Consider the following 115343-nt stretch of genomic DNA (forward strand, 5'->3'; position numbering starts at 1 on the left):
CTGGTATGAGTGGCGCTTCGGTGGCCGGGGCCAGACGCCCCTGCCCGTGACCCACACGCCCCTGGCCGAGTGGGCGCTGGCCGCCGCCTTCGTGCTGGCCTACACCCTGGGCGCGGGCTACTACCTGGCCCACCACACCGACTCCACCTTCCCGCATTGGGATAGCTTCACCACCGGCACCAGCATTGCCGCGCAGTTTCTGCTCATGCGCAAGCGCCTGGAAAACTGGTGGCTCTGGCTGCTGGTAGATATTATCTACGTGCCCATTCTCTGGGCCAAACACCTGTATCCCACCAGCTTATTGTACGCCCTGTATCTGGGCCTGGCCGCCTACGGCTACTGGGAATGGCGGCGCGATATGCGGGGTAGGGCCGCGGCGGCCCAGTAGTTTTTTGGTATGCAACGCATTTCCCTCACCGGCCCCGAATCGGCGGGCAAGAGCACGCTGGCGGCGCAACTGGCTGCGCACTACGGCACCGTGTTCGTGCCCGAGTTTGCCCGCACGTATCTGAAAAAAAACGGTCCCGCCTACGCCCTCCCCGACCTCGAAGCCATCGCCCGCGGCCAGCTCGCGGCCGAAGACGCGGCGGCCACCCAGGCTAACGGCCTGCTTTTCTGCGATACCGATTTGCTGGTCATTAAAATCTGGGCCGAGAATGCCTTCGGCCGCTGCCCGGCCTGGGTTTTGGCCGAATTAGTAAAGCCACGCTACGCCCTTACCCTACTGCTGGCCCCCGACCTGCCCTGGCAGCCCGACCCCCTGCGCGAGCACCCCGACCCGGCGCAACGCTGGCATTTTTATGCTTTATATAAGGCTGAATTGCAGCGGCTAAGCTGGCCTTTCATAGAAATAAATGGCCCGTCTGCGCAACGCCTGGCGCAAGCCGTGGCGGCCGTGGATGTAGCGTAAGCTTTAGCTTGTGCGTAGTAGCAACTCCAGCCCAATCGCGGCAAGCTAAAGCTTACCCTACCCCCTCATGCCTACTCTGACTTCTGCCACCGCCCGCGTCGAAATTGCCCCGCACGGCGCGGAGCTGACCAGCTTCACCAGCCTTGCCACCGGCCTGGAATACATCTGGCAGGCCGACCCCGCGCAGTGGGGCCGCCACGCGCCGCTGCTGTTCCCCATCGTGGGCAAGCTGCCCGATGATACCTATTTGCTTGATGACGAAGCGTATAAGCTGCCGCAGCACGGCTTTGCTCGCGACCAGGAGTTTCAGCTCATCTTGCAGGACGCGCACAGCCTCACATTTCAGCTCATGGCCAGCGAAGCCAGCAAAACGGCCTACCCCTTCGAATTTGAGTTGCGCGTGCGCTACGAGCTGCGCGGCAGCGTGCTCACCGTGGGCTGGCACGTGCGCAACCCGGCCGCCGCGCCGCAGGCGCTGCTGTTCAGCGTCGGGGCGCACCCGGCGTTTCGGTGCCCGCTGCGGCCCGAAGCGGGCGAGCAATTTGCGGACTACGCCTTTCACTTTGACCACCCCGTGAGCTTAGATAGGCAGCTGCTGCGCGGCGGCCTGCGCACCGGCGAAACGGCACCCGTGCCCGCGCCGAACGCGGCCCTACCCCTCACCTATGAGCTGTTTGCCGACGACGCGCTGGTGTTCAGCCACTTCGACTTTACGCGCCTGACGTTGCAGAGAGCCAACAAAACCGGCCCCTTCGTGCGGATGCAGTTCAACGGCTTTCCCTACCTCGGCCTTTGGACCAAAGGCCCCGGCGCGGCTTTCGTCTGCATCGAACCCTGGCAGGGCGTGGCCCGCCCCGCCGGCCCGCCGCAGGAGCTGCGCGACAAGGAAGGCATTCTGACGCTGGAGCCCAGCCAGGAATTTGAAGCCAGCTATTCAATTGAGATAGGGTAGAAGCCAGTTGTCATTGCGAGCGAAGCGCGGCAATCGCACCTGAACGACCGGCGCGGGTATCGTTCGGGTGCGATTGTCGCGCTTCGCTCGCAATGACAAACGGTATTATTTCTGACTCAACTCACGCATCCACCGGGCGGCGGGGGCGGTTGTAGTCGGGCTCCCAATCGTTGATGGGGCGCGAGATACCGGGGGGTAGGTCGAGGTCGGGCAGGCCGGGCTCGTGGGGCTCGCCACCGCCGTCGTCATCGCCTGAGGAAGGGGGCGGCGGAGGCAGCGTCCGCCGCTTGGGCACGACCATAAACAGCGTAAACACCGCCAGCATAACCAGCGCAAACAATAGCTGATGCATAATACGGTAGAATAGAGCGACTAAGGGGCGGGAAAAAGCGTTGCGGCGGCCGGGCCGGGCGGGCTTACTGCCAACGCAAACGGTTGGCTTGGAGTTGCGCCGGCCCGGTCCGAAAGCTAAGTTAGCGGATGCCGGGGGAAAAGCAAAGGGCGGCGACCAGGCAAAAGATGAAAATCAGGCGAAGTGCGGGCGCGCCGTTAGGTGTATCTTTGCGACCTGTTTAGGGGTGCTGGCTCGGAGATAATCCTGGCCGGCTGAGATTACACCCATTGAACCGGAACCGGATAATGCCGGCGTCGGGAAAAACAATCCGCGAACGTTTCCGCCCTGGCCGCGACCCCTGTGGCCGGGGTGCGTTCTACCTTTTAGTTTTTTATTTAGTTGAAAACTACCCTTTTAGCGGGCGCGACGCTGCTGTCGCTGGCGGCCGCACCGGCGTGGGCGCAGGGCCCCGTGTCCGGCCTCATCTCCGATGCCCAAACCGGCGCGGCCCTGCCCGGTGCCACCGTGGTGCTGAGCGACGCCCCTACCCTGGGCGCGACCACCGATGCCGCCGGCCGCTTCCGGCTGCCCGCCGTGCCGGCCGGCCCGCACACGCTGCACGTGCGCTTCGTGGGCTACGAGGCTATCAGCCAGCCGCTTACTGGCCAGCCGGAAGCGCAGCAGCTTTCCCCGCTGGCGCTACAAGTGGCCCACAACCTCACGCCGGAGGCCGTGGTCACGGCCACCCGCGCCAACGAGCGCACCGCCACCACCTACCAGAACGTGAGCGGCGAGCAGCTGCAAGCCCGCAACTTTGGCCAGGACCTGCCCTACCTGCTCGACCAGACGCCGAGCGTGGTGACGACCTCCGACGCGGGCGCGGGGGTAGGGTACACGGCCCTGCGCATCCGGGGCACCGACGGCACCCGCATCAACGTGACCCTCAACGGGGTGCCGGTGAACGAGGCCGAGAGCCACGGCGTGTTTTTCGTGGATTTGCCCGATTTGGCTTCGTCCATTAAGAGCATTCAGGTGCAGCGCGGGGCGGGGCCCAGCACCAACGGCGCGGGCGCGTTCGGGGCCAGCCTGAACGTGGAAACCCTGGGTTTACGGTCCAAAGCCTACGCCGAAGTGAATAACTCGGCCGGCTCGTTCGGAACCTGGAAAAGCACCGTGGCGGCCGGTACGGGCCTGATAAACGGCCACTTCACGGTGGATGCGCGGGCCTCGCGCATCCAGAGCGAGGGCTACATTGACCGGGGCTGGTCGCGGCTCAGGTCGCTGTATTTGGCCGGCACGTATTCGGATGAAAAAACGCTGCTGCGGGCGCTCATCATCACCGGCTACGAAACAACCTACCAGGCGTGGTACGGGCTGGCCGACTCGTTATTAACCAAAAACCGGCGCTACAACGAGGCCGGCACCGACGCGGGCCAGCACCTGCCAGCGTATAAAAATCAGACGGATAATTACCAGCAGGATTATTATCAGCTCTTGATTTCGAGGCAGTTAAACTCCAAATTTAACCTAAGCGTGACGCCCTTCTGGACGCGCGGCGGCGGCTACTACGAGGAGTATAAGGCTAATCAGAACTTTGCCATGTACGGCATTTCGGGGCCGGTGTATCAGCCGCGCACGGGCGGCGGCTTCGACACGCTGACGACGACCGATGTTATCCGCCGCCGCTGGCTCAAGACTGACCTCTACGGCGCGACTTACGCGCTGCAAGGCACCTTCAATCAGTCATTTTTGCAAACTTTCACCGTGGGCGGCGCGGTGGTGGGCTACCGCGGCCAGCACTTCGATGAGCTGACCTGGGCGCAGCGCGGCAACAATATTCCCGAAACCGGCACGCCCTACTATTCGGAGCCTAACGCCCACAAGCTCGACGTGAATTCCTACGCCCGCGCTACCGTGACGCTGGCCGAAAACCTGTCGGCTTTCGGCGACGTGCAGTTTCGGCACGTGAGCTACGAGCTGTACGCGCCCGACGGCAGCCCCAACGGCGGCAAGAGCCAGCAAACCATCAACTTCAACTTCCTGAACCCCAAGGCGGGCCTGACTTACCAGGTGACGCCCGCCGTGGCCGCCTACGCCTCCTACGCCCTGGCCCAGCGCGAGCCTACCCGCACCGATTACACCGACACGCCCGCCAACCGCCGCCCGACCGCCGAAAAACTGCACAACGTGGAGCTGGGCCTGCGCCGCACCACCGGCGCGTTCCAGTGGTCGGCCAACTACTACCTGATGCTCTACCGCGACCAGCTCGTGCTGAGCGGCCACCTCGACGACGTGGGCAACCCCATCCACACCAACGTGCGCGACTCGTACCGCACCGGCATCGAGCTGCAAGCCGCCGCCCGCGTGGCGAAGGGCCTCACCTTTAGCCCCACGGCGACCATCAGCCGGAATAAAATCAATAATTACACCGACTACCTGACCGACTACGACACCAACGTCGAGCGTGGCACCACGTTCAAGCAAACCGATATTTCGTTTTCGCCCGCCCTCACCTTCGCCTACACCCTGGAATACGAGCTGCTGCCCGGCCTGCGCCTGGCCACGCTGGCCCGCTACGCCGGCCGCCAGTACCTCGACAACACGGCCACCGATAGCCGCAGCATTCCGGCCTACTACGTGCAGGACGTGCGCGCCCGCTACCTCTGGCACCCCACGGCGCTGGGCTTCCGCGAAATCGAGCTGGCCGCCGTGCTCAACAACGTGCTGGGAGCCACATTCGTGAATAACGGCTATACCTACGGATATATCAGCAGCGGGCAGGCGCAATACTATAATTATTTCTACCCGCAGGCCCGCCAGAATTTCCTGGCTTCGATTAATTTGCGGTGGTAATTTTCACGCCGCCGACCCGCTGCGTGACGAAATCCTGAGTTTGGAACTGCCCTTGGGTCTGGTATTCGCGTAGGGCGGGGGTAGGGAAGCCCGTTTCCCATAAGACTACAATACCAACCAAGCCCGGCCGCCCAACGCGGCCGGGCTTTTTGCGGCCCGAACCAGCCAGCTAAGCCGCGCTCTATCTTTGCGGATATAACGGCGGCGCGCTGCGGCCGGCTTCGTGCCTGATGTTGAGCTTACTTTTTGCCTGGTTGCTGGCTGGCTGGCTGCCCGCTACGTCTGCGCCTACCCCTCCCGCCGCGCCCGGCCTTACTATCGCTGCCGCCGCCGATTTGAAATACGCCCTGGATTCGCTGGTGACGATTTTCAACCGCCAGCAGCCAGCGGCTAAAGTCACGGTCGTGTACGGCTCGTCGGGCAAATTTTACGAGCAGCTGCGCCACGATGCGCCGTTCGATATGTTCTTCTCGGCTGATAGCGACTACCCCCGGCGCTTGCAGCAAGCCGGGCTCACGGCCGGCGCGCCCCGGCCCTACGCCCTGGGCCGCCTCGTGCTGTGGAGCAAGAAGCTGAACCCTAGCGTAAAAGGAATGAATACGTTGCTCGACCCGCGGGTGCAACACGTCGCCATCGCCAACCCCGCCCACGCGCCCTACGGCCGCCTCGCTGAAGAAGTGCTGCGCCACTATAAACTCTTCGACCAAATAAAGCCTAAGCTGGTGCTGGGCGAAAATATCGGCCAGGCCGCCCAATACGCCGCCACCGGCGCGGCCGACGCGGGCCTGCTGGCCTACGCGCTGGCCCTCAGCCCTGAGCTGCGCCGGGCGGGCCGGTTCTACCTCATTCCGGCCAGCGCGCATTCGCCCTTGCAGCAAAGTTTCGTGGTGCTGAAGCGCGCCGGCGGCAACCCCACGGCCGCCGCGTTCGCGGCGTTTATGGCCACTCCGGCGGCCCGGCAGGCGCTGAAAAAGTACGGGTTTGGGCTGTGAAAAAACCGTCTGTCATTGCGAGCCTGCGAAGCAATCTTTCCTGGTCGTTCGCATCGTCGAATTTGCTATCCCTAACGGAAGGAAAGATTGCTTCGCAAGCTCGCAATGACAGACGGCACTAATCCTCAACTCCTAATCCCTACCCCCTTGCCTTCCGACTACTGGCAAACCTTGCGCCTGACGCTGGCACTGGCGGCCTGCACCACGGTGCTGCTGCTGGGGCTGGGCCTGCCGCTGGCCTACGGGCTGGCGCGCAGCCGCTCGCGCCTCAAGCCGCTGCTGGAAGCGGTGGTGAGCCTGCCGCTGGTGCTGCCGCCCACAGTCATTGGATTTTACTTGCTGCTGGCGTTCAGCGACGACACGGGGGTAGGGCGGTTTTTGATTAACCGGCTGGGGCTGAGTTTGAACTTCACGTTTGCCGGCATTTTGATGGGGTCACTGGTATATAGCTTGCCTTTTATGGTGCAGCCGTTGCAGGCGGGGTTTCAGCAGCTGCCGCGCGCGCTGGCCGAGGCGGCGGCCACGCTGGGCAAATCGCGCTTTACGACCCTTTGGCGGGTGCTGCTGCCCAATATGCGACCCGCGCTGCTCAGCGGCGCGGTGCTCACTTTTGCCCACACGCTGGGCGAATTTGGGGTGGTGCTGCTGATTGGCGGCAACCTGCCAGGCCGCACGCGCGTGGCTTCCATCGCTATTTATGATGAGGTCGAGAGCCAGCACTACGGCCAGGCCAACGCCTATGCGCTCACGCTGGTAGTGGTAGCTTTCAGCATTCTGGCGGCGCTCTACTGGTTTAGCCGGCGGGACGCCCGCCCGTCGTAATTCGCCCGTGCTCGATTTCCACCTGACCAAAGCGCTGCACACCGCCGCCGGCCCGCGCACCCTCGACGTGGCCCTGGCCCTACCCCCCGGCGAGCTGCTGGCCGTGACCGGCTCCTCGGGCGCGGGCAAAACCACGCTGCTGCGCCTGTTGGCCGGCCTCGACCGGCCCGACGCGGGCTTCGTGCGTTTTGGTAAGCAAACGTGGTTTGATGCCGCCGCTCGCCAGTGGCTACCGCCGCAGCGCCGCCCGCTGGGCTTCGTGTTTCAGGATTACGCGCTGTTCCCAAACATGACGGTGCGCGAAAACCTGGCTTTCGCCGCTGAAGGTCAGGCTGATAAAAAGAAAATTATCAGCGAATTATTGGAATTGCTGGAATTAACCGAGCTGGCCGACCGGCGGCCGGCCGTGCTCTCGGGCGGCCAGCAGCAGCGGGTGGCGCTGGCCCGCGCCCTGGCCCGCCGCCCGCGCCTGCTGCTGCTCGATGAGCCCCTTTCGGCCCTCGACCTGCCTACCCGCCAGCGCCTGCGGCACGCCCTGGCCGAGGTGCACCGGCGCTTTGAGTTGACGACTATTCTCGTCAGCCACGACCCGGCCGAAATCGCGCAGCTCGCCCACCGCGTGCTGACCCTGGACCTGGGCCAGGTGCGGGGGGTAGGGCCGCCCGCCGCGCCGCCTACCCCCGCCACGGTGGCCGGCCGCGTGCTGGCCATGCTGCCCGGTGGTCGGCTACGGGTGCGGCTGCCAGGCGGCGCGGAAATTGAGATAAGTGGGGCGGCCGGGGTAGGCGAGGAAATTATCCTGGCAGTGGAGGTAGTGCGCCCGTCGTGAGTCCGTCAGCGACGGAGCCAGGCGCGCGGGAATTATTTCGGGCGCGGGCTCGTAGCTCCGGTGCCTTCTTTTGGCGAAGTACCTTTGCCTGAATCCTATCCCTACCCCCGCCCATGTCCTCCATCGCCGACGTTCTCAGTCCCGAAGCCAAAGCCCACACCGCCCAGAAAGGCAGTACCAACGCTAACGGTTTCACCGATTATTTTGACCTCGACGGTCTGCTGACCGAGGAAAACATCCTCGTGCGCCAGAGCATCCGCGATTTTGTCAAGAAGGAGATTTCGCCCAATATCGAGCAGTGGGCGCAGCAGGCGCATTTCCCGTCCGAAATCGTGCGCAAGTTTGGCGAGGTGGGCGCGTTTGGCCCCACCATCCCGGCCGAGTACGGCGGCGGCGGCCTGGACTACATCAGCTACGGCCTGATTATGCAGGAGATTGAGCGCGGCGACTCCGGGATGCGCTCCACGGCCTCGGTGCAGGGCTCGCTGGTGATGTTTCCAATTTATGCCTACGGCTCGGAGGCGCAGCGCCAGAAGTTTCTGCCCCGGCTGGCCAGCGGCGAGTGGCTCGGCTGCTTCGGCCTCACCGAGCCCGACCACGGCTCGAACCCCGGCGGCATGACCACCAATATCAAGGATATGGGCGACCATTATATCCTGAACGGTGCAAAGCTCTGGATATCGAATTCGCCCGAGTGCCAGGTGGCCGTGGTGTGGGCCAAAAACGAGCAGGGCCGCATCAAAGGCGTGCTCGTGGAGCGCGGCATGGCCGGCTTCACTACCCCCGAAATCCACAACAAATGGAGCCTGCGCGCCAGCATCACCGGCGAGCTGGTGTTCGATAACGTCATCATTCCGAAAAAGAATATTCTGCCCAATATCGAAGGCTTGAAAGGCCCACTAAGCTGCCTCGATTCGGCGCGTTTCGGCATCGCGTGGGGAGCCATCGGCGCGGCCATCGACTGCTACGAATCGGCCCTGAAGTACAGCCTGGAGCGCGAGCAGTTCGGCAAGCCCATTGCCGCTTTCCAACTCCAGCAAAAGAAGCTGGCCGAGATGATTACCGACATCACCAAGGCGCAGCTATTAGCTTGGCGCTTAGGGGTTTTGAAAAATGAAGGTAAAGCCACCAGCGCCCAAATTTCAATGGCCAAGCGCAACTCGGTCGAAATGGCCCTGCGCGTAGCCCGCGAGGCCCGCCAGATTCACGGCGGCATGGGCATCACCGGCGAGTACCCCATCATGCGCCACATGATGAACCTGGAATCGGTGATTACCTACGAAGGCACGCACGATATTCACCTGCTCATTACGGGCGCGGATATTACGGGTATTCAGGCGTTTAAGTAAGCATTAGTCGTTTTATTCTTGAAAAATAAGTCAAGCTATGTCTGCCCCCGATTCCTTGCATTACCTCACTGACGCCAGCGGTAAGCCCGAAGCCGTGGTACTACCCATTGCCGATTGGCTGGAGCTGAAGCACTACTACCGCCAGCTGCAAGGCCGCGAGCTGGTGCTCAAAGGGCTAAGTGATGCGCTACGCGAAGTGCCGGAGATTATGGCCGGCCGCCAACCCCAAATCACGTTGACCGATTTTCTAGCTGATTACTGATGCCGTTGGTCCTGCTCGTTACCACCGCCAACTTTCGCCGCGAAGCCAAACCTTGTGCTTAAGAAGTACCACTCACTCAAGCCCGAATTGGACTGGTTGGTGAAGGTATTAGAAGAGGATTCTACCCACGGTGAACCGCTAGGACAGGACTGCTACAAGGTTCGCATCGCCATTGCCAGCAAAGGCCGCGGTAAAAGCGGCGGGGCGCGCATCATTACGTATTGCCGCGTGGTAGCTAGTGATACGCAGGTAGTGAAGCTATTCTTACTATCAATTTACGACAAGTCAGAAACTGCTTCGATTGGCCGGGACGAACTAGCGCGTTTGCGGTGGGAAACGGATGAAGAATAATCCTTTGGCCGCACAACTTCGGCTCTAGAGCGTGAGGACAATTATCGAAGCCAATCTATGGCTGCTGCCATATGCCAAAAAGCCAGAAACGAAACAACGGTTTTTTCATAGCGCGTTGCCAGTCGTCGGTATTGCTTGAGGCGACCGAAAAACCGCTCTATTTTGTTGCGGTCGCGGTAGGTTTCTTCGTCTATCGAGGCTGGCTCCAGTCGGTTGGGACGGTTCGGAATGACCGCCTCGATGCCCTGTTGGGCGCAATAAGCGCGGGTTTCATCGCTATCATAAGCCGTGTCAGCCAGTACTTTACCCGGTGCCAAGTCCGCCAGTAGTGGCAGGGCCTGCGGGCTATCACCGGCCTGGCCTTCAGTGGCTATCAGGCGCACGGCGTTGCCTAAGGCGTCGACGCAGCCGTGGATTTTGGTGCCGATGCCGCCCCGGCTGCGGCCCAGGCACTCGGTAACGGGGTCGCTTTTTTTTGGCCAGCCGAATGCTGGTGGGCCCGCACGACTGTCGAATCGAGCATGACCCAGTCCAAATCCGGCGTTTTGACGGCCTCAAATAAGCGGAGCCAGACCCCTTTTTGGGCTAATCGGCGAAAGCGTTTGCAAACGGAATTGGTCTTGCCAAAGCGTTCAGGCAAGTCGGCCCACGGACAGCCGGTACGCGCAATCCAGAGTACAGCGTTGAAAAACAAGCGATTATCTGTAGCCGTCACGCCACAATCGGTGGCTTTGCCGGAAAGGTGAGGGGCGACCAAGGCCCAAGTGGCATCGGAAACTTCGTGACGGCGCATAAATCAGAAATTAACAACAAAGATATATTAACCGGCGTTATTGTCCTCACGCCCTAATAATACAGTGTGGTTCTACTAATCTTTTTTATTAAAACTATCCAGCATAAAAAAACATAGTAAGAAAAGAACGTTAAGCATTATCAAAGCTATAGTACTTTCAAGTGCGAGAGCGGCTAAATTGAAAACTATCCAGAGTATAAAGTATTTCATAGGGCTAAGCATAAGAAAATTCTTCCTTGATAGGCGAGGCTTTTATATTTTAGGAAAAGAATCCTCTGGTCGCTCTATTGACCCACCCTCATAATAAACTTCTTTAACTGAAACGGCTGTGTTACTGGTTGGTACGGGGAATTTAACTGCCTTTGTCTTTCCTGGTAAAATCGAAATTTTAATTTTATTCTCATAGCTACTTCCATAATCTTTTGGAAACACCTCAAATTGTAACCCTATAATTTTAGCGCGATTTTTGGGATTTATGATATTTGCTTCATATACATAATTTAGATTTTTATCTGTTCTTACAGTTCCAAATCCATCGATGTGTGGTGTGTTTTTAAACCAAGCATCTTGACGTTTGTCTAAATCTTCTTTTGCTATAGAATCAGCTTGGATTTGTGCTCGATTCTGCTCAGTTTGTGCTTTACTACTATCAACTACCTCGGAGCTGCACCCAGTCATAATGAGTGTTGCTGTGTAAAACAGAAGCTTTTTCATAGTCTCAAACATACAAAAAAGAGGCCGATAGCTCGCCGTTTTTCTTACCCAGCCAATATTGCTGCCGCACGGTGCTTACTTCATGCTGCGGCCCGAAGCGATAACGCAGCTTCACGTCCAGGTCTTCATCAAGCAGCCTCATGGCGAGCCATTAACGCGGCGAAGTCAATTTGAGCCGGCTCTACGTGTAAGTAGTCGGGAATTAAAATTTTAGCAGCGAGTTGAATAACCCCCTCGGCCTGTGCGCGACTTACGCTGTGAAATCCCTCCAGAAACTCGGCCAACGAGTCGCCGCTTGCCAGGTAGTCGAACAAGGTTTGAATAGAAACCTGCGTACCCGTAAAAACCGGTGTGCCGCCCGTTATTTCCGGGTCGATGGTGATGAGGTCGGTGCGTAGCATACGGCAAGATACAAAGGCCGCCGGGCACTTAGCACCGCTCCAGCAGGTACACCGTTTCGGTGGTGGTGCCCACGCCCACCGTGCTTTGCGCCATGCTTACTACCCGCCAGCCATGCGCCCGGAACTTATTGATGGTCAGAATTCCGCCTGGTGCAGGGCTACGCCGGCGGCAGTGCTGTAGCGCTCGGCCCCAATCTTAATGGCCGGCAGGTGCTGCACCTGTTGCTGGCCGTCGGGTTGAATAATAGTAATTTTCGGGACGGAAGAAGTGGTGCCTGGCTGGCCGCTGCCCACTACCATCAGGTAGCCGTCGGGGTTCGCACTAGTAGGGTAAAAGGCCGAGGAGCCAGCCGCAACCAGGCTGAGGACACTAAATAAGAAGATTTTTTTCATGCGCGTAAAAATGAATTTATAATAAAAAAATATAACGTGAAAAGATTACTCACAGCCCGCCAACGCCTTGCTCGATTCTGCCGGGTGGCATAAGATACCCTTTTTTTTCCTCCACTTATGGCTGTTTAGCGCGATTCCCAGCTCAACGCAGCAGGTGGCAACCTGAAAGCATTAAAGCTCACCAAATTTCATCAAATCCCAAACAAAAACGCCGCCCCACCAACTACCAGTCGGCGGGGCGGCGTTGCGTATAAGACGCACTGCATCAGCCCATAAGGCGGGCGTCCAGGCTGCGAAACTGGATAACTGGCTGCCAGTCGGCAGGGTAGGCCAGCGCGCCGGGGTGGCCCGGAATCAGGCCAAAGTTTTGCACGGTCCACTGGGCAGCGGGGTAGCCATTGGCGGCGGGCCTAAGGTCCTCATCGCCGAGGCCGAGGCCGCTGGCTTTAGCCCGCGCTTCGAGCTGCGTCCAGATGTGGTAGAAGGCTAGCTGCGGTTCACGGCTCAGGGCCAGCAGGCGCCGCTCGGGGTCGCTGAAGCGCTGGGCGGCTACGTCGGCAAAGTCAAAATCGGGTATCAGCTGCTCCAGGTCGATGCCGATTTCGCGGGCGGCCAGCGCCACCACCACCCAGTTGCCCGAGTGCGCCACGTTGAAATGAACGCCGGCCGGCTCGGCCAGCCGGGGCTTGCCGTAGCTGCCAGTTTGCAGGGCAATGGTAGCCGGCGGCTGCCCCAGGCGCTGCCCCAGCAGGTAGCGCAGGCAGGCGCGCCCCACCCGGAAGCGCAGTTGGTCGGCGGGGCGGACATAGCGCGCCGCGTGCAGCTGCTCGGCGGGCGTCAGCAGGGCATTCAGGGTGTCCTCACGCTCGGCAAAATCGGCCACCGCGAGGCGATAAACCACCAGGGTATTAGCCAGCTGCGGGGCCAGGTAGCCAGCATGCACGCTGCTGGAAGAGAGGGGGGTAGGGGGTAGTGGTATCATCAAATTAGCGAGCGGCGGCGTCTAAGCGGGCTTGTAAAACAATAGCAAATTCCTGGTCGTGGGGCGGGGCAAACATGTAGCTGTGCTCGCCGGGCATCTCGTGAATGGTGATGCCCTCTAGCGCGAGTGGCTGCCAGCCCAGGAACTCAAAATCAGGCATGTAGAAGGTGCGGTGGCTGGCCCGAAACAGCTCAATGGCCACGGGGGCCGGCACTAAAGAATAGCGGCGCCAGGCCAGCTCGTTCATCCAGTCGACCAGGGGGGGGTAGCCAAAATTGGGCTGCCACTTACCCTTCAATCCCCACCGGCCCAATAGCCCACCCAACTTAAACCACATTTGCTCGCGCTGGTAGGCGATGGTGTGGCCGGGTTGTTTGGCCAGCCGCCCCAGCGTATATACAACTTTCTTAAGCGTTATTAAGCCATTACTAGCCAAGCGCTTCAGAGGTGGTAAATGATAGTTGGACTGATAAGCATAGGTGTCGAACATGGCCAGGAACCGCACTTCCTTGCCCATCGCCAGCAGCTGCCTGGCCATTTCGAAGGCAATGAGGCCGCCGAACGAGAAGCCGGCCAATGCATAAGGCCCATCAGGGTTTTGCGCCTGAATGGCCGCCAGGTAGTGCGCGGCCATGTCCTCGATGCGGTCCAGCGGCTTATCCAAGCCATTCAGGCCCCGCGCCTGCAAACCGTAGATGGGCTGCTCGGTGTCCATATTCCGAGCCAGCGCGTTGAATAGCAGCACGTTCATGCCCGCGCCGTGCACGATGTAGAGGGGTGTTTTGCTGCCCTTGGGCTTTATCGGCACCAGCGAGTCCCAGGTAATGGCCTTGCTATTGTCGCGCTGCATCAGCAGGGCCAGCGCGGCCACGGTGGGGTGGGTGAAAAGCGCCGCCAGGGGTAGGCGCTTGCCAGTCACTTTTTCGAGGCGCGCCATCACCTGCACGGCAATGAGCGAATGGCCGCCGAGGTCAAAAAAGTCGTCAAAAACGCCGACTTCGCTGATTTTCAAGGCCTCGCGCCAGCTGTCGGCCACCAGATGCTCCACGGTGGTGCGCGGCGCCACGAAGCCCACGGCGGCCGTAATGGTGGCCGCCGGCGCGGCGCGCAGCCGCAGGGCCGGGCGGTTGGTCTTGCCGTTGGGCAGCAGGGGTAGGGCGTCGAGCACGATAAACTCGCTCGGTACCAGGTGGGTAGGCAAATGCGCATGCAGTGCCAGCTGCCAGCTGGCGCGCCGGGCCGCCAGCGCCTCGGAAGCAGCCGGGCCATCGAGCACCAGGTACGCCACCAGGCGCTCGTCGCCGGCGGTGCGCTCCTGCGCCACCACCACCGCCTGCCGGATGCCGTCGAGGCGGGTGAGGTGGGCCTCAATCTCGCCGGGCTCGATGCGGTGGCCGCGCAGCTTCAGCTGCTCGTCGAGGCGGCCTTGCAGCTGCACTTCACCGTTGGCGAGCAGCACGGCCGCGTCGCCGGTGCGGTACATGGTAGCCCCGGTAACGGAGGTAAAAGGGTCGGCCACAAAGCGTTCGGCCGTGAGAGTGGGCCGCTGCCAGTAGCCGCGCGCCACGCCCACACCGCCGATGTAGAGTTCGCCGGCCGTGCCGGGCGCCACGGGCTCGCCCTGCGCATCCAGCACGTAAAGCTGCGTGTTGGCAATGGGCCGGCCCACGGTAATAACCGCCGCACCGGGCTCGATACGCTGCACCGCCGACCAGATGGTAGTTTCCGTGGGGCCATACATGTTCCACAGCGCCAGGCACTTGGCCTGAAGACTGCGGGCCAGGGCGAGGGGTAGGGGCTCGCCGCCGCACAGAGCCACCAGCGGCAGGGGCTTTTCCCAGCCGGCGGCCAGCAGCAGCTGCCAGGTCGAGGGCGTGGCCTGCAACATCGTAATCTGCTCGGCTTCGAGCAGGTGCAGCAAGGCGCGCCCGTCGCGGGCCGAGTAGGCATCGGCCAGCACCACGGTAGCGCCACTTACCAACGGCAGAAATAATTCCAGCCCGGCAATATCAAACGAAATAGTCGTGATGGCCAGTAGCTTATCGGCTGCCGTAATACCGGGCGCTTGCTGCATGCTGGTCAGGAAATTGACCACGTTGCGGTGCGTGATGGCCACGCCCTTGGGCTGGCCCGTTGAGCCCGACGTGTAGAGCACGTAGCACAGGCTGTCGGGGCTGGCAAGGGGGGTAGGGGCCGCGCCCGCCCGCGTGGCGGCTTCGGCGAGCGCCTCGTCCAGCAGCAGCCGGGGCGGGCCACCGGCCAGGGAAGGCAGGCCGCCCGCCGAAGTCAGCAGCAGGCGGGCTTCCGAGTCGCTTAGCATAAATTCCAGGCGCTCCGACGGATATGCCGGGTCGAGAGGCAGGTAGGCCGCGCCGCACTTGAGCACCGCCAGCAGCGCCACGAGCAGGCTGGGCACGCGCTCCAGCGCCACGGCCACGATGTCGCCGGGCTGTAGCCGGGGCTGCAAATAGGCGGCCAGCTGGTCAGCCTGGCGGTCCAGTTCGGCATACGACAGCTCGGCCTCCCCAAGCTTGATGGCGGTTTTGGCAGGAGTGGCCAGCGCCTGGGCCGTGAGGAGGGCCGGCAGCGTGGCCGTGGCGGGGTAGGGCGCTTGGGTGGCGTTCAGCCGCTGGTAGGCTTCGGGCAGGGTAGGCGCGGCCAGGCGCAGGTCGGCGAGCGGCGTGGCCGGCTTGGCGATAATCTGCTCGGCCAGGCGCGTGAAGCCGGCCAGCAGCCGCTCGATGCGCTCGGGCCGGAACAGGGCCACGTTGTACGAGCATTCCAGCACCAGGTGGTTGCCTGTTCCGCTGGCATTCAGCGACAATTCAAAATTCTCGAAAGCCCGCGGGTTGCTGACCAGCTCGTGCGTGAGACCCGCAAACGCTACCCCCTCATCGAAGCCCAGGTCCACGTTGAACAGCACGGCCACCAGCGGCAGGTGCCCGGCCTCGCGCCGCAGCGGCAGCTGGGTCAGCAGGTGGCCAAAGGTGAGTTGCTGGTGCTCCAGGGCATCAAACAACTCCGTTTTGCGGGTGCGCAGGTAATCGTCGAAGTGGCTGGGGCCGCTGGGCCGGCTGCGCAGGGGCAGCAGGTTCACGCAGTGGCCCACCACCGTGCCCAGGCCGGTGGCCGACTGCCCGGCCGCCGGCAGGCCCACCACCAGGTCGTCTTGCCCGGTCAGCTTGTGCAGCAGCACTTCAAACACCGCCAGCAGCGTGGTCACGAAGCTGGTGCCCGCCCGCCGGCCCACCGTGCGCAGGCCCGCCACCAGGGCCGGGTCGAGGGAGTAGTCGAGGCGCTGACTTTGGTAGGTGCGCTCGGCAGTGCGCTCAAAATCAGTGGGTAAGCGCAGCGTCGGGGCACCGTCGCGGAACACCGCCTGCCAGTATTGCTCGGTCTGGCGGTAGGCGGCGCTGGCCTGAAAATCGATTTCCTGCTCGGCATACTGGCTGAAGGGCGTGGCAGCCGGCATCCCCGGCTCCCTACCCCCCACCGCCGCCGAGTACAGCTGCCCCAGGTCTTGCAGCAGCACGCCCAGCGACCACCCATCGCAGATAATGTGGTGGGCCGTGAGGGTAAAATGAAATTCGCCATCGGCTAATTTCAGCAGGCTAGCCTGCCACAGCGGCCCCCGCACCAGGTCAAACACGTGCTGCGCCTGCTGGGCCGCGTAGTAGCTCAGCGCCCGCGCCCTCCAGTCAGTGCCGGGCTTGGCGGTGGCCGCGAGGTCCACGTGTGCCAGGTCCACGGCCAGCTCTTTCGCCACGCACAGCACCGCGCCATCGGCGTTGCACGTGGCGCGCAGGGCCTCGTGGCGCTGGGGCAGCGCCGCCAGTGCCGCCCGCAGCGCCGCTACCTCCAGTGCGCCGCGCAGGCGCAGCGATACCGATTCGTTATAGGCCCGGCTGGCGTCGTCGCCCCCGAGCTGGCAGGCCAGCCATATTTCAGCCTGCGATGCCGTGAGCGGCACCAGCAAGGCAATTTCGGCTTGGGCAAAAGGGTCAAAGTCAACCGCCTGAACAGGCGGCGAAAGAACAGTGGCAGCCATACTAAATCAGGCTTGAGAAAGTTGCACGTACCGCCCCGGCCGCACGGGGTCGCTCATAAACCAGGCGGGGTTGCCGGCGGCATCGCGGCCCAGCCGCGCGCCCGGCGCGGGCGGGCGGTTCAAGGACTGGAGGGCCGTTGGGGATTCCTCAGTGGGCTTGGGCGGGGTGGTGGGGGGTAGGAAGTCGTCGGCCAGCTCGGCCAGGCTATCCGCAAAGGCCGTCACTATCAGCTGCACGTCGGCCGCCGAGTGGGCTTCGGTGAGAAAACACGGGAAATTGTCCCAGATATGCACGCCCTTCTCGCGCATCAGCGTGAATAATAAGGTACTATACGGTAATTCGGCAGTAAACCTGATTTTCCAAAGTGAGCCAAAGTACACGACTTCCAATGGCACCTGGCGCTGCCGGGCGGCCGAGTTTAAGTCAGCGGCCAGGCGCGCCGTCTGGGCGTTCAGCTGCTCCTGCAAGGCGGGACCCACCGTTTTCAGGTGGCGCAACGAGGCGTGGGCCGCCGCCAGCGCCAGCGGGTGGCGCACAAACGTGCCCGCGAAATACGTCACGCCCACCTCGGGCACCGAGCGGTCGCCGTACTGCCAGAAGCCGCCGTCGAGCGCATCCATAAAGGCACTGCTGCCCGTGATGGCCCCAATGGGCAGCCCGCCACCAATGACTTTGCCGTAGGTGGCCAGGTCGGCGCGCACGCCGAACGCGGCCTGCGCGCCACCCTGGTGCAGCCGGAAGCCGGTAATAATCTCGTCAAAAATGAGGGCCGTGCCCGCGGCGGCCGTCACGCGGCGCAGCTCACGCAGGAACGCGACGGGCTGAAAATCGGGTCGGCGGCTCTGCACCGGCTCCACCAACACGGCGGCCAGCTCGTGGGCCCGCTCCGCGATAATGCGCAGACTCTCGTCGGTGCCATAGTCCAGGATGAGCATGTTTTGCACCGCCTCGGGCATAATGCCGGATGCCGCTGGTCGGGTCTGCAACTGCTTGGTGCCCCGCACAATGCCCTCGTCATTAATGCCGTGGTACGAACCCGTGAAGGCCACCACCAGCGAGCGGCCCGTGACGGTGCGCGCCACGCGCAGCGCCCCCAGCACGGCCTCCGAGCCCGTGTTGCAGAGGGCCGCCCGCTGGTGGCCCGTCAGCTCACAAAGCAGCCGGCACACCTCGCCGGCCAGCGCGTGCTGCGGGCCCACTTCGTAGCCGCGCTCAATCTGCGCGTGCAGGGCAGTTTTAATAAATTCGGGCTGGTGGCCAAACATCGACGAGCCGAAGCCATTGAGCGCGTCCACGTACTCGTTGCCATCTAAATCCCAAAGCCGGCTGCCCGCCGAGCGGTCCACCACCAGCGGGTAAGTCAGCTCCTTGAGCAGCGGCGTGAAGCCCGACACCACGCGCGGGTCGGCCATATGCGGCCGGTGCTCCTGGGCGTAGGCCTTGCTGGCGGCCGTTTTCTGGGTGTAGCGCCGGGTAAATTGGTTGAGAAATTCCTGCTGCCGGGGCGTGAGCAGGGCCGCCACCTGCCGCTCGATGCGCGCCGTGGCCCCAAAAGGCTTGGCGTGCTCCACGGCCTCGGCCGCCGTCAGGGCCGGCTTCGGCGCAGCGGGGGGGGGTAGGGCCGGGGCGGCGGGCGGCAGCACCGCGCTGCTTGGGGTCATGCTACCCGTGCCTTGCAATAGAGCCACTTGCCGCGTCAGCAACTGCAGCTGCGCGGCCAGCAGGCCCAGCGCCGAGTCGGCGGCCGGCTCGGCGAAGGGGGGTAGGGCGGCGGCTGGTGGAGCAGTGGCGGGCGCGGCCGAATGCGTCGGTTGCGGGGCGGCCTCGGCGGGCAATTGCGCGTCGAGGTAGGCGGCCAGGGCGGCGGGCGTGGCCAGCGTTTCGTTTAGCTGCCGGAAGGTGATGGGCACGTTGAACGCCTTCTTGAGCGTGAGCGCCAGCTGCGTAAGCAGCAGCGAATCGAGGCCCAATTCCAGGAAGCTCTGACTGGCCTGCTCGGCCGTCACGTCCACATCAGCAGCATTAGCCAGGACGGCCAGTATTTTTTGTAGCAGTAAAGTTTGACGCATAGGATGGACAGGTAGAAGCGGAGGAGGCAGAGGAGGAGTAATTTCAGCCGGAGCCGGGGCAGCCGTGGCAGTAGTTACCGGAGTAGTAATGGCCGGCTGCGCCGGCTCTAGCCAGCAGCGCTGGCGGTCGAAGCAGTAGCCCGGCAGCCGCAGCTTCTGCCGCGGCTGGCCCGCGTAAAAAGCGTGCCAATCGGGTTCCAGGCCACGCAGCCAGACCTGGCCGAGGGTATTTAAAATGGCTTGATAATCAGTCTGCCCGCTATTGGCCACCGGCAAGCTGGCCAGCGCGCTGTGCGCCGCGCCGCCGGCCGGCCGGGCCAGCGCCGTGAGCGTGGTGCCCGGCCCCACCTCCAGCAGCAGCGGGCTGGGCTCGGCCAGCAGGGTAGCCAGCGCCGCCGCGAACTGCACGGGCTGCCGCAGCTGCGCGGCCCAGTAGGCCGGGTCAGTGGCCTGCGCGGCCGTCAGCCAGGTGCCCGTCACGGTCGAAACGATGGGCACTTGCGGGGCCGCCAGCGGCACCTGCGCCACCACTTCCGCAAAGGCAGCCACCGCCGGCTCCAGCTGCCGCGAGTGAAAAGCGTGGCTGGTGGCTAGCACGCGGCAAGGAATATTTTGCGCCGCCAGCACGTCGGCAAAGGCGGCGATGTCTGCGGCGGTGCCCGCCACCACTACGGCCTTGGGACCATTCACGGCGGCCACGTCCAGGTTGGGGGGTAGCAAGTCGGCCACTTGAGCAGCGCTGGCGCGCACGGCCAGCATCTGGCCCGCGGGCAGCTCGCTCACCAGCCGGCCGCGCGCGGCCACCAGCCGCAGGGCATCGGGCAGGGTGAACACGCCCGCCAGGCAGGCCGCCACCAGCTCGCCGATGCTGTGCCCGCACAGGGCGGTGGGCCGCACGCCCCAGCTTTGCCACAGCCGGGCCAGCGCGTATTCGGTCACGAACAGCGCCGGTTGGGCGTAGCGCGTGTTTTGTAAGAGAATGGCAGCCTGCGCGGCGACTTCCGGCGTCGCATCGGGGTAAATAAGTTGGCGAATATCCACATCCAGCCATTCGCCCAGCAGCTCGGCGCACTCGGCCACAGCCGCCCGAAAAGCCGGCTCGTGCTCATGCAGCTCCCGGCCCATGCCCACGTATTGCGCGCCCTGGCCCGGAAATAGAAAGGCCACGGTAGCCGGCACTTCCGTCACCGTGCGGGCGGCAATGGCCGCCGGAGTTGGCCCGGCTTGCAGCAGCGCCGCCCGCAGCTCGGGCGCCGAAGCGGCCACCACAAAGCGCCGCTCGGCCAGCGGGGCGCGGGTCGTGTGCAGGGTGAAAGCCACATCGGCCAGCGCCGGGGTCGGCGCATCGGCCAGCCAGCCAGCCAGGCGCTGGGCATAGGCCGCGCTGCTGCTGGCCGTGCGCGCCGACCACGCCGCGAGTTGCACGGGGCGGCCCAGCGCCGGGCCAGCTTGGGCGTTTTCGCGGGGGGTAGGGGCTTCCTCCACCACCACGTGCACATTGGTGCCGCCCACGCCAAACGAGCTGATGCCCGCCCGGCGCGGTGCCCCGCCAGCCGCCGGCCAGTCGCGCAGCGTCGTATTCACGAAAAATGGACTGTTCGCCAGGTCGAGCAGCGGGTTGGGCTGGGTGTAGTGCAGTGAGGGCGGCAGCTGCCGGTGCTGCATAGCCAGCACCGTTTTAATAAGGCCCGCCACGCCGGCCGCCGCCGTGAGGTGGCCCAGGTTGCTCTTAATGGAGCCCAGCGCGCAGGTGCCGCGCCCGGCCGCCGCCCCGAAGGCCAGTCGCAGGCCATCGACCTCAATGGGGTCGCCGAGGGGGGTAGCGGTGCCGTGCGCTTCCACGTAGCTGATGGTGGCGGGGGCCACCCGCCCATCGGCCAGCGCCTGGCCGATGGCGGCCGCCTGCCCCGCGGCGCTCGGTGCCGAAAAGCTGCCCTTGTTGCGCCCGTCGTTCGAAATCCCTACCCCCTTGATAACGCCGTAAACTACGTCGCCGTCGCGCTGGGCGGCGGCCAGGCTCTTGAGCAGCACCGCGCCCGCGCCATCGCTAAACACCGTGCCCCGCGCCTGCGCGTCAAACGGCCGGCAGTGGCCGTCGGGGCTCAGCATGGAGCCCTCCTGATACAGATAGCCGCTGCGCACGGGGGCCGTGACGCTTACCCCACCCGCCAAGGCTACCTCGCACTGCCCGGTCCGCAGGCTTTGCACGGCCTGCGCCACGGCCAGCAGCGAGGTCGAGCAGGCCGAATAGACGCTCACCGCCGGGCCACGCAAATCCAGGGTGTAGGCCACGCGCGAAGCCACGTAGTCCTTCTCGTTTACCGTAATTGCCTGAAAATCACCCAGCTGGTTCACGGCAGCCTGGTTGGGCAGCACATTCTGGATGAAGTAGGAGTTGTTGCCGGTGCCCGCGAACACGCCCACCCGGCCCGCGAAGTGTGCCGGCAGGTAGCCCGCCTGCTCCAGCGTTTCCCAGGCCACTTCCAAAAATACGCGCTGCTGCGGGTCCATTGCCGCCGCCAGCTTGGGGTTCAGCCCAAAAAAGGCCGGGTCAAACTCCTCAGCGTGGTCGATGATGCCCCGCGCCCGCACGTAGAGCGGGTCGCGGCGCGCGGCGGCCGGAAGGCTGGCGTCTAGCTCGTCGTCCGTGAAAAAGCGGGTCGTTTCGCGGCCTTCGCGCAGCACCTCCCACAGCTCATCCACCGAGTTAGCCCCCGGAAAGCGGCCCGCCATGCCAATAATGGCGATGTCGTTGTTAGTAATAACTTCTTGTTTAACAGGAAGTTCTTGGGTTAAGGGCGCTTGTTTCGCCAGCACGGGGGTAGGGACCAGCGCGGCCTGTTGGTCCAGGTACGCCGCCGCGCCCGCCACGGTCGGGTGCTGGTAAAGCTTGGTAACGGGCAGCCGGTGGCCAAAATTCGCCTGGAGTTGGGCCACGCACTTTTGCGCCAGCAGTGAGGTGCCGCCTAGCTCAAAAAAATTATCGGTTGCGCCTACCTTGTCCAGGCGCAGCAGCGGGGCCCAGGCCGCTGCCAGGTGGCGCTCGGTGGGCGTGCGCGGGGCCTGGTAGGGAGTGCCCAGCGCCGCGCGCGCCTGCGTGGTCGGCGCGGGCAGCGCCAGCCGGTCAATCTTGCCGCTGCTCGTTTTTGGGAACGCACTGAGCAGCACGAAGGTGGTGGGCAACATATAATCGGGCAGCACCTGGGCCGCCGCCCGGCGCAGCGCGGCGGGCGTGGCCAGGGCCGCGTTGGTCGATATCAGGTAAGCTACCAGCTCTTTGAGTCCGTTCTCTTCCTGCCACACCGTCACTGCCACCTGGCTCACGCCGGGCAGGGTAGCCAGCAGGGCTTCCACTTCGCCCAGCTCCACGCGGTGGCCCCGGATTTTCACCTGCCCGTCTTCCCGGCCCAGAAATTCCAGGTTGCCATCGGGCAGCCAGCGCGCCAGGTCGCCACTACGATACAGCCGCAGCGGTGGTCCGGTGGGCGGAGTCCAGCGAATAAAGTTTTCGGCGGTGCGGGCCGGCTGGTTCAGATAGCCTTCGGCCAGCGACACCCCGCTAACGCACAACTCGCCCACCTCGCCGGGCGCGGCGAGCTGCTGGTCAGGTGTGAGCAAGTGAATGACGATATTATCAATGGCCTGGCCGATGGAGGGTAGCCGGGGCCAGCCGGCCGGGTCGCCGCTCAGCACCAGCTGGCTCACCATCACGCACGTTTCAGTGGGGCCGTATTGGTTGTAGAGCGTACAGCCGGGTAGGGCCGTGAAGAAAGCCACCAGTTGGGGCGTTACTTTCAACTGCTCGCCGCCGGCCATTATTTCCGTTATGCACTTCGGAAACCGCCCCCGGCTCACGGCCATTTCGGCCAGGTGCTGCAAGGCTACGAAGGGGATGAACAGGCGGTTAACCTGCTCCTGCTCAATAAAATCAAGCAGCGCGCCCAGGTCCTGGCGCTGCGCCTCGGTGAGTAGCACCAGCGTGCCGCCCGTGCTGAAAGTAGTCGCCAACTCCAGAAATGAAGCGTCAAAGCTCAGCGTCGCAAACTGAAGGGTGCGGGTGCCCGGCCCGGCCGCCGACTGCTTGTTCTGCCAGCGCACCAGATTGGTGAGCGCGGCATGGCCCATCGCCACGCCCTTGGGCTCGCCCGTCGAGCCCGAGGTGTAGAGCACATAAGCCAGCGGGCCGGTTTCAGCCGGGGCCGGAACCGCGGGGCCGGCGGCAGCCTCGTCGGCGGCCACTAGTTGCAGGCCCAGGCCAGTAAAAAGGTCAGTTTCAGCGGTCGGGGCCAGGCAGCTGGTCAGGCCCGCGTTGGCAACCATCCGGGCTAGGCGGGCGGGGGGGTAGGCGGGGTCCAGGGGCACGTAGCCCTTGCCGGCCCGCAGAGTAGCCAGCACCCCGACTATCATCTCCACGCTGCGCGTGGTGCTGATGCCAATTAATTCTGTATCAGTAAGTTGAGTTAACAGGTAGGATGTCAGCCGGCTTATTTTTTCCTCCAGCTCCCCATAAGTAATAGTGCGGGAGCCCGCTTTGATGGCAATAGCACCGGGAAATAATCTGCTTTGCTCAAGTAGGTGCTGAACGGTGCGTAGGTTGTTCGACATGACTCAGATGGAGTTAGGCCAGGTTTTAATAGCTCGTAAGACAGGAGAGAAGCGGCGGCCAGCGAAATTAAGAGACTTTTCAACACGCGCTCTTTAAGTGAAGAAAATAGCTGGTAACTATACATCAGCCAAGCGCGTTACGGGCCATAAGCTTCAGGCCTAGCAAACTTCACGCCGATAAGCCCGCCCCGCGAGTGTAAGCCGAAATCTACCTTACTCCCTTTGCTGTGTCCCACTCCGCCCCTGACCCCGCCGGCGCGAACCTGCCGTCCACACCGTAATTTGGCCGTATGAAGAACCCTGCCGCCGCTGCCGTGGACGCTGCCGCCCCGCCCCTCGTGTTACTGGAATGCCTCGTAGCAGGCACTTCGCACCGCCCCGAGCTGCCCGCCCAGGAGAAAAAACTGAAAGTGGGCCAGGCCCTGCGCCTGGAGCGCGAGGCCGATAGCAAATACGACGACTGGGCCGTGAAGGTGCACTCGGGCGCGGCCGACGACAAAGCCAGCTACTGGCTCGGCTACCTGCCCGAAACCCGCAACGAAACCGTGGCCCGCCTGCTCGACGCGGGCTACCCCCTCACTGCCCGCCTAGCCCACAAAGCCTGGGAAGATGAGTGGCTGCACCTCGAAATTGAAGTGCTGCTGCCCCGCTAATAAAGTTGCCGATAACCGGCCGGCCGGGAGCTTTTTGCTAACTAAATTGGTTAGCCACTAGCCCGTTGCCCACGGGCAGCTGACAACGAGCAATTAACAACCACTTACCATGCGTGAAGCCTATCTCACCGGCGGCACCGACCAGTTCGACGCCACCGACAAGGACATTGACAAGGCGCTGCGGCCGCTGAGTTTCAGCGACTTCACGGGCCAGGATAAGATTCTGGAAAACCTCAAGGTTTTCGTGGCCGCCGCCAAGCAGCGCGGCGACGCCCTCGACCACGTGCTGCTGCACGGGCCCCCCGGCCTGGGTAAAACCACGCTCTCGCACATCATCGCCAACGAGCTGGGTGCGGGCATTAAGATGACTAGTGGCCCGGTGCTCGACAAGCCCAGCGACCTCGCCGGCCTGCTCACCAACCTGGAGCCGCACGACGTGCTCTTCATTGACGAGATTCACCGCCTCAACCCGGTGGTGGAAGAATATCTCTACTCCGCGATGGAGGACTACCGCATTGATATTATGCTCGACTCGGGTCCCAACGCCCGCTCGGTGCAGATTTCGCTATCGCCCTTCACGCTCATCGGGGCTACCACGCGCTCGGGCATGCTCACGGCACCGTTGCGGGCGCGCTTCGGCATCGCGGCCCGGCTGGAGTATTATGACTCTAAGCTGCTGACAACCATCGTGCTGCGCTCGGCGGAGATATTACAGACGCCTATCCACGACGATGCAGCCTACGAGATTGCGCGGCGCTCGCGGGGCACGCCTCGCATCGCCAACAACCTGCTGCGCCGCACCCGCGACTTTGCCCAGATTAAAGGCGATGGCACCATCACAGTGGACATCGCGCAGTTTGCCCTGAACGCGCTCGACGTGGACGCCCGCGGCCTCGATGACATGGATAAGCGCATCCTCACCACCATTATTGACAAGTTCAAAGGTGGTCCGGTGGGCATCAGCACCATCGCTACGGCCTGCGGCGAGGAGGGCGAAACCATTGAGGAAGTCTATGAGCCCTTCCTCATCCAGGAAGGCTACATCAAGCGCACGGCGCGGGGTAGGGAAGCCACTGAGGCGGCTTATCAACATCTGGGCCGCCTGCTGCCCAATCACTTACGCGGCAACAATGGCGACTTGTTCGGCGAGATTACGTCGTAGCGTTATTCTTTGGCTTAGCTAGAAAATAGGAAAAGAAACGCGCCGCGACCAGCGGCGCGTTTTTGTTTTTAAACGTACCTTTCACTAATGGAAACCTTGCAGCTTGTTAAAGAAATAGAAGCCTTGCCGGAGCAAGCTCGCATGGCCGTAGAGCGGCTGGTGTTGCTGCTGAAAACGCAGGGTTTTAAGCGAAGCGGTAAGACTCCTCCTATTCTATATCCCGCCGACCTGGAGCAGGCCGGCCAGCCTTTTAATGACCCAGAGTTTTTTGGGGCTTGGGCCGACCGCACGGACATTACCAGCGGGGCTGACTACATTCATGAAGTGCGGCGCGGGCTGCGTTCGGCTCGATAATACAGCATGATTTTAGTTGATTCGGACGTATTAATTGACGTGTTGCGGAAAGATGTTGTAGCGGAAACCTTGCTTACCAGCCTGAGTAGCGTGGGGCCACTGGGAATCAGCGTGATGTCGCGGATGGAAACCGTTCGCGGCTGCCTGAATCGAGAGATACAGCAGCGAGCCGAGAAGCTACTGCGCCGCTTCCAGGTGCTAACGCTGGATGCCGCCATCTCACGCCGGGCCGACGAGCTGGTAACGCGCTATTACCTGAGCCATAATATGGGCGTTGCGGACGCGCTCATTGCCGCTACCGCGCTCGAATATGTTTTGCCGTTAATGAGCAAGAACCAGCGTGACTATCAATTTCTGCAAACGGAGGGCCTCCAGTTGCTGCCCTACCCCACCGCCTGATGCTGCCGCACGCCGAATGGACGCCCTACATCAAGCGCCGCGCCGCCGAGCTGGGCTTTATGGCCTGCGGCATTTCCCGAGCCGGGTTTTTGGAGGAGGAAGCGCCGCGCCTCGAAAACTGGCTTAAGAAGGGGATGCACGGGCAAATGAGCTGGATGGAAAACCACTTCGACAAGCGCCTCGACCCGCGTTTGCTCGTGGATGGCGCCAGGTCGGTGATTTCGCTGCTGCTCAATTACTACCCCCCCGCCGAGGCGCAGCAGCCCGCTGACACGCTGCAAATCAGCAAGTACGCCTACGGACGCGACTACCACTTCGTCATCAAAGACAAGCTCAAAACGCTGCTGGCCGACATGCAGACCCACATCGGCGAGGTGGGCGGGCGCTGCTTTGTCGATTCGGCCCCGGTGCTCGACAAGGCCTGGGCCAAAAAGAGCGGCCTGGGGTGGGTAGGGAAAAACAGCAACCTCATCACGCCGGGCGCGGGCTCGTTCTACTTCATTGCCGAGCTGATTGTGGACGTGGAGCTGGACTACGACGGGGCCATTCGCGACTACTGCGGCACCTGCACCAAGTGCCTTGACGCCTGCCCCACGCAAGCCATCACCGAGCCCTATGTGGTCGATGGCAGCAAGTGCATCAGCTACTTCACCATTGAGCTGAAGGACCAGCTGATTCCACAAAGTGTGGCCGGGCAGTTCGGCAGCTGGATATTTGGCTGCGACATTTGCCAGGACGTATGCCCTTGGAACCGCTTTTCCAAGCCCACGCAGGAGACACAGTTTCAGCCCCATGCGGGGCTGAAAGAGCTATCGGCCAGCGATTGGCAGGAGATTACCCACGAAGTTTTTCAGGCGTTGTTCAAGCAGTCGGCGCTCAAGCGCACCGGCTATGAGAGGCTCAAGCGCAATATCCGGTTCGTGACCGGGCAGCGCCAGACCGATTCAGGCGGCCAGGCGGGGTAGGGAGCTGTATTGGACAAAAACCCGTTTCAGCACCCGGCGATATAGCCGGGCAAACTGCTGGTAGCACCATGTTTTGAATTCGGGTAGTTCGGCAGGCTTAATCAGCTGCAAGGCTTTGCGTAACTCTTTCTCAAAGAGCTTTTTACTGAAGCTCACCTTCAGTAAAATTAATTTCACGTAGTCTAACATAGCGGGTGGGAGATTGAAAGGAGCGTAGGGAAAAAACAACCAACGTTCTTATACGCGAAAAAGGTATTTTGGGTAGGCTTTTAGTGGTGCCATGCGGCTAGCTGAGTTGCGCCCGCTCCCCACTAAAGGGAGTAACCAAATGACTTTCTGCGCGCTAAGTAACTACTAAAAATTCCGCAAACGTTGCCGGCCGAGTGGTCTAGGAACGTACCCATCGCCCGCCAAAGGGAGAATGTTGGCTTCTAGGTTCGTAGAGCACCGTTTTAACTCAACGTGCTCTTGAAAAGCGCGTATCAGACGCCAAAATCTTGTACGCAGCAAAGATTGCCTGCGCCCTGACTGCTACAAAAAAAGCATTTTGGGATTGCCAGCCGCCACGAAGTTGAGGGCAATGACTTTAACGCTGGCGGCATCGAGGGGCTCATCGAAAGCCTCGCTGGCAGCGGCGGGGAGAGCTGGGCTGCCGGTGGGCGCGATGGAATTAGTCTGCACGTTGAGCTTGACCTGCACCAGGTTGTCCTCGGCGGGGCTATTGACGGTGGTGCCGGCGGCGTAGATGGCGGTGGTGAGCGCCGGGAGCGGGCCGTTGCTTTCGCGCAGCGACACCCAGCTTTTGGGCAGGCTGTCGTTGGGGCCGCCGCCGTCGGCCCCGGCCACGCCTACCCCCCCCCGACGTAGCGTGCGCACGTGCGAGGCGTGCCGCGCCTCCACCGAGTGAATATTAAGCGCCATTTTTAGCACGTCCTTGCTGGGTAGCAGCGTGGCCAGACTGTCTTTGTAAGCGCGCACTCCCAGGTCTTCGAAGGCTTGTGCTATCGCCAGAAAGCTAGCCAAGCTGGCCGTGGGCGCTGGGCTGACCACGCCGCCCGCCGTGAAGTCGAAGGCAGCCAGCGTAGGGTCGGCAATGGCGGCGCTGCCCAGCGTGGCCCTGAGGGCAGCGATGTGGCCCTGCTCATCCTGGAGGATGGTTGTAAAAGCGGGCTTGTCAGCCGTGCTTAAAATGTTGGCGCTCAGGGAGGTCTGGTAGTAGTAATACTCCAGGTATTCCAGGCTCAGCGCCAGGTTCAGGGCGGCAATGATGTCGCCCGATAAGCCCGTCTGGCCGTAGGCTTTTTGGAAAAGGCCGCTGAGCAGGCCCGGCAACAGGGCGCTCGTAACTGCCTTGCCAGCGGTGCCGAAGTGGCGAAAAACCCGCCGCCGCGAGTCGAACCGCCCATACACCTCCGAGTCCACCCGTTCCAGGTCCGCGAATAAGTTGAAGAGATTCATAAAGCAGTGATAAGCAGCCGGATAGAGCTAAATTAGCTTGGTGGCGGTGAGCTGGGAGTCGGCGGCTAGATAGGTGTTTAGCTCAACGAGCGCGGCGGTGGGCGTAAGGCTGATTTCCTGGTGCGAGGTGGCATCAACCACATCAGGACCTGCAAAGTCGTTGGCCAGCAGCAGGTCGCGGATGAGAGCCGCGTGCCGGGCCTCCACCGACACTATTTTGCCGACTATGGTGAGGTAGTCGGCCGAGAGCAGGAAGGGGGCCGCGCCGTTGTAGAGATGCACGCCCAGGTCTTCGAGCTGGCGGGCGGCGTTTAGCACGCCCAGCTTGCCGGAGCCAGTGGTTGTGGTGCGGTCGTCGAAGCTGATTTTGTCGCTCAGCGTCAGGTTCAGCTGCTTAATAGCGTTGGTGGAAAGGATGGTGCGGAAGAAATTGACGTGTATCTGCTCGTGCCGGGCCAGGTCGCTCAGCATCTGATATTCGGCAGAGGTAGGGACCAGGTCAGTATAGTACTTACCAGTCAGCACGTTGGCATAAAAAGCAGCCTCGACTTGCTCCAGGGCGTAGGCCAGATTCAGCACCCCAATGTTGCCGCTGCCAACGTCGGTTGGGCCGGGGGTAGCGTTATTTTTGTGGCAGCCCGCCAGCACCAGGGTAGTAGCTCCGACATAAGCCAGAAAGGAGCGCCGCCTGATGGGGGCCAGCAACGGTGACCCGCCAGGGCCTGCCGTGAGCGGACGAGAAAAAAGCATACTAATTAAATCAAACAATTAGCCAGAATTAAGTAGCAAGTAGCAAGGCCGTAGTAGCTTGATAATCAAGCAAATAATCTCAATCTTACTACTTATTACTTTTGTCTTACTACTTAAAACTACCAACGCCTACGGTCCTATTTCCGGCATGCGCTGGCTACAAAGTTGGCACTGAAACCACCTGTGGGCATTTGGCCAGCTCATCTTTGCCAAAGAAAATGGGCGATGTGCTCCCTACCCCCACCTTACAGACCAACCTGCCCGGAACAAAAAAAGGGCAGCCCGGTGAGGCTGCCCTTTCAGAATTCTTATTCGCAACAACTAGCCGAAATAGTTACCGGCAACCGAGAACATGTTCGCAATCTTGGCTACCGAAGTCACGTCCAAGCCTTCATCAAAGGCTTCGCTGAACGCACTGGTGGGGAAGCCGGTGAAGTTAGGGCTGGTCGAAACCGACAGCGCAACGCCACCCTGCATGGTGTTATCTTCAGCCGGGAAAGTTACGCCAGCAGCCATGCCGAGGGCTGCGCTGGCACCGTAGGTAGCCGTGCCGCTATCATTGCCTTTGGCGTAGATAGCATCGGTTTTGCCGGGAGCGGCACCGCCGCCATCAACACCCGAAATCCAGCTCTTGGGAGCCATGCTGTAGGGAGCAACCGGAATGCCCTGCGAAGGAGCGGGCGTGCCGGTGGTGGCCAGCGCACGGCGCATAGCCCGTAGCTGCGACGCATGGCGGGCTTCTACCGAGTGAATGTTCAGGGCCGCGGTCAGCACCGTTTTGTTGGCCATAACGGCCGTCAGCGGGGCGGCACCTTTGTAGGCCCGCACGCCGGTGTCTTCAAATGACTGGGCGAGCGCGAGGTACACGTTCTGGTCGGTGAGCCAGGTAGGGAAGGCACCCTTGGCCGTGTAGTCGAAAGCCGCGGGGGTAGGGTCGGGAATTGGGGTGGCACCCAGCGCCGCAATAGTCGTGCGCAGGAACTTGACGTGGTTCGACTCGTCGGTCGTAATCAGCGCCAGCGCGTTGGCGTTGTTCGTGTTGAATATGGCAGTGGGGCGCTGGTTATAAAAATACGACTCCAGGTATTCCAGCTTCAAAGCGAAGTTGAGCACATCCGTTGCGGCCATGACAGCAGTGGCATTGGTTTGGGCATATGCCTTGTTGAAGATGGCACCAACGGCGAGCGGCAGCGCAGCAGCGCTTAACTTCTGGCCCATGCCAGCCATATTTTTGAAGATGGCACGGCGTGAGTCAAGACGGCCATATACCTCTGGGTCAACTTTCTCTATCTCGGAAAGGATTTCGAAGAAATTCATAATAATTGCGAAAAAAAAATGGAGTAAAAGCCGAGATAGGCTTGTCTATTTGATACCGGAAACGTCCAGCTTCGAACCAACGGCCAGGAAATTATTGGCCATCGCCACTACTTCCGACGGTGACATCGCGCGCTCCAGGCTGGCACCGGCCGGTGAGTTGTTGGTGGCCACGGCGCTCATGCCGGCGGTCGTCAGCGTCACCACATCGTTGCCCACGAAAGTGCCTTCCGATACGAGGTCACGCAGGATGGCGGCGTGCCGGGCTTCTACTGACACAATTTTGCCGGCGATGTAGAGGTAGCCGGGCGAGGTAATGTACTGGCCCGCACCGTTATAAGCGGATACGCCGAGGTCTTCAAATGCCTTGGCAGTCCCCAGAACCGAGGTGCGGTCGTTGAAGTTAACGGCCGTAAAATCGGGCGTCAGCGCCATAATGGGGGTAGCACCAGCGGCCGTAATGGCAGCCTTCAAAAAATCGCGGTGAATAACCTCGTGGTAGTAGAGGTCGTCCAGGATGAGGCGCTCAGCGCTGGTGGCGCTCAGAGTGGTGTAGTAGGTGCCGGTGCGCAGGGCCGTGTAGAAACCGGCTTCGAGCTGCTCCAAGGCATAGGCGTAATTAAGTACGCCCGCATCACCGCTACCCACGCTTACCATGCCGGGGGTTGAATCACTCTTGCTGCAGCCAGCCAGCACGAGGGCCGTGACGCCAGCCGTGGCACCAGCATACATGAAAAACGAGCGCCGCTTGATGGGCGTGTACAGCGGCTTGTCTATATCAGACAATTGTGACTGCGAACTAGAGATGGTTTTAGTTGACATAAGTGAGTGAAAAAAGGAAAATTGAACTGTTAGCAGAGCTACCGGGCATCTTACGGCTATCAGCACCGTTCAGGTTACTTTGTAATTGAAGTTTTACCGATTTTTTCAATGGCAAATATTTTGCCACTTCTATTTCTGGAGGGGATAGGAGCCGGATTCCCGGTACGCAAAAGCGCCACTCCCCTATACGGAAAGTGGCGCTTGCCTGGATTTTGAGCTTGCTAAAATTAACTGAACAAACCCTTTGATACGCCCAGTGCCGTAATAAAATTACGGGCGATGGCCTTCACCGCGGCCGCGTCGAGCGGCTCGTCAAATGCTTCAGTGGCCGCAGCCATCGTGACTGTCGTGGCAGCCAGGCCCGTGGGGGGAGTAGTGTTGGTTAGCACGTTCACGGTGGCCTGCATCACGTTGTCGTCGGCGGGATATTTGGTAGCATCGGTGCCCGCCGCATATACGGCCGCCGTGAGGGGGCCACCCGCCGGCCCGCCGTTGTTGGCCACGGTCTTAGTCGGCTTTGGGCCGCCGCTTTCCTGCAGCGACAGCCAGCTTTTGGGCAGCGCGTCGCCGGCCCCACCGCCGACCAGGCCAGCAATAGTAGTGCCGTTGGTGTTAGCTACGCCAGTGCTGTAGCCCCGGCGCATGGTGCGCACGTGCGACGAGTGCCGCGCCTCTACCGAGTGGATGTTGAGCGCCGCCGTCAGTATGTCCTTGTTGCTGATGAGGTTGGCCGCACCTCCCTTATAAGCCCGCACGCCCGTATCGACAAACCCCTGCGAGGTGGCCAGGAACATGGCCGGGCTGGAAAAAGGGGCCAGGTTGCCGCCGGCGGTGTAGTCGTAAGAAGCAGCGGTGGGGTCGGCAATAGCTGCCGAGCCCAATACCATCCGCAGGGCGTTAATGTGGCCCTGCTCGTCGTCGCGGATAATAGTAATGGCATTCAGGTCATTACCTGAAAACAAGCCGCTGCTTATTCCCTGCTGGTAGTAGTAAAGCTCCAGATATTCGAGGCTCAGCGCCAGGTTCAGCGTATCGATGATAATCTGGGGCAGGGTAGTAGTAGTCTGCCCGTATGCCTTCGTGAACATAGTGCTGAGCATAGCGGGTAGGGTAGCGGCCGTAATCTTTTTGCCTAGGCCACCCATGTGCTTAAACACCCGGCGACGCGTGTCGAACCGGGCATACACGTCGGCATCTACTTTCTCAATGTCGGATAAAATCTGAAAGAAGTCCATGTTAAAATCTAAAGCGTTGAGTTATAAAAAGAAACAGTGGACTTACATGAAGCTGTTGGCCGAAATTTTCGAGCCAGGAGCCAGAAAATTATTGGCCGTCATGAGCACTACCGACGGGGCCTTGGACTGCTCCTGGCGCGCCGTGGCGGAGGTCAGGCTGGGGTCGATGACGGCATTGCTGGTCACGGACGTGCCGCTTACGGGGCCCACGAAAGAGTTGTAGGAAATCAGGTCGCGGATGAGCGCCGCGTGGCGGGCTTCTACCGATACTATTTTGCCGGCCAGCGTGAGATAATCGACGCTGGTGATATAGCGCCCCGCGCCGTTATAAGCCTGCACCCCCAAATCTTCGAACGCCTGCGCGGCATTCAGCACGCTGGTGCGGTCGCTGAAAGTGATGGAGGAAAAGTCTGGAGTCAGCGCCTTGATGGCGTTGGTGCCCAGCGCCGTTTTCAGGAAATCGGCGTGAATTTTCTCGTGCAGCGCCAAATCCGTGAAGATTTGATTTTCGGCGCTACCGGCGGGCAAAGCGGTGAAATAGGAGCCGGCCAGCACCTGCGCGTAGAAAGCCGCCTCCAGCTGCTCTAGGGCATAAGCATAATTGAGAACGCCAAAATCACCCGAACCCACGTCAATGGTGCCTGGTGAGGAGTCGCTTTTGCTGCACCCGGCCAGCACCAGGGCCGTAGCCCCGGCCGTGGCTCCGGCATACATGAAAAACGAGCGTCGCTTGATGGGTGTCAGCAGCGGCTGGTCTGGAGCAGCTGGCCGCGACGAAGCATCCGAAGAGAAAGTGGTAGGCATAAAAAAAGAAAAAGTGGAAAAGGGAGGGAAAACAAAGGCGAAAACCAGTAAACAAGTCATCAACTATAGCCTGCTTCTGGTGCGGCCGGCGGCTGCACCCACGCTCTACGCAACTAAACCGTGCGGGGTATAGCCCAAAAAAAGCTTCCAAGATGCCGAGGGACAAGGCTTTAGTGAATAAGGTGCTGAATAGTAATAACCGCTTGTAGCAAAAAGCTGAGCTAATAATTCTCAAAAAATTATTAGTAAGCACGACTGTATTTGTTAGCGTTGAGCTTAGATAAAGCGTCATCTGAGTGCGTCAAACCATGTCCTGAACGCTGGCGCGGCCGGACTCCAGGCCTGAGCCAACGAACTGGCTTTTTAGAAAAAGCCTCGCGAGCCTGCCCCAGCGCAGCTGGCCGCTTGCCGCGGCCGGCAACCGCCTCGCAGGGGGTAGGGACCGGCCTGACTACGCGGCCTTGGCAGTATCTTACCAGCGCGCCCGACCACCCGCCAGCGCAAACAGAAAACAGCGCTACGCGATAGAGGCAGATGTCAAACCCAGTAAAAAAGTGATAGTGGGACGCTTTCTGAAGCTAGTAGGCGGGGTGGGCTGGTTGCTGGTGGGCGGGCTGCTGAGCCTGCCGCTGGGGGGGCGCGGCCAGCCCGGCAGCCCGCCCGTTTCGGCCCCAGCCCCGGCGGGGGGGGTAGCCACGCTGGTGGTGCCACCGGCCACCGTGGCGCTGGCCGAGCCCTTCACGCTGGCCTTCCGGCTGCAGGGCGCGCCGCTGGCCAGCCACTCGGCGTTTCCGGAAATCGAGGGCTTTCGCAAGGGTAAGCTCCTCATCACTAAAACGACCCGCCTGCTGCCCGGCGGCATCCGCCGCACCGAGCTGACGGTGACGCAGCAATACCTGCCCTACACCGAGGGCGACTACCTGGTGCCGGCCTTCAGCCTGACCGTGAACGGGCAGGCGCTGCACAGCCCCGGCGGCCGGGTGCGGGTGGGGGCGGGGCCGCTCGACCTCACGGGCACGCCGCCCGGCGCGTCCGTGGGCTCGCTCGACCAACTGCTGGGCAAGCCCAAGCCCAAGTATTTCTACGAGCCGCCCGACGCGGCTTTTCTGGCGCTGGAAGCCGACCACCAGCAAGTGTACGTGGGCCAGGGCGTGCGCGTGAGCCTGTATTTTTACCTGAAGCCGGCCGACCAGGCAGTGCTCAATTTTTATGATTTCAACAACCAGCTGACCGAGCTGCTGCGCCAGCTGCGCCAGCCCACTACCTGGGAGGTGCATGCTCCCGACACCTCGGTCCTGCCCGATACCGTGCGCCAGGCGGGCGGGCAGGTGCTGCTGCGCTTCCGGTTGGCGGCCGGCACCTACTACCCCCTCACGCCGCAGGCCTTGCAGTTTCCGGCCCTGCGCCTGACCCTAATCAAGTTTAAGCTGCTCAAAAAGCCGGAGCCCGGCGATACTGAGCGCCTGGCCATGTACAAAACCTACGCGGCGGCTCCGTTGCGGGTGGCCGTGCGCCCGCTGCCCGCGCCGGGCGGCGGGCCGGTGGGCGACTACGTACTGCGCGAGGGCGTGAGTGGCACGCGCTTTCACACGGGCGAGGCGTTCACCTACACGTTTGGGGTGGAGGGCGCCGGCAACCCGGCCACGCTGGCCCCGCCGCCCGCCCGGCCCCACGCCGGGCTGGAACTATTTGGCCCCGACATTCGCGACGAAACCTTGCCCGACGGGCGCTTCCGCAAGAGCTTTCGCTACCGGCTGGTGGCCCGCCGGCCCGGCCCGCTGGCGCTCGATAGCATCTGGCAGCTGCCGTTTTTCAACCCCCAAACGGCCCGCTACGACACCCTGCGCCCCCAGCTGCGGCTGGTGGTGAGCGGTGCCGACCGTCCTACCCCCCTCGCCAGCGCCAACGATGACCCGTTCTACGGCCCGGCGCTGGCCCGCGCCGATGCCCGCCTCCAACCGCTGGATGTGTATGCGCAGGTGGGCCGCTACGCCGCCGTGCTGCTGGCTGCTTTGTTGGTGGTGGCCCTGGTGGGCTGGTGGCGGGCGGGGTAACTTTGTTTTTTGGTGCTTGGGTGTTGGTGCTTGGGTCGGTCAATTAGAACTTTCTAAGCACCAACACCCAAGCACCAACACCCAACACCCAAGCACCAACACCCAACACCCAAGCACCAACCCGCCTTGTCTAATTCTTTCGGAACACTTTTTCGCATCACCACCTTCGGCGAGTCGCATGGGGTAGGGATTGGGGTAATCATTGACGGCTGCCCGGCGGGGCTGGCCCTCGACCCGGCGGCCATTCAGGCGGCGCTGGACCGGCGGCGGCCGGGGCAGTCGGCGCTCACTACCCCCCGCCAGGAGGCTGACCGCGTGCAGGTGCAGTCAGGCACGTTTGAGGGCCTGACCACGGGCACGCCCATCAGCCTGTTTATCCCCAACGCCGACCAGCGTTCCGGCGACTATTCGCACATTGCCAGCGCCTACCGCCCCAGCCACGCCGACTACACCTACGACGCCAAGTATGGCCGCCGCGACCACCGCGGCGGCGGCCGCAGCTCGGCCCGCGAAACGGCCGCCCGCGTGGCCGCCGGGGCCGTGGCCGCCGCGCTGCTGGCGCATTTTGGCATCGAGGTGAAGGCCTACGTCTCGGCCGTGGGCGAAGTGGAAGTGGGCAAAACCTACGAAGCGCTCGACCTGAGTCTCATCGACAGCAACCCCGTGCGCTGCCCCGACCCCGAAGCCGCCGCCCGCATGGAAGCCCGCATCCGCGCGGCCCAGGCCGCCCGCGACACGGTGGGGGGGGTAGTGACGGGCGTGGCCACCGGCCTGCCGCCCGGCCTCGGCGAGCCCGTGTTCGATAAATTGCCCGCCGTGCTGGGCCACGCGCTGCTGAGCATCAATGCCGTGAAGGGCTTTGAGTTTGGCTCGGGTTTCGAGGGCACCAAGCTGCCCGGCTCGGCGCACAATGACCAGTTTTACACCGATGAGGCGGGCCGCGTGCGCACCCGCACCAACCACAGCGGCGGCAGCCAGGGCGGCATCAGCAACAGCCAGGACGTGTACTTCCGGGTAGCCTTCAAGCCGGTGGCCACCATCCTGCAACCCCAGCAAACTATCAACCAGGCCGGCGAAGCGGTGGAGCTGGCCGGCGTGGGCCGCCACGATGCCTGCGTGCTGCCCCGCGCCGTGCCCATCGTGGAGGCTATGACCCAGCTCGTGCTGGCCGATTTGCTGCTGCGGGCGCGCGCCAACCAGCTTTAGAACCTTGTTCGTAATTTCTTGTTGTAGTTTCTAGTTTAGAATGAATCCAGAATGCAAAACTAGATTAGCTTCTAACTACTTGCTGCGAAACACTTAAAAATCAACGATATGTCAACCATCTCCATCTACGCCGAGGCGTCGCCCAATCCTGAGAGCATGAAATTCGTGCTCAATTCCACGCTGCTGCCCGATGGCGTGAGCGTGGACTACCCTACCCTGGAGGCGGCGGCCAACTCGCCCATTGCCCAGGAGCTGTTCAACTTCGACTACGTGGGCCGGGTCTTCATCGCCCAAAACTTCATCACCGTTTCCAAAACGCAGCCCGAGCTGGGCTGGACCAGCATCATCCCCGAGCTGCGCCAGTTCATCAAGAGCTACGTAGAGGCTGGTGGTGAGCTGTTTATCGTGGACCCCGCCGCTGAGCAGAAGGCCGCCCAGGCCGCCAGCGCCGGCGACCCCACCCAGCAGGACGGCTTCACGAGCCAAAAAATCATCGACCTGCTCGACAACTACGTGCGCCCCGCCGTGGAGCAAGACGGCGGCAACATCACCTTCAAAAGCTACCGCGACGGCATCGTGACCGTGAACCTGCAAGGCTCATGCTCGGGCTGCCCCTCGGCCACGGTCACGCTCAAGTCGGGCATCGAAAACCTGCTCAAGCGCATGGTGCCCGAGGTGAAGGAAGTAGTTGCCGAAGGCATCACGGTGTGATTTCAAAATAATAGCTGTTAGCGTTCTCGCAAAAACCTGTATTCTGAGTTTTAGCTACTATATTCCAGCTATTAACTAGCTACGCAAAGAGGCGGCCCGCTACCGAAGTAGCGGGCCGCCTCTTTGTTTCGTTAAAATGAAAGCTATCAGCTAAGGACCAAAGCCTAATACCCCGGATTTTGCGTCAGGCCCCAGGTTTGGGCATCATTAAGCTCAATGGGCAGCAGCGGGAAGGGGTTCACGCTGGCTTCGGTGGTAACGTGGGTGAGGCAGCGTGCCCGCACGTTGTTGGCCGCGGTAGTAGGTAGCACGCCCAGGTAGCGGCCAGTGCGCACCAGGTCCCAGTAGCGCAGGGCTTCCTCCGCCAGCTCCACACGGCGCTCGTGCCAGATGGCGGTGAGCAGCGCCTGGCCCGTGAGGCCGGCGTTGAGGGGGGGTAGGGTGCCGGCTGGCGCGTTAGTCGAGTCGTAGCTCATGGCGCCCAAAACGGTGCCCGGCGGCTTGGTAGAGGCGCGGGCGCGGTCGCGCACCTGATTCACGAGGCCGATGGCTTCGCTGCTTTTGCCAAGCTGGGCGGCGGCCTCCGCCCTCATCAACAGCACGTCGGCGTAGCGCATCTTGCGGATATTCTGGCCGCTGGCCTTGTTCTGGGGCGGGGCAATGATGGCCACTTTGCGGCTCAGGTAGCCCGTGTCGTTCTCAGAAAGGTCAACTTTGTTCAGAATGCCCAGCACGACGTCCTGGTCCTTAATAAAAGTCACGAGCCGGCGCGGGTCGTTGGGCTCAAACTCGTTGTAGAGGTCCTGGGTCGGGTTGTTGAAGCCGTAGCCGAAAGTCTTGCGGTCGTTCTGGAACACGTTGTTGGTCGTGCCCGTCTTGATGGGGCCATAGTCCTGGGGCGACTCGACAAACTGAATCTCAAAAAGCGACTCACTGCTGTTTTCGGCCACTAGCTGATGAATAGCCGCGTAGTTGGGATAGAGGCTGTATTGCGTGGAGCTAATGATGGTGCCAGTCAGGTCATACACATCCTGCCAGGTGTGGTTGGCGGCGTTCACGGTGCCCAGCTCGTACATAATAACGCGGGCCAGGTAGGCATTGGCCGCGCCTTTGGTCACGCGGCCCAGGTCGGCGGCGGCGTAGGCGCTTTTTTCGGGCAGCAGGGCGGCGGCGGCCTTCAGGTCTTTTTCGATGAAAGCGTAGGTGTCGGCAATGCTGGAGCGCTTGACGTTGGCGGCATCGGTGGGCAGCACGGCCTGCTCAAACAGCGGCACGCCCCCGAACAGCCGCACCAGGTAGAAGTAGTTATAAGCCCGGAAAAACAGGGCCTCGCCCTTGAGCCGGCTCTTGAGAGCGGCATCAATGGTGCCGCCGTCCACGTTGTTAATTACCGAATTAGCCCGGCCAATACCCGTGAAGCTATGCGACCAGAGCGTGGCGATGATGCCGTTGGAGGGGGTAGCGTTCCATTGTTTCAGGTCCAGAATGGGCGTAAAGTCGCTGGGCGTGCTGCCCTTCTCGGCGTCGTCGCTCATCACGTCGCCAAACATCCACTCGTACATGTGCCCGAGGTAGTTTCCGTAGCCCCACTGCGGGCCTTCGTCCCAGGAGGCGGCATCGTAGATGGCGTTCACGGCCTGCACCGCGTTCACCGGGTCCGTGAAGAGGCTGGCTTGGGTCGTAACGCCCAAGGGTTCTTTATCCAGATAATTTTTGCAGCCTTGCGAGAGCCCGACCAGAACGGTCAGCGCCAGCAGGCGGGCGGGGTGGGTAAGTTTCATGGGTATAAGAAGTTGCTGGTTGCTGGTTGCTGGTTCTTGGTTCTTGGTTGCTCATTTAAGAAGACAGCCAGGAATTAGCAACCAGAAACCAGCAACTTGATTGAATTAAAAATTTACATTCACACCCAGACGGTAAGTGCGCGGCTGGGGGTAATTGCCGTAATCCACCCCGTAGGCCAGCGGATTGTTGTAGTAGCCGGAAGCCGAGATTTCCGGGTCGAGGCCCGTGTACTTGGTAACGGTGAACAAGTTATCCACCGATACATACACCCGCAGGCCGCTAACCTGGTACTTGGAGAGGAAGCTGGTGGGCAGGGTGTAGCCCAGCTGCACGTTGCGGGCGCGCAGGTAGCTGTCGTTCTCCACGTAGCGGCTGCTGAACAAATAGTTGCCATTCAGGTCGTTCGAGGTCATGCGGGGCTGGTTCGAGCCGGGGTTGCTGGGAGTCCAGCGGTCGAGGCGCGAGGCATAAAAGTTGGACCAGGTGCCGGAAAAGTTGCTGGATTTGGAGAGGTTGAAGGCCGCGCCATTCACGGCCTTCGCGCCCTGCACGCCGTAGAATAGAATCTGGAAGTCGAAGTTGCTGTACGTCAGGTTCAGGGACGCGCCGTACGTGAAGCTTGGCGTGGCGCTGCCCAGGTAGGTGCGGTCGGTGGGGTCAATCTTGCCGTCGCCGTTAACATCCTGGTACTTCACGTCGCCGGGCTTGGCATTGGGCTGAATGAGCGTGCCGGCGGCATTCTTATAGGAATCAACCTCGGCTTGGCTATGAAACACGCCCTCGGCCTGCAAGCCGTAGAAATAGGCCACTTCGTGGCCCGCGTCAGTGAGGGTGGTGTTGCCAATCTGCGAGAGCACGTTGCCGCTGGCAATGGGGCTGGCCCCGCCCAGGCTGGTAACGCGGTTGTTGATGGAGGTGAAATTGATGTTGGCCGTGTAACCGAGTTTGCCAATCGCGTCGCGATAGGTCAGGGCCAGCTCCAGGCCGCGGTTGCGCAGCGAGGCCACGTTGGCCGGGGCCGGCCCCTGGCCCACATAATCGGGCACCGGCAGCAGGGCAATCATGTTCTTGGTGCGCCGCTCAAAATAGTCGGCCGTAAACGAGAGCTTGCTGTTGAGCAGGTCCAGGTCCACGCCCACGTCGCTGGTGACGGCCGTTTCCCACTTCAGGTTGGGATTGTTGAGCTGCGCCACGGCAATGCCGGGGGCCAGCGTGTTGTTAAACACGTAGTTCTGCTGGTTTATCGCCACCGACGCGAAGCCGTAGCTGGGGGCGGCATTCTGGTTGCCCACCCCCCCATAACTGGCCCGAAGCTTGAGCAGCGAGATGGCACTCACGTTCTTCAAAAACTCCTCGTTCGAGATGCGCCACGCGGCCCCGACCGACGGGAATACGCCCCGGCGCACGGCCGGCAGAAACTTGGAGGTTTCGTCCAGGCGCACGGTGCCGGTCAGCAGGTAGCGGTCCTTATAGGTATAGTTGGCCCTGGCAAAGTACGACATCAGCGAGTAGTCGTTGGGTAGCAACTGCCCAATCGTAGTCGAGGCGCTGCGGGCCGCCGTAATGTATTGTAGGTTGGGGTCAGCCGGCACGTCGTAGGCCGTAATCTGCGTGCCGTTGAAGGTGGTCTGCTGCACTTCCTGGCCCAGCGTGGCCGAGAACGAGCTGTTGTCGCCCAAGTCCAGGTTGTAGTTGAGGAAGTTCGACCACACGTAACCTACCGTCTCGGTGCGGGTGTCCTGGAGCGAGCTGAGGGAGCGCTGGTCATTGGCACCCAGGTAGTACTGGGGCAGGTAAATCCGCGGGTTGTTATTAGTGTAGCGAATACCGAAATTAGAGCGAAACGACAGCCCCTTGAGGAGTTTTGCGTCAATATATGCATTGGCAAACAAGTCGTTGGTGTTCGTCTTGTTGTACTGCTGCTCCTGGATAACGCGCGCCAGGTTGGGCGTGAAGCTCGTAATCTGGTCGTAGGCAAAGCTCCCGTCGGCATTGTAAGGGCTGGAAAGGGGGCTGGCCGTGATGGAGGAGTTGAAGAGCTGGTTGCCGCCCTGGCTGTTGGCCAGCAGCTGCGAGTGGGTGAAAGTGGCCGAAATGCCCGCCTTTACGCGTTCGGTCAGCACCAGGTCATCGTTGAGGCGCACGATATACTTCTTGAGGCCCGAGTTCTTCACGATGCCGTCCTGCTGGAAGTAGGCCCCGCTTATCAGGTAGCGATTCTGGTCGGTGCCGCCCGCTACCGACAGGTCGTAGCTCTCAATCAGGCCGCGCTGGCTCACCAGGTCCTGCCAGTTGGTGCCCTGCGCGTTGGTGGCGATGGCATTGGGCAGCTGGGCGGCCAGGTCAGCGGGCAGCGGCTTGCCCTCGTTGGTGTAGGCTTCGGTTACCAGCGTCGAATACTGCGCAGCGTTGGTCAGGTCCAGCTTTTTGCGAATTTGCTGAAAGCCTACGTAGCTGCTCAGGTTAAACTGCGGCTTACCCGCCTTGCCGTGCTTGGTAGTAATTACGACTACCCCGTTGGCCCCGCGCGAGCCGTAGATGGCCGTGGCCGAGGCATCTTTCAGAATCTCAGTAGATTCGATGTTCTCCGGCAGCAGAAAGCTGATGTCGGAGGTCAGGAAGCCGTCCACCACATACAGCGGGTCGCTGTTGTTGATGGTGCCTACCCCCCGCACCCGAATAACGGTGCCCGAGCCCGGCTGCCCGCTGTTGGAAGTCACCGTTACGCCGGCCACCCGCCCTTGCAGGGCCTGCACCGGGTCGGAGGTAGCCACCTGCGTCAACTGCTTGCCCGTCACGGAGGCTACCGAGCCCGTGAGGTCGCTCTTGCGGACCGTGCCGTAGCCAATTACCACTACGTCGTTGAGGCTCTGGGCGTTGGCGCTCAGCACTACGTTCAGAGTTGACTTGCCCTGGAGTGGTATCTCCTGGGTCGTCATGCCCGTAAAGCTGACGATAAGCGTCGCGTTCGGGTTCGGTACGCTCAGCTGAAAATCGCCCTTGGCATCTACGGCCGTGCCAGCTGTGCCGCTCTTCACGCGGACGGTAGCTCCAATCATGGGCTCGCCCTTGCTATCTTTTACTGTGCCTTGAATAAGTTGTTCTTGTGCTGCCGCGCCAAGGGGCCTGGCGAGCAGAGCGAACAACATGAGCACCGCGAGTAAAACGGATTTCATAGTGCGTGTATGTGAAGTGGATGGGGAAAAAGGATGTCAGTAAAGGTACTTTTCTACTCAATCCTTCATTAATACTATTCCCGCGTTTGCTATGCTCCATTTCTCCAAATAGGCACTATTATTTAAAGAAAAGGTAATAAAGTATCAATGAGCCGAAACGGGTGGTTAAAATCCGCCCATCCCAAAGCCATTTATGCATTGATGCTGGAGCGTTGGCAGCTCCGCTTGCCACCCACCCACTAGGCCATGTTAGCGCAAAGCCCCGCCGCCTGGTCGGCTACCCCGTCGGCCTGAGCAAACGGGGTAGCCGACCAGGCGGCGGGGCAATAACGAGCGGTTTTACTTAACGGAGCCGCCGCTGCTTCACGGTGAAATTGCGGCTGATGTTGAAGCCGAAAAAGATGTTGCCCTTGAAAAAATTGCCCGAGGTTTCGGTCACGAACTGCTTCTCAATCATGCCCGGCGAGTTGGTGACGTGCATCTGGAAGATGTGGCCGCCCGTTTCAATATCCACGCCCAGCGCCAGCGAGTTGCGGAAGTGGTCGGCCGTGTAAGAGGGCATTAGGTAATAGTATTCGGCGTTGAGCGAGAAGCGTTTGGTGAGCTTGTAGCGCCCGCCGCCGCCCAGGGCGTACACGTCGTTTTTCTCATCCTCATTCAGCACCAGGTTGCGGTGAATGAGGGTGGGCATGAGCTGCAGCGACAAATCGGAGCTGAACTTGCGGGCAATCAGAGCCTGGTAGGTGTAGGCCGTGCGCCGGCCCAGGGTGTGGTCGATGGCATCGTTGTAGTTAATGGTGCTAACGGCCGCCGACGTAAACAGCGTAACCGTTACCGGCACGGCGTGCGCGCCAATGGTCTGCTGAATGGCCTTGTATTTCAAAAAGCCATCGAAAGTCTTGTCGATGGAGGAGCGGCCAACGCCCACTTCAAAGCGGTCCGTAACGGCATATTCGAAGCCCAGGCGCAGGGTAGCGGCATCGAGCCCGAAGAAATTATACGCGCCGCTGTTCAGCGCTCCGAAGCGGTGCGAAATTAGAAACACCATCGTGCCTTCGCCGGGCGTTTGCACGGTGTGGCCATTGATGAGGCGCGTGGCCTTGAACGTGGCATCGACCACCTGGGTAGGCGCGTCCTTCTTGTCGCTCTGTTCCAGCTGGCCCAGCAGGTCGGTTTGGGCGTGGGCCGCCGGGGCCGCGCACGCGGCCAGCACGAGTCCAACTAGCGCCGTGCGCGCGAAAAGGGTAAGCAACTGTTTCATAAAACTATAGAGGGGGTAGGGATAAAAAAATCAAGGCTGGGAAACCAGCGCCGGGCTAACCGCGTCGCAGGTAAGGTTGACGCGCACGCTGACCGATTTGGCAATGTGCTCGCGGACCAGCAGCGGAATATCAATGGAGTAGTCGGCCGGCGCGATGTTGAAGTAGGCAAACACCACCAGCTGGCCATCGCGCAGCTGCAGGGTGCCCGTCACGACAACCTTGTGCGTGACGCCGTGCAGGGTCAGGTTGCCCTCGGCCTCCACGTTCTGGCCGGCACCGGGCAACTGCTTAAGCACTTGCGCCGCGTTCAGAAGCTGGCCCGTGAAGGTGGCCCTGGGGTACTTGTCCGATTCCATGTAGTTCTCGTTGAAGTGCTCCTGCATCAGGGTGCGCTTGAACTGAAACTCGTGCACCGGCACCGAAAAGGCAATCTGGCCGGTAAGCGCGTCAAAAACCGCGGCCACCTTATCGTTGCGGGCCTCAATATCTTCCATGATGGAAGCCGAAAAAAACGAAATGTGGCCGCCCCTGGTCATAAACTTGCTCTGGGCCTGGGCCTGGCCGGAGCTGCCCAGGCCCAGCAGCAAACACACCAGCACCATTCCCAGGTGCCTTCGCCCTGGTAGTAGTTTATTCATCGCCAAGCAAGCAGGGGGAGTAAGAAAAACAGAACGGGCCGCGTGGCCCTGCGCACCCGGCAGCACTAATTGTTGGGTGCCCCCGCATCGACCCAGGCTTTAATAAGAGCGATTTCGCAGGCGTCGGGTCCGCCTACCCCGTCGTAGGGCATGGGCTTGAAGCCGGGGTCGTGGCGCATGTTGCCGATGAGCCAGCTCTGGCCATTTATGCCGTTGGCGGGGGTAGCCCAGTAGCTCAGGTCGTTGAAATTCTCCATGTTGAGCGCGCCGATTGCCAGCGTTTTGTACGATTGCGCATTATGGCAGCGGTAGCAGTCATCTTTCAGGATGGGCAGCACGTTGTTTTGGTATGAAACCGCGGTCGGCAGCGGCGCGCAGTTCACTACGGGCTCAGCCAGCTGAGTATAGGAGCAGGCTGAAAATAGCATTGTGCCGGCTAGCATCAATCCCAATAAGAGGCGCGGCCTGAGTGGTAAAGAAGTAGATAATTTCACAGAAGCGAAGATTGGTAATGAAATGAATTTTAGTAGTTTACTCCGTCGGTAATCGCAAAATTCAGGCCGGTTAGCTACTTGATTATAAAAGTGTTACAGGAGGTTATTAAGCGTGAAAGGTACTCTTCTGCTATTTAGTTGAACTTTGCCCTAAAGCGTTCTGGTAAATATGACTATCGAGGGGATGGTTCTAGGAAATCTCAAGGCGAAAGCAACCTACGCCAAAGCTCAAAAATAGGATTGAACTACCATGCTACTTCGAAATTTTGGCCCAGCAGTCACTTTCCCTCTTCGAATGACCGGCTGGTACTAGTGGCGGGCTGCCGCGTAGCTGGCCCAGGCAGCTCGCACGGCTTGCCGGGCCGCGTGGGCTACCACAGGCGAGGGGGTAGGGAAAGCCTGGCCTTGGTGGTAAGCGGCAAAAAAAAATCCCGGCCGCCAAGGCCGGGATTTTTTTTAAAAGAGGGGGGTAGGGCGAAGCGCTAAACTGCTGTGGTGCTCAGCTTGGGCGCGTTGCCGGGCAGGCTCGATACGTCTTCGCCAGCGGCTTTGCGCTCGCGCTCTTCCTTCTTGCCATAGGTGTCGAGGATAATGGGCGTGGCGATGAACAGCGACGAGTACGTGCCGAAAACGATGCCAATCATCATGGCAAACGAGAACGAGCGCAGCGTTTCGCCGCCGAAGATGTAGAGCACCAGCACCACCAGAAACACCGTGGTGAACGTAATCATGGTGCGCGAGAAGGTCGAGTTCAGGGCCGGGTTCACGACCTGGGCGAAGGTCATGCCGGGGTTGTTGCGCAGGTATTCCCGAATCCGGTCGTAGATAACCACCGTGTCGTTCATCGAGAAGCCGATGATGCTGAGCACGGCCGCCACGAAAATCTGGTCCATCTCATAGTTGGCCCCAAAGGCGCGGGCGATGGGGTAGGAGGCAATCACCAGCAGCGCATCGTGGAAGAGCGAGATAACGGCGGCCATCGAATACTGCCACTTATCGAAGCGGAAGAGCACGTAGATGAAGATGCCGGCCAGCGTGAGCGCCAGGCTCAGAAACGACGTGCGCTTGATGTCGTCGGCGATGGTCGCGCCCACTTTGGAGGTCGATTTGATGGTCGGCGCGTCGGCGGCGTACTTGCGCAGGCCTTGGTTGAGGGCGGCGGCCACGGTCTGGTCGGCGGTCTGGCTCTCATCCTCGGCCAGGTAGCCGGTGGTGATGCGCAGGCGGTCGGGGTTGCCGTACTGCTTCACTTCGAGGCCGGTGTTTTTGAAGTCGGGCTCCAGGGCGAGGCGCACATCGGAGGCCACCATCGGCTTGTTGAAATCCACCACGTAGGCGCGGCCGCCGCGGAAGTCCACGCCCAGGTTGGGGCCACCCTGCAGATACATCAGCACGAAGCCCGTCACGATGATAGTGGTCGAAAAAGCGTAGGCATATTTGCGCTTGCCCACGATGTCGAAATTCAGGTTCTGAAACAGGTTGCGCGAGAGGAACGTGGAGAACGTGATGGCGCTCGTCGTCTTGCCCTTAATCAGGAACTCGATGATGAGACGCGACACGTACACCGCCGACAGGAACGACGTCAACACGCCAATGCCCAGCGTAATGGCGAAGCTCTGCACCGGGCCCGTGCCAAAAAAGCCCAGGATGATGGCGATGAGCATGGTCGTCACGTTCGAGTCGAAGATGGCCGAGAAAGCCCGCGTGTAGCCCGCGTTCACGGCGTCGTGCAGCGAAAGGCCGTGGTCCAGCTCTTCCCGTATCCGCTCAAAAATCAACACGTTGGCATCTACCGACGAAGCAATTACCAGAATCAGGCCCGCGATGCCGGGTAGGGTGAGCGCGGTGCTGAACTGCGCCAGCACGCCCAGAATCAGGAACATGTTGAAGAGCAGCGCGGCATCGGCGACGAGGCCGGCGCGGCCGTAGTACATCGTCATAAAGACCATGATAATCAGCAGGCCGGCCAGCGACGAGTACAGGCCCTGGTTGATGGCTTCCTTGCCGAGCGAGGGGCCGACCACGGCTTCTTCCACGATGCGCGTGGGGGCGGGCAGCTTGCCGGCTTTCAGCACCTGCGCCAGGTCCTGGGCTTCGTCGATGGTGAAGTTGCCCGAAATGCTGGTGTTGCCACCCGTGATTTCGCTCTGCACCACGGGGTCCGAATACACCACGTCGTCGAGCACCACGGCTACTTGCTTGCCAATGTTGGCACCGGTCATTTTGCCCCACTTGCGGGCGCCGGTCGGGTTCATGCTCATGCTCACCTCGGGGCGGCCGGTCTGGTCGTAGTCCTGGCGGGCGTCGCTCACCACCTCACCGCTGATGGGCGCGGCGATGGTGCCGGTGCGGTCCTTCTTCACGGCCACGAGGCGCAGAAACTGCTGGCCGTTGGCATCAATTGGCTTGTTGAGGTAGAGCAGCGCCATGTTGGGGGGTAGGATGGCGCGGGCCTCCTCCGTGTGCATCACGCGGTCGAACTGCGCCGTGTCGCGCAGGTTCACGCCCAGCGCACCGGGCATGGTGAGCAAGCGCGCCAACACGCCACCTCTCTGGGTAGCCGTCGAGTCGGTTTTGGCCTTGGCGGCCGGCGTTTTCTTGGCGAGCTGGGCGGCCAGCGAAGTCGTGTCGCCCTTGGTGCCGGCGGTGGCGGCGGCGGTCGAGTCGGCCTTGCTGACGGCGGCCGTCGGGCCAGTAGTCTTAGCTTTCTCCTTGGCCGTCAGCACCTGGTCAATCTGGCCCAGGTAGGGCGCTACTTCGTTCTGGGGCCACACCTCGTAAAATTCCAGCTTGGCCTGGCCTTGCAGCAGCTTGCGCACGCGCTCGGGGTTGTCCACGCCCGGCAATTCTACCTGAATGCGGCCGGTGCCCTTCACCCGCTGAATGCTGGGCTGGTTCACGCCAAACTTATCCACGCGCTTGCGCAGGATATCAAACGAGCGGTCAATAGCGTCTTCCTCTTCCTTATTAATAGCCGACAGCACCTTGCTGTCTGAGGTGTTGAGGTCAATCTTGCGGTCCTTATTCACCGAATTGGTGAAGATGCGGTTCAGCGGCACGCCGGGCGCTGTTTCCTGGTAGGCCTGGTAGAAGAGGGTGGTAAAGGCCGTGCCCGAGTTGGTTTTCTGGCGCTCCTGAGCCAGCGCCAAGGCTTTGTTGAAGGCGGGGTCTTTGGAGTTGCCAGCCATCGCCCGCACAATTTCCACCGGCGAAACTTCCAGCGTTACGTGCATGCCGCCTTTCAGGTCGAGGCCCAGGCCCAGCTCGCTCTGCTTCACATCGCGGTAAGTGTAGGAGCCAAATACGGGCGCGCGCCACACCGAATCGAGGTAGTGCTGGCGCTGGGTTTCGTTCAGCTGGCCGTTGTGCGTGGCGTAGGCCACGGCCTTGTCCTGCACCTGCCGGGAAATGTAGGTGAAGAACAAGAAGTACGCGCACAGCACCGAAACGATGAGCGTGAGCGTGATAATTATGCCTTTGTGACGCATCTTAAGTAATTAGCAGTGAGCAATAAGCAATGAGAAATTAGCCTTGCCAGGCAAGGCGGTGGGTAAGAGCAAGTAACACGGAGTAGCGAGCAGTGAGCAAGAGGTTCAAAAACCAACTGCCCCTTGCTCACTAGTAATTGCTCATTAAAAAGCTACGGGGCCTGCGGCGACAGCGCCGCCACCAGCAGCCGCTGGCGACACAGCTGCGCCACAAAAGCCGCCGGGGCGCCCACCGGCGCCAGGGCCACGGCGCGGCGCGGCAGGCGCGGCTGCCAGCTCGCGAAGGGGGTAGGGGGCAGCCAGCCCAGCGCGAAAGCCGGGGCCACGTAGCTGCCCAGCGGCGAGGCCGCTTCGAGCACTACCCGCTGCTTGATAACCGTGGCGCGCGGCGCGGTACTGACTTGCGCCCCGGCCGGGGGGGTAGGGCGCAACACGCTCACCGTCCGGCCATTCAGGCCCAGCAACAGCAGCACGGGCAGTGCTACTAGCACCACGCGCAACAACCGCGTAAACTGGGAAAGGGAATAGCGCATAACCAGGACAGGGCTACAAATATAACGCGCTACACCACTTAGCCCCGCACCCGGCCCTACCCCCTACCATTCGCGCAGCTCCTCAAAGGCGTATTGCGCGTCGTTCCAAAAGGCGTCGAGGGCGATGAGGCGGGGCTTGAAAAACGAAATGAGCGCCGGCCAGTCGTCGCGGCTGAACAGGTTGGCGGGCACCAGCGCCTGGTAGATGCGGCTCAGCGGCTGGCCGTGCTCATTGGTGGCGTGCGGCTCCCAGGTCCAGGTTTCGCCCAGGGTTTCGTGCAGCAGGGTTTTCAAGGCCAAAAACTGCTCGAAAAACAATTCGCGCACGCCTGCGTCGGGCTGCGTCAACTCGATGGCGATGCTGGCGCGCCGGTTGTCGGCGTGCAGCTTGAATTGCACGCCCTTCAGCCCCGTTTTGTAGTTGACCCAGCTCACGGGCAGGCCCTCGGCCGACAGCACCGGGGCCATATACTGCCCGAAGGTGGTCCAGAAGGCCTGGCGCAGCTGGGAAGCTTCGGCTTTGCTGTACAAGGTGTTATGACTTAATTAAGCAGCCCGCCGCAACGGCCGCAAATCGAGCCGGAAGCCCGGCAGCACCGGTTCGCCGCTCCGCTCCTGGTCATAGCCCTGCACGGTTTCGGCGGGCTGGCCGGGGCGATATACGTAGGCCGTTTCGGCTTCTACATCGAGCAGAAAACCAAGCTGCATCCCGTTGGCTAGGTAGTTTTCCATCTTGGCTTGCAGCATCGTCAGCTCATCCGAGGGGGATTTAATTTCCAGCATAAACTCCGGGCAGACGGGCGGAAACCTGCGCCGCTGCTCGGGCGTGAGCTGCGCCCACCTGGCCTGGCTCAGCCACGCCGCATCGGGCGAGCGCACCGACGTGTCGGGCAGCTTGAAGCCGGCCGACGATTCGTAGACGTGGCCCGCCCGCAGCTGGCGGTTCCAATGTACCAACTGATAGTTGGTTTCTGAACAGGATTCGCTGGATTCGGAACCGGCGGGGGGCATAATGATGATTTCCTGGTGGGCGTTGCGCTCAAAATTGAGCCGGGGATTGGCTTGGCACAACTCAAAAAATTCATCGTCGCTAAGCCCGGCCAGCACGGGGCCATGTAGCACGGGCAACTCGGGGAATTCGTAGGTGGCAGGCATCGCGGAAAATTAAGGGACCAAGGAATGCTTACCAAGATACGGATGACCGAACCCTTCCCTACCCCCCCTCGGCCACCTTGCCGCGCAGGTAGCCCGTGAGCACGGCCAGCCCATTCTCGAAGTGCCGGTTGTTGGGAATGACGATATCCGCGTCGGCCTTAAAGGGTTGGATGTATTTTTCGTAGGTCGGGGCCACGTGGTTGGCGTAGCGGTACAGCACGTCCTGCAGGTCGTAGCCGCGCTCGTCGCGGTCGCGCACGATGCGGCGGTGCAGCTTCACGTGCTCCTGGGCATCGATATACACCTTGAGGTCGAGCAGCTTGGCGATTTCCTCGAAGTAGAACACGAAAATGCCCTCCACCACCACAATGGGCGCGGGCCGAAACACCAGCTCGGCCGGCACGGCGTCGGAGTTATTAAAGGTGTACTCCTGGCGGCGCACCTCGCGGCCTTCGCGCAGCTGGCGCACATCGGCGGCGTAGGCGGCCGAGTCGATGCTGCCGGGCAGGTCGAAGTTTTCGATGCCCTGCTCGTCGCGCAGCTGCTCGTGGCGAGGGTGATAGTAATTGTCCTGCGAAATCAGACAGATGTCGCGTTCGGGGAAAGCGGCCAGCAAACGGCGCAAAAACGTGGTTTTGCCCGATGCGCTGCCGCCCGTGATACCAACTAGGTAGGGATGCTGCATAACGGAGGGCAAAGGTAGGGGGAATGGGTAATGGGTAATAAGTAACGGGTAATTCGAGTAATAGAAATACTGTCGTTTCGTGTTGATAAACGGTAGTACTCAACTTACCCATTACCCATTCAAAAACACCACCAGCCCGGCCACGGCGCGCGCCCGGTGGCTGAGCATATTTTTCTCGGTAAGCGTCATTTCGGCGAAAGTGCGGCCGTCGCCCTCGGTGGGCACAAACACGGGGTCGTAGCCAAAGCCGCCCCGCCCGATGGGTGCCGCCGCGATGCTACCCCCCACTTCGCCGCTGAACTCGTGGGCATCGCCTACCCCCCTCACCAAAGAGATAACCGTGCGGAAGCTTGCCCGGCGGTTGGGCTGGGTGCCAAGCTCATGCAGCAGCTTGGCCACGTTGGCGGTGGCTTCGCGCGCGGGGCCGGCGTAGCGGGCCGAGTACACGCCGGGCGCGCCGCCCAGGGCCTCTGCTTCGAGGCCGGTGTCGTCGGCAAAGCAGGCCACGCCGTAGTGGTCCCACACGTACTGCGCCTTTTGGCGGGCGTTGCCTGCGAGGGTAGGCTGGGTTTCGGGCAGCTCTTCGTGGCAGCCAATGTCGGCCAGGCTCAGCACCTGCACGTCGGGCAGCAGCGGCCGGATTTCATCAAGCTTATGGGCATTATTAGAAGCGAAGCACAGACGCATAGTGTTCAAAAAAATAGGAGTAGTCGCCGAAAAAATTTCAATAAAGTAACTGCCGCCAGAGCCTTTTCGCCGTCCGGCTGGCGCGCCTACCCCCCGCTGCCGCCCTGGCCAGCGGCTGACCGCACCCCGGCGAACGGCTAGCGAAACATCAGTTTGACAGTGCCCCACGAGCGTTGCACCACGCTCATCGTGCCGGTGGCGGTGGTCGTCGGATAGGTCGCGTCGGGGCCGCGCGGCGTGGGGCGATACACGACCAGCCCTGGCAGCAACCCCGAATGGCCCTGATACAGATAGGTATCGGCAAAGGCGTAGTGCAGCTGGCCGGTGGGCGCGAGTGTCACAAGCGGTTGAAAATCAGTATGTGCGAACGTTTTAAGGCTGAGGTTGAAGCCGTGCGGGTGAGTTTTGGTGGTTGCCTTCCATTCTGCGTGTGCCGCCGTGCCGGCGTGGCCAGCCAGAAAGAGCAGCAGGGTAGTGGCCAGCGCCAGCCCCGCGCTTCCGAGCAGCAGGCCCAGGCCCAGCCGGGGCCCAAAGCCAATAGTGCTAAACAGGCGGCGACGATAGTGCATGGCGGGCGAGGGGGTAGGGAGTCAAATATAACCCAAGTACATAATCGCGCCGCATGAAGAAACGACCGGCAATCGACCAATTGGCCGGCTCATTGGCTGAGGCAGCCAAGTGCGTCTGCGGCTGTGGGTTGACTTTGTGGCGGCTATGCCGTACTTTTGCAGTCCCTTCCGCAAAACCGGCAGGGTTTAACAGGTAACTAGGCCCTCCCGATAATGAAAAAGGACACGCACCCCGAGTACCGCCAGGTAGTTTTTCAAGACACCTCGTCGGACTTCAAGTTTATCACCCGCTCCACGATGACCTCGCCCGAGACGATTCAGTGGGAAGATGGTAACACCTATCCGGTAATTAAAATTGAAGTAAGCAGTGCTTCGCACCCCTTCTACACCGGCAAAAACATGTTCATCGACACGGCCGGCCGCGTGGAGAAATTCCGCACCCGCTACGCCAACAAAGCGCAGAGCAGCGCGGGCAAAGAATAGCTTTTTAGGAAGCTGTTAGCCGTTGGCTTTTTAGAACTCCTCCTGATTGAAATCGGGAGGAGTTTTTTTATGGCCTGCTGCCGGGGCGGCGGCCGTAAATTTGTCTTTTCCCTACCCCCATCCAAAAAGCTAACGGCTGGCAGCTAACAGCTAGCAGCTTAGAATCCATGCATTTATTGCTGTTCGACGACCCGGCCATTCGGCCGCACCTGCTGCCGCTCACCTTCACGCGGCCGGTGGCGGCGCTGCGCTGCGGCATCCTCACCATTGCCGAAAAGTGGCAGCGCCGGCTGGCCTCGCCCAGCGTGGGCTACCTCACGCAGCCCTATTTGCAGGCCAAGTTTCCGGTGTGCGCCGATGGTTTCGTGACGGGTGCCGCGCTGGTGGTGAACGGCGCCGTGTGCCCCGACGACCTGCTGGCCCGCCAGGTGCTGGCCCTACCCCCCGGCCACGGCCTGTATTGCGGCGAGCTGCTGGTGGCCGCCCACCTCGCCGATGCCAGCCAGGTAGTCGAGCTGATTCAGGACGGCCTGGTGGTGCGGCAGGCCCAGGAAGACGTGTCGGTAATTGACCGGCCGTGGCAGCTATTTCTGCGCAACGGCGTCGAGATTCGGCGCGATTTCGCGCTGCTCACGGCCGGGCGCACGTCGCAGCCGGTGGGCGACGCGCACACCATCGTGTACGCGCCCGAAAATATCTTTATCGAGCCCGGCGTGAAGATTCGCGCCGCTATTCTCAACGCGGAGGACGGGCCCATTTACCTGGGTAAGAACTCGCAGGTGCATGAAGGTGCCATTATCAAAGGCCCGCTGGCCTTGTGCGAGGGCAGCCACGTGAACGCCGGCGCCAAGCTGCGCGGCGACAACACCATTGGGCCATTCTCGAAAGTTGGGGGCGAAGTGGGCAACAGCATCCTGCTGGGCTACAGCAACAAAGGCCACGACGGCTACCTCGGCAACTCGGTCATCGGCGAGTGGTGCAACCTGGGGGCCGACACCAACACGAGCAACCTTAAAAACAACTACGCCCCGGTGAAGGTGTGGAGCCACGCCGCTAACCGCTTCGTGGACACCGGCCAAACCTTCTGCGGCCTGCTTATGGGCGACCACAGCAAGGCCGGCATCAACACCATGTTCAATACCGGCACCGTGGTGGGGGTAGGGGCCAATATTTTCGGCGCTGGCTTCCCGCGCCAGTTCATCCCAAGCTTCAGCTGGGGCGGCCCGGCAGGCTTTGAAACGTTTAAGCTTGGCAAGTTTGCTGAAGTAGCCGAGCGCGTAATGGGCCGGCGTGGGCTGGCTTATGACGCGGTGGAGCAAGGAATTATGGAAGAGGTGTTTCGGCAGACGGAAAGCGACCGGGTTTGGGAGAAAGTGCCGAATAAAAATTAGGTGCTACCTTAACCTACTCACCCGTTGTACTGTGCCTTTATGAATACCACAGACTCCCAATCCAACGTCAGCATGGCCTACCTGCTCGGGGGAGTAGGCTTGCTGGCAATTTCGATAGCGCCGCTGGGCAGTATGCTTATGAGCGAAGCGGAGCCAGCAGGTAGGCTGGCCCTTATGGCTTATTGGCTGGTTGGCGCACTAGCTATCAACTGGGCCGTGCGTCGCTTTTTGAAGCTTGGGGAGCGAGTAGTAGCTATCGTAGCCATAGTGATGGGCTGGTATATGGTGCTTCCAGTGCTATTAATGTTAAAAGCTACGGTTTTTAGATTTTAATAGTGAAATTTCAGGACATCCCCAATCAAACGGCCCTCAAGGACGTACTGCGCCAGTCGGTGCAGCGCGGGCACGTGGCGCACGCCCAGCTGTTTCGCGGGGCGGAGGGCTCGGCGGTCCTACCCCTCGCGCTGGCCTACGCGCAGTATCTCAACTGCGAGGGCCGCGCCGACGATGCCGAAGACAGCTGCGGCCACTGCCCGGCCTGCCTGAAAATCAGCAAGCTGGTGCATCCCGACCTTAACTTTATTCTACCCACCACCACGACCAAGGCGGTGCCCAAGGATGCTACCAGTGGCCGGTTTATGGCCGAGTGGCGCACCTTTCTGACCGAGAGCCCCTACCAGGGCTTCAACGACTGGATGCAGCATATCGGGGCCGAAAACAAGCAGGGTAGCATCTCGAAAGAGGAAGCCGGCCAGCTACTCAAGCTGGTGTCGCTCAAGGCTTTCGAGGCGCGGTTTAAGCTCGTCATTATCTGGCTGCCCGAGCTGATGCACCCGGCCGCCGCCAACGCCGTGCTCAAGCTGCTGGAGGAGCCGCCGCCCGCCACGGTGTTTTTGCTGGTCAGCAACGAGCCCGAGCGGCTGCTACCCACCATCATCAGCCGGGTGCAGCCGGTGGCGGTGCGGCCGTTTTCGGAAGATGATATTGCCGCTTATTTAACGGCGCATTACCACGTGCCCGAAGCCAAAGCCCGGCAGGTGGCGCAGTTAGCCGAGGGCAACCTGGGCGCGGCCATCGCTAGCCGCGAGCAGAGCGCCGACCACGACTACGCCGATTTTTTCATCAAGTGGATGCGCAAGTGCTTCTCGCTGAAAATGACCGACGTAATGGCCCTCGCCGACGAGTTTCAGAAGATGGGCCGCGAAAACCAGAAGGAGCAGCTCAGCTTCTCGCTGGGGCTGCTGCGCAAGGTGCTGCTCTACGGCCTCGACCCGCAGCTGGTGCCGCACCTGCCCAGCGGCGAGCAGCAGTTCGTGCAGGGTTTCAGCAAGTTCGTGACCCCCAACAACGCCGACCAGCTCACCGAAGAGTTGAACACGGCCCACTATCACATCGAGCGCAACGCCAACCCGCGCATGGTTTTCGTGGATGCCTCGCTGCGCCTGGGCCAGCAGCTGCGCCGCGCCTGAGCGTAGCGCGAAGTTTCCACTTCGTGCGCGAGCGCAGCGAGCAGGCGGCACCGGGCCGCGCGAACGACGATGCGCGCTGCGCTCGCGCACGAAGTGGAAACTTCGCGCTACTTCCTGCCGACCTTTGTGCTATGCGCTGCCTGCTTGCCCTATTCCTGCTCCTTGTATTGAACCCGGCGCGGGCGCAGGTGGGGCCGGCCCTACCCCCCCCCGACCCGGCCATGAACCCCGGCATTCACCAGGGGCGCTTCATTGGGGTAGTGGTAGGCACAACGGTAGTTTATGCCCTGACTTCCTATTTCTTGGGCAAAACCTGGTACACCAAGCGCGTGCCGTTTCACACCTTCAACGACAACGGCGAGTGGCTGCAAATGGACAAGGTGGGCCACGCCACCACGGCCTACGCCATCAGCCGGGGCGAGTACGAGCTGTTTCGCTGGAGCGGCGTCAATGAGCGCGCTTCGGTGCTCACGGGTAGCCTCATCGCGCTGCTCTACCAGACTACTATTGAGCTGTTTGACGGCCGCTCGGAGGGCTGGGGCTTTTCGAAGGGCGACATGGCGGCCAACCTCAGCGGCATTGGCCTTTTCATGGGACAGCAGTACGGCTTTGGCGAGCAAAAAGCCAGCCTGCGCTACGGCTGGCGCCAGAGCATCTACCCGCAATATCGTCCCAATTTGCTTGGGCAAAGCATTGGCAGTCAGATGCTAAAGGATTATAATGGCCAGCAGTACTGGCTGTCGTTCAATATGGCTTCGGTGCTGCCGGTGGGGCCGTCGTTTCCGCGCTGGCTCAACCTGGATGTGGGCTACAGTGGTAGCGGCATGACCGGCGGCCACGCCAACCCGCCCTACTTCGACGCCGACGGCAAGGAGGTGAAATTCACTCGTTACCGCCAGTTTTATGTGTCGCCCGATATCAGTCTGGCCCGCCTGCCCGGCCTCAACAATACTGGTCAGCGCCTGCTGGCGGCCGGGCAGTTTTTTAAAATCCCTACCCCCTCCATCGAGTACAGTGGGCTGCATGGCGTACGATTTCATCCGTTATTTGTGGGTAAGGACTAATTTTTTCGCACAGAGTTCACGGAGTTGCGCAGAGTTTGTTTCTGCTCTGCGTAACTCCGTGAACTCTGTGCGAACTATTCAACATGCCAAACTTCCCTATCCGCCTTGCCACCCGCGCCTCGCGCCTCGCCCTGTGGCAAACCGAGCACGTGGCCAGCCTGCTCAACCAAGCCGGCCTACCCACCGAAATCGTGCCTATGCAAACCATCGGCGACAAGGTGCTGGACCGCTCGCTGACCAAGATTGGTGCTAAGGGCGTCTTCACCGAAGAGCTGGAAGAAAGCCTGCGCCGCAACGAAACCCACCTGGCCATTCACTCGGCCAAGGACGTGCAAAGCTCCCTACCCCCCGATTTGGAACTGGTCGCGTTTCTGGAGCGCGAGCAGGTTAATGACGTGGTTATCAGTTTTCAGGAAGATTTTGACATTAATAAACCCGGTATTCTGCTAGGCACCAGCAGTACCCGCCGCAAGGCGCTGCTGCGCCGCTTCTACCCCCAGGCCAATACGGCTGAGGCGCGCGGTAATCTTCAGACGCGCCTGCGCAAGCTGCAGGAAGGCGAGTACGACGCCCTCGTGCTGGCCTACGCCGGCGTGCACCGCATGGGCTACGATAGCCTCATTCGCCACGTGCTGCCCAGCGATAAGTTTGTGCCGCCCGTGGGCCAGGGCAGCATCGCCGTCGAGTGCTCACGGTTTCTGGATAACGACTTGAAAGCGAAGATAAAAGCCGCGCTCGACCACCCCGCTACCCACCGTTGCCTGCTGGCCGAGCGCGCCTTTTTGCGCACGATGGAAGGCGGATGCAGCATTCCGTCGTTTGCGCTGGCTACCCTCACTGCAGCCGGCGACCTGCACCTGCACGGCGGCCTCATCAGCCTCAGCGGCGAGGAATACGTTGATTTTACCCAAACTGCCCCCGCCGCGCAGGCCGAGGGCCTCGGCATGGCCGTGGCCGACTACGTGCTGGGCCACGGCGGCGAGGCCATTCTGGCCAGCATCCGCGAGCAGCGGGGCGAACTATAGGGGGTAGGGATTGCGTAAGTCAGCTGATTTTGCCTCCTAAGTTTAGCTCGTATGAAATCACTATGTGCCGGGCGTCGCGCCGTTTTTTTGTGTTTGCTAATGCTGCTGAGCCTAGCTGCCCAGGCTGCCGAAAAGCCTCATAAAAGCAAGAAAGATGAGGTAGTGACGATTACGACCAGTCTGGGAGTCATTCGGCTTATCTTATTCAGCGATACGCCGTTGCACCGGGCTAATTTCCTGAAAAAAGCCCAGAATGGCTTTTACAACGGCACCACCTTTCACCGCGTGGTGCCCAACTTCATGGTGCAGGGCGGCGACCCCAACACCAAGGACAGCGACCCGGCCAACGATGGCCAGGGTCCGCCCAACGATACCACGATTCCGGCCGAGCTGGTGGCGGGCCACCGGCACGACTACGGCGCCGTGGCCGCCGCCCGCTCGGCCGACTTCGTGAACCCGCAGCGGGCCAGTAATTCCAGCCAGTTCTACCTGGTAGATAACCACCAGGGCACGCATTTTCTCGATGGTCAATACACTATTTTTGGCCAGGTAATCAGCGGGTTGGAGGTATTAGACAAAATAGCTGCCCTACCCCGCGACCGCCGCGACCGGCCCACTAGCGACCTCAAAATGACGATGACGGTGGAAAAGCTGAAGAAGAAGAAAATCACGGAACTGTATGGCCATCAGTATTAAACGTCCATGAAGATTCTGCTCACCGGCTCCAACGGCTTGCTCGGGCAAAAGCTCGTGGCCTTGCTGCACGATATGCCCGATGTGGAGCTGGTGGCTACCGCCCGCAGCGGTAACCGGCTAGCCGAGCTTTATCCGATGCTCCGCTTCGTGCTGCTCGACGTGACGGATGCGGCCCAGGTGCAGCAAGTGCTTGCCACTGAGCGCCCTACCCACTTCATTCACACCGCCGCCATGACGCAGGTGGACGAGTGCGAGCAGCACCAGGACGCCTGCTGGGTCCAGAACGTGACGGCCGTAGCGCACGTGGCAGCTGCCTGCGCGCAGTTCGGCATTCACCTCACGCACCTCAGCACCGATTTTATTTTCAACGGCGAAGAGGCCCTGCTGACCGAAGACGCTACCCCCGACCCCATCAGCCACTACGGGGCAAGCAAGCTAGCTGCCGAGCGCATTGTGCAGGCTGCCAGCGGCTTGCGGTGGGCCATTGCGCGCACGGTGCTGGTCTATGGCACGCTCACGGCGGGTAGCCGCAGCAACATCGTGCTCTGGGTGCGCGATTCGTTGCGCAAAGGTCAGAAAATCAAAGTAGTAGATGACCAGTGGCGCACGCCCACTCTGGCCGAAGACCTGGCGCTGGGCTGCTGGCTACTGGCCCGGCAATCGGCCCAGGGCATCTACCACCTCAGTGGCCGCGAACTGCTGACGCCCTACCAGATGGCGCAGCAGGTAGCCCGCTTTTTCCGGCTCGACCAGTCGCTGCTGGAGCGCGTGGATAGCAGCACGTTTACGCAACTGGCCCGGCGGCCGGCCCGCACCGGCTTCAACATTGCTAAAGCCGAGCGCGAGCTAGGCTACCAGCCGCGTTCCTTTGCCGAAGGCATCGGCCTGCTAGCCCAGCAAACGGAGCCCGCTGCCACGTAGAAAATGCGATTAAGCGGCCATCAAAAAAGCCCGCTGGCAATGCCAGCGGGCTTTTCAACTATAAGCCTTCCGCTTCTAAAATACATCTACTGAAATAATTGGACTCTGATAAAAGGACTAATTTTGAAATAGTTTGCGCCAGATTAGGCAGCTGGCAATTGACTGGTAGTGAGCTGCTAACTACGTAGATTGAAATTCAAAGGATATTTTGCCCCCGCTCTTCTACAAATGGTCGGGCCACTCGCCAATGAGCAAGCCGCCTACGAGTAGCGCCGTGCGCTGGCGCAAAGCAGCTTCGCCAAGGGCGCGCGGAACCAGGCGGCCATCCAACGTGGTGAAGTCGCGGCCCGCCGCAAGAGAAGTATAATCGGCCGGAGACGAGCTCGAGTGCGAAAAACCCTGACGGGATGAACGGGCGGTTTTCATCGTGAATGTGCGAAATAGGGTTGCGAATGCAGGATAGTGCGGTGTTGTTAAGCAGTAATCCGATACAAGATTAGCGATGCTTTCAACCTCGCAAAAGGACACAAGCTCTTGTTTTGTGACATTGATTATTTTTAATATTGGCCAAAAAATACAATAAAATACTAAAAATAAGACAAAATTTATTTTTTCTGCTTATTGACTTATTACTTAAAGGCTTGATTAAAAGAAATTTGTAGGATTTATCCTAGAAATCGAACTGGTAGCTATTGGCTAATTTTGTGACAATTTCCCTTCCGTTTCGGCAGACTTTACGGTAGGTTTATTCGGGGTTAGAACGCTGGTTGAGTGCCTGCGCCAACTGCTGCAAGGCTAACAGCGTGCACAGCAGGGCCACTCCTGGGGCCGTTGCCACCCACCACGCGGTGGGGTCCTGGCGCACGGTAGCGAGCAGGCTACCCCAGCTTACCTGGTCAGGTGCCTGGCCTACTCCCAGAAAAGCGAGGGCATTTTCCAGGCCAACCAGGCCGGCCAGCGTGAGCGGGGCAAATGAAAACAAGGGCAGACACGCGTGGGGTAGGGCATGGCGCAGCCACACGCGCCAGGCGGGTAGCCCGCTGGCGTGCGCGGCTTCCACGAAGGGCTGCACCCGCACCCGCAGCATTTGCGCCCGTACCAGGCGGGCGGTTTCGGGCCAGGCCACCAGCGCCAGCAGGCCAAGTAGCTGCACGGGGCCAAGCGGCGGGCCGGCCGCCAGGGCCACCAACAGGATGAGGCGAGGCACCGCGCCCAGCAGCGCCGTAGCCCCGAGAACCAGGCTGTCGAGTGGCAGCGGCAATGTGCGCCGGCTGCCGGCTGCCCGGCGCGATGAATACCAACTGGCCGCTCCGGCGATTACTACCAGCGTGCCGACCACGAAAATGCGGGCGGGCAGGGCGGCCAGCCACCAGCCTGCGGCCAGCAGCCACCCCGCGCTGGCCAGCGGCAGGCGCAGCTGCTTATTGCCCCAAAAGCCTGCCGCGCTGCCTGCCACCGCCCCCACGAAAGTAGCCAGCCCCACGGCCGGCAGGCTTATCAGTACCAGCCGCCGGGCACCGGCCACCAGCCCGGCTACTACATCGCGGCCGAGCGGGTCGGTGCCGAGGTAGTGGGGCGGGCTGGGCGGCGTAGCCATGTGCAGCAGGTCGGGCGTGGCGGCGGGGTAGGGCAGCGGCAGCCAGGGTGCCAGCAGGCCAATCATTAGCAAAAACAATAACCAGCTGATAGCCAGCCAGTGGTTTGGGTTATATGGGGTCCTTTGGGCCAGCTTCATGCGGAAGGACGAAGGCGGGGGTCAACCAGAAAATAGAGAATGTCGGCAAGCACTAGACCCAACAGGCGCACGCCGGCAATCAGCAATACCCCGGCTATCACCACCGGGTAGTCGTGGGTTGCGGCCGCCTCCGCCAGCAGGCGGCCGCTGCCGGGCAGGGCAAAAACTACCTCCACCACCACCGTGCCGGCTACCAAGGTGGGTAGGAGGTCGGTGAGCGTGGTGAAGAGCGGCAGCAGCGCATTGGGCAGCAGATGCTGCCGCAACACCCGGCCAATGGGCAAGCCTTTGGCGCGGGCCGTGGTAGCATACGCAGTGGCTAGCTCGTGGCGCAGGCTTGCCGCCAAGGGCAGGGTCAGCTCTGGAAGCACGGCCAGCACCAGGCTGAGAATAGGCAGCCCGGCCCGCGCGGCCCAATATACCAAACTGGCTAACCCGCTGGTTGCCTGGCCTTGGCGGGTAGCGGGCAGAATATTGAGGACATCCGGGTTGGCCAGCAGCAGCAGGAGCGCCAGCGCCAGTAAAAAAAGCGGCATCACCTGCAAAAACGCGAGGCTGGCCCGCACCAGGGTGCGCCCGCGTCCCCGTGCGGCCCGCGCTAAATACAAAGCCAGCCCCACTGCCAGGGCCGAAGCCAGTGCTGCCGCGCTACCCACCAGGGGCACACTATAGGCCAGGGCTTGGCCGAGCAGCGTGGCCACGGGTTGCCCCGACACGTAGGATTGGCCCAGGTTGCCCCGCAGCAACTGGCTGACCCACTGCTGATACTGATTATGAAGGCCGTGCCAGTGCCACTGCCCGTTCGGGCCGGGCGAGCGCGTGACGTAAAAGACGGGCTCGGCCAATCCGAGCCGTTGGCGGATAGCCTGCTGACTGGCCAGCGCTTGCGCGGGGGTAGTGGGGTAGGATAGTTCGCTGGCTTCGCCCAGGGCTTGCTGCTCGGGGCCACCGGGCAGGAGCCGGCTTACCAGAAACACCAGCGAGGCAATGCCCCAGGCTGCCAGCGCCGCCCGCCCAAGCCGTGCCAGTAACCAGCGCCCCATACTTAAGGAGTAGTCGCGGTAGCTGAGCTGTCGGCCCAGGAAAGTGAGCCGGCCGCATACCCAGGCTTGAGGCCCGAAGTAACTACCGGGCGAAGCTGCCGGCTAGCCGCCAAGTGATTAGCCAGGTAAAACAACGGCACCAGCGGCATCTCCTCGCGTAGTAATGTCTGAAAGCGACGAAGCAGCCGCCGCTTGCGTGGCAAATTACCCTCTACCGAAATCGCTTGTAGCAGCCAGTCGGTATCCGGCCGGCCAAAACTCGTGAGGTTACCCGTGCCAATGGCGGCGGTATGCAGCAGCGGCGCGAAATTAAACCCGAAAGGATTGCCCTTAATCGTGCGGATATACACGTCAAAGTCCCCCGCTTTCAGCGTAGTAGCAAGCGATGAGGCTTCCAGCGGTAGTATCCTGACGGGGATGCCAAGCTTTGCCGCCGCCGCCTGAAACTGCAAGGCGATAGTAGCAAACGCTGACTCATCGGACCGATAGCGCAGGGTAAGGGCCAGGGGCAGCCCGATAGTGGCGTTGTACCAGCCGCCCGCGGGTTGCTTTTGCCAGCCGGCCTGTCGCAGCAAGGCCATTGCCCGCGCCGGGGCATAGGCTAAAACCGGCAGGCTATCATTATAAAACTGACTGTCTGGCGGCACCAGGCCCACCGCAAGACTACCCTGCCCCAGCTGAGTAGCGGTGAGCAGGCCAGCCGGGTCAAAAAGCCGCCCCAGTGCTTGCCGCGTCAGCTTATTGTTCAGCAGCGCGCGCCGGGTATTAAAGCCCACACTGACCAAATCGTACGACGGCTGAGCATAAAATACCAATTCCTGACGCGCCGCCGCCGAGGCTTTCAGACGTTGAAACAAGCTGGCCGGCATGTGCGGAAACACATCCAGCTCCCGCCGCCGCAGCGCCAGGGCTGCCGCCGCGTCATCGGGCACGATAACGTAGTCGAGCAGCTGCGCCCGCGCTTGCAGCACAAAGGGCGCGGGGCGCAGGCCATCGGCCCACCAGTGCGCCTTGCGCTGAAACAGCAAATGCCGGTTGTGCTCCCACTCGGCCAGCCGATAGGGTCCACAACCTGGCAAATGACTGGGGTAGCGGGCAATATTGGCTTGCCGGTAGCGGCCCACCAGCGCCGCTACCGCCGCGTGGGGTGCCTTGCTGGCGGGCCAATCCTGCAACGTTGCCAGGGGCAAAGCCCGCAGGGTGTGTTGCGCGTCCAAGGCTTCTTCCGGCAAAATGGGAAAATCGCCCGATTCATTAATCAGCTCCTGGGCCTGGCCGCGGCACACCAGCGTAAAGTGCCGCGGATTGGTAGGGTCAGGCAGCAGCTGCCGGATAAAGCTGAACTGCGTGCGGGCTACCTCATTAGGCAAACCCGGACATTGCATGAGCTTCAGGGTAAAATCTACGTCAGAGGCGAGCACTGGCCGGCCATCGTCCCACGTTGCGGCAGGCCGCAGGTGGTAGTCAAGCCGCATGAGCGAATCGCCAATCAGCTGCACGCCGGGTAGGCGCTCGGCCAAGGCTGGTGCGTAAGCATTGGCCTGGTAATCAACTTGAAGCAAGCCCAGATGCAGTAAGCTAGCCGCATCATACGCATTCTGATTGGGAACCGCCAGCGGGTCAAGCGTTACTGGGTCGCTAGACCAACGAATATGAATTGGGGCAGTTTCCTGAACTTGTTTAGGTGAGGCTGTAGAACAGGCACCGGTCAATAAAGCGAACAAGCTGCCAAGCCAGTAATATTTCATTCAACAACGGCGGAAAAATGCCGTTGGCAAGTTAAGCACGACCAGGTTATTACTACCTGGCTGCGGTTTAGTCGCCGCCCCAGCCCGTGCCGCCAACAGCCGACGAAGTAGAAGTGCCGCCGGTGTAGTCGCCGCCCCAGCCCGTGCCGCCAACAGCCGACGAAGTAGAAGTGCCGCCGGTGTAGTCGCCGCCCCAGCCTGTGCCGCCAACGGCCGAAGTAGTAGAAGTGCCGCCGGCGTAGTCGCCGCCCCAGCCTGTACCGCCTACTTTAGCAGCCGGCTGGCCAGTAATAGTCATGAACTGGAGGAACGCGAGGGTGAGGAGCTCAAACATTGGGAGAGGGAAAAGTTGTGGTGAATTGTTGATACAAATCTCCACTCTTTTTCAGGCTCTCAAAAGGAAAGAAGTTGGTTGTGTGTGACAGTAATTATACAGGGATTTTATTAGATAAAAGAAAGAAATCCTCATTTAATTACTTGTGTACGAGTATTAATCGCACATAAGTACGGGCGTTTTTGAGCGGATAAAAGCCAAAATGTGACATCTTATCGAGGAAATAATCCTTACTACACCAAGATACAAAGTTTGGAGATGTAGCAAGATAATGCAAGGACAATTTGCTTATTTTTGTTTGGCTCATTTTTACCTGCTGGTGAACTAAAAACTGCCTTCAAAAGCTTATAACGCACTTTTTCAATGGAGGAGATAGCAAATTTGGCGCTAATTGTGACATTACGTCGAGCCGGACAGCGCCCTTTACTGGACTTGGATGCTGCGCGCATAGGTAAGGAAGAAAGGCTAATGAATGAAGTGGCGGCTAATCCACAAATAACTGATATTCAGCTCACTAGACTATTATATGGTACAAATTCGGCAAGTAATCAAGTCGCAATGCGCCAACTACGTGCGCGGGTTCAGAATAAGCTACTGAATCATCTATTTTTTCTGGACCATTCGGACCCGCGTTTTCTGGTGTCGAGACGCTATGAAGTGGAGTGCCTGGATTTGCTGCATAAGTGCACTATTCTTTACCTGGAGGGCGAGTATGCCCTGAATGAGCGGCTGCTGCGCCGGTGCATGCGGCTGGCTGTGCAGGGCGAGTTTACGGCCTATGAAGAGCAGGCCGCACAGAAGCTGCGGACTATCTACGCCTCCCAGCGCCAGCAAGCCAAATACAATGAGATGACTAATCAGCTGCTGGAGCTGCGGCGGGTACTTATTCTGGAGCAGGAAGCGGAGGAAATTCGCCTAGCCGTGCTCATTGGCATGGAGCAGGCGGTGTCGAAGCGGCAGGCCGTTAAGCGCAAAATACCGGAATACCTGGCGCGGCTGGAAGAGCTGTATAAGCTGGCACCCACTTTTACCACGTTCTCGGCGCGCTACCGGGTTCGCTTGACCAGTGCCGGCCTGGCGGGACACTACGATGATATTATCCGCGACACGGAGGAGGCCAGCGAAATGCTGCGCGCGGGGCTCATCAATGAGCGGCGCTTCGACCAGCGGTTCAATCAGTTTATGAACGTGTATGCGCACCTGCGCAGCCGCCGGGCTACGGAAGGACTGAAACTGGCCAAGGAATTCGCGCAAACCATTCACCCTACCTCCAGCAACTGGTTTTACTTCTACGAGCACTATCTTCTGCTGGCCCTCCACGCCCGCGAATACGAGCGGGCACTGGTGCTGCTGCACACGGCCCAGAAAAACCCGTCGTATGGCAAGCAGCGGCAGGCGGCGCTGGAGCGCTGGGAGCTGCTGGCGGCCTACACCGAGCTGATGCTGCCCTTCGAGCGCATGTCGGTGAAGCGGCGCAGCCAGATTGCCGTTTTTGCCGCCCTCACGGTGCCCGAGTACAGCCGCGACAAGCTGGGTTTCAACGTGGCTATTCTGGTTTTTCAGCTGATGCACTACCTGCAGCAGCGGCTGCTGGAGCCGGTGCTGTCGCGCCTGGAGCGCCTGCGCAAATACCAGCAGCGCCACCTGCGCGAGGCCGCTACCCTGCGCAGCCGCACTTTGTCGCGGTTGCTCTTGCTGCTGCCGGAAGCCAATTTTGACCCCGTAGTGCTGGCGCAACGGGGCAGGCCGTTCGTGGCCATTCTGAAAAAAGCGCCTTCAGTAGGCGAAGCCGATTCGGAGATAGAGATTATTCCTTACGAAGACCTGTGGCAGCTGGTGCTGGATATTCTGGCCGTTGGCGAGCCTGAGTAGCAGGCCGTTGGCTAACCCCGGCGCTAGGGCTCCACAATCACTTCCTGGCTCACGCAGTTGCTGGCAGCGCACGCGCCGGGGCCGTAGCCGCGCAGGCTCATGCGCACCGGAAAGCGGCCGGGTTTGCGAAAGCTGTGCTCCACGCGGTGGCCCTGCTGCGTAAAGCCGTCGCGAAAATCCCAAATTACTACCACCGACTGGCACTCGGGCAGCACCGAGTCGAGCGCGTCGAACGCCAATGCCTGGCCCACGCGCGTGGGGGCCGGCCACGGCACCGGGCTGCGCCTGGCTGGGGTCGGCCACGGGGTAAGTCAGTTCAAAATAAAACGTGGAGCCTACCTCCTCCTCGCTGCGCACACCCAACTGGCCGCCGTGCAGCTACACCAGGTTGCGGGCAATGCTCAGGCCCAGGCCGGTGCTGCCAAACTCGCGGGTGGTGCTGGCATTGGCCTGCGAAAAGTCTTCGAAAATGGCCGCTAGCTTGTCCTGCGGAATGCCGATGCCCGTGTCCGTTACCGCAAAGAGCAGGGCCACGTGGCCCGCCGCGGCGGGCTCGGATGCCCGGCCCGCCCGCACCGTTACGCCGCCCTGGCGGGTGAATTTCAGCGCGTTGCTGACTAGGTTGACCAACACCTGCTGCAAGCGCACGGGGTCGCCCACGATGGCGGCGGGCACCGCGTCGGCCACTTCCACGCGCAGGTTCAGTCCCTTGCTATCAGCGGCGTAGCGGAAAAGCGTGGCCAGCCCACGCACCGCCTCGGGCAGCCGGAAAGCCACCTGCTCCAGGGTCAGCTTGCCGGCCTCCATCTTCGACGAATTGAGGATGTCGTTGAGAATCACCAATAAATTCTGCGACGACGAGCCGATGGCCGTGAGGTACTCGCTTTGCTCGGGGTTGGTGGGCGTGTGTTGCAGCAGGTTGGTGAGGCCGATAACGGCGTTCATCGGCGTGCGGATTTCGTGGCTCATGTTGGCCAGAAACTGCGCCTCGGCCCGGCGCGACGCCTCCGCCGCATCGCGGGCCACCAGCAGCTCCCCGTTTATCTGCTCGATGGCGTGTTTTTTTTGAATAAGCTCACTGGTGCGCTCCCGCACGATGGTTTCCAACTGGAATTTCTGGCGGCGCAACACGCTTTCGCGGGTGCGCACCACGGCCGCCAGCAGCCCGGCCAGCGCCAGCAGCAGCAGCGCCGCCGGCGTGCGCCACCAGGGCGTGGTAATGGCGAAAGAGCTGGTAGCGGCCGGGCTCCAGGCCGCGCCCGAAGCGGCGCGACGTACCTGCGCTTCTAGCACGTAGTGGCCCGGCACGAGGCCCACAAACTGCACCTCGCCGGCCTGGCTGAGGCGGCTCCACTCCTCAGCCAGGCCGCGCAGGCGGTAGCGATACTGCCAGCCCGCCGCGCCCCCGGCGCCAGGCTAATGCCCTGCAGCGCAAAGCTGATGCGGTGCCGGCTGGCCGGCAATTCGCCCAGGCCCGTTGCCGGCCGGGCCTCGCCATCGACTTCGGCCCCGTTGAGCACCAGGCCGGGGGTAGGGCTGGCGTTGGACTGCGTCCGCGCCAGCTGGCCGAGGTCGAGGCGCAGCGCGTCGGCGCGGGTGCCGAGCCAGGCCAGCGGCGGCGGGCCGGCGGCCAGCGCGGCGGCGGGCAGCAGGGCGCGCACCAGCTGGTCGTCGGGCGTGGCGAGGAGGGCGGTGGCGCGGGTCGAGCAAGGTCAGGCCCTGCGGATGCACCAGCAGCAGCGAGCCGGCCAGCGGCGCGGGCAGCGGCAGCAGGGCCGTGAGGTAGTCGTCGGGCAGGGTGCCGGTGGCGGTTGCTAGGTGTTGCCAGCGGCCGCCTGCGGCTTGAAAATACAGACCCTGGCCCATAGTGCCCACCCAGATGGTGCCGGCCGCGTCTTCGGCCAAGGCGCTGGCGTCGAGGCCCACGGGCGTCAGCTTTTCGTAGCGAAAGCGGCGGGTGGCGGGCTCCCACACGGCCAGGCCGGTATTTTAGCCGGCAGCAGGTAAATGCCCTCGGCCGCCGTGCCCACCCACAGGCCCGAGCCGGGCGCGTAGGCCAGCGCCGTCATGGCCGAGCCGAGGCCGGCCGGCAGGCCGGCTACGGGGCAAGTTACCAGCCCGCGCCAGCTTCCGGCCACCTTTTGGCCGGCCGGCGTTCAGGGTTCGCCCAGCCAACCCAAATGCGCGACGAAGGCCTTCGGATTAGTTACTTGACTGCGTAACAGCAGGTACTTAGCCAGCTTTTCTCACTCAAACACGATGCGGCGGGCTGCCGGCGTGCCCCCCGCCGGCTGATACAGCAAATTATACAAACCAGTGGCCAGGCTTAGCTGCAAGGTGCGTTCCAGCGAAGCGCCGGTTTGTTGCACCTGCTCCTGCCACACCACGCGGCCCAGATTATCGACCAGGCGCAGGCTCACCGTGCCCGTGAAGGCGGGCAGCTGCACGTGCAGGCTGGTGCCGGTGGGGGTAGGGTTGGGCCAGGCTTCGAGGCCCACAGCGGCGGCGGCGCTGGTGAGGGCCAGCAGGCTGTTGCCCACCTGCACGTTGTCGAGGTACAGAAACTGGCCGTTGCCGTTGCGCCCCACGAAGCGAATGACCACCGACCGGCCCACGTAGGGCGTCAGGTCCACGCGCTCCTGCCGCCAGCTGGCGGCCGAGGTGGGAATAAAGGCCGTGGAGTCGTTGGGGGCGGCGGTAGGCAGTGTGCCGACCGCGCCCTTGGCGTAGGGCTTGCCCAGAATGGTGCCCGTGCAGGCGTCGGCAATCTGCACCGTTAGGGAGTCGAGGTAGGTATTATCGGCCTTCGCGTAGGCCAAATCGAATAGCAGCGTGGGCGCGCTGATGCTGTTCAGGTTAATGGCCGGCGAATACACAGCATCGTGCTCGCCCACGTTCGTGTCGAAATAAAACGGGGCCCGCAGCGCCCGGCTGGTTTGCCCGTTGCGGCCAATAATATTTTCGGCGAGGGTCCAGGTGACGCCCTTGTCGGGGTTCACAATGCTCCAGCCGGGGGGTAGGGTTTGCGAGTTGGCCGTGTTGTCAAACGTCTCGGCCAGCGGCGCGGCGCGCCCGCCCACCGCCACCGCGATGCTGGTGATGCTGCTGCCGTAGCTGTTGCTGACCGTGAGCGTGGCCACGTAGTTGCCGTTGGCCGCATACGTCACCACGCCGGGGTTTTGGGCGGTCGAAGTGGCCGGCGAGCCGCCCGGAAAGCTCCAGCTATAGGTGCCGGGGCAGTAAGCCGCCGCGCTGGCAAACGTGACGCTGCCGCCCGCGCACACGCTGGCCAGCGTGGGCGTGACGGTGGCCAGCGGTGCCCGGCCGTAGATGAACACGTAGCCCGTGTCGGTGCGCGTCACGGTGCCGGCGGCGTTGCTTACGCTGAGCACCACCGGGAAGTGGCCGGGCGCGTTGTACACCACCGAGGGGGGGGTAGGGCCGGTGGCCGTGGCGGGCGTGCCGCCGGCAAACGTCCAGGCGTAGGCCGTGGGCTTAAAGAGCGAAGAATCAGCAAACTGCACCTGAAGGCCCGCGCAGCCGCTGGTGGGCTGCGTGGAGGTGTAGAGCGCCACTGGGGCCGGGCTCAGGCCCGTCACGGCCAGGTCGTCGAACACGCGCCCGGCGCGGCTGCTGGCCGTGGTGCCCGTGGCCGCGCCCGTGCCGTATTGCTGAAATTTGAGCCGCACGTCGTTGCCCAGCGTCAGGCCGTTGGCGGTGGCCAGTTGGGTCAGGCTCACCGACTTGGTCTGGTACGTGGTGGTGGCATTGGGGCCGGTCAGGTCAAACACCCGGTACCAGGTGGTGCCGCCGTCCACGCTCAGCGCTACCCCGTCCGAATTGGTGGAGCCCGTAAACCGCGCGGGCATCTGCTGGTCGGTTTCGGCCGCGAACTTGTGCTCGCGAAAGGTGAGCTGCGCGTTGCTGCCCGGCACACCCGTGAAGTACCACACCACCTCGTTGAGGGCGCTGCTCGGAATGCCGGGGTAAGAGTCGAGTAGCAGCTGGTGGGTGCCCGAGGCCGGATTCAGCGCAGTGATGACCTGCACCCGGCCGGCCGCCGTGCTGCTCACGGTCCAGCTGCGGGGTAGGGCCCCTTTTTCCATATCCTCCACCGCCGGCGGCGTGGTGGCCGCCACCGGCCCGTAAATGGCCGTGAAGGCGTCGAGCAGGCCCGCGCCGGTGAGCGGGTCGGCCGCGGTGGAGCCGATGAGGCGGGCCGTGGAGGCCAGGCGCGCATACACTTGGGCCGGCGTCAGCGTGGGCTCCGACTGCCGCAGCAGCGCCGCCACCGCCGCCGCGTGCGGTGCCGCCGCCGAAGTGCCAAAGAAGTTCTGAAAGCCGTCGTTTTCGATATCGGCCCCGGTGTAGAAAAACGAGGTGTTCACGCCATCCACAGCGGCGAAGTTGGGTTTTTGCCGCACTTCGGGCGTGGCCAGGGCCGAGCCGTTGGGGGCAAATAAAATCGTGGGTTTGCCCAGCGAAGTGTAGGGTTCGGGCACGAGCGGGTTGTAGTACGGCACGGCGGCCACGGCCATCGCCGCCGTGGCCGCTTGGTGCCCCACGATGGTGCCGCTGTACGTTTGCCACTCAGTGGGGCCGACCAGCGTCGGCGACAGCCCGTTCAGCTCATTGATGTACTTGAGGCGGCTGGGGTTGGCCGTGCCCGCCCGGCGGGCGATTACCAGGTCGAAGGCCGTGCTGTGCGTCTGGGTCGTGTCGTTGGAGAAGCTGATAATTTCCAGCGGATACTGATACTTTATATTGTCGATGGTCGAGCTGGCCACCGTGTCGCCTTTTTGCACCACGCCGCTGGCGCGCACCCGAATCAGGTACATGTCCAGGTCCGTTTTCACGCCCGTGGTCGTGTAAAATGGGTCCGACCATTGCAGCGGCAGGGTCAGGTCCTGGCTGTTGGCCACCACGAAGCGCTGCGCCACATCCGTGGTGCCAGTAGTCGAAAAGTTCAGCCGCCCTACCCCCTGGGCATCATTTACAAAGGCCGGGGCGGTGTTCTCATAGCTGTTATTCGCGTCGTTGGACGCCGCCGAAAAATACGTGGCACCCTGGCTCACCACTTGCGTAACAGCTTGCGCGACAATTCCATCCTGAAAAAACGGCTCCGTGAAGTACCCGATATCATCCACTATCACCCGGCAGCTGCCGCCCGCCGCGCTGGCCAATTGAATTATTTGGTTGGCAAAATCGCCCTCACCGTTGTTTGCAGTGGCAAACGACAGGGGTGAGCCGGGGGCCAGGTCGTGGGCAATCTGGCACATGGCGCGGCCCTCGTCGGTGGTGCCATCGTCGAGCAGCACCTTTACGCCGGCCGCCGGCAGGTCGCCGGCGGCAATGTCGGCGGCCGCCCCGTTCAGGGCATTAAACGAGTCGCTGAGCACCCCAATGCGCACGCCCGTGCCGTCGAGGTTTTTGGGGTGCGTCGCGCGGGTGCGCGCCGCTTCCAGCGTCACGTCGCCCTGGCTGGTCACTACGCCCGCGTGCGGCCGGGGCTGGTAGCCGGCCACCACCCCCAGCAGCCCCTGCGGGGCCAGCGTTTCCAGGGCGCCCGGCACCAGTTGGCTTATCGGCAGCAGGCCTTCCACGAAGTGCAGCGCGGGGTAGGAGGCGGTGGGCGCGAAGCCCCGGCTTTGCAGACTGGGCAGCAGCGCGGCCACGTTTTGGGCCATCACGCGCACCAGCACCGCCGTGCCGCCCTTGCCAAACCGCAGCTGCGGAAAGCTGGTGCCGGGCAACGGGCTGCCGCCCGTGCGGCTGGTAGTGAGCTGCCCGGCCTGGTACAGGCGCTGCAATTCGCTGCCCACCCGCGAGTGCGGGTTGGTGCGCAAGGCAGCCAGCCGGGGAGCCGGGGCGCGGTGGGGGGTAGGCAGCGCCCCAGCGCCCCGGCGGGCTAGTCCGGACAAAGCAGGCACTTGCTGCGCCATTGCCGATTGGCCCAGGCCCGCCCAGGCCGCCAGGCCGCACAGCCCGGCCCGCAGCGTAGAAATAGAAAAGACAGCTGCCACGCGAGAAGAAATCGGCATGAGGTTGAGATGAATAAAAATCCGGTTATCGTGCCCATAATGAGCAGCTTGCGTCCGGGTTTTAGCTAAGATAGCAGTGGCGAAGCTCACCCCGCACATTCAATCGACGGGCTACACGTGTGCCTCGACTAAAGGCCGGTGGTGGTCCGACCACCAGCTCAAGCGTAGGCAGTCCGAACCTTTTATTAGTCATCAGGCTTGTGCTGACTAACGTCGCGGCTGCCGTAATTTTGCACGCGTCGGCGCGTTTCGCGCGATTCTATTTTAATTTTTTGTAAAGAGATGGCTGTTTATCCCGAATACATGGTTGCCCCTATCCGCCAGGACCTGACGGAGGCGGGCTTCGAGCAACTCATGACCCCCGAAGCGGTCGATTTGGCCCTGGCCGCCACCGAAGGCACCGTGCTGGTAGCTGTTAACTCGGTGTGTGGCTGCGCCGCCGGCAAGGCCCGCCCGGCCCTCAAGCTAGCCCTCGCCAGTTCCGATAAGAAACCCACGAAGCTCGTGACCGTTTTTGCCGGCATGGAAACCGATGCCGTAGCCAAAATGCGCGAGCACCTGCTGCCCTACCCCCCTTCATCGCCCTGCATTGGCCTCTTCAAAGATGGTGAGCTGGTGCACATGATTGAGCGCTATCACATCGAAGGCTCCGACCTCATGCGCATCGTAAACAACCTGCAAGGCGCGTTCGAAGAGTATTGCTAAATCACGGATTACACGGATTTTAGACGGATTTCACGGATTTTGTGGACGGCTCCTGACGGTGGTTAGGGGCCGTTTTTGCGTTTAAGCTAGTGGTTAGTATGCATATTTGTTACAACCGATAAAAATTACTGTAGCATGCTGCTGGATACGCGATTTAATAAGCTGACGGAAAAAGTGATTGGTTGCGCTATGCGTGTTCATACCGAATTGGGGAGTGGCTTTCCGGAGCTTATTTATCAGCGAGCACTAGCTGTGGAGTTGAAACAGGAGGAAATTAATTTTCAAGGCGAAGTTCACCTTCCTGTGTTTTACAAGGAAACTTCAATTGGCGCGCGCCGCACCGACTTTCTGATTGAGCAGCAACTGCTTGTTGAGCTAAAAGCCACCAGTGAGCTGGTGCCCCTGCACCACGCACAAGTAATCAATTACTTAAAAGCTTATCGCTTGGAAGTAGCCCTGCTCATCAATTTTGGAAATACCAGCCTACAGTTCAAACGCTTCGTCCAAAACAGAACACGCTAACCACCAGCTTAAACGCAAAAACGGCCCCCAACCGCAGTCAGGAGCCGTCCACAAAATCCGTGAAATCCGTGTAATCCGTGATTTAGTTAGCTACTTCACTTAGGAACTTAATCCGCATCAGCCGCACTTCTTCCTCGCTGAAATCATCGGTCCCCAGCTCGGCCAGGGCCGTGGCGATGCTGTCGGTAGCAGCCGTCATGAAATAGTCAAAAATCTCGGACTGTTTGTCCTCGTCCACCGCCTCGCGGATATAGTAGTTGAGGTTGAGGCGGGTGCCCGAGTAGCAGATGTGCTCAATCTCCTCCATCAAATCCGTCATCGAAATGCCCTGGCTGCGGGCAATGCCGGGCAGGTCCATCTTCTTGTCAATCTGCTGAATAATATAGATTTTGAGCTTCGAGCGGTTCACCGTCGATTTGATAACCACGTCGGCGGCCGTCTCAATGTCGTTGTCCTCCACATACTGCTTGATGGCCGCCGCGAAGGGCGCGCCAAACTTCTGCGCCTTGCCCTGGCCTACCCCCGAGATGTGCGTCAGCTCGTGCAGCGTCTGCGGGTAGGTGGTGGCCATTTCCTTCAGGCTCGGGTCCTGGAAGAGCACGTAGGGCGGCAGGTTTTTCTGCTTGGCCAGCTGTTTGCGCAGCTCCTTGAGCTGCGCAAACAGCGCCTCGTCGTGGCCGGCGGCCTGCTGAATCTTCTCGCCGTCTTCCTCCTCCTGCTTCTCAGCCTCGAAATCGTGGTCCTTGATGAGCGTGAAAGGCTGCGGATTCTCAATAAAATCGATGCCCTTGGGCGTGATATGCACCAGGCCAATTGAGTCGATGTCCTTGGCCAGCAAGCCGCTGAGCAGGCACTGACGCAGCACCGACTGCCAGAGCTGCATGTCGCCGCTCAGAGCCTTGCCCTGGCCATACACGGGCAAGCCAGTGTGGCCGTAGCTCTCGATGTGCGGGTTGCTGAGGCCCAGCAGCACCTGCGCCACGTGGTCGAGCCCAAAGCGCGCCTCGGTTTGCACCACCGCGCGCAGGGCCAGGCCCACGTGCTCGCGGCCCTCAAATTTCTCCTTCGGGTGGCGGCAATTGTCGCAAAAGCCGCAGTCCTGGTCCATGTGCTCACCGAAATAATGCAGCAGCTGGCGGCGGCGGCACACGGCACTCTCCGAGTAGTTCGTCATTTCCAGCAGCAGCTGCCGGGCGTTGTCGCGCTCGGTCACGGGCTTGTCCTTGCTGAATTTTTCGAGCTTCAGAATATCATCGTAGCTGTAGAACATCAGGCAGTTACCCTCCATGCCATCGCGGCCGCCGCGCCCGGTTTCCTGGTAGTAGCCCTCAATGCTCTTGGGTGCGTCGTAGTGAATCACGAAGCGCACATCGGGCTTGTCGATGCCCATGCCGAAGGCGATGGTGGCTACAATCACGTCGCAGTCCTCACTCAGAAACGCGTCCTGGTTGTTCATGCGCGTGTGCGGGTCCAGCCCGGCGTGGTAGGGTAGGGCGCGCACGTCGTTCACGCGCAGCAGCTCAGCCACTTCCTCCACTTTTTTGCGGCTCAGGCAGTAGATAATACCCGCCTTGCCCTTGTGCGACTGCACGTACTGGATGAGCTGCTTTTTGGTGTTGCGCTTGGCGCGCACCTCATAGTAGAGGTTGGTGCGGTTAAAGCTGGTTTTGAACACGTTCGCATCATCCATGTGCAGGTTTTTCTGGATGTCGAGCTGCACCTTGGGCGTGGCCGTGGCCGTGAGCGCGATGAGCGGAATCCTACCCCCCAGGTTGTCGATGATGCCGCGAATCTTGCGGTACTCGGGCCGGAAGTCGTGGCCCCATTCCGAGATGCAGTGCGCCTCGTCGATGGCCACGAACGAGATGCTGGTTTTTTGGAGAAAAGCAATAGTATCCTCCTTGCTCAGGCTTTCCGGGGCCACGTATAAGAGGCGAACCGTGCCCGCTATTACGTCCTTTTTGACGCGGTTCATCTCCGTCTTGGTCAGCGTCGAATTGTACACCTGCGCGTTCACGCCGAAGGCCGAAAGCTGGTCCACCTGGTTTTTCATCAGGGCGATGAGCGGCGAAATGACGATGGCCGTGCCCGGCAGCACCAAAGCCGGCAGCTGGTAGCACAGACTTTTGCCGGCCCCCGTGGGCATAATCACGAACGTGTTATTGCCAGCTAAAATATTCTGAATAACAGCCTCTTGAGTGCCCCTGAATTGGCCAAAGCCAAAGACTTCCTTGAGCTTGGTTTTGAGTTCGGGGTGCGCGGCAACTGGTTCTTCGACGGCGGTCAGTGGCATAAACGAAATAGAGTAAGGCGCAACAGGTGTGTTGGTTATAAACGAAGATAAGCAGGAACCCCTTTTTTTGAAGAAAAAACGTCATTTACACGCAACATTTTAGTAAAGTTCCCGGCGGGCGCCTGCCCGTACTTTAGAGTAGCCTGAACAGGTAGCGGGCCGGGGCCGGCCGGCCCGCGTATTTTTGGGCGTGCAACCTCCTTCCCTTCCTCCCGCCCCCCCGGTGCCCGTCGATGTGCTGGCCGTGGCCCGCCAAGTGCTGCTCACTGAGGCCGACGCCCTGCGCGATGTGGCGCAGGCCGTGGGTGCTACCCCCGACTTTGCCGCCTGCGTGGCCGCGCTGCTGGCGCTGCGGGGCCGCATCGTGGTGACGGGCGTGGGGAAAAGCGCGCACATTGCGGCCAAGCTCGTGGCCACGCTCAACGGCACGGGCAGCCCGGCCCTGTTCATGCATGCCGCCGATGCTATTCACGGTGACCTGGGTATGATTCAGGCCGGTGATTTCGTCATTGCCATCAGCAAGAGCGGCGACACGCCCGAAATCAAAGTGCTGGTGCCGTTGCTGCGCCGCAAGGGGGTAGGGCTGGCCGCGCTCGTCGCCAACGCTGACTCGTACCTGGCCCGGCAAGCCGACTACGTGCTGCACACGCCCGTGCGCCGCGAGGCCTGCCCCCACGACCTGGCCCCCACCACCAGCACCACCGCCGCGCTGGCCCTGGGCGATGCCCTGGCCGTGTGCCTGCTCGAAAGCCGCCAGTTCACGGCCCAGGATTTTGCCCGCCTGCACCCCGGCGGCACGCTCGGCAAGCGCCTCTACCTAACCGTGGGCGACCTCAGCCGCCAAAATCAGCGCCCGCAAGTGGCCCTGGCCGCGCCCCTGCGCGAGGTGCTGCTGGAAATATCGGGCAAGCGCCTCGGGGCCACCGCCGTGCTCGACGAGGCGGGCCAGCTGGCCGGCATCATCACCGACGGCGACCTGCGCCGCATGCTGGGCCGCGGCCACCTCGCCGACCTGGAGCAGCTCACCGCCCGCGATATTCTCACGCCCCAGCCGGCTACCATCGACATCACCGAGTTTGCCGCCGAGGCCCTTGCCCGCATGCAGGCCCGCAACATCACGCAGCTGGTGGTGCTGGAAGCCGGCCAGTTCGCGGGCTTCATTCACCTGCACGACCTGCTGCGCGAGGGCTTGGTGTAGGTGCCGGCCGCAGGCAGAAAACGTCCAGCATGCGCAGCTGCCCGGCTTGCACCGAGTGGCAGGGGGTAGGGCCGGGCGCGGCGCGCTGATACGTGTAGGGGTAGGGATAGAGCGCGTAGTCAGCTGCGGCCAGCGTGGGCACCAGCACCAGGCGCGCCCGCGCGGCCGGCGGCAAAATGAATCGGTTGAGGTTCAGAGACTCTTCTATTTTACCCAGCTGATATATCCGTACCTGAGGCCGGGGGTCGTGTTGCAGCACCCATTCCAGGCCGCTGCGGGTGCTCATAAACCAGTAATCCGTATCGTAGTAGCGCTCAGGATTAGCGGGGGCTAAGGCATTGAAGTACAGATTTTCAAACGGGTGCAGGCGCGCCATGCTGCCGGCCGTCGCTGCCAGCGAAACCGCTGTCAGCGCGCCCACGGCGGGCCGCCAGCCGCGGCGCAACAGGGGCCACGCAGGCCGCCAGAACCAGGCCGCTACCAGGCCGCGCAGCGCCACTAGCAACAGCGGTGGATAGGTAAAATAGAGTTGCCGCCAGCCATTGTACAGCACCGAATGCAGGGCAATTACCGCTACCAGCGGCGCGAGGCCCACGCCCAAAAAAAACAGGTCCTGCCACTCAGTGGCGCTGCTGAACAGCTGCCAGCGGCGGCGCGCTGCCCGGCCCAGAATAGCCCCGAAACCAATCCCGAAAAGCCCCAGATAAAGTGGGGGGGTAGTAAGTCCCATCCACACGGGCGCGTAGTGCCAGGGCAGGCTACGGCCGGTTAGCACCTGCCCCTGGTAAAGCACCACGCCAGACCAGCGGAAGTGGCTCATATTCTGAAAGGCTAACAGAAAATTGGCCAGCGGCGCTTCCCAAAGAAATGGCCAGCAAGCCACTACCAGCCCCGCCAGCAGCCCCGCATATAGCCACACTGCCGCGAGCGGCGCGGTGCCTTGCCCCCGGTAGGCCCCCCGCCAGGCGCGCAGGCCCACAAAAGCCAGGGTGGCCGCCGGCAGCAACACGCCCATAATCCGCACGTCGATGGCCAGGGCGCAAGCCAGCGCGTGCCAGGCTGCCGCCCGTGCCGTAGGCCGCCCGATAAAGGCAACGGCCGTGCTCATGGCCAGCACAAACGCAGCCATAAAAACGGCGTCCTTGTCATTATAAAAATAATCGGCAAACAGCCTTGGGCTCAGCACCAGCAGCAGCGTGCTCAGCAAGCCCAGGCGCCAGCTGCCAAAGCGCTGCCGGATAAGGTGATAAAAGCCAATAAACGCCGCGAAGCAAACCAGAAAGTTGCAGCCGTGCCGAAATAAGTACACCTGCCGCTCGTCGCGCAAGCGCAGCGCCTGCTCGGCCGCCGCCACGGGCAGCTCAAACGCCATTCCGTAATCACGGTCGCGGGTGTCTTTGAGCTGGCGGCCCGCTCCTTTCTGGGCAATTACCGCCGCCGCGCCGGGTGGCAGTAGCCGCTGCTGCACGGGGGTAGGCAGCTGCTGGAAAACGTAGAGCAGTGATATTTGGCCCAGAATGCGCTGCGTGCCCTCATCGAAGGAAACCCCGTAGTCGCGCACCAGCCCCAGGCCGCCCGCCAGCAAAAGCCCAAAAAAGCCCAGCACAATCGCGCGGCGATAGCGGTCGGGCAACACCGCGTGCAGAAGAGTAGCGCTAAACAAGGCAACGGGCGCGTTTTCCGGCGCAAAAAATAATGGGCAGTCAGGCTGGATGAGGCCGCAAGTTAGAAGCTCCCTACCCCCCTGCCGGCCCGTGAGTAGCTCCGTGTACCTTTGTCGAGCCGACGCGCTACGTTAGCCTGGACTATTGATTCCCTTTGGAGTAGTTCAGCAAAACACGCTGCCGTAGGGCTGCCACATACGTTTTTGCCGGGTTGTTTCCTTTATTGCTTTGCAGAATACTTTCATTTCGCTCGTTATTCCGGCCTACAACGAAGCTTCCCGGCTGGGCCAATCGCTCGAAAAGGTACTAGCTTACCTTGATGCGCAGCCCTATCCCAGCGAAGTGGTGGTGGTGGACGATGGCTCGACCGACGCGACCGCGCAAGTAGCTGCCCAGGCCTTTGCGGCCAGTGCCAGCCGGGTCAGGACCCGCGTGCTCAGCTACCAGCCCAACCGGGGCAAAGGCTACGCGGTGCGCCAGGGCTTGCTTGCTGCCCAGGGGGCCATAGCTGTATTTTCAGACGCCGACCTGTCAACGCCCATCGACGAGCTGCCCCTGCTGCTGGCGCCTATTCTGGAAGGAAGCTGCGACGTGGTATTTGGCTCGCGGGCGCTCAACAATGACCTCGTGGGCCGGCACCAGCCCTGGCTGCGCGAGCAGAGCGGGCGGTTTTTCAACCGAGTGGTGCGCCTGGCCACCGGCATGCCCTACGCCGACACGCAGTGCGGCTTCAAGGCCTTCCGCCTCAGTGTGTGCCGCCCCATCGTGGAAGGGGCCGTGCTCGACCGGTTTGGATTCGATGTGGAGCTGCTTTTTCTGGCGTATCAGGCCGGGCTGCGGCTGCGCGAGCAGCCCGTGCGCTGGAACGATGTGGCGGGCAGCAAAGTGAGCTTTCTGGGTGGGCTGCACGGTTTTCGGGAGCTGTGGCTGCTGCGCCAGTATAGCCGCCAGGGTCGCTACGCCGCTGCCCTGGCGCGCGCGACGCGCCCGGCCGCGCCAGCCGACTGAGGCTGCCCAGTGGGCCAGGCAGCAACCCTAAGGCCGCGGCCGTGCCACCTCGCGGCTACGCCCGCCCCTATCTTCGTGCCGCATCTAACCGAGCTTCGCATGAACCAAACATATCTTGTCGTGATGGCGGGCGGCATCGGCAGCCGCTTCTGGCCGTTCAGCCGCACCAAACATCCCAAGCAATTTCACGATGTGCTGGGGGTAGGCCGCTCGATGCTCCAGCTCACGGTTGACCGCTTTCGCGATATTTGCCCGCCCGAAAACGTGTACGTCGTCACCAACCGCGACTACGTAGGCCTCGTGCAGCAGCACCTGCCCGACCTAGCACCCCACCAGATTTTGGGTGAGCCCATTGGGCGCAACACGGCCCCGTGCATTGCCTACGCCAGCTACTGCATCGCGCAGCGCGACCCGCGGGCCACCATCATCGTGACGCCCGCCGACCACGCGGTGCTGCGCGAGGAGGAGTTTCGGCGCTTAATCAGGGAAGCCGTGGTGGCCGCCCGCCAGTACGACGTGCTCGTGACGCTGGGCATCCAGCCCTCGCGCCCCGACACCGGCTACGGCTACATTCAGTACCTGGATGACCCGGCCAACCGCCTGGATGGCACCGACTTGTGCAAAGTCAAAACCTTCACCGAGAAGCCCAACGCCGAGCTGGCGCGCATGTTCCTGGACAGCGGCGACTTTTTGTGGAATGCCGGCTTGTTTATCTGGCGGGCCGATGTGATTATCAGCGCTTTCCACGAGTCGCTGAGCGATGTTGCCGAGGTATTTGATGAGGGCGCCAGCCGCCTGGGCACGCCGCAAGAGCAGGCGTTTATCGATGAGGCCTACTCGCGCTGCCCCAACATCAGCATCGACTTCGGCATTATGGAGAAGGCCGGCAACGTGTACGTGCTGCCCGCCGACATTGGCTGGAGCGACCTCGGCACCTGGGATTCGCTGCACCGCGTGAGCAACCGCCGCGACGACCACGACAACGTGGTGGATGGCGACGCCATCCTCTACGACACCCGCGAGTGCATCATCAAAACGCCTCACGAGCGCCTCGTGGTGGTGCAGGGCCTCGAAGGCTACATCGTGGCCGAATACGATAACGTGCTGCTCATCTGCCAGCGCAGCGAAGAGCAGCGCGTCAAGGATTTTGTGGCCGATGTGAAGGCCAAAAAGGGCGCGGGGTACAATTAAAACAGGAAAATCTATCATTGCGAGCAAAGCGAAGCAATCGCATCAGAACGAGTCGTTTGAATATCGTTCTGGTGCGATTGCTTCGCTTTGTTCGCAATGATAGATTTTCCTACCCCCTCGCTTTCGCTACTTCAAACAGCATAATGCCAGCCGCTACGCCCACGTTGAGGCTCTGAATCTGGCCGCTCATCGGGATGCGCAGGCGCTGGTCGCAGAGGCGCAGCAACTCGGGCGCGATGCCGTCTTCCTCCGAACCCATCACCACGGCGATGGGACCGCTGAAGCTGGCCGGCTCGGTGTGGCCGAGGTCAGCGTCGGATTTTTCGGTGCAGGCGATGACCGTTAAGCCGCTTTCTTTCAAAAAGATGATGGTCTGGCGCAGGTCGGCCTCGCGGCACACGGGCAGGATGTTGAGCGCGCCGGCCGAGGTTTTCACGGCGTCGCCGTTAATTTGGGCCGCGCCGTGGGCGGGCACCACCAGCGCCTGCACGCCCAGGCACTCGGCCGTGCGGGCAATGGCGCCGAAGTTGCGCACGTCCGTCACGCGGTCGAGCAGCAGGATAAACGGCACCTTGCCATCTTCAAACAAACCAGCCAGCAGCGTATCGAGCGGGGCAAAGTCGATGGGCGACACGAAGGCCACCGCGCCCTGGTGGTTTTTGCGGGTCAGGCTCTCCAGCTTCTCCAGCGGCACCAGCGACACGGGCACGTTGGCCTCGCGCGCCAGGTTGGAAATGTCCTGCGTGAGCGAATTTTTGGTGCCGCGCAGCAGGAAAATCTTGTCCAGGGTGCGGCCCGCGTTCAGTGCTTCCAAGATGGGGCGCAGGCCAAAGAGCATGTCGATGCTGCGGTCGGCGGCCGGCCGGGTGGTGTGCTCCTTGTAAAACGGCGTGGCATTCCGGTCCCGGCTGGGCATCACCTGCCGGCCTTTGTCATCATAAAATGGCCGTTGCGGACGTGCCTTGTTGGCGCCATCATTGCCGGCCGGCCGGCGGTCGTCGCGGTCGCCGGCGGGGGTAGGGCGGCCGGTGCGGCGCTCGCCGCTATCGGCCCCTTCGCGGAAGCGGCGCGGCACGTAATCATCACTGAACCCGTCGTTTAGCGGGCGGTCGTCGTTCTTCTCCATTTTTCTACGGCGGCATACCAGAGCATTTCGTACTCGGGTCGGCGCACCAATTCGTAATTAGCAGGTGCTAAGGTAGTAGGGCGCGGCCGGAAGGTGAAGGCCACGGCCTCGCCCTGGTGGCCGGCCTGGTCGTAGTGCCAGCGCTCGGTGCCGTCGGGCAGGCGGCGCACGCTCTGGGGCGGCCCCAGCACCACGTAGAGCAGGCCCTGGTCGGTGAGCCAGCCCGCCTTGTGACCGCTAAACAGCTCATTGGCAGTCGTCACGCGGCTGTAGTAGCGCCGAATCTTGTCGCGAGCCAGGCTTTGGTCGCCGCCCGAAGCATCGAGCCAAAAATGGTCGATGGCCCGCTTGGGGTCGGCGGCTTTCAGCAGAGCCTGGCGCTCGGTGGCGGTGGTCAGGTATAGCAGCGGCTCGATGACTTCGGGCGCGGTGCTTTGGCCTGGAAAGCTGGCCGGCACCACCAGCAGCGGCACCGTGTGCACCGACTCGCCGCCCGCGCCACCCACTTTCAGCGCATACAGTCCCTGCTTCGGCAAGCGCAGCAGGCCGCCCGCCGCCATCGGCGCGGCCGACGAGTCGAGCACGCCCAGCGTGCGCGGAGCCGCTGCCTGCCGCCGGGGGTCGGTGAAGGGGGGTAGGGCAGGCGTGCCGGTGGGGTAGCGCCGCCAGCGCACCGGCTGGCTCAGGCCAAACATGGCTACCGCAACTCCTTCGCCCGTGTTCAGATAGGGCCGGTCAAGCACCATCCCGGCCGAGTCGAGCAGCACGAAAGGCCGGGTGAGCACCTCGGGCGTGAGGCGCAGCCAGGCCGTAGTAGCGGGGTCCTGGTCGGCGGCGGGCGGCTGGTTGGTGAGTGCCGGCGTGTCGAGGCTGACTTGCAGCACCGCGCCCGCCGGGAGGCTGGCCGCCGCCACGGCCGCCGTGAGCACCTGCGTTGGGGCCGCCGGGTTGGAGCCGGGGTAGGGCCGGGCGGCGCGCACCTGCTGCCACAGCGGCTGCTTGGCCTCGTAGGTGGCCCAGCCGGTGAGCCTCAGCCCCGGCGCAGCGGAACCTGGCACGACCGCTTTGTGGTTGATAAAAATGCGGAGACTATCGCCCTCGCGGCGCAGCACCGGCAGCAGCCGGTCGGGCACCGGGCGGTAGAGCCCCGCAAAATCGGGGGTAGAGAGCAGGTGCGGCGCGGCCGCCAGGCCAGTTAAGCCGGCCAGCAGCACGCCGAGCCAAAACCTAGCCCCCGGCCCGCCGTAAATTGCCTTTCTTTCTTGATAACTCATGGGCTTCACGATTTCGCTGGTCGTTTTTTTCTTGCTTGTACGGTTTGTGCTGCCGCAGGTGCTGCGGGCGGTGCTCGGCGGCTTTGTGCGGCAGCAGGCGCACAAGGCGCAGCAAGGCGGCTTCTACCCCCCCGGCGCCGGCCAGCCCACGGGCGGCTACCAGCAGCAAGCCCAGCAAGCGCCCCCTACCCGGCCCGGCGAGGTGCGTGTTGATTACGTGCCGCCCACAACTTCGGGTGCCGAGCGCAAGCACGAATTTCGCGGCGGCGAGTATGTGGACTATGAAGATGTCTGAACCACGGATTCATCCGGATTTTTCGGATTAGTCGGATTTTGTGGACGATTATTTTAAGGGCTATTTATGGGATAAGCAGGAAGTTTGCGAATAACTGGCAGCTTTCTCCGTATTAACGTCTTGATTATCTTGATTTTATGCTGATTGATACCCGATTCAATAAGCTGACTGAAACCATTATTGGGTGTGCCATGCAGGTACACCGCATATTGGGTACTGGCTTTCAGGAAGTGATTTACCAGCGCAGCCTAGCAGTGGAGTTGGATGGGGCGGGCGTTGTTTTTGGGCGGGAAATCGAAATGCCACTCTTCTACAAAGGCGTAGAAGTTGGGAGCCGAAGGGTCGATTTTTTGGTAGAAGAAACCATATTGGTCGAGCTAAAAGCACTATACGAGATAACCCCCACGCACCATGCCCAAATCATCAACTACTTGGAAGCCTACCACCTGGAAGTCGGCTTACTCATCAATTTTGGCGAACCAAGCCTAAAATTCAAGCGCTTCCTAAAAAACCAGCCCCGCCACTAAAAAGCGAAGCGCTAATCGTCCACAAAATCCGACTAATCCGAAAAATCCGGATGAATCCGTGGTTCAGATTAAAAGCCCAGGCCCACCCGCAGGCCGCTATTGGTGTGCTGCCCGCTTTGCAGGCCGGTGTAAAAGTCAACCCGCATCACTTTGAAGATGTGCTCCACACCCGCGCCCAGCTCTAAATATTGCCCAATCTGGGCGGTGTGGAGGTAGTTGAGGGAGATGACTTCCTGCCATTTCAAGGCGCGCAGCAGCGGTATTTTATTGAAGATAAAGCCGTTGAAATGGTGGTTGAAGTGGCCCTCAAAGTAGCTGGCGCGGGTGCTGTACTGGTAGTAATCGAGGAGCTGAAACTGCGCGAAGTCGGCCGCCAGCAGCGTGCGATTGCCCGAAAAATGATGATAGTCGGCGAAAGTCAGCCCCTCCTGCTTGCCCGCGAAGCCACCCACCACCAAGTGTACCGCCGAGGTGCCCAGCAATCCAAACTGCCGCGAGTAGCGCGCCGAGGCTTGCAGCAGAAAGTAGCGCACGTCGGCACCCAGCAGATGCGGCACGGCCAGTTGGCCCTGCACATTAACTAGCGGCCACTTCGAGCCCAGATTGTACTTGCCCTCAGGCCGCATAATGTAGCGCTGGCCCGGCCGGTAGCTCAGGCTGAGGCCCAGCACGGCGGCGTTGCTCTGGCCAAAGCCCGTGCCGGCGGGTGCCTCCGCGGCCACCGGCTGGTTGGGGGTGAAGGCCCGGCCCGGCACGTCGTGCCAGAGGTAGTCGGCGGTGTTATACAGCTCCACGCGCTGGAAATAGCTGGCCGCGCCGCGCACCGTGAGGCCATTCACCGGCTCCCAGAGGTAGCTCACTTCGGCACCGTCGCGGCGGTAGAGCTTGGCGTAGTTGCGGTTTTCCAGCAGCGAATACTCCGAATTAATAAAGGGCGTAAGCTGCGAGTTGTGGTCGAAATTCTCGATGGTGCGGCCCGCCACCAGCCCCAGCTGGCGCGTTTTCTGCGGGTCGAGCTGCCAGTTCAGGGCCAGGCTGGGTTGCAGCTGGTGGTTGCTGAAGCCATAGCGCAGGGTAGGGGTCAGGCTCACGAAGCGGCGGTCGTACGTGCGCTGGGTGTAGGTGGCCTCGGCATTCAGCAAATAGCCCTCTACCGTGTTGTATTGCAGTTCGTTAAAGACAGGCTGCACCGCGAAGGTGCGCTTGGCGAAGGTGTTGCTATAGGTGTAGCCGGTGAGCAGCAGCTTGTCCACGCCCAGCTCGTTGCGCTTGCGGTCGAGCGAGTCCTGGTAGGAGCGCGAGTTGCGAATTACCTCGCTGCTATCCTTTTTGTGGTAGTCGATTTTCTCCTCCTCGGTGAGTGGCACCGGGCGCAGCTGAGCCCAGTAGGTGGTGTCGCGCTCGTTCACGCCTTTTTCCACCAGCTGCACCTCGCCTTTTTTCATCTGCGCGATAGGGTCATTGCGCAGCGAGTCGCGCTGGGCCTGCTGCACCTGGCGGCGCACCTGCTTGTTGAGGCCGCGCAGGTCAGGCTTTTCGCGCTTAATTTGGCGGGTTAATTCCTTGGTGGTAACTGGGGCAATTGGTGCTTGGGTAGTAGAAACTCTTAACTCTTCACTCTTCACTTTTAACTCAACAGGCGGCGCGGGGTAGGTGGGCACCACGCGGTTGTAATCTGAAAAAACGGCCGTTATAAAACCCGAGCCCTTGAAGCCCAGGGCCGAAAAACTCACCGTTAGCTTCTGCGACTGAATAATCCAGGCCCAGGGCGCGCCGGGCGCGGGCGCGAACAGCTGCTCCACGTGCAGGTCGTCTATGTAGTCGAGCTGGGCATCTTTGTTGAGGCGCAAATCCACGGATTGCAGCCGCCACGACCCATCCACAACGTAAATAAATCCCGAAAAAACCGGGTCGGAGCGCCGGCGCGGAATTACCCGGATTTTATGCACCAGCTCGCCGTTTTGCTGGCTGCTGCCCACCAATTCATACTGGTAAAAGAGCAGGGCGTTGGCGGCAATCGGCGACACGAAGCCGCGCTCCGAAAAGCCCGATTTCACCAGGTTATTATAAAAATTGATGCCCCGGCCCGCGCTAGCCCGGTTGAAGCTGATGCCGCGCGAGTCGCCGCTGACCCGGCTCGACAGCATGCGCTCCTTCACTACGTCGGGCTGCGTGAAGGCTATTTCCGACAGGCTTTCGGAAAGATAAAAAATGCCCGGCTTGAGGTCCGGCCCCACTTTTAGGAGGCCAAAAATCTTGCTCGGCGTTTCGCTTAGGCGCGCCAGGGCTTTAATATAAATGCGCGCCCGGAAGGCCGCCACTTCGCGCTGGTGGTAGGCGCGCCACTGCTGCGCGTGCTGAATGATGGCGTAGGCCGGGTCGCGGTCGGTGCCGCGCACCGTCACCTCAGTGAGGCTATACGACTCGGGCACCAGCGTGATATTGAAAGTCAGCGTGGAGTCGCCGGCCGGCACGCGCACGGTTTCGGTGCGGGGCCGGTAGCCTACGTACTGAAAAACAAGTTGATACGTGCCGCCCGCCAGCCGCAGCTGGTACTGGCCCTGCTCATTGGAGCCGGTGCTGGTGGCCGAGCCGCGCACCGCCACGTTGGCAAAGGGTAGGCCCGCGCCATCCGGCCCGCTCACCTTGCCCCTGATGGTGCCGGCCGCCGCCCCCAGCGCCGCTGTTAGGCATAAAACAACCAGGTAGTAAAACGACGCGCGCACGGTAACCAGCATAAGCTAAAGCAATTCCAAAGTAGCGGGCAAGATAGGCCCACCGCTAGCTAGATACCCGTTGTCGGCAAAAGGTTGGGAGCCGCGCCATTGGGTTGGCGTTGGGCGGGGGTAGGGCAATGCCAAATCAGAGTTTTTTCTTTTCCTGGCGGGCCGCGTACCAGCCATTCAGCCCTACCCCGAGCAGCACCAGCGCGATGCCGGGATAGACCTGAAGCCTGATTTTCTCCCCAAAAATGAAGTAGCCCAGCGCGAGGCCGTAGAGCAGACCCAGGTAGTCGAGGGCCGCCAGGTGGCTGGCCGCGTGCGCTCGGAAGGCCCGCGTGACGAACCACAGCGCCACGTGCGTGAAGCCGCCCGCTAGCGCCAGCCACGCCCACTCCGCGCCTTGCGGCCATTTAAAAGCAAAGAACAGCCAGCCCGCAGCGATGACCAGCGGCACCAGATTGAAGTAAAAAACCGGCACCAGCGGCTCCACTCTATCGCCTACCCGCCGCAAAAACACACTGCTTAGCCCCGATGACACCGCCGACCCTACCCCCAGCAGCACGCCCGCCGAGAGCAGCCCCTCCGTGCCTTTGGCCAACGCCACGCCGGCCACCGCCAGCGCGTAGAAGCCAAACTGCCAGGACTTTAGCGGCTCGCCTACCAGCCAGATGGCGGCCACCGCCGTGATAACCGGGGCCAGGTAGCTGAGCGTGACGGCCCCGCCCAACGGCAGCACCTTGAGGGCCAGAAACCCCAGTATCAGCGAACCTGCGCCGAAGACGCCCCGGCCCCACAAATCGAACCGCGCCGCCGGCGGCCCCCACACCGCCACGCCCGTGCGCCGCAGCTGCCACACCGTGAGGCTGAGCGAAATAAGGCAGCGGCCAAAAATGATTTCGCCCGTGGGCACGGCTTCCAGCTTCTTCACCGCCACGTTGACGACGGCCAGCAGGGCGGTCGAGGCCAGCATGTAGAAAAATCCGCGGGGAATGCGCATAAAAGGCAATGATAACTATCGACCTCCCCCAACGGCCGGCCGCGGCACGTTTGGCCGCGGCCGGCCGTTGGGGGAGGCCGATAGTTATCCAACGGGCCGGCTGCCGCTTCGTTTCCGTATTTTGCCGCGGCTCCCTACCCCCCTTATGTTCAAAGACCCATCCAAAGCGCCCAAAAACTACACGCCCGCCGAGGCGCTGCCCAAAATCGCGGCCTACTGCGCCTATCAGGAGCGCACCCAAAAAGAGGTCGAAGAAAAACTGAAAAGCTACGGCCTCGACGAGGACGACGCGGGCGAAATTATCATCCGCCTCAGCCGCGAAAAGCTGCTCGATGAGGAGCGCTATGCCCAGGCCTACGCCCGCGGCAAGCACCGCACCAATGGCTGGGGCCGCCGCCGTATTCGCCTGGAGCTCAAGGCCAAAGGCCTGAGCGAGTACTGCATCAAAAGCGGGATGAAAGAACTGGAAAACGACGAGTACTACGACAAGCTCAAGCAGCTGTTGGGCCAGCGCGACGCCCGCGAAAAGGAAACGCACTCGCTAAAGCGCAAGATGAAACTCATGGCCTACCTCTCCCAAAAAGGCTATGAGTCGGACCTGATACAGGACGCGCTGGGCGAGCTGGCCGAAGAATAGGGGAGTAGGGGGTGGCTTTTCGAAGCCGCCGCGGGTTTTAGCAGAATAAACTCGGGCCGGGCACCGAGCGACCGAAAACATGTTGGTACCTGAATTGGTAGTGGTGTCGGGCAACGTCAGCCCGCGTTTTCACTCCTTTTCATTCGCCTTTCGGGGCACCCATTATGCATATTCTGCAAGTTATTTCCAGTCCCCGCGCGGGGGCTTCGTTCAGCAAAAAGCTGGGTCAGGGCATCACCGAGAAGCTTCAGGCCGCCTACCCCGGCAGCACCGTGCAGGTGCGCGACCTGGCTACTCACCCCTTTCCGCACCTCGAAGAAGCCAAGCTAAACGCGCTGTTTACGCCCGCTGAAAAGCGCACGCCCGAGCAGCACGAAGCCGCCAAACACTCCGACGACGCCATTGCCGAGGTGATGGCCGCCGATGTGCTCGTGATAGAAGCGCCGCTCTACAACTTCGGCATTCCCTCCACGCTCAAGGCTTGGATTGACCACATCGTGCGCGCCGGCCAAACCTTCCGTTACGTGGACGGCCGTCCCGAGGGCCTGATAAAGGGTAAAAAAATGTACGTCGCGATGGCGAGCGGCGCAGTTTACTCCGAAGGCCCGTATGCTGCTTACGATTTCGTAGCGCCCTATCTGAAAGCCGTATTCGGCTTCGTGGGCTTTGCCGATATAGAAGTAGTGCGCGTGGAAGGCACTTCCATGCCCGGCGTGCAGGACACGGCCCTCGAAAAAGCGCTGGCCAGCGTGCATATCGGCGCGACTGCCACGGCCTAGTCAGGCAGCCGCAACCCTGGTTCGGTCAATTTCGTTAGCACTAATTGAATTAGTAATCAATTTTGAACTAACATGAAAATTTCTGTTGAAAAAGGCCAGGACAAAGGCTTCCTGCCCGATGGCCGCCACACCGTTACCATCACCAGCATAGAAGAAGGCACCAGCGAACACCAGAACGTGCCGTTTTTTGCCGCTCATATGGAAAGCGAGGATGGCTACGTTGACCAGCGCTTCTATAACTCGCCGGCCGGCCACCCCATTATTCTCTCGCTGTATTCGGCCGTGGGCATCAAGCCCCAGGAAGGCAAGGACCTCGACACCAAACAGCTGATTGGCAAGCATTTGTCGATAGAAGTGAGCGACCACAGCTACGCAGACGCTGCCACCGGCAACGAGCGGACCATCCGCCAGGCCACCGGCTTCCGCGCCGCGTAGGGGGGTAGGGGCTTCACAAATTACTTGATAAAGAACGTCATGCTGAGCCTGTCGAAGCATTTCGCTCGCGCCGCTAGGATTAGTAATTCTAACGGCGCGAGTGAGATGCTTCGACAGGCTCAGCATGACGTTCTTATGTAAGCGATTAATTTACTGCTTGCGCGCTGGCCCCGGCGCTACCAGCCGCTGGCCAATAATGACGCGTCGCCCCGTGAGCATGTGCAGCATAGGCACCAGAATCTGCTGCGCATTGCGTTGGGTTTCAGCCAGAATACCCGATTGCAGGGCCGACTTGCGCACCTGCGCCTCAGCGTAGCGATAGGCCTCATCCACGAGGCTGGCATCGTCAAAAAAGCCGTTTTCGGTGCTGAAAACCCGGCTTTGATTATGGTTGACCTGGAAGGCGCACAGCTCGGGGTCGGGCAGGATAATGCGCACCACGGAGTCGCCCTCAAAGGTTACGTCCTGGGGCCGGATTTTGCGCAGGTCGAGGCAGCCCACGGCTTCGCCCCCCACGATGAGCGCCGCCTTGGCATCGGGCAAAAACGGGTATTTGGCCGTGCGCTTGTACTCCACCACGTCTTTGAAACGGTAGCGCACCAGCTCCAGCTTGCCCAGCGCCTCCACCTGCGTGAGCACCGTGTTGTGGGTCACCGTCACCCGTGGCTCGCGCGGGGCCAGCGGATTCAGACCATCCAGCGTCGAGCCGATTTTGCGCCACAAAAACACGCCCAGCGCCACGAGTATCACAAGAGGAATGAGACGACGGATAAGGAGGGGCAGCATAAGGCGTGAAAAAGCGGGCGGCGGGCCGGCCTACGGTTGAGTTAAGCAGGCATACCCCGAATGCGGGGCTGGGGTTCAATGCCCGTAGCTTTGACGGGTGATAAATAAGCTACCGCCCGTTCTTTCTGACCCTATTCGCCGCCTCTGGCCGCAACACCGCTGGCTGTTGCTGGGTTTGTGGCTGCTGGTGCAGGCGGCTTTTCTGCTGAAGTCTCACGGGCCACGAGTCCTCAACGACACCCACTCCTTCCTCGACTACGCGACCAACTTGGCGGCGCACGGCCACTACCAGCCCGAGCCAGGCGCGGTGGCCGGCACCATCGAGAACAATGGGCTGCAAAACTTTGAGTATGAGCACAATCAGCGTTACATTCTCTACCCCTGGTACCTGAGCGTCTGGCTGCGGCTGGGGGCCGGGCTCTGGGGTGTTGTGTTGGGGCAGTCGGTTATTTCGGGCCTGGCCGCCGCCGCGCTCTACGCAGCCGTGCGGCGGCTGGCGGGGGGTAGGCGCGGCGCGGCCGCGCTGGCCACGGCCCTGTTTTTAGGCTGGCCCGACATCCAGGTATTTAACTGCGAATTGCTTACCGAGTCGCTGTTCATCAGCCTATCGGTGCTTTGTTTTTGGGCCCTGGTGCGGGTGCGCGGCGGCTGGCGAGCCGGGCTCACGCTGGCGGTTTTGTTGGTGCTCACGGCGCTGGCCCGCCCCAACGGCTTCGTGCTGACAGCTGCGGCCGGCGTAGCCGGCCTGGCGGCATTATACGTGGCGCGGCGGGGGTTATTCTGGGTGGCGATGGGTGGCGGCGTGCTGGCCGTGCCGCTGGTCGTGTGGTGGCTCAATCATCAGCTGGTCAGCTACTTCATTGTTGAAACATATACTCGTGGTGAGCTGATGTTTGCTACCCCCGTGTGGGCCATTCACCCGAGCGCGCCGCTGGTGCTGCCGCCTGCGGGCATCGGGCAGATGTCGCGGGTGCTCTACTTCGCCGCACACAATCCCGGCTTTCTGGCCCGGCTGATGTTGGGCAAGTTGCTGGTGTTTTTCAGCAGCATTAAGCCCTATTATTCGCTGGCTCATAAGTTAATAAGCGTGCTGCTGCTGTGGCCGCTCTATTACCTGGCGGTGCGCGGTGCCCGCCGCGTGGCGGTGTGGCCGCCGGCGCGGGCGTTTCTGGCTGCCGTGCCGCTGCTACAAGCTGCCATCGTCATGCTCACCGTAGATGATTACGACGTGCGGTTTCTAGCCCCGGTGCTGCCCTTCGTGTTCGCGCTGGCGGCTTTAACAATGGGTGAATGGGTGAATGAGTTCTACTGTTTCGTTAAAAAAACAATGCTCATTCACTCATTCACTCATTCACCCATTGCTAAACCCTGCCCAGGCTTGCAGGCCGCCGGTATGCACGGCTACCACGGTGCTGCCGGGCACAAAGTGCCCTTTTTCAATCAAATCGAGCACGCTGAATAGTAGTTTGCCGGTATAAATTGGGTCGAGAAGCACCCCAAAATCTACCTCAAACTGCCGGATGAACGCCCGCAGTTCGGCCGGTAGCTTGGCATAGCCGCCGAAGTGGTAGCCCGTGTGCAGCTCATAGCGGCCGCCTACGCAGCCCGTGGCCGCCAACAGCGCATCTACCTCAGTGCGCAGAAAATCAGCGCCTTTCAGCGCGGCAATGCCCACGGCGCGGGCGGGGTAGGCGGCTTCGGCCAGGCCCAATGTGAGGCCGGCCAGGGTGCCGCCGGTGCCCGCCGCCACGGCCACGGCGTCGAAGTCAGTGTGCTGGCGCAACTCGCCAATCAGCTCGGCCACGCCGCGCAAAGCCAGGGCGTTGGTGCCGCCTTCCGGCAGCAGATAGGCGGGGCCGAATTGCCGCTGCATTTCGGCCAAGAACTCAGGTTCGGCGCGGCGGCGGTAGGTGGCGCGGTCGAGGTAGTGCAGCCGCATTCCATCGGCGGCGCAGCGGGTCAGCGTGGGGTTGAGGGGTAGGCGTTCCTCGCCACGCACCAGGCCAATGGTTGCCAGGTTACAAAGCCGGCCGGCGGTGGCTACGGCAGCCAGGTGGTTGGAGTATGCCCCGCCAAAAGTGAGCAGCTTGGTATGGCCTTCGGCCTTGGCCTGCAAGAGATTATATTTCAGCTTACGGGCTTTGTTGCCGGGTAGGGCGGGGTTCAGCAGGTCGTCGCGCCAGAGCAGCAGGCGCACGCCGCACCGGGTGGCGGCGGGGTGCGGGATGGGTTGGAGCAGGGTTTGCACGGCGGCGCGAGCGGTTTACCTCACCCCCCAGCCCCCTCTCCTGCGGAGGGGGGGGCCACGGCGTAAAGCAGGCGCTTACTTACTAAAAGCTAAGACGGTTCATAGCAACGCTACGAACCGTCCGATAATCGTCTGGCTCCCCCTCTCCGCAGGAGAGGGGGCCGGGGGGTGAGGTTAATCGCGCTGGCGGAAGCCGAACACGCCCGCCGCCACGACCGCCAGCAACACCCCGATGCTGGAAAGCAGCGACACCGTGTTGCCAATTTTATATTCCTTAGGCTCAAACACAAACTTGATTTCGTGCGCGCCGGCCGGCACCTGCATGGCTCGCAGCACGAAATCGGCGCGGAAATGCGGCACCGGCTTGCCATCGAGGAACGCCTGCCAGCCATCGGCATAGTAGATTTCGGAGAAAATGACCGTGCTTGGCTGGGCTGCCGAGTAGCGGTAGGTGAGGGCATCGGGCGCGTAGTCGGTGAGGACGATGGTGGCCGACGAGTCGGTGTACACGGCCGGCTTCACGGCTGGGAATTTCTGATTATCAAATACCGCTACCTGCTTGGCATTGAGGCCAGTGAGGGCGTTCATCTCCGCATCGGGGCTCTGCACGGCGCGCAGCTCGCGCACGAACCAGGCGTTGCCCAGCGCGCCGGGGTTGCGCTGCACCTGCTCGGTTTCGCCCTGCTTTTGGGGGGGTAGGATAACGTAGCGCGTGTTCAGCATGTTGAGCACGGCGGTGTTATTCTGCGAAATCTGGCGCTCAATCAGGTCCTGGTAGCGGCGCAGCTTGGCCCCGTGGTAGCCGCCGATGCTGTGGTGGAAATACGAGGTGCGCGCCTCGTTGAATGGGTTGCCGAGGTTCAGCACGCGGTAATCCTGGTCTTTATCCTGTAAAATCTGCTTATCGGCCGGGCTTTCCTGGAAGCTCTCCACGATGGTTTCATTCTGGAAATTCTTCGCGCCGAGGTAGCGCTTATCCACCGTCCAGAGGTCGAGCAGCACCAGCCCGGCCACGGCCAGCGCGGCCACGCGGGCATCAATTTTCCCTTTCAAATAAAAGAACAGCGCCGCCAGCGTGAGGCCCACCAGCAGCAGCCCGCGCCAGATATCATTGTGCAGCAGGTCGGCGCGGTCGGCGCGCAGGGCGCTCATCAGCTGCGGCGTAAAGCCGCTTTGGGTCAGGTTCGCATCCTGCGGCGAGGCGTAGTCGAAGCTCAGGCTGGCGACCCAGGTCAGCAGCAGGAAGCCCGCCGTGATGGCCCCGGCGTAGAGCAGCTGCTTGGTGCGCAAGCGGTTGTCGGGCGAATCGACCACCACGACCGGCGCGCCCGCTGCCGCCCGCGCCGCCTTGGCCAGCGCCGGGTGCAGGGGCTCAGTGGCAATAGGGGGGGTAGGGCCGGTGGCCAGCGCCGCCCGCGGCCGCAGGATGCGCGCCAGCGCCAACGCCGCCAGCAGCGGCATCGCCAGCTGCGCCATCACCAGCGCCATGCTCACCGCGCGGAAGCTGCGGTAGCCCGGCAAGTAGTCAAAAATCAGGTTGTTAAGTGACTCGAAATTCTTGCCCCAGGCCAGGATAAACGACACCAGCGTGCCGGCCAGCAGCCAGTAGCGGGTGCGTTTATCCACCACGAACAGGCCCAGCACGAACAGAAAGCACACCGTGACGCCCACGTACACCGGCCCGGCCACGTAGGCCTGGTCGCCCCAGTAGGTGGGCATGGCGCTCAGGTATTCTTCGGGCAGGCCGGCGGCGGCAATGTGCGAGTCTTTGGGCAGCGGCATGGCGCTGCTGCCACCGTAGAAGTTGGGCACCAGCAAGGTCATCGTCTCGCCGATGCCGTAGCTGTAGGCGAAGGCGTAGTCGCGGTCCTGCTGCCGGGCGCTGGGCGCGGCCTGGCCCGGCGCGGCGGGTAGGGATTTCAATTCCGAGGGCGCGCGGTTGCTGAATTTGCTGTACTCATACGTGGTGTAAAGGCGGCCAAAGCTCACGCCGATAGCCAGCAGCGCGCCTACCCCCAGCAGAATGACCCGGCTGAAAAAGTCGGGCAAGCGCCCGGCGCGGATGGCCGCCACCAGCTCCACGATGCCATAAATGACCACCAGCAAGCCCAGGTAATAGGTAATCTGCGGGTGGTTGGCGCGCACGTTCATGGTGAGGCCAAAGGTGAAGAGCGCCGCGCCCAGCCACTTGTTCTGGCGCATCGCCAGTATCAGCCCGCCCAGCACCAGCGGCGCGTAGGCCAGCGCCCACGACTTGGTGTTGTGCCCGGCCGCCAGAATGGCGAGGTTGTAGCTCGAAAAGCCCAGCGCCACCGCGCCGGCCACCGCCACCAGCGGCCGCACGCCCAGCGCCACCAGCAGCACGTAGCCGCAGAGCAGCGCCACAAACAGGTTGCTCACTACCCCCGGCAAACCCAGGGCGATGAATTTCTGCACGTACACGAACAAGTCGCCGGGAAAATGCACCGAAATCAGGTATGTCGGCATTCCGCTGAACATGGAGTTGGTCCACAGCGGCTCGTGGCCGTGCTCGGCGGCCCACTGCTGCGTCTCGTGCGCGCCACCCTGAAACTGCGTGATATCGTGCTGGGCCAGGGTCTGGTGCTCAAACACGATGGGCGCGAAGTAGGCCACGGCCAGCACCACGAAGAACAACACGGCCAGCAGATGCGGCAAGGCCCGCTGCCACAGCGGCGCGGGGGTAGGGGAAAGGGAAGCGGAAACGGCCATCGGGCGGCTTTAGTAGCAATGGGGCAAAGGAACCCCGAAGGTAGCGCCGGGGCGGGAATGGGGCCGAAAGGCCGCGCATTGGCCTGCATCAGCCGGCGGAGTTTAGCGCGGCGTAGCTCGTGCCTGCTCATAGTAAGGGATTAAAAAATCGGGGCGGAGGCTGCTGGGTAGAATGATACCCTTCGCAATCCCTCGTCGGCCCTTCGAAAATCCTACTCGGGTTCCCGCAATCACTCATCGGTCCTTCGCAAATCCTACTCGGTCCCCCGAAAATTATACTCGGGTCCCCACAAATCCTACTCGGGTCCCCACAAATTCTATTTGGTAACGCACTAACGGCTGTCGGCTGGCCGCACCGCGGGTGACGGGCTATCTTTTGCCTGGTAGTTGCCGGCGGCCGCCGCCCGCGCCGCCGCGCGTCCCGACCTTTGCCGGGCCATGCCCATTCTTTTTTCTGCCCTACCCCCCCTGCTCGGCGGCACGCTGTTACTCGCGCCCGCCCTGGATGCTGAGGTAGCCACGCTGCTGCTTGACAGCCGCCGCGTGGGTCTCACGGCGGGGGCCGTGTTCTTCGCCCTGCGCGGCCCCAACCACGACGGCCACCACCACTTGGCGGCGCTGTATGCCAAGGGCGTGCGGCTGTTCGTGGTCGCCTACCCCCCCGCCAGCCTGGAAGCGTTCGCGGGCGCGGGCTTCGTGCTGGTGCCGGATACTCTGGTGGCCTTGCAGACGCTGGCGGCGCGGCACCGGGCGGCGTTCGCGGGGCCGGTGTGGGCCATCACGGGCTCCAACGGCAAGACCATCGTAAAGGAATGGCTGGCCCAGTTGCTGGCCCCCGATGAGGACATCTGCCGCTCGCCCAAGAGCTACAACTCGCAGGTGGGCGTGCCGCTGAGCGTGTGGGAGCTGGCCCCCGGCCGCCACACGCTGGGCATCTTCGAGGCCGGCATCTCGGAGCGCGGCGAGATGCAGCGGCTGGCCGATATTATCCGGCCCACGCACGGCATTTTCACGACCCTCGGCACGGCCCACGACGCGGGTTTTGCTTCGGAAAATGAAAAGTTGGGCGAGAAGCTGCAACTCTTTGAATTGTCCGGCTTCGAGCTGCTGGTGTATTGCGCCGACCAGCCGGCCGTGGCCGCCGCCGTGCAGGCCCGCGCCCTGCCCGCCCTGGCCTGGACGCGCCGCGACGCGCCCGGCGCGAGCCTGCGCTTTCGGCTCAAAGCCACCCCGGCCGGCACCACCATCGTGCGCGTGCGGCTCGGCGACGCGGCCGCCACCGCCCACTTTCCGGCCGGGCACCTGGCCGGCCGGGCCGCCGCGCGCTTCACGCTGCCCTTCGCCGATGAGCCGTCGGTGGAGAACGCGCTGCACTGCCTGGCCGTGCTGCTGTGGCGGCAATTGAGCCCCGCCACCGCCCTGGCCCCGGCCGAAATCCAGCGCCGCCTGCTGCGCCTGCACCCGGTGGCCATGCGCCTCGAAATGAAGGCCGGCCGCCACGGCTGCTACCTCCTCGACGACACCTATAATAACGACCTCGCCGGCCTCTCGCTGGCCCTCGATGCGCTGAGCCGCCAGGCCCGCCCCGGCGGCCGCACCCTCATCCTCAGCGACGTGCTCGAATCGGGCCTCAGCGGCGCGGAGCTGTATGCCCGCGTGGCGGCCCTGGTGCGCGCCCACGGCGTGACGCGGCTCATTGGGGTAGGGGAGGAGTTGAGTTATGAGTTAAGAGTTAAGAGTGAAGAGTTAAAAGTTGGAAGTTATAAAGCAGAAATAAGCGGCCAGACTGAGTTCAATCAAAAACTCTTCACTCTCAACTCTCAACTCTTAACTAAAACCTACCCCACCACCGAGGCCCTGTTAGCCGACTTGCGGCCGGGTGATTTTCAGAACGAAACCATCCTTATTAAAGGAGCGCGGCGCTTCGGCTTTGAGCGCGTGGTGGCGGCCTTGCAGCAGGCGCAGCACGGCACAGTGCTGGAGGTGAACCTCGACGCGCTGACGCACAACTTGCAGTACTACCGCCAGCAGCTGCGGCCGGGTACTAAATTGATGGTGATGGTCAAGGCGTTTGCCTACGGCAGCGGCTCGTATGAAGTGGCCAGCCTGCTCGAATTTCAGCGGGCCGACTACCTGGCCGTGGCCTACGCCGACGAAGGCCAGCAGCTGCGTGACAACGGCATCAGCCTGCCCATCATGGTGTTGAACCCCGGCCCCGACAGCTTCGGCCAGCTGCGGCGCTACCGCCTGGAGCCCGAAATCTACTCCCTGGAGCGCCTGCGCGACTATCTGCAAGCCGCCCGCGAAGCTGCCCAGGACGAAGCCGGCTCCCTACCCCCCCTGCACCTCAAGCTCGACACCGGGATGCGCCGCCTGGGCTTTTCGGAGGAAGAATTGCCTGAATTATTGGCCCTGCTGGCGGCCCACCGCGCCGCCCTGCCGGTGGCCGGCATCATGACCCACCTGGCCGCCGCCGATGACCCGGCCCACGACGATTTTACCCGCGGGCAGCTCGCCACTTTCGGGCGCATGGCCGCCGCCATTGAAGAAGTGCTGGGCTATTCGGCTATCAAGCACGTGCTCAATTCGGCGGGCATCCGGCGCTTTCCGGAAGCGCAGCTCGACATGGTGCGCCTCGGCGTGGGCCTCTACGGCGTGGAGGCCGGGGCCGAGGACGCGCGCAATCTGCGGCCCGTAAGCACCTTGAAAACCACCATCTCCCAGATAAAAACCCTACCCCCCGGCACCACCGTGGGCTACGGCCGCCGGGGCGCGGCCACCGCCCACGAGCGCCGGGTGGCCACGCTGGCCATCGGCTACGCCGACGGCTACGACCGGCGCTTCAGCAGCGGCGGGGGCATCGTGTTGCTGCACGGCCGCCGCGCGCCGGTGGTGGGCTCGGTGTGCATGGATATGGTGATGGTGGACGTGACCGACGTGCCCGAGGCCCGGCCCGGCGACGTGGCCATCGTCTTCGGCGAGGGGCTGGGCATCACCGAGCTGGCCGCCCGCATTGGCACCATTCCCTACGAGCTGCTCACCAACGTGAGCGAGCGCGTGAAGCGCGTGTTCGTGAGCGAATAGCTACTGGTACTTTTTTTGCGTGCGGGGCACTTGCGCGCTTGAGAGGGGGTAGGCGGATGCGGTTAGCCGGCTCCTGAATAAATTTGTATGGGTATTACCGTTTCCCACCTAGCTAAGCATCCTATTTGCCCTTTATAATGATTACTGTTCGAACTATTTTTTACGGGTTTTTAGTCCTGTTATTGACTTTTGCCTTGCCTGGCCACGGCGCTGGCCGCCCGCCCGGAACGCCCCTCGACGGCTATTGGAAAGGGCCGCTGAAGCTGCCTGGTGGCCAGCTCGAAGTTATTTTTCGCCTGGTGAAGCTCAGCAGCGGCGACTACTTCGCCACCCTCGACGTGCCCATGCAAAAGGTGAGCCGCCTGGCCGTGACGGTGACGACGCGCGCCGATACGGTCGTGTTTTTATCGGCTGAGGCAGACTGTCGCTTCACCGGCCGCATGCTGGTCGATGGCACCCAGCTGCAAGGCACCTGGCAGCAGCCGGGCTTTAATGCGCCGCTTACTTTGGTGCACAGCGCCTTGCCCACCGTGGCCGCCGGGGCCAAAGTGCGCCTCACGCCGCCCTACCGCGAAGAAAACGTGACGCTGGACAACCAGGTGGCCAACGCGCGCCTGGCGGGCATGCTCACGGTGCCGGCCGGGCCGGGGCCGTTTCCGGCCGTGGTGCTGCTCAGCGACGCGGGCTCGCAGGACCGCAACGGGACCGTGGGCGATTTTGGGCCAATGGGCTGGCTGGCCGATTACCTCACCCGGCGGGGGGTAGCGGTGCTGCGCTTCGACGACCGGGGCGTGGGGGAATCGACCGGCGCGGCGGCCACCACTACGGCGGCGCTGGTGAGCGACGCGCAGGCGGCGCTCAACTTTTTACGCACCCGCCCCGAACTCGACCAAAGCCACGTGGGGCTGATTGGCCACGGCGAGGGCGGCAACGTGGCCCTGCTGGCTGCCGCGCAGCTCCAGCCGCCCGCATTCGTAATTGGGCTGGCCCCCTACGGCCTGCCGGGTGCCGAAATTGCCCTGCACCGGCAGGAAGCCACGCTGGTCAGCATGCAGACTATGCCGGGCCAGCTGGCCGCCACCATCAAGCGCCAGCAGGCGATAATCGACGTGATTCGGCAAACGATTAACAACAGCCAGGCGCGGATTATCGTGGCCAATAATCTACGCAAAGACAACCCCGTGCTCGACGAGGCAACCATCCAGGCACGGGCCACCGAGATGGTATCGACCAGCTACCGCTCCCTTTTATCGTTCGAACCGTCTGCGGGAATTGCGACCGTTACCTGCCCCGTGCTGCTCCTCTACGGCAGCGCCGACCAGACCCTCAACGTGGATGCCAACCTGGCCGCGCTCACCAAAGCGCTGAAAACTGACAAGGCCGTTACGACGCGCAAGCTGCCGGGTGTCAATCATTTGTTTCAGCCCGACCCCGAGCAGTGGCCCATCGTGAGCGGCCAGTCGCAACCCAATTTCTCGCCGGCTGCCGAAGAGACTATCCGCGCCTGGATAATGGCCCAGGTCGGCAAGTAGCCAACATTGTCGCACCGCGCACGTATAAATATGCTCTTTCACGGCCACCATTGGCCTTCATGCTCTTCTTACCCCTCATGACCAAAGTAACCTACCCGCTGCTCGCAGCTGTTTTGCTGCTCGCCAGCTGCAATAACCTTAAAAAATCGGACGAAAAAACCACCCTCGGCGATGCTACCGCCGACACCGCCGTGGTAGCCCGCACCGGGGCCACCGTGGGCGAGGTTGCCAGCAACGCCGCCACCTCGGTCGATAGCGCGGCCAGCAAAGCTGGCAGCGCCGTTAGCGATGCCTTCGACGTGACCAAGGCCAAGTTGGCCGATGTGAAGCTGCCGGAAGTAAACCTGTCGGGGGTGACAGTGCGCGGCAACGAAAACTACCAGATTTATGGGGTAGATGAAAAAGTGCTGTTCGACACTGGCAAAGCCGTGGTTAAGCCCACCGCTGCTGAAGCTTTAAAGCAAATCAGCGCTTCCATCAACAAACGCTACTCTGGCAAGGACGTGCGCGTGCTTGGTTTTACCGATTCGCGCGGCGACAAAAGCTACAACCGTGACCTGAGTAAGCAGCGCGCCGAGGCCGTCAAAAACTACCTCGTCGCGACCGATAAAATGGCCGCCGACCACCTTAGCACCGAGGCATTTGGCGAAACCCAGCCCGTAGCCAGCAACGCTACCCCCAGCGGTCGCCAGGAAAACCGCCGCGTCGAAATAGCCGTGCGCATCAAATAAGAATCACGGATTACGCGGATTTCACGGATTTTGTGGACGGCGTTGGCCGCGCGCTACTACATCCATTTGGTGCTTGATGAAGTTGAAGCTAACGTAAAAAGGCCACCCGGTTGGGTGGCCTTTTTACGTTAGCAGGACGTTCACAAAATCCGTGAAATCCGCTAAAATCAGCGTAATCAGTGATTCTTATTTGTACGCATCCACCTCGGCGCGCATCATGGCATTGAAGCGCGAGCCATTGTTGGCGAGCGTTACCAGGTTCCAGCCCCGGCCGATGGCATAGCTCCAGGTGCGGCTGTCCTTAAACTCGAACGTAGGGCGCAGAATCTGGCCGTAGGGCGTATAGTTGTCCATGAAGTTGGTGGTGTAGAACTTGTCGCCGCTCACAATCCACTCCATTGCCACGTAGAAGCCTTCTTCCGGTGCCATCAGGTTGTAGGGCGATAAATCGACCGTAAACCACTCGCCGCCGCGCGCCGCCGATACGATAACGCTCTCCGTGAGCATGTCCTCGTTGGGAGCATTATAGTTACCGTTGGCTTTGTAAATCCGCACCCGGAAGGGCTCGCGCGGGAAGCCATTTTCGCCAATGTAGAATGACACCGAACGAATGGCACCCAGCTTCTTCGACTTCTCGTTTTTGCACATAAACGCGTACTGACTGCCGGGCATGCCCTGAATCATGCCCGCGCCCGGCGAGTTGGAGTGCGCACCCAGCGTCAGGGGACGCACTTTGCTGGCCTCAATCTGCACGTTGGACAGCGCAATAGCCTGCCGGGGCAGCTGCAGAATAACTTCCTCCATGTTGGTGCCGCGCTTCACAAATAAGGCCGTTCGCTTGTAGCCCAGCGCCATCACGATAATCGAGTCTTCGGTCACCTTGGTGGGCATGGCCAGCTGAAAATAGCCATATTCGTTGGTGAGAGCACCGGTCTGTTCTTCCCGCAGGTTAATGGAAGCGAAAGGAATAGGGTCCTGCGTCTTTTCATCCACTATGCGGCCCGTAATGCGGCCCTCCTGCTGCGCCCAGCTGAGTGCAGGCCACAAGTTTGCGGCTAATAAAAGTACTAGTAAACGCTTAAGCATAGAGAAAAGGAAAATGGATAAAACTCCGGTTTACAAATTTAATCGCCAGCATGTGTATGCAAGGCGGAAAGAATAAAAATTTTAATTCAAATTTGAAACAAGCCCATTAAATAATTGAAAATGAGCAAATAATAATAAAAAGCAAAAAAAACTATCAGCTTTTAAAAAACGAACAGCGCTAGTAATCGTCACTAACTAAAAATAATTTAAATGGTATTTTTATAATAATAATTGGTATCAATAAGCTGGCTCATTCACTGAGATTGCCTCTCAACTTTAAGGCCAAGCTTGTGAATGATGGCTGCCCTGCTTCGACCGACTAATGCCAGCAAAGCAGGGCAATTATTACTAGGTTAATTCACGCGTTAATTCAATTGAATGCAACACTACTTAGTTAGTATTAAAAATAAATAAGAAAGTAATAATCTTCACTAGTAATAAGTTGCTAGCGCATAGCTGTTAGCGATAATTCACCTTCTAAAACCACTTACTAATTTCCCGTTTTTCAGCCGCTACGAGCTACTTATCACGGCTATTCTGGATAAGCGACGCGCTTATTTAATCATGTCAACTTCGGCCTTAATCATGGCATTGTAGTGCTGGCCGGCCGACGTGGCCATCGTGAGCAGCGTCCAGCCCTTGCCGATGCTGAAGTTCCAGGTGCGGCTTTCCTTGAATTCGAAGGTGGGGCGCATAATCTGGCCGTAGGGCGTGTAGCTCTCGTCCATGAAGTTGGTATTGAAGAACTTATCGCCGCTCACAATCCATTCCATCGCCACGAAGAAGCCTTCTTCCGGCGCCACCACGTTGTAGGGCGTCAGGTCCACGGTGTACCACTGGCCGCCCTGGGGGGCCGACACTACCACGTTGTCGGTGAGAATGTCCGTGCTGGGCGCGTTGTAGTTGCCGTCGGCCTTGTAGAGGCGCACGCGGAAGGGTTCGCGCGGGAAGCCATTTTCGCCGATGTAGAACGATACCGAGCGGATATTGCCCAGGCGCTTATTCTTGTCATTCTTCACAAAAAAGGCGCATTGGCTACCGGGTTGGCCTTGCATCAGGCCCTCGCTGGGGCGGTTGGCAGTGGCACCCAGGCCCAGGTTTTTGACCTTGCCGCCCTTCACTACTACGGCTTGCAGGGCGATGGCCCGGCGGCTCACCTCCAGCACCATATTAGCCATTGGCTTGCCCCGCTGCACCGCGATGGCTAGGTGCTCATAACCCAGCGCCATCACAATGAGCGAGTCGGTTTCGCCTTTTGATGGCCCAGGCAGTTGAAACACCCCAAACTCATTGCTGAGGGCACCGGTCTGCTCTTCTTTCAGGCTGAGCGAAGTGAAGGGCAACGGCTCTTTGGTGGCCTTGTCGATGATTTTGCCGGCGAGCATGGTGGCAGCCGGCGAGGCAGCGGTTTGCGCTTGTGCGACCCCGCTAGTAGTGCATAAAAATAATGCAAAATAAAGTAGGCGTTTTAACATTTGTAGGTAGAATTTAGACTGACTAATGCAAAAATAGGTGGAAATTTTAAAGTGCCAACCATGTTCAGTTAGCTTGTTTTAGCTATCGCAGATACATACCAAAAAATGCCGATTGATTACAACTTATCCGGTGCTTTCGGGCAAAAAAGAGGGGATAGGGAATAGCCGCGCCAACCAAACGCTCGTATCTTTGTTTGAACTAAATCTAAATAACCTCAGTCCTTCGCCCGTGGCCTTCTTTCGTCGTTCCGCTGCTCCCGTGGTTGCTTCGCAGCCGGCTCCTGCTCGCCGCACCGCCAACGACCTGAAGCGGGGCGAAACTGCCACCGTGTGCTGCCTCAAAGACCCACAAATGGCCCTGAAACTGCTCGAAATGGGCTGCATTCCGGGCACGCAGGTGCGCCTGGTGGGCCGCGCGCCCCTCGGCGACCCGCTGATGCTGGTGCTGGGCGACGAGGAATACACGCTGTCGCTGCGCGTGAGCGAGGCGCTAACTATTCAGCTGAAGGATTAACTAAGAGCTTTTTACGCTATGGCGGGTGCTACGCAGCATGCGCGGCCGGTAGTGCCGCAACCCGGTGCCGGAAACGTCGCCCCCAGCCCGGAGCGCCTACCCCGCCTGGCCCTCATCGGCAACCCCAACTCGGGCAAAACGTCGCTTTTCAACCAGCTCACGGGCCTCAACCAGAAAGTGGGAAATTTCCCCGGCGTGACGGTGGACCGCAAAACTGGCATTGCGCAGCTGGGCGGGCAGCGCCGGGCCGAGGTGGTGGACCTGCCCGGCACGTACTCGCTCTACCCCAAGAGCCTCGATGAGCGCGTGATTGCTGATTTGCTCTATAATCCGCTCTCGGCCGACTACCCCGATTTTGTGGTGGTGACGGTGGATGCCAGCAACCTGCGCCGCAGCCTGCTGCTGTTTTCGCAGCTCGCCGACTTGGGCCTACCCGCCATTCTGGCCCTGAACATGACCGACGTGGCCGCCGAGCGCGGCATTCAGCTGGATGTGGTGACGCTGGAGCGTGAGCTGGGCGTGCCCGTGGTGCCTATGAACGCCCGCAAGGGGGTAGGGCTGGCGGCGCTGCGCATTCTGATGGCCGACCGCCTGGCCGCCGCGCCGCCGGCCGGCCGCTTTTGGCAGCCCGAGGCCGCGCTGCGGCCAATGCTGGCCGAAATCCGGGCGCATTTCGACCTGCCCAACGACTACTTGGCGCTGCACTACGCGCACCAGTTTCGGCAGCTGCACTTTTTGGGCGAGGCCGACCGCGACTATTTGCAGGAGCTGACTGAGCGCTACGAGTTTGACTCGACGGCCCAGCAGGCGGCCGAAACGGTGGGCCGCTACGCCCACATCAACGAGCTGCTGCTGGAGGTGGTGACCGTGACGCGCACCGAGCGCCGCGAGCCGGCCTCCAATCGCATCGATAAGGTGCTGACGCACCGCGTGTTTGGCTACGTTATTTTTCTGGCTATTCTATTTCTGCTGTTTCAGGCCATTTTTGCCTGGGCGCAGTACCCGATGGACTGGATTGACCAGGGCATCACGGCGCTGAGCGCGGCCATTCAGGCGCGGTTTCACGGGCCGCTGGTGCGGCTGCTCACCGAGGGCGTGATTGCCGGCCTGGGCGGCGTGCTGATTTTTATTCCGCAGATTGCCTTGCTCTTCGCCTTTCTGGCGGTGCTGGAGGAAACGGGCTATATGGCCCGCGTTACTTTCCTCATGGACAAGCTGATGCGACCATTCGGGCTGAGCGGCAAGAGCGTGGTGCCGCTCATTTCGGGGCTGGCTTGTGCAGTGCCAGCTATCATGGGCGCGCGCACCATCGAGAGCTGGAAGGACCGGATGCTGACCATTTTCGTGACGCCGCTTATGTCGTGCTCGGCGCGCATCCCGGTTTATACCGTGCTGGTGGCGCTAGTGGTGCCCGACGAGTCGTGGCTGGGCATTTTCAACATGCGCGGCTTGGTGCTGATGGGCCTTTATCTGCTGGGCCTGGGCTCGGCGCTGCTCTCGGCGCTGGCGCTGAAGGTGGTGCTCAAGGCCCGCGAGCGCAGCTATTTTATCATGGAATTTCCGGTATATCGCTGGCCGCGCTGGAAAAATGTGGGCCTGACCATCGTGGAAAAGGTCAGGACCTTCGTGACGCAGGCCGGCAAAGTGATTATCGCCATCTCGGTGCTGCTCTGGGTGTTGGCCAGCTATGGCCCCGGCCAGCGCCAGAACCAGGCCGCCGCGCAGGTGCAGCAGCAGGCCGCCGCCCAGCATTGGCCCGCCGCCGAAGCCGAGCGCCGCGAAGCCTCGGCCCGCCTCGAAACCTCTTACGCCGGGGCCTTTGGGCACGTCATCGAGCCGGCCATCCGGCCGCTGGGCTTCGACTGGAAAATCGGTATCGCGCTGCTTACCTCCTTCGCCGCCCGCGAGGTATTTGTGGGCACCATGAGCACCATCTACAGCGTGGGCCAGGATGCTGACCTCGGCACGGTGCAACAGAAGCTGGCCACTGAAAAAGACGCGCAGGGCCGGCCTTTTTTCACGCCGGTGCGGGCGCTGTCGCTGCTGGTGTTCTACGTGTTTGCCATGCAGTGCATGAGCACGCTGGCCGTGACGTATCGCGAAACCAAAAGCTGGCGCTGGCCCCTGGGTCAGCTCGTGTACATGACCGGCCTGGCCTACGTGGCCTCGCTGTTTGTGTGGCAGGTTTGGGGTAGCTAAAAATGGGTCGTAAAACGTTTAGTAACTGATATTACGCAACGGGGAGTAGCGCGAACTTTGTAGTTCGCGTCTCCGCGCCGCTATACTGGCTTTAACGGCGCAGGGACGCGAACTACAAAGTTCGCGCTACTCCCCGTTGCCAACCCTAAAACGCACTACTACTTACAGCAAACCCGCGCCGCCCGAATCCGCGAAATCCGCGCCATCTGCTTAATCCGCGATTAATGACCACCTACGAAACCCTGCTGCGCCTCGCTTTCCGCACGCCCGCCGACCAGGCGCACTACCTCACGCCGGCTACGCTGGCCGCCTACCCCACCTTTGAACAGGCAACGCCGCGCGAGCAGCCTTTTCGGTTTGAGCAGTGGCGCTTGGGCGTGGCGACCAGCCTGCTGCGTCTGCTTAGCGACCTAGGCGACCACGACGAGGCCCGCCGCGCCGCCGATGTGCTGCACCGCGCCCTCAACACGGCCCAGTCGCCGCCGGATATCGACCAGCAGATTGGCAAAGAAAACAAGCTGTTTGAGCAGATTTATACCAACCTCTACGTCAATGACGAGGGCGAGGCGCTGCTCGACCTTTTTGCCCGCACCCTCGACGCCGACGCGCCTGACCTGCTCGCCCAGGTGCAGCAGGAAGCCGTGGACCTGGCCCGCGACCTGGACTTCGACCGGCCCGACAACGAGTAGGGTGCGGGGCTTGCCCCCGCCCGTCGTTGAACGAACCCGGCGTGAACTGTTCAACGACGGGCGGAGACAAGCCCCGCACCCTACTTCGGCAGGAAATAAAAAAGGACCCGCGCCACCGGCGCGGGTCCTTCTTATGGATGGCCCGGCTGCTACTGACTAGTAGCCGGGGTTTTGAACCAGATTCGTGTTGGTGTTGATTTCCTGGTAGGGAATTGGCATTATTTCAATGGGGTCGTTCGCGTTAATGGCCGGAATGTTATTGGCCGGGTCGGCGGCGGCTATTATGCCATTTGTCCGCTTCAGGTCGTAGAGCCGGAAGCCTTCGAAGGCCAGCTCCAGCTGCCGTTCCAGCAGCACATCACTGAGCGCAGCCCCGGTGATGGGGGTAGCCCGCGAGCGCTGCCGCACCAGGTTAATGTCCGCATCGCCCGATTTGCCAGCCCGAATATCGCATTCGGCCCGGATGAGATACATCTCGGCCAGGCGAATGAGGGGAATATCCTGGCCGTAGGTGCGCCACTTAATGGTGCGCAGCTGCCCCGCCCGGTTATTGCCGTCGCTCAGGTAAATGAGCTTCTTGGTTTGCAGGATGGGGAGATAATCAGTGCCGCGCACGTCGGGGCCAGTCGGTGGGCCATAGAGCGCCGCAAAGCTGCTGTCCACCTGCACATCGCTACGGCCATACAGGATGCCCTGGTCGCCGGTAGGGCTATAGCCGGCGAAGAACGTGGCCAGGCCGCTGTTGGCGGTGCCGGCATTGTTCTGGTCGTTTTGCTGAATCTCAAACAGGCTTTCGGCGCTGTTGCGGTTGGCAAACACGGCCCCCAGCGTGCCGGCCAGCGACGCACCGCTGTTGGTAATCACATCGTTGGCGGCGGCGCGGGCGGCCAGGAAGTTGCCCTGCTGCAAATACACGCGCGCCAGCAGCGCCTCGGCCGAGTACGAGGAGGCGCGGGTGACGTTGAGCGCGGGCAGGCCTTTTATGGCTGCCTGCAAGTCGCTCACTACCTGCGCATACACCTGCTCCACGGTGGCGCGGGCCGGCGTGTTGTTGGCCTGGGCAATGTCGTTGTTCGCGCTCAGGTTGAGGGGCACGCCCGGCTGATTGTTGCCGCCGCCCGGCTGGTACTGCTGGGCATACAGGCGCACCAGCTCGAAGTACATAGCCGCCCGGATAAAGTGCATCTCACCCCGGAACTGCTGGCGCTGGGCGGTGTCGCTCACCACGGCCAGGTTGGCCAGCACCAGGTTGGTCTGGTTGATATTGGCGTAGGCCGCGCGCCAGATTTCCAGCGCGTTGCTGATGCGCGAATTCTGATTATGGTAGGCCAGCTGCGCGTAGTTCTGAAACGAACCCTGCCAGGTGATGTAGCCATCGCCGGCCATCAGCTCGGGCACCAGAATGAGGTCCGTGCCGTAGAGGTTGGAATTGTCGAGCTGCGCGTAGCAGCCAACAACGGCCGCGCCCACCTTCTGCGACGTGTTGAAGGCGGTGGAAAGGTCAATGCTCTGCTGCGGCGCGATGTCGAGCGCGTCCTTGCACGCCGCCAGGCTCAGGCCGAGCGTCAGCGCCAAGGCTGATTTAACAAGAATATTTTTCATAAGTAGCGACTGAACAAGCGGTTAAAATCCCAGGTTGGCCCCAATGAGGAAGGTTTTGGCCAGTGGCGGCGTGTAGAAGTCGTGGCCCAGCGCGATGATATTGGCCCCCAGACCGAACGTATTCACCTCGGGGTCGTAGCCGGTGTACTTGGTAAAAGTAGCCAGGTTTTGGGCCGTGAGGTAGATGCGCACCGTTTGCAGGTAGCCGCGCTTCACCAGGTCGGCGGGCAGGTTGTAGCCCAGCGTCACGTTCTTGACGCGGAAAAACGAGCCATCCTGCACAAAGCGCGACGAGTTGCCAGTGCCGTTGCCCGAGCCAAAGCTCGACTTGGGGATGTTGGTGATGTCGCCCGGCTTCTGCCAGCGGTTGAGCTGGTCAATGGTCTGGTTATCAAGGTAGTTGTTGAAGCCCGTGGACTGGTACACGCCGGCCGCGTTGTAGATGTCGTTGCCGTAGCTGAACTGCCCCAGCGCGCTCAAATCGAAGCCTTTGAAGCTGGCCGTGGTGTTCACGCCGCCCGTAAACTTGGGGTTGGGGTTGCCCACTTTCATATCGGGGGCCGCGCCGTAGTTGTTGCTGGCCGAGCCGTCGGCCTGGGTGTAGAGCGCGTCGCCGTTGGCGGGGTCAACGCCCGCGTAGCGCTTGGTGTAGAACACGCCCAGCGGCTCGCCCTGCTGCACGCGGCTGATGATGGCACCGCCCGGAATGATGGGGGTAGCGAGCGAGGTAATCAGGTTGCGGTTGAACGACATGTTGCCGCCCACGCTCCACTTAAAGTCGCCGTCCAGGATGCGGCCGTTCAGGGCAATTTCCAGGCCCCGGTTGCGCAGCCCGCCCACGTTTTGCGTAATGGTGCTGAAGCCGTTGGTCAGGGGCAGCGGGCGGCTGAGCAGCAGCTTGTCCGTTTGCTTCTGATACAGGTCCACTTCACCCGTGATGCGGTTTTGCAGAAAGCCGAACTCCACGCCCAGGTCGGTCTGCTTGGTGTTTTCCCAGGTCAGGGTCGGGTCACCGAGGGCAGACCCGATAAACGTACCCGACTGGTCGGCGTAGGGTAGGGCCGAAACCAGGCTGCGCGACGAGAAGTTGCCAATCTCAGCGTTGCCGGTGAGGCCGAAGCTGGCCCGCACCTTGAGGTAGTTGATGAGGGTGTTGCCCTTCAAAAAGCTCTCCTCCGACAGCAAATAGCCGATGGAGCCCGCCCCGAAGGTGCCGTAGCGCCGCTCCGTGCCAAAGCGCGACGAGCCATCCTCCCGCACGCTGCCGCTGAGCAGGTACTTGTTCTGAAAAGCGTAGTTGACGCGGGCGAAGTACGACAGAATGGAATAGCCGGTGCCCGACGAGCCCGAGCCGCCCGTTTTCACGGCCGCGCTGTTGATGCGCGTGAAGTCACTAGTGGGGAAGCCCCGGCCTTCGGCCGAAGTCACGCGCGAGTCGGAGCGCTGGTACGACTCACCCACCAGCACATCGACGTGGTGGTCGCCAAAATCGCGGGCGTAGGTGGCCGTGTTATTATTGGTGTAGTTAACTACCTGGCTTTGCGCGCTGAAGGCGTAGCCGGTGGCGGCCCCGGTCTGGGTGCCGGCGCTGCGCACCAGGTCTTCGTTCAGGTCCAGAAAGTCGCCGCCCACTTCCGTGCGCAGCGTCAGGCCCTTCATCGGCGTAAAGTTGAGGTAAGCCGAGCTGAACGAGCGGTAGGTGCCGGCGCGGTTCATACCCAGCTCCTGGTCAATCAGGGCGTTGTAGTAGATGGTCTGGGCGTTGAGCAGGCCCGTGGCCGGGTCGTATACCGGCTGGGTAGGGGCCAGGGCATTGAGCTGCAAGGGGTTAGAGAAGTCATTGTCGCCCGCCACCCGGTCGTTCACGGTCCGGGCCAGCGAGGTATTGAATCCCACCTTCAGGTTGTCCAGGATGCTGTGGTCGATGTTCAGGCGCAGGCTACCCCGCCGGAAGCGGTTGCCCACGATAATACCCTTCTGGTCGTTAAAGGTGCCGCTGAGGTAGAAGCGCGTTTTGGCATCGCCGCCGCTCACGCTAAAGTCATACTGCGCCACGTTGGCCCCGCCAAAGAGCTTGTATTTGCCCAGGTTGCGGAAAGCCTGGTCGCTCCAGTTAGTATTGTAGGGCGAATTGTAGTCAAGCCCAAAAAATCTGGTGAACGCGCGGGGCAGGGTAGCCTGCTTGGCGTAGCCACCATTGATGAGCGCCTCGCCCAGCAGCTCATTATACTGCGAGGCATCCAGAAACTGCCGCTGGCGGGTGGGCGCGCTGATGCCGTAGTAGTAGCCGGCCGTTACCTTGGTTTTGCCCTGCTTACCCTTGCGGGTGGTAATGATGATAACCCCGTTCGAGGCCCGCGAGCCGTAGATGGCCGAGGCCGAGGCATCTTTCAGAATGCTGATGCTCTCGATGTCGTTGGGGTTGAGGTCGGCCAGTGGGTTCAGCGGCTCGGTGCTGGCCTGCGACTGGTCCTGCGAAGTCACCGGGATGCCGTCAATCACGTACAGCGGCTGGTTGGAGGCCGACACCGACGAGGTGCCGCGCACCTGAATGTTGAGGCCCTGGCCCAGCTTGCCGCTGCCCTGGTTAATTACTACCCCCGGCGTGCGGCCCTGAATGGACTGCTCGAACGACTGCACCGGCTGGTTCTGCACCACGCTGCCCGAAAGCTGCGTCACCGCCCCGGTCAGGTCGGCCTTGCTCTGGGTGCCGTAGCCCACCACCACCGCCTCATCAAGCGAAGTAGCGCTGGCCGACAGCATAATGTTGAAGGTGGTCTGGCTGCCCACCGGCAGCGTCTGGGTCGCGTAGCCGATAGAGCTGATAATGAGCTTGGCATTGGGCTGCACAGTCAGCTGAAAGTTGCCATTGGCGCCGCTGGTGGTGCCGTTGATGGTGCCCTGCTCCACGATGGTAGCGCCCGGCAGCGAGCCCGCATCGGAACCCGCCACGTGCCCACTAATGGCGCGCGTCTGGGCCGCGACCTGCAGAGCCATCAGCCAGCCCAGCAGCAATAGCAATACCCGCACGGGAGTAAACGATTTTCTGTTCATACAGACGGTTTGAAAGTGAGAAATAAAACCAGTAGCCAAGCTACTGTTAAGGAATTGTAAGGGACCTTGTGGGCGCAAATAAGTTTATTTTTCTGAATGCTGGGTGAGCATTTTAGTAATAATTAGTTGAAATGAATTTATAGCTCAGCACTAGCTTCACGTAACTATCGGATTATAAATAAAAAAGCCCACGACTGGCTGGTCGCAGGCTTTTTGCGCGGAAAACCTGGCGTTTAGTAGCCGGCGTTCTGTACCAGGTTAGGGTTGGCGTTGATTTCGCGGAAGGGGATAGGAAATACCAGGCGGTTGGCATTCCAGGTAATTGCCGCGCCGGTGAGCGGGTCGGCCGTCGATTCCATGTTACGCTTAAGGTCGCCGAGGCGGAAACCCTCGAAGGCCAGTTCAATGCGCCGCTCCTTCAGGATGGCGGCCAGCGTCGCGGTGGGGAGGGGGGGTAGCCCAGCCCGCGCCCGAATGGCGTTGATGTCGGCCAGGGGGGTAGCGCCCGTCGTGGTGCCGGCCCGGAAGTTGGCCTCGGCGCGGGTTAGCAGCATTTCGTCCGCGCGCATGACCTTGATGTTGCCATACAGCGCGTCGTACTTGCGGGTGTAGGCCGGCGCGGTGGCCGTTGGCGTGGTGTAGAGCAGGGCGCGCGAGTCGCCGGCTTCAAAAAGGCTGAGAAACTGCGGCTGAATGGTCACGTCGGCGCGGCGATTGCGGGCGTAGAACGTATTCAGCTGATTGATACCACTTTGCGCCGTGATTTGGATGGTAAAAATGTCCTCAATGGTATTGGTGTTGGTGGTTATCGGAATGGTCGCCGTCGCCACGTTGGCCGGGTTATAGCCAAAGTTTGCTCCGTAAAAGCTATTCAGCGCAAACTGCGTAGCGCTCACCGCCCGGTTGGCGGCGGCGGCCGCGGCCGGGTAGTTGCCCTGCTGCAAATAGACCCGCGCCAGCAGCGCCGCGCAGGCGTAGCGGGTAGCCGAAAAAGAGTTGAGGCCACCGCCCGTTGTCAGCCTGGCCTCGGCCACGGTGAGGTCAGTGATAACCTGCGCGTACACCTCGGCTACCGTGTTGCGGCTCACGTTGCTTTCGGCCGTCACGGTGAGGGTAGGGGCCAGCACCAGCGGCACGCCGGGGTTGCTGGCGGGCGAGCCGTCGTTCCAGGCTTTGCCGTAGGCGCGCACCAGGTCAAAATAAACCAGCGAGCGGATGAACTTGGCCTCGCCCTCGCCGCTGGCCTGCTGAGCCGGCGTGTCGAGCTTCCCAATGTTGGCCAGCACGTTATTGGTGCGGTTGATAACGTCGTAGGCGCTCAGCCAGGTAGCGCTTATCTGGCTGTTGGTGATGAGCAGGGTCTTGCGCTGGGCCTCCTGGGGCTGGGTATAAGTGCCCACGAAGCTCTCGTCGCCATTGTCGGCCAGCAGGTCGGTCATCAGCTGGAGGTAGCCGCCGTACAGGTTCACGCTTTGCAGGCCCGCGTAGCAGCCCACTAGCGCGGCTTGCACGTCGCTGGAATTATTAAAAGCCTGCGTCGTGTCGATGTAGCTGACCGGCTGCACGTTGAGCTTGTTGTTGCAGCTCTCCAGGCCCCCCAGGAGCAGAACTGCCGTCAGCAGTCCGGGTACGATTTTCTTCATAAGATAAAAAGCTAGAGGTAAAGGAGGATAGCGGCCGGCACCTAGAAACCCAGGTTGAGGCCCACGGTGTAGGTGCGCGCCTGCGGCGCGGTGTAGAAGCTGATGCCCTGGCTGATGTTGTTGGCAGTGGTGTTGCCCGTGCCCGTCACGTAGTCGGTGCTCACTTCGGGGTCCCAGCCAGTGTACTTGGTGAAGGTCAGCAGGTTGTAGCCCTGCACGAAGAGGCGGGCCGACTGCAGAAAGCCCCGCTTGGCCAGCGCGCTGGGCAGGTTGTAGCCCAACACCACCGAGCGCAGGCGGCCGTAGTCGCCGTTTTGCACGAAGCGCGACGACTGCCCGGTGCCGTTGCCGCCGTTGTAGATGGCTTTGGGCACGTTCGTAATGTCGCCGGGCTTCTGCCAGCGGTTGAGCTGGTCGCGGGTCTGGTTGTCGTAGCCATTGTTAAAGCTGGCCGAAAAGAAAGGCGCGCCCCCGTCGTAAATCTGGTTGCCAAACACGCCCACGAGCGTGGCCGTCAGGTCGAAGCCCTTGTAGGTGAAGGTGTTCGTGATGCCGCCCGTCCAGCGCGGGTTGGGGTTGCCGATGGGCACGTTGGTCGCCAGGTTGATGTTGGTGGTGGTGCCACGGTTGAGTGTGCCGTCGGCGTTGGTCGTGTTCAGGTAGTAGAGCGCGTTGCCGTTGGCGGGGTCCACGCCCGCGTATTCAGGCCCCACGAACTCGCCCAGCGGCTGGCCCGCCTGCGCCCGGTTCAAAAAGCTGCCCAGGATGGCGGGGCCGGCCAGGTCCAGTATCTTGTTCTGGTTGACGGAGGCATTCACGCTGGTAGTCCAAGTGAAGTCACCCACGAAATTGCGCGTGGTCAGCGTCAGCTCCAGGCCCTGGTTGCGCAGGCTGCCCACGTTGGCATTGCGCACCGAGAAGCCCGAGGTGCCCGGCACCGGCTGCGACAGTAGCAGGCCGGTCGTGTTCTTGCGGTAGATATCGACCTCGCCGCTGATGCGGTTGTTGAACAAGCCGTATTCCAGCCCAGCATCGTACTGCACCGTCGATTCCCAACCCAGCACGTCGTTGCCCAGCTGGTAGGGGCTCTGGCCGGGCGTGCCCACGTAGCCCGCGTTGCCCGCGAAGAGGCTGCGCGAGGCGAAGTTGCCGAAGTTCTGGTTGCCCGTTTTGCCCAGGCTGGCGCGCACCTTCAGCAGGCTCAAAGTAGTATTGCCCTTCAAAAAGTCTTCTTCCGAAAGCAGCCAGCCCACTGAGCCCGCTGGAAAAATGCCGTAGCGCCGCTCCGCGCCGAAGCGCGACGAGCCATCGAGGCGCGCGCTGGCCCCTACCAGATACTTGCCCTGAAAGGCGTAAGCCCCACGGGCAAAGTACGATACCAGCGCGTAGCTCGTGGTAAACGAGGTGCCGGCCGTAATCTGGGCGGCGTTGTCGAGGGTGCGGTACGAGTCGGAGGCAAACTGAGTGCCCGTCACGCTATTGCCCGTGATGCGGGAGCTCTCGTAGCTCGTGCCCAGCGTCAACTCCAGCGAGTGTTTTTCGGCGAAAATATTCTTATAGGAGAAGTAGTTGTTGACGATAACCTTGGCGTCGGTCTGGTTGGAATTGTAGCCGAAGCCGTTGGTGTTGCCCGTGTTGCGCGAGGTAATGCGGCCCAGGTACTGCTCTTCGCTCTGATTGAGCACATCGGTGCCCAGCTCCGAGCGGAACACCAAGCCTTTGGTCAGCTTCAATTGGGCATACACGTTGCCCAGCAGCCGGTACACCGTAGTCACGTAGGAGCCGCCCTGAATGCTCAGCAGCGGGTTATAGTAAAAAGGGAAAGCATTAGTACCAGTGTTGGGCTGGCCCGTGGTGGGGTCCAGCGCCCCACTCAGCTGCCCCGAGCGCGGGTCAATGAGCGGCGTAATCGGGGCCAGGGCCACAATCTGCATGGGCGTGCTGAACGCGTTGTCGTTGGGTAGGCGGTTGTTCACCGACCGCGTGGCCGTCAGGTTCAGGCCAAACGAGAGCCGCTCCGTAGCCTGGTGGTCGAGGTTGAAGCGCGAAGCGATGCGCTCGTACTGGTTGCTGACGAGGATGCCCTTCTGCTTGCTGTACTGCCCCGAGAAGTAAAAGCGCGTTTTGTCGGTGCCGCCGCTGGCGTTCAGGTCATATTGCTGGAAAGCAGCCCGTTGCAATACCTGGTCCTGCCAGTTGGTGTCGTAGGTGAGCGGGTCGGTAGCCCCACCCGCGTAGCCACTAAGGCGGGACGCGATGTTGGCTGGCACGGCGAAAGTGCCGCCGCGGTTCACCAGCGCCTCCGTCAGCAGCATCACGTATTCCTGGCTGTTCAGGAAGTCGCGCTTGTGCGTGGGCTCACTGAAGCCGCCCTGAATGCCCACGTTGAAGCGTGTGGCACCCGCCTTACCGCGCTTAGTGGTAATGAGTACTACCCCGTTGGTAGCCCGCGAGCCGTAGATGGCCGAGGCCGAAGCATCCTTGAGCACCGAAATGCTCTCAATGTCATTAGGGTTGATGTCGGCAATGGGATTGGTAGCCGCCGTGGTAGAAGACAGGTTATCAGCCACTACCGGCACGCCATCCACCACGTACAGCGGCTGCGCGCTGCCACTGATGCTCGACACGCCGCGCACCCGCACCCGAATGCCCTGGCCCAGCTTGCCACTGCTATTTTCGATAAATACGCCGGCCGCCTTGCCCTGAATCGACTGCTCGAACGACTGCACCGGCTGGTCGCCCACGTCCTTGCTCGTGA

The 115343-nt window shown here is 61.5% G+C and carries 93 protein-coding genes, 1 pseudogene and 1 other annotated feature (2 of these 95 running past the window's edge); of the genes and pseudogenes, 45 read left to right on the forward strand and 49 right to left on the reverse strand.

What is annotated here, in order from left to right:
• The 3 genes from A0257_16580 to A0257_16590 all read left to right on the forward strand — a co-directional run.
• Positions 1-388 carry the 3' portion of a hypothetical protein gene (locus A0257_16580; GenBank protein AMR28548.1) on the forward strand. It extends 245 nt beyond the left edge of the window, so the window shows 388 of its 633 coding nt (coding positions 246-633); its start codon lies off the left edge, out of view; its stop codon occupies positions 386-388.
• A gap of 9 nt (positions 389-397) precedes the next feature.
• On the forward strand, positions 398-910 hold the full coding sequence (locus tag A0257_16585) for an ATPase (GenBank protein ID AMR28549.1): 513 nt from the start codon (positions 398-400) through the stop codon (positions 908-910).
• Positions 911-977: 67 nt separating this feature from the next.
• A complete protein-coding gene (locus A0257_16590; GenBank protein AMR28550.1) occupies positions 978-1862 on the forward strand; it encodes a hypothetical protein in 885 nt (294 codons plus the stop codon).
• Positions 1863-1983: 121 nt separating this feature from the next.
• Here the strand turns inward: A0257_16590 and A0257_16595 are convergent, their stop codons facing one another.
• Complete coding sequence (locus A0257_16595; GenBank protein AMR28551.1) at positions 1984-2214, reverse strand: hypothetical protein; 231 nt, start codon at positions 2212-2214, stop codon at positions 1984-1986.
• 212 nt (positions 2215-2426) lie between these two features.
• Positions 2427-2534, forward strand: a binding site (TPP riboswitch).
• Between the two features lie 61 nt (positions 2535-2595).
• On the opposite strand from A0257_16595, the gene A0257_16600 reads away from it, so the two are divergent.
• The 8 genes from A0257_16600 to A0257_16635 all read left to right on the forward strand — a co-directional run bounded on the left by A0257_16600 (position 2596) and on the right by A0257_16635 (position 9983).
• Complete coding sequence (locus A0257_16600; GenBank protein AMR28552.1) at positions 2596-5049, forward strand: hypothetical protein; 2454 nt, start codon at positions 2596-2598, stop codon at positions 5047-5049.
• 254 nt (positions 5050-5303) lie between these two features.
• On the forward strand, positions 5304-6041 hold the full coding sequence (locus A0257_16605) for a hypothetical protein (GenBank protein AMR28553.1): 738 nt from the start codon (positions 5304-5306) through the stop codon (positions 6039-6041).
• A 147-nt stretch (positions 6042-6188) separates the two neighbouring features.
• A complete protein-coding gene (locus A0257_16610; protein ID AMR28554.1) occupies positions 6189-6863 on the forward strand; it encodes a molybdenum ABC transporter permease subunit in 675 nt (224 codons plus the stop codon).
• 7 nt (positions 6864-6870) lie between these two features.
• A complete protein-coding gene (locus A0257_16615) occupies positions 6871-7692 on the forward strand; it encodes a hypothetical protein (GenBank protein ID AMR28555.1) in 822 nt (273 codons plus the stop codon).
• A 113-nt stretch (positions 7693-7805) separates the two neighbouring features.
• Positions 7806-9041 (forward strand): acyl-CoA dehydrogenase, encoded by a 1236-nt coding sequence (locus tag A0257_16620; protein ID AMR28556.1) that lies wholly within the window; start codon positions 7806-7808, stop codon positions 9039-9041.
• Between the two features lie 37 nt (positions 9042-9078).
• The gene (locus A0257_16625; GenBank protein ID AMR28557.1) at positions 9079-9303 is read left to right on the forward strand and encodes a hypothetical protein; all 225 of its coding nucleotides are present in this window, start codon (positions 9079-9081) and stop codon (positions 9301-9303) included.
• Positions 9304-9357: 54 nt separating this feature from the next.
• The gene (locus A0257_16630) at positions 9358-9654 is read left to right on the forward strand and encodes a hypothetical protein (protein ID AMR28558.1); all 297 of its coding nucleotides are present in this window, start codon (positions 9358-9360) and stop codon (positions 9652-9654) included.
• A gap of 131 nt (positions 9655-9785) precedes the next feature.
• Positions 9786-9983 (forward strand): hypothetical protein, encoded by a 198-nt coding sequence (locus A0257_16635; GenBank protein AMR28559.1) that lies wholly within the window; start codon positions 9786-9788, stop codon positions 9981-9983.
• Between the two features lie 1306 nt (positions 9984-11289).
• Here the strand turns inward: A0257_16635 and A0257_16640 are convergent.
• The 5 genes from A0257_16640 to A0257_16660 all read right to left on the reverse strand — a co-directional run bounded on the left by A0257_16640 (position 11290) and on the right by A0257_16660 (position 23660).
• Positions 11290-11562: a hypothetical protein gene (locus A0257_16640; protein ID AMR28560.1), complete on the reverse strand. Its 273-nt coding sequence runs from the start codon at positions 11560-11562 to the stop codon at positions 11290-11292.
• A gap of 135 nt (positions 11563-11697) precedes the next feature.
• The gene (locus A0257_16645; protein AMR28561.1) at positions 11698-11955 is read right to left on the reverse strand and encodes a hypothetical protein; all 258 of its coding nucleotides are present in this window, start codon (positions 11953-11955) and stop codon (positions 11698-11700) included.
• Positions 11956-12220: 265 nt separating this feature from the next.
• On the reverse strand, positions 12221-12898 hold the full coding sequence (locus tag A0257_16650) for a hypothetical protein (GenBank protein ID AMR28562.1): 678 nt from the start codon (positions 12896-12898) through the stop codon (positions 12221-12223).
• A gap of 43 nt (positions 12899-12941) precedes the next feature.
• Positions 12942-16985 (reverse strand): hypothetical protein, encoded by a 4044-nt coding sequence (locus A0257_16655; GenBank protein ID AMR28563.1) that lies wholly within the window; start codon positions 16983-16985, stop codon positions 12942-12944.
• Between the two features lie 6 nt (positions 16986-16991).
• On the reverse strand, positions 16992-23660 hold the full coding sequence (locus tag A0257_16660; protein ID AMR28564.1) for a type I polyketide synthase: 6669 nt from the start codon (positions 23658-23660) through the stop codon (positions 16992-16994).
• A gap of 290 nt (positions 23661-23950) precedes the next feature.
• Between A0257_16660 and A0257_16665 the strand changes: the two genes are divergently transcribed.
• The 5 genes from A0257_16665 (at position 23951) to A0257_16685 (ending at position 27193) form a co-directional block, all read left to right on the forward strand.
• Entirely contained in the window at positions 23951-24313 is a 363-nt protein-coding gene (locus A0257_16665) for a hypothetical protein (GenBank protein AMR28565.1), read from the forward strand.
• Positions 24314-24422: 109 nt separating this feature from the next.
• On the forward strand, positions 24423-25475 hold the full coding sequence (locus tag A0257_16670) for a Holliday junction DNA helicase RuvB (GenBank protein AMR28566.1): 1053 nt from the start codon (positions 24423-24425) through the stop codon (positions 25473-25475).
• A gap of 87 nt (positions 25476-25562) precedes the next feature.
• Entirely contained in the window at positions 25563-25829 is a 267-nt protein-coding gene (locus A0257_16675; GenBank protein AMR28567.1) for a hypothetical protein, read from the forward strand.
• Between the two features lie 6 nt (positions 25830-25835).
• On the forward strand, positions 25836-26228 hold the full coding sequence (locus A0257_16680) for a hypothetical protein (protein ID AMR28568.1): 393 nt from the start codon (positions 25836-25838) through the stop codon (positions 26226-26228).
• Positions 26228-27193: an epoxyqueuosine reductase gene (locus A0257_16685; GenBank protein AMR28569.1), complete on the forward strand. Its 966-nt coding sequence runs from the start codon at positions 26228-26230 to the stop codon at positions 27191-27193. The genes A0257_16680 and A0257_16685 overlap by 1 nt, the downstream gene beginning before the upstream one ends.
• Here A0257_16685 and A0257_16690 read toward each other — a convergent pair.
• From A0257_16690 to A0257_16720, 7 genes are all read right to left on the reverse strand, one after another.
• Complete coding sequence (locus A0257_16690) at positions 27173-27382, reverse strand: hypothetical protein (protein ID AMR28570.1); 210 nt, start codon at positions 27380-27382, stop codon at positions 27173-27175. The genes A0257_16685 and A0257_16690 overlap by 21 nt on opposite strands.
• A gap of 342 nt (positions 27383-27724) precedes the next feature.
• Entirely contained in the window at positions 27725-28651 is a 927-nt protein-coding gene (locus A0257_16695) for a hypothetical protein (GenBank protein ID AMR28571.1), read from the reverse strand.
• A 27-nt stretch (positions 28652-28678) separates the two neighbouring features.
• Positions 28679-29299, reverse strand: coding sequence for a hypothetical protein (locus A0257_16700; protein ID AMR28572.1), 621 nt, complete (start codon positions 29297-29299; stop codon positions 28679-28681).
• Positions 29300-29722: 423 nt separating this feature from the next.
• Positions 29723-30628 (reverse strand): hypothetical protein, encoded by a 906-nt coding sequence (locus A0257_16705; GenBank protein AMR28573.1) that lies wholly within the window; start codon positions 30626-30628, stop codon positions 29723-29725.
• 135 nt (positions 30629-30763) lie between these two features.
• Entirely contained in the window at positions 30764-31537 is a 774-nt protein-coding gene (locus tag A0257_16710) for a hypothetical protein (GenBank protein AMR28574.1), read from the reverse strand.
• A gap of 227 nt (positions 31538-31764) precedes the next feature.
• The gene (locus A0257_16715) at positions 31765-32772 is read right to left on the reverse strand and encodes a hypothetical protein (protein AMR28575.1); all 1008 of its coding nucleotides are present in this window, start codon (positions 32770-32772) and stop codon (positions 31765-31767) included.
• A 42-nt stretch (positions 32773-32814) separates the two neighbouring features.
• Complete coding sequence (locus tag A0257_16720; protein ID AMR28576.1) at positions 32815-33576, reverse strand: Tat (twin-arginine translocation) pathway signal sequence containing protein; 762 nt, start codon at positions 33574-33576, stop codon at positions 32815-32817.
• Between the two features lie 590 nt (positions 33577-34166).
• On the opposite strand from A0257_16720, the gene A0257_16725 reads away from it, so the two are divergent.
• The 3 genes from A0257_16725 (at position 34167) to A0257_16735 (ending at position 37547) form a co-directional block, all read left to right on the forward strand.
• Positions 34167-35630 (forward strand): hypothetical protein, encoded by a 1464-nt coding sequence (locus A0257_16725; protein AMR28577.1) that lies wholly within the window; start codon positions 34167-34169, stop codon positions 35628-35630.
• Positions 35631-35756: 126 nt separating this feature from the next.
• Positions 35757-36836: a chorismate synthase gene (locus A0257_16730; protein AMR28578.1), complete on the forward strand. Its 1080-nt coding sequence runs from the start codon at positions 35757-35759 to the stop codon at positions 36834-36836.
• Positions 36837-36944: 108 nt separating this feature from the next.
• Positions 36945-37547, forward strand: coding sequence for a thioredoxin (locus tag A0257_16735; GenBank protein ID AMR28579.1), 603 nt, complete (start codon positions 36945-36947; stop codon positions 37545-37547).
• A gap of 164 nt (positions 37548-37711) precedes the next feature.
• Here the strand turns inward: A0257_16735 and A0257_16740 are convergent, their stop codons facing one another.
• The 12 genes and pseudogenes from A0257_16740 to A0257_16795 form a co-directional block, all read right to left on the reverse strand.
• Positions 37712-39328, reverse strand: coding sequence for a hypothetical protein (locus tag A0257_16740; protein AMR28580.1), 1617 nt, complete (start codon positions 39326-39328; stop codon positions 37712-37714).
• Between the two features lie 105 nt (positions 39329-39433).
• Positions 39434-42388, reverse strand: coding sequence for a hypothetical protein (locus tag A0257_16745; GenBank protein ID AMR28581.1), 2955 nt, complete (start codon positions 42386-42388; stop codon positions 39434-39436).
• A 460-nt stretch (positions 42389-42848) separates the two neighbouring features.
• A complete protein-coding gene (locus tag A0257_16750) occupies positions 42849-43766 on the reverse strand; it encodes a hypothetical protein (protein AMR28582.1) in 918 nt (305 codons plus the stop codon).
• A 30-nt stretch (positions 43767-43796) separates the two neighbouring features.
• Positions 43797-44369, reverse strand: coding sequence for a hypothetical protein (locus A0257_16755; protein ID AMR28583.1), 573 nt, complete (start codon positions 44367-44369; stop codon positions 43797-43799).
• A 101-nt stretch (positions 44370-44470) separates the two neighbouring features.
• A complete protein-coding gene (locus A0257_16760; protein AMR28584.1) occupies positions 44471-44848 on the reverse strand; it encodes a hypothetical protein in 378 nt (125 codons plus the stop codon).
• A gap of 611 nt (positions 44849-45459) precedes the next feature.
• Positions 45460-48339 (reverse strand): annotated as a pseudogene (locus tag A0257_16765) (protein translocase subunit SecDF).
• Between the two features lie 200 nt (positions 48340-48539).
• The gene (locus A0257_16770; protein ID AMR28585.1) at positions 48540-48920 is read right to left on the reverse strand and encodes a hypothetical protein; all 381 of its coding nucleotides are present in this window, start codon (positions 48918-48920) and stop codon (positions 48540-48542) included.
• Between the two features lie 63 nt (positions 48921-48983).
• On the reverse strand, positions 48984-49451 hold the full coding sequence (locus A0257_16775) for a hypothetical protein (GenBank protein AMR28586.1): 468 nt from the start codon (positions 49449-49451) through the stop codon (positions 48984-48986).
• Positions 49452-49466: 15 nt separating this feature from the next.
• Positions 49467-50075, reverse strand: a complete 609-nt coding sequence (locus A0257_16780; protein ID AMR28587.1) for a hypothetical protein — start codon at positions 50073-50075, stop codon at positions 49467-49469.
• 58 nt (positions 50076-50133) lie between these two features.
• Positions 50134-50760, reverse strand: a complete 627-nt coding sequence (locus A0257_16785; GenBank protein ID AMR28588.1) for a uridine kinase — start codon at positions 50758-50760, stop codon at positions 50134-50136.
• Between the two features lie 111 nt (positions 50761-50871).
• On the reverse strand, positions 50872-51447 hold the full coding sequence (locus A0257_16790; protein AMR28589.1) for a non-canonical purine NTP pyrophosphatase: 576 nt from the start codon (positions 51445-51447) through the stop codon (positions 50872-50874).
• Positions 51448-51584: 137 nt separating this feature from the next.
• A complete protein-coding gene (locus A0257_16795) occupies positions 51585-52016 on the reverse strand; it encodes a hypothetical protein (protein AMR28590.1) in 432 nt (143 codons plus the stop codon).
• A gap of 213 nt (positions 52017-52229) precedes the next feature.
• Here A0257_16795 and A0257_16800 point away from each other — a divergent pair, with 213 nt between their 5' ends.
• The 8 genes from A0257_16800 (at position 52230) to A0257_16835 (ending at position 59065) form a co-directional block, all read left to right on the forward strand.
• Complete coding sequence (locus A0257_16800; GenBank protein ID AMR28591.1) at positions 52230-52499, forward strand: 50S ribosomal protein L31; 270 nt, start codon at positions 52230-52232, stop codon at positions 52497-52499.
• Between the two features lie 167 nt (positions 52500-52666).
• Positions 52667-53890 (forward strand): glucose-1-phosphate thymidylyltransferase, encoded by a 1224-nt coding sequence (locus tag A0257_16805; protein ID AMR28592.1) that lies wholly within the window; start codon positions 52667-52669, stop codon positions 53888-53890.
• Between the two features lie 39 nt (positions 53891-53929).
• On the forward strand, positions 53930-54223 hold the full coding sequence (locus tag A0257_16810; protein ID AMR28593.1) for a hypothetical protein: 294 nt from the start codon (positions 53930-53932) through the stop codon (positions 54221-54223).
• A 2-nt stretch (positions 54224-54225) separates the two neighbouring features.
• Entirely contained in the window at positions 54226-55359 is a 1134-nt protein-coding gene (locus A0257_16815) for a DNA polymerase III subunit delta (protein AMR28594.1), read from the forward strand.
• Between the two features lie 131 nt (positions 55360-55490).
• Positions 55491-56423 (forward strand): hypothetical protein, encoded by a 933-nt coding sequence (locus A0257_16820; GenBank protein AMR28595.1) that lies wholly within the window; start codon positions 55491-55493, stop codon positions 56421-56423.
• Between the two features lie 83 nt (positions 56424-56506).
• The gene (locus A0257_16825; protein AMR28596.1) at positions 56507-57448 is read left to right on the forward strand and encodes a hydroxymethylbilane synthase; all 942 of its coding nucleotides are present in this window, start codon (positions 56507-56509) and stop codon (positions 57446-57448) included.
• A 51-nt stretch (positions 57449-57499) separates the two neighbouring features.
• On the forward strand, positions 57500-58144 hold the full coding sequence (locus A0257_16830) for a peptidylprolyl isomerase (GenBank protein ID AMR28597.1): 645 nt from the start codon (positions 57500-57502) through the stop codon (positions 58142-58144).
• 6 nt (positions 58145-58150) lie between these two features.
• Positions 58151-59065, forward strand: a complete 915-nt coding sequence (locus tag A0257_16835) for an NAD(P)-dependent oxidoreductase (GenBank protein ID AMR28598.1) — start codon at positions 58151-58153, stop codon at positions 59063-59065.
• A gap of 745 nt (positions 59066-59810) precedes the next feature.
• On the opposite strand, the gene A0257_16840 is transcribed toward A0257_16835, so the two are convergent.
• From A0257_16840 to A0257_16855, 4 genes are all read right to left on the reverse strand, one after another.
• The gene (locus A0257_16840) at positions 59811-60800 is read right to left on the reverse strand and encodes a hypothetical protein (protein ID AMR28599.1); all 990 of its coding nucleotides are present in this window, start codon (positions 60798-60800) and stop codon (positions 59811-59813) included.
• Positions 60797-61843 (reverse strand): hypothetical protein, encoded by a 1047-nt coding sequence (locus A0257_16845; GenBank protein ID AMR28600.1) that lies wholly within the window; start codon positions 61841-61843, stop codon positions 60797-60799. Before A0257_16845 ends, A0257_16840 begins: the two co-directional genes overlap by 4 nt.
• A gap of 2 nt (positions 61844-61845) precedes the next feature.
• Positions 61846-63405 carry a hypothetical protein gene (locus tag A0257_16850; GenBank protein AMR28601.1) on the reverse strand — a complete coding sequence of 520 codons (1560 nt, stop codon included), beginning with the start codon at positions 63403-63405 and terminating at the stop codon, positions 61846-61848.
• Between the two features lie 253 nt (positions 63406-63658).
• Positions 63659-63925, reverse strand: a complete 267-nt coding sequence (locus A0257_16855) for a hypothetical protein (protein ID AMR28602.1) — start codon at positions 63923-63925, stop codon at positions 63659-63661.
• A 639-nt stretch (positions 63926-64564) separates the two neighbouring features.
• On the opposite strand from A0257_16855, the gene A0257_16860 reads away from it, so the two are divergent.
• Positions 64565-65797, forward strand: coding sequence for a hypothetical protein (locus A0257_16860; GenBank protein ID AMR28603.1), 1233 nt, complete (start codon positions 64565-64567; stop codon positions 65795-65797).
• 23 nt (positions 65798-65820) lie between these two features.
• Here A0257_16860 and A0257_16865 read toward each other — a convergent pair whose 3' ends face one another.
• The 5 genes from A0257_16865 to A0257_16885 all read right to left on the reverse strand — a co-directional run bounded on the left by A0257_16865 (position 65821) and on the right by A0257_16885 (position 71820).
• On the reverse strand, positions 65821-66072 hold the full coding sequence (locus A0257_16865; GenBank protein ID AMR28604.1) for a hypothetical protein: 252 nt from the start codon (positions 66070-66072) through the stop codon (positions 65821-65823).
• 103 nt (positions 66073-66175) lie between these two features.
• Positions 66176-67114 carry a hypothetical protein gene (locus tag A0257_16870; protein ID AMR28605.1) on the reverse strand — a complete coding sequence of 313 codons (939 nt, stop codon included), beginning with the start codon at positions 67112-67114 and terminating at the stop codon, positions 66176-66178.
• Positions 67084-67458: a hypothetical protein gene (locus tag A0257_16875; protein ID AMR28606.1), complete on the reverse strand. Its 375-nt coding sequence runs from the start codon at positions 67456-67458 to the stop codon at positions 67084-67086. The genes A0257_16870 and A0257_16875 overlap by 31 nt, the downstream gene beginning before the upstream one ends.
• A gap of 270 nt (positions 67459-67728) precedes the next feature.
• The gene (locus A0257_16880; GenBank protein AMR28607.1) at positions 67729-67935 is read right to left on the reverse strand and encodes a hypothetical protein; all 207 of its coding nucleotides are present in this window, start codon (positions 67933-67935) and stop codon (positions 67729-67731) included.
• Positions 67936-68043: 108 nt separating this feature from the next.
• Positions 68044-71820 carry a hypothetical protein gene (locus tag A0257_16885; GenBank protein AMR28608.1) on the reverse strand — a complete coding sequence of 1259 codons (3777 nt, stop codon included), beginning with the start codon at positions 71818-71820 and terminating at the stop codon, positions 68044-68046.
• Between the two features lie 300 nt (positions 71821-72120).
• On the opposite strand from A0257_16885, the gene A0257_16890 reads away from it, so the two are divergent.
• Entirely contained in the window at positions 72121-72543 is a 423-nt protein-coding gene (locus A0257_16890) for a hypothetical protein (protein AMR28609.1), read from the forward strand.
• Positions 72544-72678: 135 nt separating this feature from the next.
• Positions 72679-73065, forward strand: coding sequence for a GxxExxY protein (locus tag A0257_16895; protein ID AMR28610.1), 387 nt, complete (start codon positions 72679-72681; stop codon positions 73063-73065).
• 82 nt (positions 73066-73147) lie between these two features.
• Here the strand turns inward: A0257_16895 and A0257_16900 are convergent, their stop codons facing one another.
• On the reverse strand, positions 73148-75358 hold the full coding sequence (locus A0257_16900; protein ID AMR28611.1) for an ATP-dependent DNA helicase RecQ: 2211 nt from the start codon (positions 75356-75358) through the stop codon (positions 73148-73150).
• Positions 75359-75581: 223 nt separating this feature from the next.
• Between A0257_16900 and A0257_16905 the strand changes: the two genes are divergently transcribed.
• A complete protein-coding gene (locus tag A0257_16905; protein ID AMR28612.1) occupies positions 75582-76556 on the forward strand; it encodes a D-arabinose 5-phosphate isomerase in 975 nt (324 codons plus the stop codon).
• On the opposite strand, the gene A0257_16910 is transcribed toward A0257_16905, so the two are convergent.
• Positions 76516-78219 (reverse strand): hypothetical protein, encoded by a 1704-nt coding sequence (locus tag A0257_16910; protein ID AMR28613.1) that lies wholly within the window; start codon positions 78217-78219, stop codon positions 76516-76518. The genes A0257_16905 and A0257_16910 overlap by 41 nt on opposite strands.
• A gap of 229 nt (positions 78220-78448) precedes the next feature.
• Between A0257_16910 and A0257_16915 the strand changes: the two genes are divergently transcribed.
• Positions 78449-79228, forward strand: a complete 780-nt coding sequence (locus A0257_16915; protein AMR28614.1) for a hypothetical protein — start codon at positions 78449-78451, stop codon at positions 79226-79228.
• A 99-nt stretch (positions 79229-79327) separates the two neighbouring features.
• Positions 79328-80419 (forward strand): mannose-1-phosphate guanylyltransferase, encoded by a 1092-nt coding sequence (locus A0257_16920; protein AMR28615.1) that lies wholly within the window; start codon positions 79328-79330, stop codon positions 80417-80419.
• A 109-nt stretch (positions 80420-80528) separates the two neighbouring features.
• Here A0257_16920 and A0257_16925 read toward each other — a convergent pair whose 3' ends face one another.
• Both A0257_16925 and A0257_16930 read right to left on the reverse strand, forming a co-directional pair.
• Positions 80529-81335 carry a 23S rRNA (guanosine(2251)-2'-O)-methyltransferase RlmB gene (locus A0257_16925; GenBank protein AMR29816.1) on the reverse strand — a complete coding sequence of 269 codons (807 nt, stop codon included), beginning with the start codon at positions 81333-81335 and terminating at the stop codon, positions 80529-80531.
• A 182-nt stretch (positions 81336-81517) separates the two neighbouring features.
• Entirely contained in the window at positions 81518-82759 is a 1242-nt protein-coding gene (locus A0257_16930) for a hypothetical protein (protein ID AMR28616.1), read from the reverse strand.
• A 58-nt stretch (positions 82760-82817) separates the two neighbouring features.
• Here A0257_16930 and A0257_16935 point away from each other — a divergent pair, with 58 nt between their 5' ends.
• Together A0257_16935 and A0257_16940 are read left to right on the forward strand one after the other, a co-directional pair.
• Positions 82818-83114, forward strand: a complete 297-nt coding sequence (locus A0257_16935) for a hypothetical protein (GenBank protein ID AMR28617.1) — start codon at positions 82818-82820, stop codon at positions 83112-83114.
• Positions 83115-83251: 137 nt separating this feature from the next.
• Entirely contained in the window at positions 83252-83641 is a 390-nt protein-coding gene (locus A0257_16940; GenBank protein AMR28618.1) for a GxxExxY protein, read from the forward strand.
• A gap of 68 nt (positions 83642-83709) precedes the next feature.
• On the opposite strand, the gene A0257_16945 is transcribed toward A0257_16940, so the two are convergent.
• Both A0257_16945 and A0257_16950 read right to left on the reverse strand, forming a co-directional pair.
• On the reverse strand, positions 83710-86379 hold the full coding sequence (locus tag A0257_16945; protein ID AMR28619.1) for a hypothetical protein: 2670 nt from the start codon (positions 86377-86379) through the stop codon (positions 83710-83712).
• Between the two features lie 124 nt (positions 86380-86503).
• Entirely contained in the window at positions 86504-87361 is an 858-nt protein-coding gene (locus A0257_16950) for a hypothetical protein (GenBank protein ID AMR28620.1), read from the reverse strand.
• 145 nt (positions 87362-87506) lie between these two features.
• Between A0257_16950 and A0257_16955 the strand changes: the two genes are divergently transcribed.
• From A0257_16955 to A0257_16965, 3 genes are all read left to right on the forward strand, one after another.
• Positions 87507-87998, forward strand: coding sequence for a RecX family transcriptional regulator (locus A0257_16955; protein ID AMR28621.1), 492 nt, complete (start codon positions 87507-87509; stop codon positions 87996-87998).
• A 164-nt stretch (positions 87999-88162) separates the two neighbouring features.
• Positions 88163-88777, forward strand: a complete 615-nt coding sequence (locus A0257_16960; protein AMR28622.1) for an FMN-dependent NADH-azoreductase — start codon at positions 88163-88165, stop codon at positions 88775-88777.
• Positions 88778-88849: 72 nt separating this feature from the next.
• Positions 88850-89212 carry a hypothetical protein gene (locus A0257_16965; GenBank protein ID AMR28623.1) on the forward strand — a complete coding sequence of 121 codons (363 nt, stop codon included), beginning with the start codon at positions 88850-88852 and terminating at the stop codon, positions 89210-89212.
• Between the two features lie 150 nt (positions 89213-89362).
• On the opposite strand, the gene A0257_16970 is transcribed toward A0257_16965, so the two are convergent.
• On the reverse strand, positions 89363-89995 hold the full coding sequence (locus A0257_16970) for a hypothetical protein (protein ID AMR29817.1): 633 nt from the start codon (positions 89993-89995) through the stop codon (positions 89363-89365).
• A 100-nt stretch (positions 89996-90095) separates the two neighbouring features.
• Here A0257_16970 and A0257_16975 point away from each other — a divergent pair, with 100 nt between their 5' ends.
• Complete coding sequence (locus A0257_16975) at positions 90096-91460, forward strand: hypothetical protein (protein ID AMR28624.1); 1365 nt, start codon at positions 90096-90098, stop codon at positions 91458-91460.
• On the opposite strand, the gene A0257_16980 is transcribed toward A0257_16975, so the two are convergent.
• Entirely contained in the window at positions 91350-92237 is an 888-nt protein-coding gene (locus A0257_16980) for a 1-aminocyclopropane-1-carboxylate deaminase (protein ID AMR29818.1), read from the reverse strand. The two genes, A0257_16975 and A0257_16980, sit on opposite strands and share 111 nt — an antisense overlap.
• A 183-nt stretch (positions 92238-92420) precedes the next feature.
• Positions 92421-94976 carry a hypothetical protein gene (locus A0257_16985; protein ID AMR28625.1) on the reverse strand — a complete coding sequence of 852 codons (2556 nt, stop codon included), beginning with the start codon at positions 94974-94976 and terminating at the stop codon, positions 92421-92423.
• 438 nt (positions 94977-95414) lie between these two features.
• Here A0257_16985 and A0257_16990 point away from each other — a divergent pair, with 438 nt between their 5' ends.
• The 3 genes from A0257_16990 (at position 95415) to A0257_17000 (ending at position 100323) form a co-directional block, all read left to right on the forward strand.
• Entirely contained in the window at positions 95415-98060 is a 2646-nt protein-coding gene (locus A0257_16990; protein ID AMR29819.1) for a bifunctional UDP-N-acetylmuramoyl-tripeptide:D-alanyl-D-alanine ligase/alanine racemase, read from the forward strand.
• 182 nt (positions 98061-98242) lie between these two features.
• Positions 98243-99592, forward strand: a complete 1350-nt coding sequence (locus A0257_16995; GenBank protein AMR28626.1) for a hypothetical protein — start codon at positions 98243-98245, stop codon at positions 99590-99592.
• A gap of 50 nt (positions 99593-99642) precedes the next feature.
• Positions 99643-100323 (forward strand): hypothetical protein, encoded by a 681-nt coding sequence (locus A0257_17000; protein ID AMR28627.1) that lies wholly within the window; start codon positions 99643-99645, stop codon positions 100321-100323.
• Between the two features lie 186 nt (positions 100324-100509).
• Here the strand turns inward: A0257_17000 and A0257_17005 are convergent, their stop codons facing one another.
• Together A0257_17005 and A0257_17010 are read right to left on the reverse strand one after the other, a co-directional pair.
• The gene (locus tag A0257_17005; protein ID AMR28628.1) at positions 100510-101370 is read right to left on the reverse strand and encodes a hypothetical protein; all 861 of its coding nucleotides are present in this window, start codon (positions 101368-101370) and stop codon (positions 100510-100512) included.
• 593 nt (positions 101371-101963) lie between these two features.
• Positions 101964-102884 carry a hypothetical protein gene (locus A0257_17010; GenBank protein ID AMR28629.1) on the reverse strand — a complete coding sequence of 307 codons (921 nt, stop codon included), beginning with the start codon at positions 102882-102884 and terminating at the stop codon, positions 101964-101966.
• A gap of 259 nt (positions 102885-103143) precedes the next feature.
• Here A0257_17010 and A0257_17015 point away from each other — a divergent pair, with 259 nt between their 5' ends.
• From A0257_17015 to A0257_17025, 3 genes are all read left to right on the forward strand, one after another.
• Positions 103144-103398 carry an iron transporter gene (locus tag A0257_17015; GenBank protein AMR28630.1) on the forward strand — a complete coding sequence of 85 codons (255 nt, stop codon included), beginning with the start codon at positions 103144-103146 and terminating at the stop codon, positions 103396-103398.
• A gap of 51 nt (positions 103399-103449) precedes the next feature.
• On the forward strand, positions 103450-105597 hold the full coding sequence (locus A0257_17020; protein ID AMR29820.1) for a ferrous iron transporter B: 2148 nt from the start codon (positions 103450-103452) through the stop codon (positions 105595-105597).
• A gap of 224 nt (positions 105598-105821) precedes the next feature.
• Positions 105822-106286, forward strand: coding sequence for a hypothetical protein (locus tag A0257_17025; protein AMR28631.1), 465 nt, complete (start codon positions 105822-105824; stop codon positions 106284-106286).
• A 156-nt stretch (positions 106287-106442) separates the two neighbouring features.
• On the opposite strand, the gene A0257_17030 is transcribed toward A0257_17025, so the two are convergent.
• From A0257_17030 to A0257_17045, 4 genes are all read right to left on the reverse strand, one after another.
• A complete protein-coding gene (locus tag A0257_17030; protein AMR28632.1) occupies positions 106443-107888 on the reverse strand; it encodes a hypothetical protein in 1446 nt (481 codons plus the stop codon).
• 21 nt (positions 107889-107909) lie between these two features.
• Complete coding sequence (locus A0257_17035; protein ID AMR29821.1) at positions 107910-110885, reverse strand: SusC/RagA family TonB-linked outer membrane protein; 2976 nt, start codon at positions 110883-110885, stop codon at positions 107910-107912.
• Between the two features lie 290 nt (positions 110886-111175).
• Positions 111176-112585 carry a hypothetical protein gene (locus A0257_17040; protein ID AMR28633.1) on the reverse strand — a complete coding sequence of 470 codons (1410 nt, stop codon included), beginning with the start codon at positions 112583-112585 and terminating at the stop codon, positions 111176-111178.
• Positions 112586-112626: 41 nt separating this feature from the next.
• Positions 112627-115343: the 3' portion of a SusC/RagA family TonB-linked outer membrane protein gene (locus A0257_17045; protein ID AMR28634.1), read on the reverse strand. Its footprint extends 361 nt past the window's final position; 2717 of the gene's 3078 nt are visible here — the last part of the coding sequence; its start codon lies beyond the right edge, outside the window — the gene reads right to left on this strand; the stop codon is at positions 112627-112629.

The organism is Hymenobacter psoromatis, assembly GCA_001596155.1.
GTDB lineage: Bacteria > Bacteroidota > Bacteroidia > Cytophagales > Hymenobacteraceae > Hymenobacter.

Coding starts and splice junctions, on each gene's coding strand:
- A0257_16585 (AMR28549.1), top strand. CDS start 398: ATGCAACGCATTTCCCTCACCGGCCCCGAATCGGCGGGCAAGAGCACG.
- A0257_16590 (AMR28550.1), top strand. CDS start 978: ATGCCTACTCTGACTTCTGCCACCGCCCGCGTCGAAATTGCCCCGCAC.
- A0257_16595 (AMR28551.1), bottom strand. CDS start 2,214: ATGCATCAGCTATTGTTTGCGCTGGTTATGCTGGCGGTGTTTACGCTG.
- A0257_16620 (AMR28556.1), top strand. CDS start 7,806: ATGTCCTCCATCGCCGACGTTCTCAGTCCCGAAGCCAAAGCCCACACC.
- A0257_16625 (AMR28557.1), top strand. CDS start 9,079: ATGTCTGCCCCCGATTCCTTGCATTACCTCACTGACGCCAGCGGTAAG.
- A0257_16640 (AMR28560.1), bottom strand. CDS start 11,562: ATGCTACGCACCGACCTCATCACCATCGACCCGGAAATAACGGGCGGC.
- A0257_16645 (AMR28561.1), bottom strand. CDS start 11,955: ATGAAAAAAATCTTCTTATTTAGTGTCCTCAGCCTGGTTGCGGCTGGC.
- A0257_16655 (AMR28563.1), bottom strand. CDS start 16,985: ATGGCTGCCACTGTTCTTTCGCCGCCTGTTCAGGCGGTTGACTTTGAC.
- A0257_16660 (AMR28564.1), bottom strand. CDS start 23,660: ATGTCGAACAACCTACGCACCGTTCAGCACCTACTTGAGCAAAGCAGA.
- A0257_16665 (AMR28565.1), top strand. CDS start 23,951: ATGAAGAACCCTGCCGCCGCTGCCGTGGACGCTGCCGCCCCGCCCCTC.
- A0257_16670 (AMR28566.1), top strand. CDS start 24,423: ATGCGTGAAGCCTATCTCACCGGCGGCACCGACCAGTTCGACGCCACC.
- A0257_16675 (AMR28567.1), top strand. CDS start 25,563: ATGGAAACCTTGCAGCTTGTTAAAGAAATAGAAGCCTTGCCGGAGCAA.
- A0257_16680 (AMR28568.1), top strand. CDS start 25,836: ATGATTTTAGTTGATTCGGACGTATTAATTGACGTGTTGCGGAAAGAT.
- A0257_16685 (AMR28569.1), top strand. CDS start 26,228: ATGCTGCCGCACGCCGAATGGACGCCCTACATCAAGCGCCGCGCCGCC.
- A0257_16690 (AMR28570.1), bottom strand. CDS start 27,382: ATGTTAGACTACGTGAAATTAATTTTACTGAAGGTGAGCTTCAGTAAA.
- A0257_16695 (AMR28571.1), bottom strand. CDS start 28,651: ATGAATCTCTTCAACTTATTCGCGGACCTGGAACGGGTGGACTCGGAG.
- A0257_16705 (AMR28573.1), bottom strand. CDS start 30,628: ATGGCTGGCATGGGCCAGAAGTTAAGCGCTGCTGCGCTGCCGCTCGCC.
- A0257_16710 (AMR28574.1), bottom strand. CDS start 31,537: ATGTCAACTAAAACCATCTCTAGTTCGCAGTCACAATTGTCTGATATA.
- A0257_16715 (AMR28575.1), bottom strand. CDS start 32,772: ATGGACTTCTTTCAGATTTTATCCGACATTGAGAAAGTAGATGCCGAC.
- A0257_16720 (AMR28576.1), bottom strand. CDS start 33,576: ATGCCTACCACTTTCTCTTCGGATGCTTCGTCGCGGCCAGCTGCTCCA.
- A0257_16735 (AMR28579.1), top strand. CDS start 36,945: ATGTCAACCATCTCCATCTACGCCGAGGCGTCGCCCAATCCTGAGAGC.
- A0257_16740 (AMR28580.1), bottom strand. CDS start 39,328: ATGAAACTTACCCACCCCGCCCGCCTGCTGGCGCTGACCGTTCTGGTC.
- A0257_16745 (AMR28581.1), bottom strand. CDS start 42,388: ATGATTGGAGCTACCGTCCGCGTGAAGAGCGGCACAGCTGGCACGGCC.
- A0257_16750 (AMR28582.1), bottom strand. CDS start 43,766: ATGAAACAGTTGCTTACCCTTTTCGCGCGCACGGCGCTAGTTGGACTC.
- A0257_16755 (AMR28583.1), bottom strand. CDS start 44,369: ATGGTGCTGGTGTGTTTGCTGCTGGGCCTGGGCAGCTCCGGCCAGGCC.
- A0257_16760 (AMR28584.1), bottom strand. CDS start 44,848: ATGCTAGCCGGCACAATGCTATTTTCAGCCTGCTCCTATACTCAGCTG.
- A0257_16770 (AMR28585.1), bottom strand. CDS start 48,920: ATGCGCTATTCCCTTTCCCAGTTTACGCGGTTGTTGCGCGTGGTGCTA.
- A0257_16780 (AMR28587.1), bottom strand. CDS start 50,075: ATGCCTGCCACCTACGAATTCCCCGAGTTGCCCGTGCTACATGGCCCC.
- A0257_16785 (AMR28588.1), bottom strand. CDS start 50,760: ATGCAGCATCCCTACCTAGTTGGTATCACGGGCGGCAGCGCATCGGGC.
- A0257_16790 (AMR28589.1), bottom strand. CDS start 51,447: ATGCGTCTGTGCTTCGCTTCTAATAATGCCCATAAGCTTGATGAAATC.
- A0257_16795 (AMR28590.1), bottom strand. CDS start 52,016: ATGCACTATCGTCGCCGCCTGTTTAGCACTATTGGCTTTGGGCCCCGG.
- A0257_16800 (AMR28591.1), top strand. CDS start 52,230: ATGAAAAAGGACACGCACCCCGAGTACCGCCAGGTAGTTTTTCAAGAC.
- A0257_16805 (AMR28592.1), top strand. CDS start 52,667: ATGCATTTATTGCTGTTCGACGACCCGGCCATTCGGCCGCACCTGCTG.
- A0257_16810 (AMR28593.1), top strand. CDS start 53,930: ATGAATACCACAGACTCCCAATCCAACGTCAGCATGGCCTACCTGCTC.
- A0257_16820 (AMR28595.1), top strand. CDS start 55,491: ATGCGCTGCCTGCTTGCCCTATTCCTGCTCCTTGTATTGAACCCGGCG.
- A0257_16825 (AMR28596.1), top strand. CDS start 56,507: ATGCCAAACTTCCCTATCCGCCTTGCCACCCGCGCCTCGCGCCTCGCC.
- A0257_16830 (AMR28597.1), top strand. CDS start 57,500: ATGAAATCACTATGTGCCGGGCGTCGCGCCGTTTTTTTGTGTTTGCTA.
- A0257_16835 (AMR28598.1), top strand. CDS start 58,151: ATGAAGATTCTGCTCACCGGCTCCAACGGCTTGCTCGGGCAAAAGCTC.
- A0257_16840 (AMR28599.1), bottom strand. CDS start 60,800: ATGAAGCTGGCCCAAAGGACCCCATATAACCCAAACCACTGGCTGGCT.
- A0257_16845 (AMR28600.1), bottom strand. CDS start 61,843: ATGGGGCGCTGGTTACTGGCACGGCTTGGGCGGGCGGCGCTGGCAGCC.
- A0257_16855 (AMR28602.1), bottom strand. CDS start 63,925: ATGTTTGAGCTCCTCACCCTCGCGTTCCTCCAGTTCATGACTATTACT.
- A0257_16890 (AMR28609.1), top strand. CDS start 72,121: ATGGCTGTTTATCCCGAATACATGGTTGCCCCTATCCGCCAGGACCTG.
- A0257_16895 (AMR28610.1), top strand. CDS start 72,679: ATGCTGCTGGATACGCGATTTAATAAGCTGACGGAAAAAGTGATTGGT.
- A0257_16900 (AMR28611.1), bottom strand. CDS start 75,358: ATGCCACTGACCGCCGTCGAAGAACCAGTTGCCGCGCACCCCGAACTC.
- A0257_16920 (AMR28615.1), top strand. CDS start 79,328: ATGAACCAAACATATCTTGTCGTGATGGCGGGCGGCATCGGCAGCCGC.
- A0257_16925 (AMR29816.1), bottom strand. CDS start 81,335: ATGCCCAGCCGGGACCGGAATGCCACGCCGTTTTACAAGGAGCACACC.
- A0257_16935 (AMR28617.1), top strand. CDS start 82,818: ATGGGCTTCACGATTTCGCTGGTCGTTTTTTTCTTGCTTGTACGGTTT.
- A0257_16940 (AMR28618.1), top strand. CDS start 83,252: ATGCTGATTGATACCCGATTCAATAAGCTGACTGAAACCATTATTGGG.
- A0257_16945 (AMR28619.1), bottom strand. CDS start 86,379: ATGCTGGTTACCGTGCGCGCGTCGTTTTACTACCTGGTTGTTTTATGC.
- A0257_16950 (AMR28620.1), bottom strand. CDS start 87,361: ATGCGCATTCCCCGCGGATTTTTCTACATGCTGGCCTCGACCGCCCTG.
- A0257_16955 (AMR28621.1), top strand. CDS start 87,507: ATGTTCAAAGACCCATCCAAAGCGCCCAAAAACTACACGCCCGCCGAG.
- A0257_16960 (AMR28622.1), top strand. CDS start 88,163: ATGCATATTCTGCAAGTTATTTCCAGTCCCCGCGCGGGGGCTTCGTTC.
- A0257_16965 (AMR28623.1), top strand. CDS start 88,850: ATGAAAATTTCTGTTGAAAAAGGCCAGGACAAAGGCTTCCTGCCCGAT.
- A0257_16985 (AMR28625.1), bottom strand. CDS start 94,976: ATGGCCGTTTCCGCTTCCCTTTCCCCTACCCCCGCGCCGCTGTGGCAG.
- A0257_16990 (AMR29819.1), top strand. CDS start 95,415: ATGCCCATTCTTTTTTCTGCCCTACCCCCCCTGCTCGGCGGCACGCTG.
- A0257_17010 (AMR28629.1), bottom strand. CDS start 102,884: ATGTTAAAACGCCTACTTTATTTTGCATTATTTTTATGCACTACTAGC.
- A0257_17025 (AMR28631.1), top strand. CDS start 105,822: ATGACCACCTACGAAACCCTGCTGCGCCTCGCTTTCCGCACGCCCGCC.
- A0257_17030 (AMR28632.1), bottom strand. CDS start 107,888: ATGAAAAATATTCTTGTTAAATCAGCCTTGGCGCTGACGCTCGGCCTG.
- A0257_17035 (AMR29821.1), bottom strand. CDS start 110,885: ATGGCTCTGCAGGTCGCGGCCCAGACGCGCGCCATTAGTGGGCACGTG.
- A0257_17040 (AMR28633.1), bottom strand. CDS start 112,585: ATGAAGAAAATCGTACCCGGACTGCTGACGGCAGTTCTGCTCCTGGGG.